At 55.7% G+C, this 115,343-nt stretch carries 95 protein-coding genes, 2 tRNA genes and 18 pseudogenes (2 of these 115 cut by a window edge); 54 read left to right on the forward strand and 61 right to left on the reverse strand.

Going from position 1 to position 115,343, the window contains the following annotated elements; translation table 11 throughout:
- The 3 genes in view from ACZ1GM_RS08445 to ACZ1GM_RS08455 are tightly spaced (each overlapping or abutting the next) and all read right to left on the reverse strand, a layout consistent with a single transcriptional unit that may run on beyond the window.
- On the reverse strand, positions 1-541 hold the 5' portion of the coding sequence (locus tag ACZ1GM_RS08445; RefSeq protein WP_472676070.1) for a peptidylprolyl isomerase. Its footprint begins 320 nt before the window's first position; the window shows 541 of its 861 coding nt (coding positions 1-541); it begins with the start codon at positions 539-541; the stop codon falls past the left edge of the window.
- Positions 501-701: a hypothetical protein gene (locus ACZ1GM_RS08450; RefSeq protein ID WP_472676071.1), complete on the reverse strand. Its 201-nt coding sequence runs from the start codon at positions 699-701 to the stop codon at positions 501-503. Before ACZ1GM_RS08450 ends, ACZ1GM_RS08445 begins: the two co-directional genes overlap by 41 nt.
- The gene (locus tag ACZ1GM_RS08455; protein ID WP_472676072.1) at positions 673-1,407 is read right to left on the reverse strand and encodes a SurA N-terminal domain-containing protein; all 735 of its coding nucleotides are present in this window, start codon (positions 1,405-1,407) and stop codon (positions 673-675) included. Before ACZ1GM_RS08455 ends, ACZ1GM_RS08450 begins: the two co-directional genes overlap by 29 nt.
- A gap of 194 nt (positions 1,408-1,601) precedes the next feature.
- Here ACZ1GM_RS08455 and tpiA point away from each other — a divergent pair, with 194 nt between their 5' ends.
- The 3 genes and pseudogenes from tpiA (at position 1,602) to ACZ1GM_RS08470 (ending at position 4,589) form a co-directional block, all read left to right on the forward strand.
- Positions 1,602-2,363, forward strand: coding sequence for a triose-phosphate isomerase (tpiA, locus tag ACZ1GM_RS08460; protein WP_472676073.1), 762 nt, complete (start codon positions 1,602-1,604; stop codon positions 2,361-2,363).
- Positions 2,364-2,460: 97 nt separating this feature from the next.
- Positions 2,461-2,845, forward strand: a pseudogene (gene secG / locus ACZ1GM_RS08465) (preprotein translocase subunit SecG).
- A 109-nt stretch (positions 2,846-2,954) separates the two neighbouring features.
- Positions 2,955-4,589, forward strand: coding sequence for a CTP synthase (locus ACZ1GM_RS08470; RefSeq protein WP_472676075.1), 1,635 nt, complete (start codon positions 2,955-2,957; stop codon positions 4,587-4,589).
- A 329-nt stretch (positions 4,590-4,918) separates the two neighbouring features.
- Here the strand turns inward: ACZ1GM_RS08470 and ACZ1GM_RS08475 are convergent, their stop codons facing one another.
- The gene (locus ACZ1GM_RS08475) at positions 4,919-5,389 is read right to left on the reverse strand and encodes an Hsp20 family protein (RefSeq protein WP_472676076.1); all 471 of its coding nucleotides are present in this window, start codon (positions 5,387-5,389) and stop codon (positions 4,919-4,921) included.
- Positions 5,390-5,558: 169 nt separating this feature from the next.
- On the opposite strand from ACZ1GM_RS08475, the gene grxC reads away from it, so the two are divergent.
- From grxC to ACZ1GM_RS08495, 4 genes are all read left to right on the forward strand, one after another.
- A complete protein-coding gene (grxC, locus tag ACZ1GM_RS08480) occupies positions 5,559-5,822 on the forward strand; it encodes a glutaredoxin 3 (RefSeq protein ID WP_472676077.1) in 264 nt (87 codons plus the stop codon).
- Between the two features lie 9 nt (positions 5,823-5,831).
- Positions 5,832-6,647: a carbon-nitrogen hydrolase family protein gene (locus ACZ1GM_RS08485; protein WP_472676078.1), complete on the forward strand. Its 816-nt coding sequence runs from the start codon at positions 5,832-5,834 to the stop codon at positions 6,645-6,647.
- Between the two features lie 9 nt (positions 6,648-6,656).
- Entirely contained in the window at positions 6,657-7,136 is a 480-nt protein-coding gene (locus tag ACZ1GM_RS08490) for a DUF1178 family protein (protein WP_472676079.1), read from the forward strand.
- Positions 7,137-7,172: 36 nt separating this feature from the next.
- Positions 7,173-7,249, forward strand: a tRNA-Arg gene (locus ACZ1GM_RS08495).
- Position 7,250: 1 nt separating this feature from the next.
- On the opposite strand, the gene ACZ1GM_RS08500 is transcribed toward ACZ1GM_RS08495, so the two are convergent.
- The 4 genes and pseudogenes from ACZ1GM_RS08500 to hppD all read right to left on the reverse strand — a co-directional run bounded on the left by ACZ1GM_RS08500 (position 7,251) and on the right by hppD (position 10,898).
- The gene (locus ACZ1GM_RS08500; RefSeq protein ID WP_472676080.1) at positions 7,251-8,165 is read right to left on the reverse strand and encodes a haloalkane dehalogenase; all 915 of its coding nucleotides are present in this window, start codon (positions 8,163-8,165) and stop codon (positions 7,251-7,253) included.
- Between the two features lie 42 nt (positions 8,166-8,207).
- Complete coding sequence (locus ACZ1GM_RS08505) at positions 8,208-9,125, reverse strand: mechanosensitive ion channel family protein (protein ID WP_472676081.1); 918 nt, start codon at positions 9,123-9,125, stop codon at positions 8,208-8,210.
- Positions 9,126-9,233: 108 nt separating this feature from the next.
- The gene (locus tag ACZ1GM_RS08510) at positions 9,234-9,794 is read right to left on the reverse strand and encodes a VOC family protein (protein WP_472676082.1); all 561 of its coding nucleotides are present in this window, start codon (positions 9,792-9,794) and stop codon (positions 9,234-9,236) included.
- Positions 9,791-10,898: pseudogene (gene hppD, locus ACZ1GM_RS08515) on the reverse strand (4-hydroxyphenylpyruvate dioxygenase). Before hppD ends, ACZ1GM_RS08510 begins: the two are co-directional and overlap by 4 nt.
- A 283-nt stretch (positions 10,899-11,181) precedes the next feature.
- Between hppD and ACZ1GM_RS08520 the strand changes: the two are divergent.
- The 8 genes and pseudogenes from ACZ1GM_RS08520 (at position 11,182) to ACZ1GM_RS08555 (ending at position 18,744) form a co-directional block, all read left to right on the forward strand.
- Positions 11,182-11,496, forward strand: a complete 315-nt coding sequence (locus tag ACZ1GM_RS08520) for an FtsB family cell division protein (protein WP_472676083.1) — start codon at positions 11,182-11,184, stop codon at positions 11,494-11,496.
- A gap of 146 nt (positions 11,497-11,642) precedes the next feature.
- Positions 11,643-12,719, forward strand: coding sequence for a pyruvate dehydrogenase (acetyl-transferring) E1 component subunit alpha (pdhA, locus tag ACZ1GM_RS08525; RefSeq protein ID WP_472676084.1), 1,077 nt, complete (start codon positions 11,643-11,645; stop codon positions 12,717-12,719).
- Positions 12,719-14,090: pseudogene (locus tag ACZ1GM_RS08530) on the forward strand (pyruvate dehydrogenase complex E1 component subunit beta). Before pdhA ends, ACZ1GM_RS08530 begins: the two are co-directional and overlap by 1 nt.
- A gap of 95 nt (positions 14,091-14,185) precedes the next feature.
- The gene (locus tag ACZ1GM_RS08535; RefSeq protein WP_472676085.1) at positions 14,186-16,192 is read left to right on the forward strand and encodes a Tad domain-containing protein; all 2,007 of its coding nucleotides are present in this window, start codon (positions 14,186-14,188) and stop codon (positions 16,190-16,192) included.
- Positions 16,189-16,800 carry a TadE/TadG family type IV pilus assembly protein gene (locus ACZ1GM_RS08540; RefSeq protein WP_472676086.1) on the forward strand — a complete coding sequence of 204 codons (612 nt, stop codon included), beginning with the start codon at positions 16,189-16,191 and terminating at the stop codon, positions 16,798-16,800. The genes ACZ1GM_RS08535 and ACZ1GM_RS08540 overlap by 4 nt, the downstream gene beginning before the upstream one ends.
- Positions 16,797-17,477: a TadE/TadG family type IV pilus assembly protein gene (locus tag ACZ1GM_RS08545; RefSeq protein ID WP_472676087.1), complete on the forward strand. Its 681-nt coding sequence runs from the start codon at positions 16,797-16,799 to the stop codon at positions 17,475-17,477. Before ACZ1GM_RS08540 ends, ACZ1GM_RS08545 begins: the two co-directional genes overlap by 4 nt.
- A gap of 100 nt (positions 17,478-17,577) precedes the next feature.
- Positions 17,578-18,237, forward strand: a complete 660-nt coding sequence (locus ACZ1GM_RS08550) for a hypothetical protein (protein ID WP_472676089.1) — start codon at positions 17,578-17,580, stop codon at positions 18,235-18,237.
- Positions 18,238-18,273: 36 nt separating this feature from the next.
- Positions 18,274-18,744: an EF-hand domain-containing protein gene (locus tag ACZ1GM_RS08555; RefSeq protein ID WP_472676090.1), complete on the forward strand. Its 471-nt coding sequence runs from the start codon at positions 18,274-18,276 to the stop codon at positions 18,742-18,744.
- Positions 18,745-18,747: 3 nt separating this feature from the next.
- On the opposite strand, the gene trmFO is transcribed toward ACZ1GM_RS08555, so the two are convergent.
- Positions 18,748-20,115: a methylenetetrahydrofolate--tRNA-(uracil(54)-C(5))-methyltransferase (FADH(2)-oxidizing) TrmFO gene (trmFO, locus tag ACZ1GM_RS08560; protein WP_472676091.1), complete on the reverse strand. Its 1,368-nt coding sequence runs from the start codon at positions 20,113-20,115 to the stop codon at positions 18,748-18,750.
- Positions 20,116-20,156: 41 nt separating this feature from the next.
- Positions 20,157-20,900 carry a fatty acid desaturase gene (locus ACZ1GM_RS08565; protein ID WP_472676092.1) on the reverse strand — a complete coding sequence of 248 codons (744 nt, stop codon included), beginning with the start codon at positions 20,898-20,900 and terminating at the stop codon, positions 20,157-20,159.
- Between the two features lie 312 nt (positions 20,901-21,212).
- Between ACZ1GM_RS08565 and ACZ1GM_RS08570 the strand changes: the two genes are divergently transcribed.
- Positions 21,213-21,761 carry a lysoplasmalogenase gene (locus ACZ1GM_RS08570; protein WP_472676093.1) on the forward strand — a complete coding sequence of 183 codons (549 nt, stop codon included), beginning with the start codon at positions 21,213-21,215 and terminating at the stop codon, positions 21,759-21,761.
- 9 nt (positions 21,762-21,770) lie between these two features.
- Here ACZ1GM_RS08570 and gyrA read toward each other — a convergent pair whose 3' ends face one another.
- Positions 21,771-24,560, reverse strand: a complete 2,790-nt coding sequence (gene gyrA, locus ACZ1GM_RS08575; protein WP_472676094.1) for a DNA gyrase subunit A — start codon at positions 24,558-24,560, stop codon at positions 21,771-21,773.
- Between the two features lie 304 nt (positions 24,561-24,864).
- Between gyrA and ACZ1GM_RS08580 the strand changes: the two genes are divergently transcribed.
- Positions 24,865-26,202 (forward strand): hypothetical protein, encoded by a 1,338-nt coding sequence (locus ACZ1GM_RS08580; RefSeq protein WP_472676095.1) that lies wholly within the window; start codon positions 24,865-24,867, stop codon positions 26,200-26,202.
- A 90-nt stretch (positions 26,203-26,292) separates the two neighbouring features.
- Here ACZ1GM_RS08580 and ACZ1GM_RS08585 read toward each other — a convergent pair whose 3' ends face one another.
- From ACZ1GM_RS08585 to ACZ1GM_RS08600, 4 genes and pseudogenes are all read right to left on the reverse strand, one after another.
- On the reverse strand, positions 26,293-27,021 hold the full coding sequence (locus tag ACZ1GM_RS08585; protein ID WP_472676096.1) for an NYN domain-containing protein: 729 nt from the start codon (positions 27,019-27,021) through the stop codon (positions 26,293-26,295).
- A gap of 39 nt (positions 27,022-27,060) precedes the next feature.
- Positions 27,061-27,703 (reverse strand): annotated as a pseudogene (locus ACZ1GM_RS08590) (carbonic anhydrase).
- A complete protein-coding gene (locus ACZ1GM_RS08595; protein ID WP_472676097.1) occupies positions 27,703-28,011 on the reverse strand; it encodes a P-II family nitrogen regulator in 309 nt (102 codons plus the stop codon). Before ACZ1GM_RS08595 ends, ACZ1GM_RS08590 begins: the two are co-directional and overlap by 1 nt.
- Positions 28,008-29,030 (reverse strand): sodium-dependent bicarbonate transport family permease, encoded by a 1,023-nt coding sequence (locus ACZ1GM_RS08600; RefSeq protein ID WP_472676098.1) that lies wholly within the window; start codon positions 29,028-29,030, stop codon positions 28,008-28,010. Before ACZ1GM_RS08600 ends, ACZ1GM_RS08595 begins: the two co-directional genes overlap by 4 nt.
- A gap of 68 nt (positions 29,031-29,098) precedes the next feature.
- Between ACZ1GM_RS08600 and lipA the strand changes: the two genes are divergently transcribed.
- Together lipA and ACZ1GM_RS08610 are read left to right on the forward strand one after the other, a co-directional pair.
- Positions 29,099-30,040, forward strand: a complete 942-nt coding sequence (gene lipA, locus ACZ1GM_RS08605; protein WP_472676099.1) for a lipoyl synthase — start codon at positions 29,099-29,101, stop codon at positions 30,038-30,040.
- Complete coding sequence (locus tag ACZ1GM_RS08610) at positions 30,040-30,495, forward strand: type II toxin-antitoxin system RatA family toxin (RefSeq protein ID WP_472676100.1); 456 nt, start codon at positions 30,040-30,042, stop codon at positions 30,493-30,495. The genes lipA and ACZ1GM_RS08610 overlap by 1 nt, the downstream gene beginning before the upstream one ends.
- Here the strand turns inward: ACZ1GM_RS08610 and ACZ1GM_RS08615 are convergent.
- The 3 genes from ACZ1GM_RS08615 to ACZ1GM_RS08625 are packed head-to-tail and all read right to left on the reverse strand — an operon-like array spanning position 30,492 to position 32,736.
- A complete protein-coding gene (locus tag ACZ1GM_RS08615; protein ID WP_472676101.1) occupies positions 30,492-31,022 on the reverse strand; it encodes a CinA family protein in 531 nt (176 codons plus the stop codon). The genes ACZ1GM_RS08610 and ACZ1GM_RS08615 overlap by 4 nt on opposite strands.
- Positions 31,019-31,549: a hypothetical protein gene (locus ACZ1GM_RS08620; protein ID WP_472676102.1), complete on the reverse strand. Its 531-nt coding sequence runs from the start codon at positions 31,547-31,549 to the stop codon at positions 31,019-31,021. Before ACZ1GM_RS08620 ends, ACZ1GM_RS08615 begins: the two co-directional genes overlap by 4 nt.
- Positions 31,550-31,572: 23 nt before the next feature.
- Positions 31,573-32,736, reverse strand: coding sequence for a bifunctional 2-C-methyl-D-erythritol 4-phosphate cytidylyltransferase/2-C-methyl-D-erythritol 2,4-cyclodiphosphate synthase (locus ACZ1GM_RS08625; protein WP_472676103.1), 1,164 nt, complete (start codon positions 32,734-32,736; stop codon positions 31,573-31,575).
- A gap of 85 nt (positions 32,737-32,821) precedes the next feature.
- On the opposite strand from ACZ1GM_RS08625, the gene dusB reads away from it, so the two are divergent.
- The 7 genes and pseudogenes from dusB to hflX all read left to right on the forward strand — a co-directional run bounded on the left by dusB (position 32,822) and on the right by hflX (position 42,086).
- Positions 32,822-33,835 carry a tRNA dihydrouridine synthase DusB gene (dusB, locus tag ACZ1GM_RS08630; RefSeq protein ID WP_472676104.1) on the forward strand — a complete coding sequence of 338 codons (1,014 nt, stop codon included), beginning with the start codon at positions 32,822-32,824 and terminating at the stop codon, positions 33,833-33,835.
- Entirely contained in the window at positions 33,835-34,887 is a 1,053-nt protein-coding gene (locus tag ACZ1GM_RS08635) for a two-component system sensor histidine kinase NtrB (RefSeq protein WP_472676105.1), read from the forward strand. Before dusB ends, ACZ1GM_RS08635 begins: the two co-directional genes overlap by 1 nt.
- A gap of 3 nt (positions 34,888-34,890) precedes the next feature.
- Positions 34,891-36,303, forward strand: a complete 1,413-nt coding sequence (gene ntrC, locus ACZ1GM_RS08640) for a nitrogen regulation protein NR(I) (protein ID WP_472676106.1) — start codon at positions 34,891-34,893, stop codon at positions 36,301-36,303.
- A gap of 59 nt (positions 36,304-36,362) precedes the next feature.
- The gene (locus ACZ1GM_RS08645; RefSeq protein WP_472676107.1) at positions 36,363-38,618 is read left to right on the forward strand and encodes a sensor histidine kinase; all 2,256 of its coding nucleotides are present in this window, start codon (positions 36,363-36,365) and stop codon (positions 38,616-38,618) included.
- Between the two features lie 19 nt (positions 38,619-38,637).
- Positions 38,638-40,025: pseudogene (gene ntrX / locus ACZ1GM_RS08650) on the forward strand (nitrogen assimilation response regulator NtrX).
- Between the two features lie 155 nt (positions 40,026-40,180).
- Positions 40,181-40,726, forward strand: coding sequence for an RNA chaperone Hfq (gene hfq / locus ACZ1GM_RS08655; protein WP_472676108.1), 546 nt, complete (start codon positions 40,181-40,183; stop codon positions 40,724-40,726).
- A 26-nt stretch (positions 40,727-40,752) separates the two neighbouring features.
- A pseudogene (hflX, locus tag ACZ1GM_RS08660) lies at positions 40,753-42,086 on the forward strand (GTPase HflX).
- Between the two features lie 7 nt (positions 42,087-42,093).
- Here the strand turns inward: hflX and mazG are convergent.
- From mazG to ACZ1GM_RS08710, 10 genes and pseudogenes are all read right to left on the reverse strand, one after another.
- Positions 42,094-42,864: a nucleoside triphosphate pyrophosphohydrolase gene (gene mazG / locus ACZ1GM_RS08665; protein ID WP_472676109.1), complete on the reverse strand. Its 771-nt coding sequence runs from the start codon at positions 42,862-42,864 to the stop codon at positions 42,094-42,096.
- 201 nt (positions 42,865-43,065) lie between these two features.
- A complete protein-coding gene (locus ACZ1GM_RS08670) occupies positions 43,066-43,233 on the reverse strand; it encodes a hypothetical protein (RefSeq protein ID WP_472676110.1) in 168 nt (55 codons plus the stop codon).
- Positions 43,230-43,997, reverse strand: a complete 768-nt coding sequence (locus tag ACZ1GM_RS08675; RefSeq protein ID WP_472678527.1) for an MBL fold metallo-hydrolase — start codon at positions 43,995-43,997, stop codon at positions 43,230-43,232. The genes ACZ1GM_RS08670 and ACZ1GM_RS08675 overlap by 4 nt, the downstream gene beginning before the upstream one ends.
- A 3-nt stretch (positions 43,998-44,000) precedes the next feature.
- Positions 44,001-44,771, reverse strand: a pseudogene (locus ACZ1GM_RS08680) (TatD family hydrolase); the annotation flags it as partial.
- Positions 44,771-46,329: pseudogene (metG, locus tag ACZ1GM_RS08685) on the reverse strand (methionine--tRNA ligase). The pseudogenes ACZ1GM_RS08680 and metG, both read right to left, overlap by 1 nt.
- Positions 46,322-47,275 carry a DNA polymerase III subunit delta' gene (locus ACZ1GM_RS08690; RefSeq protein WP_472676111.1) on the reverse strand — a complete coding sequence of 318 codons (954 nt, stop codon included), beginning with the start codon at positions 47,273-47,275 and terminating at the stop codon, positions 46,322-46,324. The pseudogene metG and the gene ACZ1GM_RS08690 overlap by 8 nt, the downstream one beginning before the upstream one ends.
- A complete protein-coding gene (tmk, locus tag ACZ1GM_RS08695) occupies positions 47,272-47,940 on the reverse strand; it encodes a dTMP kinase (protein WP_472676112.1) in 669 nt (222 codons plus the stop codon). The genes ACZ1GM_RS08690 and tmk overlap by 4 nt, the downstream gene beginning before the upstream one ends.
- A complete protein-coding gene (locus ACZ1GM_RS08700; RefSeq protein WP_472676113.1) occupies positions 47,898-49,082 on the reverse strand; it encodes a D-alanyl-D-alanine carboxypeptidase family protein in 1,185 nt (394 codons plus the stop codon). Before ACZ1GM_RS08700 ends, tmk begins: the two co-directional genes overlap by 43 nt.
- Before the next feature lie 48 nt (positions 49,083-49,130).
- Entirely contained in the window at positions 49,131-50,162 is a 1,032-nt protein-coding gene (locus ACZ1GM_RS08705) for an SPOR domain-containing protein (RefSeq protein ID WP_472676114.1), read from the reverse strand.
- Positions 50,146-51,180 carry a lytic murein transglycosylase gene (locus ACZ1GM_RS08710; protein ID WP_472676115.1) on the reverse strand — a complete coding sequence of 345 codons (1,035 nt, stop codon included), beginning with the start codon at positions 51,178-51,180 and terminating at the stop codon, positions 50,146-50,148. Before ACZ1GM_RS08710 ends, ACZ1GM_RS08705 begins: the two co-directional genes overlap by 17 nt.
- A 128-nt stretch (positions 51,181-51,308) precedes the next feature.
- On the opposite strand from ACZ1GM_RS08710, the gene ACZ1GM_RS08715 reads away from it, so the two are divergent.
- A tRNA-Ser gene (locus ACZ1GM_RS08715) sits at positions 51,309-51,398 on the forward strand.
- Between the two features lie 43 nt (positions 51,399-51,441).
- Here the strand turns inward: ACZ1GM_RS08715 and ACZ1GM_RS08720 are convergent.
- The 3 genes from ACZ1GM_RS08720 to ACZ1GM_RS08730 form a co-directional block, all read right to left on the reverse strand.
- The gene (locus ACZ1GM_RS08720) at positions 51,442-53,298 is read right to left on the reverse strand and encodes a cation:proton antiporter domain-containing protein (RefSeq protein WP_472676116.1); all 1,857 of its coding nucleotides are present in this window, start codon (positions 53,296-53,298) and stop codon (positions 51,442-51,444) included.
- 35 nt (positions 53,299-53,333) lie between these two features.
- Positions 53,334-54,746, reverse strand: coding sequence for a dihydrolipoyl dehydrogenase (gene lpdA, locus ACZ1GM_RS08725; protein ID WP_472676117.1), 1,413 nt, complete (start codon positions 54,744-54,746; stop codon positions 53,334-53,336).
- Positions 54,747-54,912: 166 nt separating this feature from the next.
- The gene (locus tag ACZ1GM_RS08730; RefSeq protein ID WP_472676118.1) at positions 54,913-56,229 is read right to left on the reverse strand and encodes a pyruvate dehydrogenase complex dihydrolipoamide acetyltransferase; all 1,317 of its coding nucleotides are present in this window, start codon (positions 56,227-56,229) and stop codon (positions 54,913-54,915) included.
- 129 nt (positions 56,230-56,358) lie between these two features.
- Here ACZ1GM_RS08730 and ACZ1GM_RS08735 point away from each other — a divergent pair, with 129 nt between their 5' ends.
- Complete coding sequence (locus ACZ1GM_RS08735) at positions 56,359-56,826, forward strand: universal stress protein (protein WP_472676119.1); 468 nt, start codon at positions 56,359-56,361, stop codon at positions 56,824-56,826.
- 7 nt (positions 56,827-56,833) lie between these two features.
- Here ACZ1GM_RS08735 and rnr read toward each other — a convergent pair whose 3' ends face one another.
- The 8 genes and pseudogenes from rnr to radA all read right to left on the reverse strand — a co-directional run bounded on the left by rnr (position 56,834) and on the right by radA (position 66,436).
- Positions 56,834-59,074 carry a ribonuclease R gene (gene rnr / locus ACZ1GM_RS08740; RefSeq protein WP_472678528.1) on the reverse strand — a complete coding sequence of 747 codons (2,241 nt, stop codon included), beginning with the start codon at positions 59,072-59,074 and terminating at the stop codon, positions 56,834-56,836.
- Positions 59,075-59,138: 64 nt separating this feature from the next.
- Complete coding sequence (proS, locus tag ACZ1GM_RS08745) at positions 59,139-60,683, reverse strand: proline--tRNA ligase (protein WP_472676120.1); 1,545 nt, start codon at positions 60,681-60,683, stop codon at positions 59,139-59,141.
- Positions 60,684-60,732: 49 nt separating this feature from the next.
- Complete coding sequence (phaR, locus tag ACZ1GM_RS08750) at positions 60,733-61,275, reverse strand: polyhydroxyalkanoate synthesis repressor PhaR (RefSeq protein ID WP_472678529.1); 543 nt, start codon at positions 61,273-61,275, stop codon at positions 60,733-60,735.
- 91 nt (positions 61,276-61,366) lie between these two features.
- Positions 61,367-62,416, reverse strand: coding sequence for an alanine racemase (gene alr, locus ACZ1GM_RS08755; protein ID WP_472676121.1), 1,050 nt, complete (start codon positions 62,414-62,416; stop codon positions 61,367-61,369).
- A pseudogene (locus ACZ1GM_RS08760) lies at positions 62,406-64,053 on the reverse strand (MFS transporter). The gene alr and the pseudogene ACZ1GM_RS08760 overlap by 11 nt, the downstream one beginning before the upstream one ends.
- Positions 64,054-64,089: 36 nt before the next feature.
- Complete coding sequence (locus tag ACZ1GM_RS08765; protein ID WP_472676122.1) at positions 64,090-64,515, reverse strand: iron-sulfur cluster assembly scaffold protein; 426 nt, start codon at positions 64,513-64,515, stop codon at positions 64,090-64,092.
- Positions 64,516-64,529: 14 nt separating this feature from the next.
- Positions 64,530-65,054, reverse strand: coding sequence for a CvpA family protein (locus ACZ1GM_RS08770; RefSeq protein ID WP_472676123.1), 525 nt, complete (start codon positions 65,052-65,054; stop codon positions 64,530-64,532).
- Positions 65,055-65,067: 13 nt separating this feature from the next.
- Positions 65,068-66,436 (reverse strand): annotated as a pseudogene (gene radA, locus ACZ1GM_RS08775) (DNA repair protein RadA).
- 69 nt (positions 66,437-66,505) lie between these two features.
- On the opposite strand from radA, the gene ACZ1GM_RS08780 reads away from it, so the two are divergent.
- Complete coding sequence (locus tag ACZ1GM_RS08780; protein WP_472676124.1) at positions 66,506-68,836, forward strand: patatin-like protein; 2,331 nt, start codon at positions 66,506-66,508, stop codon at positions 68,834-68,836.
- Here the strand turns inward: ACZ1GM_RS08780 and ACZ1GM_RS08785 are convergent.
- From ACZ1GM_RS08785 to dnaK, 3 genes are all read right to left on the reverse strand, one after another.
- On the reverse strand, positions 68,833-69,732 hold the full coding sequence (locus tag ACZ1GM_RS08785) for an MBL fold metallo-hydrolase (RefSeq protein ID WP_472676125.1): 900 nt from the start codon (positions 69,730-69,732) through the stop codon (positions 68,833-68,835). The genes ACZ1GM_RS08780 and ACZ1GM_RS08785 overlap by 4 nt on opposite strands.
- Positions 69,733-69,797: 65 nt before the next feature.
- Positions 69,798-70,925, reverse strand: a complete 1,128-nt coding sequence (dnaJ, locus tag ACZ1GM_RS08790; protein WP_472676126.1) for a molecular chaperone DnaJ — start codon at positions 70,923-70,925, stop codon at positions 69,798-69,800.
- 82 nt (positions 70,926-71,007) lie between these two features.
- On the reverse strand, positions 71,008-72,942 hold the full coding sequence (gene dnaK / locus ACZ1GM_RS08795; RefSeq protein WP_472676127.1) for a molecular chaperone DnaK: 1,935 nt from the start codon (positions 72,940-72,942) through the stop codon (positions 71,008-71,010).
- A gap of 189 nt (positions 72,943-73,131) precedes the next feature.
- Between dnaK and ACZ1GM_RS08800 the strand changes: the two genes are divergently transcribed.
- Together ACZ1GM_RS08800 and ACZ1GM_RS08805 are read left to right on the forward strand one after the other, a co-directional pair.
- Complete coding sequence (locus tag ACZ1GM_RS08800) at positions 73,132-73,617, forward strand: copper chaperone PCu(A)C (protein WP_472676128.1); 486 nt, start codon at positions 73,132-73,134, stop codon at positions 73,615-73,617.
- Between the two features lie 188 nt (positions 73,618-73,805).
- On the forward strand, positions 73,806-74,144 hold the full coding sequence (locus ACZ1GM_RS08805; RefSeq protein ID WP_472676129.1) for a hypothetical protein: 339 nt from the start codon (positions 73,806-73,808) through the stop codon (positions 74,142-74,144).
- Here the strand turns inward: ACZ1GM_RS08805 and grpE are convergent.
- Together grpE and hrcA are read right to left on the reverse strand one after the other, a co-directional pair.
- Complete coding sequence (gene grpE, locus ACZ1GM_RS08810) at positions 74,141-74,725, reverse strand: nucleotide exchange factor GrpE (RefSeq protein WP_472676130.1); 585 nt, start codon at positions 74,723-74,725, stop codon at positions 74,141-74,143. The genes ACZ1GM_RS08805 and grpE overlap by 4 nt on opposite strands.
- 13 nt (positions 74,726-74,738) lie before the next feature.
- A complete protein-coding gene (gene hrcA, locus ACZ1GM_RS08815; RefSeq protein WP_472676131.1) occupies positions 74,739-75,782 on the reverse strand; it encodes a heat-inducible transcriptional repressor HrcA in 1,044 nt (347 codons plus the stop codon).
- A gap of 99 nt (positions 75,783-75,881) precedes the next feature.
- On the opposite strand from hrcA, the gene rph reads away from it, so the two are divergent.
- Together rph and rdgB are read left to right on the forward strand one after the other, a co-directional pair.
- A complete protein-coding gene (rph, locus tag ACZ1GM_RS08820) occupies positions 75,882-76,595 on the forward strand; it encodes a ribonuclease PH (protein WP_472676132.1) in 714 nt (237 codons plus the stop codon).
- A gap of 3 nt (positions 76,596-76,598) precedes the next feature.
- The gene (gene rdgB / locus ACZ1GM_RS08825) at positions 76,599-77,231 is read left to right on the forward strand and encodes an RdgB/HAM1 family non-canonical purine NTP pyrophosphatase (protein ID WP_472676133.1); all 633 of its coding nucleotides are present in this window, start codon (positions 76,599-76,601) and stop codon (positions 77,229-77,231) included.
- A gap of 3 nt (positions 77,232-77,234) precedes the next feature.
- Here rdgB and ACZ1GM_RS08830 read toward each other — a convergent pair whose 3' ends face one another.
- Together ACZ1GM_RS08830 and ACZ1GM_RS08835 are read right to left on the reverse strand one after the other, a co-directional pair.
- Complete coding sequence (locus ACZ1GM_RS08830) at positions 77,235-77,885, reverse strand: CAP domain-containing protein (protein WP_472676134.1); 651 nt, start codon at positions 77,883-77,885, stop codon at positions 77,235-77,237.
- On the reverse strand, positions 77,885-78,481 hold the full coding sequence (locus ACZ1GM_RS08835; protein WP_472676135.1) for a CAP domain-containing protein: 597 nt from the start codon (positions 78,479-78,481) through the stop codon (positions 77,885-77,887). Before ACZ1GM_RS08835 ends, ACZ1GM_RS08830 begins: the two co-directional genes overlap by 1 nt.
- 49 nt (positions 78,482-78,530) lie before the next feature.
- Between ACZ1GM_RS08835 and hemW the strand changes: the two genes are divergently transcribed.
- Both hemW and ACZ1GM_RS08845 read left to right on the forward strand, forming a co-directional pair.
- Complete coding sequence (gene hemW / locus ACZ1GM_RS08840) at positions 78,531-79,682, forward strand: radical SAM family heme chaperone HemW (protein WP_472678530.1); 1,152 nt, start codon at positions 78,531-78,533, stop codon at positions 79,680-79,682.
- Positions 79,679-80,574, forward strand: a pseudogene (locus ACZ1GM_RS08845) (tyrosine recombinase XerC). Before hemW ends, ACZ1GM_RS08845 begins: the two are co-directional and overlap by 4 nt.
- A 12-nt stretch (positions 80,575-80,586) precedes the next feature.
- On the opposite strand, the pseudogene gshB reads toward ACZ1GM_RS08845, so the two are convergent.
- The 3 genes and pseudogenes from gshB to rsmI all read right to left on the reverse strand — a co-directional run bounded on the left by gshB (position 80,587) and on the right by rsmI (position 82,897).
- Positions 80,587-81,556 (reverse strand): annotated as a pseudogene (gene gshB / locus ACZ1GM_RS08850) (glutathione synthase).
- 112 nt (positions 81,557-81,668) lie between these two features.
- Positions 81,669-82,020 (reverse strand): annotated as a pseudogene (locus ACZ1GM_RS08855) (YraN family protein).
- A gap of 10 nt (positions 82,021-82,030) precedes the next feature.
- Positions 82,031-82,897: a 16S rRNA (cytidine(1402)-2'-O)-methyltransferase gene (gene rsmI / locus ACZ1GM_RS08860; RefSeq protein ID WP_472676136.1), complete on the reverse strand. Its 867-nt coding sequence runs from the start codon at positions 82,895-82,897 to the stop codon at positions 82,031-82,033.
- Positions 82,898-82,951: 54 nt separating this feature from the next.
- Between rsmI and ACZ1GM_RS08865 the strand changes: the two genes are divergently transcribed.
- The 3 genes from ACZ1GM_RS08865 (at position 82,952) to ACZ1GM_RS08875 (ending at position 86,575) form a co-directional block, all read left to right on the forward strand.
- Positions 82,952-84,130: a penicillin-binding protein activator gene (locus tag ACZ1GM_RS08865; protein ID WP_472676137.1), complete on the forward strand. Its 1,179-nt coding sequence runs from the start codon at positions 82,952-82,954 to the stop codon at positions 84,128-84,130.
- Positions 84,131-84,219: 89 nt separating this feature from the next.
- The gene (parE, locus tag ACZ1GM_RS08870; protein ID WP_472676138.1) at positions 84,220-86,214 is read left to right on the forward strand and encodes a DNA topoisomerase IV subunit B; all 1,995 of its coding nucleotides are present in this window, start codon (positions 84,220-84,222) and stop codon (positions 86,212-86,214) included.
- Positions 86,207-86,575, forward strand: coding sequence for a hypothetical protein (locus ACZ1GM_RS08875; RefSeq protein ID WP_472676139.1), 369 nt, complete (start codon positions 86,207-86,209; stop codon positions 86,573-86,575). Before parE ends, ACZ1GM_RS08875 begins: the two co-directional genes overlap by 8 nt.
- Positions 86,576-86,583: 8 nt before the next feature.
- Here ACZ1GM_RS08875 and ACZ1GM_RS08880 read toward each other — a convergent pair whose 3' ends face one another.
- Positions 86,584-87,798, reverse strand: coding sequence for a bifunctional alpha/beta hydrolase/OsmC family protein (locus tag ACZ1GM_RS08880; RefSeq protein WP_472676140.1), 1,215 nt, complete (start codon positions 87,796-87,798; stop codon positions 86,584-86,586).
- Between the two features lie 97 nt (positions 87,799-87,895).
- Between ACZ1GM_RS08880 and ACZ1GM_RS08885 the strand changes: the two genes are divergently transcribed.
- Positions 87,896-89,071, forward strand: coding sequence for a serine hydrolase (locus tag ACZ1GM_RS08885; RefSeq protein WP_472676141.1), 1,176 nt, complete (start codon positions 87,896-87,898; stop codon positions 89,069-89,071).
- Positions 89,072-89,285: 214 nt separating this feature from the next.
- A complete protein-coding gene (locus tag ACZ1GM_RS08890; protein ID WP_472676142.1) occupies positions 89,286-90,140 on the forward strand; it encodes an AAA family ATPase in 855 nt (284 codons plus the stop codon).
- 8 nt (positions 90,141-90,148) lie between these two features.
- Here the strand turns inward: ACZ1GM_RS08890 and ACZ1GM_RS08895 are convergent, their stop codons facing one another.
- Positions 90,149-91,603, reverse strand: a complete 1,455-nt coding sequence (locus ACZ1GM_RS08895; RefSeq protein ID WP_472676143.1) for a methyl-accepting chemotaxis protein — start codon at positions 91,601-91,603, stop codon at positions 90,149-90,151.
- 145 nt (positions 91,604-91,748) lie between these two features.
- On the opposite strand from ACZ1GM_RS08895, the gene ACZ1GM_RS08900 reads away from it, so the two are divergent.
- A complete protein-coding gene (locus tag ACZ1GM_RS08900; protein WP_472676144.1) occupies positions 91,749-92,933 on the forward strand; it encodes a vWA domain-containing protein in 1,185 nt (394 codons plus the stop codon).
- Positions 92,934-93,032: 99 nt separating this feature from the next.
- Here ACZ1GM_RS08900 and ACZ1GM_RS08905 read toward each other — a convergent pair whose 3' ends face one another.
- Together ACZ1GM_RS08905 and ACZ1GM_RS08910 are read right to left on the reverse strand one after the other, a co-directional pair.
- Entirely contained in the window at positions 93,033-94,235 is a 1,203-nt protein-coding gene (locus ACZ1GM_RS08905) for an exo-beta-N-acetylmuramidase NamZ family protein (protein ID WP_472678531.1), read from the reverse strand.
- Between the two features lie 16 nt (positions 94,236-94,251).
- Positions 94,252-94,770 carry a DOMON domain-containing protein gene (locus ACZ1GM_RS08910; RefSeq protein ID WP_472676145.1) on the reverse strand — a complete coding sequence of 173 codons (519 nt, stop codon included), beginning with the start codon at positions 94,768-94,770 and terminating at the stop codon, positions 94,252-94,254.
- Positions 94,771-94,850: 80 nt separating this feature from the next.
- Between ACZ1GM_RS08910 and tyrS the strand changes: the two are divergent.
- The 5 genes and pseudogenes from tyrS to ACZ1GM_RS08935 all read left to right on the forward strand — a co-directional run bounded on the left by tyrS (position 94,851) and on the right by ACZ1GM_RS08935 (position 99,092).
- Positions 94,851-96,081, forward strand: a pseudogene (tyrS, locus tag ACZ1GM_RS08915) (tyrosine--tRNA ligase).
- Between the two features lie 110 nt (positions 96,082-96,191).
- Positions 96,192-96,531, forward strand: a pseudogene (locus ACZ1GM_RS08920) (PilZ domain-containing protein).
- A 66-nt stretch (positions 96,532-96,597) separates the two neighbouring features.
- A complete protein-coding gene (locus tag ACZ1GM_RS08925; protein ID WP_472676146.1) occupies positions 96,598-97,902 on the forward strand; it encodes an MFS transporter in 1,305 nt (434 codons plus the stop codon).
- Positions 97,899-98,819 (forward strand): cysteine synthase A, encoded by a 921-nt coding sequence (gene cysK, locus ACZ1GM_RS08930; protein WP_472676147.1) that lies wholly within the window; start codon positions 97,899-97,901, stop codon positions 98,817-98,819. The genes ACZ1GM_RS08925 and cysK overlap by 4 nt, the downstream gene beginning before the upstream one ends.
- A 117-nt stretch (positions 98,820-98,936) precedes the next feature.
- Positions 98,937-99,092, forward strand: a complete 156-nt coding sequence (locus tag ACZ1GM_RS08935) for a hypothetical protein (RefSeq protein WP_472676148.1) — start codon at positions 98,937-98,939, stop codon at positions 99,090-99,092.
- 65 nt (positions 99,093-99,157) lie between these two features.
- On the opposite strand, the gene ACZ1GM_RS08940 is transcribed toward ACZ1GM_RS08935, so the two are convergent.
- The 5 genes and pseudogenes from ACZ1GM_RS08940 to ACZ1GM_RS08960 all read right to left on the reverse strand — a co-directional run.
- Positions 99,158-100,963: an acyl-CoA dehydrogenase C-terminal domain-containing protein gene (locus ACZ1GM_RS08940; RefSeq protein WP_472676149.1), complete on the reverse strand. Its 1,806-nt coding sequence runs from the start codon at positions 100,961-100,963 to the stop codon at positions 99,158-99,160.
- 39 nt (positions 100,964-101,002) lie between these two features.
- Entirely contained in the window at positions 101,003-101,461 is a 459-nt protein-coding gene (locus tag ACZ1GM_RS08945; protein WP_472676150.1) for a MerR family transcriptional regulator, read from the reverse strand.
- A gap of 32 nt (positions 101,462-101,493) precedes the next feature.
- Positions 101,494-101,868 carry a phosphoribosyl-AMP cyclohydrolase gene (gene hisI, locus ACZ1GM_RS08950; RefSeq protein WP_472676152.1) on the reverse strand — a complete coding sequence of 125 codons (375 nt, stop codon included), beginning with the start codon at positions 101,866-101,868 and terminating at the stop codon, positions 101,494-101,496.
- 356 nt (positions 101,869-102,224) lie between these two features.
- Entirely contained in the window at positions 102,225-102,791 is a 567-nt protein-coding gene (locus tag ACZ1GM_RS08955) for a ComF family protein (protein WP_472678532.1), read from the reverse strand.
- Between the two features lie 9 nt (positions 102,792-102,800).
- A pseudogene (locus ACZ1GM_RS08960) lies at positions 102,801-103,013 on the reverse strand (double zinc ribbon domain-containing protein); the annotation flags it as partial.
- 9 nt (positions 103,014-103,022) lie between these two features.
- Between ACZ1GM_RS08960 and ACZ1GM_RS08965 the strand changes: the two are divergent.
- Positions 103,023-103,823, forward strand: coding sequence for a class I SAM-dependent methyltransferase (locus tag ACZ1GM_RS08965; protein WP_472676153.1), 801 nt, complete (start codon positions 103,023-103,025; stop codon positions 103,821-103,823).
- Between the two features lie 8 nt (positions 103,824-103,831).
- Here the strand turns inward: ACZ1GM_RS08965 and ppdK are convergent.
- From ppdK to ACZ1GM_RS08980, 3 genes and pseudogenes are all read right to left on the reverse strand, one after another.
- Positions 103,832-106,502 (reverse strand): annotated as a pseudogene (gene ppdK, locus ACZ1GM_RS08970) (pyruvate, phosphate dikinase).
- A gap of 64 nt (positions 106,503-106,566) precedes the next feature.
- The gene (glyS, locus tag ACZ1GM_RS08975; RefSeq protein WP_472676154.1) at positions 106,567-109,005 is read right to left on the reverse strand and encodes a glycine--tRNA ligase subunit beta; all 2,439 of its coding nucleotides are present in this window, start codon (positions 109,003-109,005) and stop codon (positions 106,567-106,569) included.
- A gap of 102 nt (positions 109,006-109,107) precedes the next feature.
- On the reverse strand, positions 109,108-110,034 hold the full coding sequence (locus ACZ1GM_RS08980; RefSeq protein WP_472676155.1) for a glycine--tRNA ligase subunit alpha: 927 nt from the start codon (positions 110,032-110,034) through the stop codon (positions 109,108-109,110).
- Between the two features lie 160 nt (positions 110,035-110,194).
- Here ACZ1GM_RS08980 and ACZ1GM_RS08985 point away from each other — a divergent pair.
- The 7 genes and pseudogenes from ACZ1GM_RS08985 to ACZ1GM_RS09015 all read left to right on the forward strand — a co-directional run.
- Positions 110,195-110,394 (forward strand): annotated as a pseudogene (locus tag ACZ1GM_RS08985) (helix-turn-helix transcriptional regulator).
- A gap of 65 nt (positions 110,395-110,459) precedes the next feature.
- Positions 110,460-111,395, forward strand: coding sequence for a TraB/GumN family protein (locus ACZ1GM_RS08990; RefSeq protein ID WP_472676156.1), 936 nt, complete (start codon positions 110,460-110,462; stop codon positions 111,393-111,395).
- Between the two features lie 24 nt (positions 111,396-111,419).
- Positions 111,420-112,304 carry a TraB/GumN family protein gene (locus tag ACZ1GM_RS08995; RefSeq protein ID WP_472676157.1) on the forward strand — a complete coding sequence of 295 codons (885 nt, stop codon included), beginning with the start codon at positions 111,420-111,422 and terminating at the stop codon, positions 112,302-112,304.
- 235 nt (positions 112,305-112,539) lie between these two features.
- On the forward strand, positions 112,540-113,223 hold the full coding sequence (locus ACZ1GM_RS09000; RefSeq protein WP_472676158.1) for a 50S ribosomal protein L25/general stress protein Ctc: 684 nt from the start codon (positions 112,540-112,542) through the stop codon (positions 113,221-113,223).
- Positions 113,224-113,314: 91 nt separating this feature from the next.
- Positions 113,315-113,884 carry an aminoacyl-tRNA hydrolase gene (gene pth / locus ACZ1GM_RS09005; RefSeq protein WP_472676159.1) on the forward strand — a complete coding sequence of 190 codons (570 nt, stop codon included), beginning with the start codon at positions 113,315-113,317 and terminating at the stop codon, positions 113,882-113,884.
- A 7-nt stretch (positions 113,885-113,891) separates the two neighbouring features.
- Entirely contained in the window at positions 113,892-114,545 is a 654-nt protein-coding gene (locus ACZ1GM_RS09010) for a lysostaphin resistance A-like protein (RefSeq protein WP_472676160.1), read from the forward strand.
- Positions 114,546-114,548: 3 nt separating this feature from the next.
- Positions 114,549-115,343 carry the 5' portion of an SDR family oxidoreductase gene (locus tag ACZ1GM_RS09015; RefSeq protein ID WP_472676161.1) on the forward strand. The gene runs 198 nt beyond the window's last position, so only the first 795 of its 993 coding nucleotides appear in the window; its start codon is at positions 114,549-114,551; its stop codon lies beyond the right edge, outside the window.

The following is a 115,343-nucleotide window of genomic DNA, read 5'->3' on the forward strand; positions in this document are numbered from 1 at the left end:
TCAGATACATCTGGCCACGCGCAACATCGGCAATCTGGGGCTCGCTTTCTTCCATCTGAAAGATGGTTGAAAGGGCGGGAGCAAGAACCTGTGGCGCCGACTGACCCTGCGCCTGATAAATCGAACCGTCGGCCAACACCGGCTGGGTGGTATCGATAGTCAGATCTAGACTTTGAGCAACGGCACTCAATGATTCCCCACTATCCAATTGCTCCTCGATTTGTGCAGCAAGATCAGCCAACGCGCGGCCACGCTTTTCATCACGCAGAGTTGTCGCAATTTCGTCGCGCACCGATTCTAGGCTGCGTGCCGCACGCGTATCTACTGTGTCGACGCGGGCGATATGCCAGCCAAGTGAGCTACGGGCGGGCACAGTCAATGCACCACGCTCGGCAGAGAAATACGCTTCAGCTACGCCCTCTGACAAATCATCGGCGATACCGGATTGATCGGTTGGCCCTACGTTGGAAGACCGTAAGCCAGCATTGCTCGCCACCTGCTCAAAGCTGGCGCCAGCGCTGACCTGAGTCACGCAGCGCATTTGCCGCTTCCTGCGTAGGAACAATCAATTGCGTGAAGGAGCGATCCTCGCGTTCCGCATATTGCTCGGCGTCGTCCTCATACCGCTTGGCGATCTCTGCTTCGGTCGGCTCAATAGCGTCGTTGACCGCTTCACTGTCGAATGTGGCGTAGCGAACCACGCGGCGCTCCGGTACGGACAAAGTCGCTCCGGTTGTCCGCATAAAACGCACTCAGCTGCTCGTCTGTCGGATCAGCCTCCGGCGCAAACACGCCTGAAGGCAGAAACGCGATCGCCCCGTTCCTGCGCTCTTTAAAAAGCTGCGCGTAGCGCGTCGCCAACTTTGTGGGCATGGTTGCGCCAAACGATGCAGGAATGATCATCTGCTGCGCCAGCATGCCCGATTGGATATCCTCGCGCACTGACCTTTCGCTAAGACCCTGCTGAGCTAGCGCCTGACGAAATGCATCTGCGCTGAAATTTCCGTCTGCCCCCCTGAATGCACCGATCTGGCGAATTTCACTGTTGACCAGGTTTTCACCTGCCCGCAGGTCATGTTTCTGTGCATAAGTTGCTATAGCATATCGATCAAGCAGCTGCTCCAAGACCGTATCAATACCGCCTTGGGCAACGAAAGCTTGCATCGAGAGCGTTGGGTTCTCGGCGCGGACGCGATCTAAAGCGGAAGAGACATTCTGACTGAATTCAGCAGTGCCAATCTTCTCATCACCGACAATTGCGACCCGATCACCTCCGGCAACACCGCCAAATGTCCCCGTATTCGCCACATCACTGCTGGCGAAGGCGAAGGCGATCAGGGCCAAAAAGGCCAATGTAAGGCCAAGGCCAATCTTCGAACTGAAAAATTTACGAAAATATTTGATCATAAGTATCGATTATCCGGCAAATGGACCGATCCCGTCGGGAAAATGTGGAGACGCCTTTATCGTCCCTGCGACTGTGCCGCAACAGGTTGCAATTGGTTTTGACCTTAGTTGCTTGCTCGGCTAGCGGCCCTGTCGCGGAAGCCCTATATGGCTCTCTCTTGGTGTGATCAGCGCAAACAAGGACAAGTAATTCTATGGCCGAACGGCCCTATATTATCGGCAATTGGAAAATGAACGGCGTGCGCGCAATGCTGTCAGAAGCGCGCGCGATTGATCGGGCTGCCCAGCGCATCATGAAGGTAGAGGTAGCTCTCGCTCCCCCGCATACCCTCATCCATGCCACTCACCGCGAGGCGGAACAGATCGCCATCGGTGCCCAGGACTGCCATGCGGAACCTGATGGCGCGCATACCGGAGACATCTCCGCAACAATGGTCGCGGATTCCGGGGCGAAATTTGTCATCCTCGGTCATAGCGAGCGGCGTGAGAACCACGGTGAGAGCGATACTCTCATTGCTTCGAAGATATCGGCTGCGCTTGAGGCGGGGTTGCGTGTGGTTCTGTGCTGCGGCGAAAGCCTCGCCACAAGAGATTCTGGCGAAGCCGAGAGCTTTGTTATCGGGCAACTTAAGGCAGCCATGCCAGATATTGATGACGCGGCAGAGCGATTGACGATCGCTTATGAGCCGATTTGGGCCATTGGCACCGGCAGGACTGCGGGCAACGATGATATTACGGCGATGCATGCGAGTATCCGGCAACTGCTGACCGAAACTTATGGGGCCGAGGCATCCGAAGACATCCGCATCCTCTACGGTGGATCGGTTAAGCCTGAGAATGCCCGCGAAATTCTTGCACTGCCCAACGTTGACGGCGCTTTGGTAGGCGGCGCGAGCCTGACAGCGGATAGCTTCCTCAGCATTGCAATGGCCGCTGTCGATACTGAAGCTGACTGAGCCTGTTACAAGGCAAGGGTTGTAGACACTCAATCACGAGCCTAAATGGCCACAGTGATAAACGCGCGCGAACTTCCGCGTAATTCTGGACGATACCATGTTTCTTTTCCTCACCGTTCTTCAAGCACTCGTGGCGGCTCGCCTTGGTGGGCGTCATTCTTATGCAGAAATCAGAGGGCGGGGGCCTCGGCATTGGCGGCAGTCCAACAGGGATGCTGAGCGCGCGCGGTGCCGCCGACTTTTTAACACGAACGACGAAATGGCTTGCCGTGGCATTTGTTGCATTGTCCATCGTGCTGGCCGCGGTTGCCGTTGACACCACGAGCGGAGACGACCTGGAATCGACTTTGGATCGTAGCGTTACGCCAACTTCTCAGCCCGATCCGCTTGGCGGATCGACAGGCGCTACACCCGATGAAGGCGCGCCGTCGGCGGACGGCGAAGCAGCTCCTGCGGCGAACGACGATCCACTCGCAAACTGAGCGGTCCAACTACGAAGGCACACAGCTGTGGATGGAGCAGAAGGCTCCGCAAATTTTCCTGACATAGTGCTTGCACCGAATCCAATGTGAGCCTTAAGGCTCGCCTCCCATGGCGCGGTATATTTTCATCACCGGCGGCGTGGTTTCCTCGCTCGGTAAGGGCCTCATGGCCGCTTCTCTCGCAGCTCTCTTGCAGGCTCGCGGATACAAGGTTCGTATTCGGAAATTCGATCCGTATCTCAACGTCGATCCGGGCACGATGAGCCCGTATCAGCACGGCGAGGTCTACGTGACCGATGATGGTGCGGAAACCGATCTGGACCTGGGTCACTATGAGCGGTTCACGGGCGTATCTGCGCATCAGGGTGATAATATTACCTCGGGACGTGTCTACCAGCAGATCATAGCAAAAGAGCGCAGAGGTGATTATCTGGGTGCGACCGTTCAGGTCATTCCGCACGTCACAGATGCGATCAAGGAGTTCGCGCTCGCGGATCAAGACGATCACGATTTTATTCTGTGCGAAATCGGCGGCACTGTAGGTGATATTGAAGGCCTTCCATTCATGGAGGCTATTCGGCAGCTCAGAAATGATCTGGAGCCTCTTCAGACTCTGAGCGTGCACGTGACACTAATCCCGTTTATTGCCGCAGCGGGCGAGCTAAAGACCAAGCCGACGCAGCACTCCGTACGCGAGTTGGCATCGCTTGGGATCAAACCTGACGTACTTTTGTGCCGCGCTGAACATGAGATTCCAGATGGCGAGCGCCGTAAGATCGCGCAATTCTGCAACGTTCGGCCAGAGGCGGTTATTCCCGCACTTGACGCTCCATCGATCTATTCGGTCCCGCTGCAATATCATGCGGAAGGGCTGGATCGGGAAGTCCTGCGCGGCTTTGGTATTACTGATGCCCCCGAGCCTGACCTGACCCGCTGGTATGATGTTGTCGATCGCCACGCCAATCCCGAAGGCGAAGTCACCATAGGTGTCGTCGGCAAATATGTAGGCCTTCAAGACGCCTATAAGTCTTTGAACGAGGCGCTCATCCATGGCGGAATGGCGCATCGCGTCAAAGTCAACATTAAGTGGATTGATGCGGAGGTATTTGAGCAGTCGGACAGCGATATTGCCGCTCAGCTTGAACCTATGCATGGGATTTTGGTGCCGGGCGGCTTCGGTGAACGCGGTTCAGAAGGTAAAATTTCCAGTGTGCGTTTCGCCCGGGAACATAACGTGCCTTTCCTCGGTATTTGCCTCGGTATGCAAATGGCATGTGTGGAAAGCGTGAGGTCGGCTGGAATGCCGGATGCATCGTCTAGCGAGTTTGGCGACACTAAAGAGCCGGTCGTCGGCATCATCACCGAATGGATGTCAGAAGAGGGCTTACAAACCCGCGAGACTGGTGGGGACCTTGGCGGCACAATGCGCCTTGGCGCCTATGACGCGCAACTATCCGGCAACAGTCATGTTTCGGGCATTTACGACGGGGCAGAGATGATCTCTGAAAGGCACCGCCACCGCTATGAGGTGAACAGCAAATATATTCCGTCGATGGAAAATGACGGGCTGGTATTTTCTGGCATGTCACCGGACGGATTGCTGCCTGAAATCGTGGAGCGTCCAGACCATCCTTGGTTTGTCGGCGTGCAATTCCATCCCGAACTCAAGTCCCGCCCATTTGACCCACATCCTTTATTCGCGGGGTTCATTGGTGCAGCATTGACCCAGGCAAGGTTAGTCTAAGCACTCGCAAGCAATATTGCCCCAGATAACACTGTCCCAAAGCAGGATTTGTACAGAAACGACACGCCGGTGTCCGTTTTTACCTATCCGCCGCGAAGTCTTTTGACAATTTTGCACGAGTAGCGAGGATTCGCGATGTTTGGTGTACGCAGGGCAATGCCCAGGGGGATGCCATTTGTCGCATTTCAACGCTGATCCCGGTGTTGATTGTCATCTGCGACCCGGACGGTCAAAATCGGGATCGGGCGGCGTTTTTACGTCGCGGGGGCTAACACTCTTGTGGTGCTAGCCCCCTTTTCGTTTGTGAGGCAGTTAGTAAATCGAACGACTTAAGCTGCGTTCGAGCTTTCATCCTCGTCAGACTTAACAACTTCCAAGGTGTTGCCGCCGATGGCGATCTTTTTTGGCTTCATCGCCTCGGGCACTTCGCGCACCAGATCGATATGCAGCAAGCCGTCGGCGAGATCGGCGTGTTCTACACGAACATAATCGGCGAGCTCGAAACGACGTTCAAATCCGCGATTGGCGATACCGACATGCAACAATTCACCCGAGGGCTCTTCAACAGCCTTCTTACCGGACACAGTCAGCAGATTTTGCTGAGCCGTGATGTCTAGATCGCCTGGGCGAAATCCAGCCACCGCGAGGGTAATGCGATAGGTGTCTTCGTCGCGACGCTCGATGTTGAATGGAGGGTAGTTGTCGCCGGAATTGTGGCGAGCCTGATTTTCGAGAAGGTCGAAAAGGCGATCAAAGCCAACGGTTGAACGGCGATAGGGGGTAAGGTCAATACGATTCATAACAGCAAATCCTCTTGCTTGAGCAATTTGAACATATGCGAAGCCCAGACATTGGCACCTCGCTTGATATTTGTATCAGATACGCCATCTTGGCCACATCTGACACATATGAGATGGGTCAATTTACCCCAATTTCAAGACCCACGATCACCGGAAACAGGATCACGAAATGAGCACGCCCGAAGTAACTCTCTATACCAAATTCACTTGCGGTTTCTGTATGCGAGCGAAACATCTGCTGGATCAAAAAGGCGTCGCATATATCGAGCATGACATATCGATGGGCGGCCCAAAAAAGGAAGAGATGCTGCAACGCGCACCAAACGCACGGACTGTGCCGCAGATATTCATCGGTGATACGCATGTTGGCGGATCAGACGATCTTGCAGCCTTAGAGCGCAATGGGAAACTCGACGCGCTTCTCGACGGATAGTCCAGCCTGATGGTCAAGATTGCTGTCTTGCAAATGACCTCGGGCATTGATCCTGAGCAGAATTTCGGCGCTATCGAAAGAGCAATAGGTGAGGCCGCTCCAGGTGGCGCGGATATGCTCTTCACGCCTGAAATGAGTCTGCTGGTTGACCGGGATCGCAAGAGGTCGGAACCGCACATTCTATCGCAAGACGCGTCCCCCTATCCGACCCGACTTCAAGAGGCTGCACAATCGCACGACCTCTGGCTGACGGTTGGAGCTCCGGTAAAACTCGCTGATGGCATGATGGCGAATAGGCAATGGCTTTTCGCTGGCCATGGGCAGGAACCAACTCATTACGACAAGATCCATATGTTCGATGTGGAACTCGCGAGCGGTGAAACATGGCGCGAGAGCGCAGCCTATGCGCCGGGCAATGAGGTCGTTAGTGTTGAGGACACTCCAATCTACCGCCTGGGGCTGACCACATGCTATGATGTACGCTTTCCGGCCCTTTTCGCTGCATTGGGCGACAAACAATGCGATGCTATCACGGTACCTGCCGCCTTCACTGTGCCAACCGGAAAGGCGCACTGGCACGTGATGCTTCGGGCAAGAGCCATTGAGGCCAGCGCGTTCGTTATTGCCCCAGCACAGGTGGGCAAGCACGAGGATGGTCGCGAGACGTATGGTCACTCTTTAGTCGTCGATCCATGGGGCGAAGTACTGCTCGATATGGGCGGCGACGAGGCCGGACTGGGCTTTTGTGAGATTGACCTTAACCGTATCGAAGAGGTTCGCAGGCAAGTCCCAAGCCTTGCCAACCGGCGAGAAATCGCCACATAGGCCCGCGAAATGATTGTTTTTGATCTCTCTTGCGAGCACGGCCATGTCTTCGAAGGCTGGTTCAGCTCATCCTCTGACTTTACCGGGCAGTGCGATCGTGGCCTTGTGACATGCCCGATGTGTGGTAGCGAAACCGTCAGCAAAGCGCCCATGGCACCTGCCGTTCCTGCAAAAGGCAATTCGCGCGGCGACCAAGTTGCGCCTGTAGGACTCGCTGACGAGACACACCCGGTCGCGAACACGCCAATGCCGAAAGAGGTTGCCGAGGCCTTCGCCGCCTTGGCCAAAGCGCAGTCAAAGGCCCTCGCAAAAAGTGAGTGGGTCGGCGACAAATTCGCCGATGAGGCTCGCTCGATGCATTATGGTGAGAAAGATTCCGCCCCAATCCATGGTCAGGCCACTCGCGAAGAGGCCGAAGATCTGATGGAGGAGGGTGTCTCAATCGCCCCTCTGATCGTCCCGGTCTCTCCACCAGACGAATTGAACTGATTGCCTCTTGCGCATCGGCTGCTAGAGCGACGTCGGGCGCCCGTAGCTCAGTCGGATAGAGCACCAGATTCCTAATCTGGGGGCCACAGGTTCGAATCCTGTCGGGCGCACCAACTACCCTAAATGTCCGGCAGCTTTCGCAGTATCAATGACGCCCTGAGCGAGCTCTTGAGGGCGATCTTCCTGACAGAAATGCCCGCACTTGGTGAGCATAGCGTGAGGCTGACCTTTCGCGCCCGGAATTCTGTCGATCAACGGTTGTGCCAGTCCGCCAGTTACTGGATCATCTTCTCCAAATAGTGTGAGAAATGGCTTGCCAAATGACGCCAGACCTTTCCACGCGGCAAGGTTCTCCTCAATCCCGGCCATACCGTCTTCAATCGGAACCAATTGTGGAAACGCACGCGCGCCAGCCTTGTAGTCTTCGCTGGGGTAGGGGGCGTTGTACGCGGCAATCTCTGCCTCACTCCGGTCAGTTTGTGTTGCACGATCAAGGATGCTGCCAATATCGAAATCTGGCGAACTCTTCGCGAATTCGCGCCATGCCAGAAATGCAGGAGATGGCGTGCCACCCGTGGGCAGGAAAGTGTTGCTCGCAACCACGCAGCTAAACAGCTCGGGATCATCACCAACCATCCTGAGGCCGAGCAGTCCTCCCCAGTCCTGACAGAACAGGGCGGCAGGGCGGGGCTCGACGGCGCTTCGCCATTGTTTGAGCCAGCTCGTATGACGCGCATAGGTATAGAAGTCTTGGTCATCGGGCTTATCGCTTTTGCCAAAGCCAATAAGATCAGGTGCAAGCACGCGAAAACCGGCATCGACAAGAATGGGGATCATCTTGCGATACAGGAATGACCAGCTCGGCTCACCATGAAAAAGAAACACCGGAGGGGCGTTTATCTCGCCCTCATCAATGTAATGCATCCGTCCCTTATGCCCTTCGCCCAGATCAATATCGACCCAATTTTCTGCAAAGGGGTAATCGGGGATATTGGTGAAGCGCTCTGCAGGTGTGCTTAGGATTTGCATGGCTGATCTCTCCTCTTAAGTGACCAGCCTAAGACAAGACCGCTACTTTGTCTCGCCCGGTTTCGATCCCATCGGCACTTTCTCTTTGAAAGTGTGCGTGATGTAGGGGAATGGAATTTCAATCCCTGCATCATCCAGACCAGCTTTGATCGCACGCATCACTTTGTCTCGGCTTTCATGGCCTGCACGCGGTGTTGATCCGGCCCACCAGCGGACGGTAAAGTCGACAGAACTGGAATTGAACTCTGACGCGAAGATGTCGACTTTTTTGTCGTCCTCAACAACATCGACACTCTCAACTGACCGACGGATTACGTCGGCGGCGTGGTCAAGGTTCGTATCGTAGCTGACTCCGATCACGACTTCATGACGTCTTTTCGATTCATCTGTAAAAATCCCGACAGCATTTTTGAAGATCATCGAGTTGGGCACGATGGTCAGTTCACCGGAAAGTTTACGCACATGGGTTTCGCGCAAGGTGATATGCTCAACCTTGCCGGTAATTCCCTCACACTCAATGATATCGCCAATGCGCATCTTCTCACGCAGCATGATGAGCACACCCGCCATGAAATTCTCGAAGATGTCCTGAAAGGCAAAACCGATGGCGACCGCGCCGATCCCAAGGCCAGCAAACAAGCTGGCAGGTGTGAGGCCCGGCATGACCGCTATCGCAGCACTCATCAGGCCGATGAGCCAAATCGCTAGCTTGACCAATGTATCAATCAGCGCCTTGAGGCTTGGCCGAATATCAGTCCTGCCCACCAACTTGTCGGCAATGCGCATCGCAAAGCGCGCCACGATCCACGTAATACCGAGAATAATCAACGCAATCGCAATGCTTGGAATGGCGCGCACTAGCGCCTCTGACATGCTCAAAAGTTGATCACTAAGTGTGCTGATCGCGTCGCTTGTTGAAGTGACCGCGTTGTCGGTCGCTGACGTCTGTGATGCTGTCATAAGTCCCTCGGTTTAGCCACACAACGAGCTAAACCGTCAATAAGTTCCGAGACATAGCGATCGCGGCTTAATCCGCCCGCGCGTGCTGTTTGCGCGATTATTTGTGCGCTATCGCTTCGCTGCTTCAGCGCGAGCGACTTCGTGCAGCCAGTCGGCGTGGCGAGGAGCCTTTTTGGTCTCGCTCCACTCTTCAAGCATCATGGGGGCAACCCGTTTCAGCTCATCATACTGCTCTTGCGTGCCAATGTCTGCGGCGAGTTCAACACGATGACCATTGGGGTCGAAGAAATAGATCGACTTGAAGATGCCGTGGTGTGTTGGGCCGAGCACGTCGATGCCTTGAGCCTCGATATGATCTTTGGCTGCAAGCAGATCTTCCTCGCTCGCCACACGAAAGGCGAGGTGTTGCACCCATTGCGGAGTGTTTTCATCACGTCCCATATCGGGCTGATTGGGCAGCTCAAAGAAGGCAAGAATGTTGCCGTTACCCGCATCCAAAAAGACGTGCATATACGGGTCATAGGCGCCGGTGGAGGGAACGTGATCTTCAGCAAAGGCTGTGGTGTAATCCATGCCAAGAACGCGGCCATACCACTCAACCGTCTCTTTGGCGTCTTTGCAGCGATACGCGGCGTGGTGAACGCCACCGAGTTTGATCGGATGGCTCATTCTGCTGGCTCCGCTTCCTTTGTGTCGAGCACACCGCGGGCGATCTGATCACGCTCAATACTTTCAAACAAGGCCTTGAAGTTGCCCTCACCAAATCCGTCATCGCCTTTGCGCTGAATGAATTCGAAGAAGACAGGACCGACCTGAGCTTCGGCAAAAATTTGGAGGAGCAAGCGCGGCTGACCGCCCTCGGTCGTTCCGTCCAGCAATATGCCGCGCATCTGCAGTGCTTCGGCATCCTCACCATGGCCTGGCAGACGCTCATCAAGCATCTCGTAGTATGTCTGGGGCGGCGCAGTCATGAACGGCACACCAAGGTCTTTCAGGCGGTCCCAACATGCCAGCAGATCGTCACAGATCAGCGCGATATGTTGAATTCCTTCGCCATTGAACTCGCGTAGGAACTCTTCGATCTGGCCTTTACCGCCTTCACCTTCCTCATTGAGTGGAATCTTGATCTTACCATCGGGTGCGGTCAGCGCCTTTGACGTTAGGCCCGTATACTCACCCTTGATGTCGAAGAAGCGGATTTCCTGAAAATTGAAGAGCGTTTCGTAATAATCCGCCCAATACTTCATCCGTCCGGTGTAAACGTTGTGCGTCAGGTGATCGATGAGCTTAAAGCCAGCGCCTTCCGGGTGTCGCTCGACTCCGGGGAGGTACTCAAAGTCAATGTCATAGATTGAAAGGCCTTCGCCGTCTTCACTCGCGTATCGATCCACCAGATAGAGGATCGCGCCACCAATTCCGCGGATTGCCGGGATGCGCAGCTCCATCGGACCTGGGTCATTTGCAACCGGCTCTGCCCCTTGAGCGATCAGATGATCGTAAGCTTTCACTGCATCGCGAACCCTAAATGCCATACCGCATGCGCTTGGCCCATGCTCGCGCGCAAAATACCACGCGGTACGAACGCGGCTCGTAATTGGCAATCAGATTGATGCCGCCCTGCCGCCAAAGATGCACGTCCTTGGAGCGGTGCGTGGCTACATGCGAGAAGCCCATCGCCTCAAAAACTGGCTCAAGCTGACCTTTTTCGGGAGCGCAAAATTCAACAAACTCAAATCCGTCCAGGCCAGCGGGGTTCTCAAACAGATCGGGCATCAAGCACTCCAGTCATTTGGTTACAATAGAAACTATCTAGTTTGGAGCGCCCAATCCGTCAAGCGTCCCACCGCTCTTTGCAAACGCATAAATAGCGACCAAGATGTCTTCAGGACAAACCGATGATCAAACATTTTGGACCAATCACGTCGCGTTGATGTGCCACGGTATGCAGGAAACAGTCGAGCTACTTGGTGGTTTTTCTGCGACTGATTTTGTCGATACAAGTCGCGAAAGACATAAAGTGCTTGCTATAGTAGCTTAACCATGATTCTGTGAGTGTATGAAGTTGTCCAACCGCAACCGCCTACGTGGCAAATTTCCCGTTGCAAATGGGCTGGCTCTGTCCTTCCTGCTCGTGATGGGCGGCTTGGCAGTGGCGGGGCCGTCTGGCCTTCTTTCGTGGAGCGAGAATTTGCGGTTGCTGGACCAACGGCAGGAGCAATTGGCGCTACTCACAGAAGAGCGCGATGCGCTCAAGAACAAGGTCGAGCTGCTTGACCCCAATCACGCTGATCCTGATCTCGTGGGCGAGCTTTTGAGAAGCCAGCTTAACGTACTTCACCCCGATGAGATCGTCGTCACCTTGGAAGAATAAGCTGCTGAGATTACTCAGCAGCAGCTTCGGCCCTTGTGCAACGCTGCCCTTTTTCCCGGCCAAGCTAAGCTAGCATTGCCGCTACGACACCTTGCATCTATATCGCCCACAGATTCCCTCTCCGGCAGCAACAAAGGACCATCACTTTGGCCAAGAAGTCTCGGACTAAAGAGAACTCGGCGAGCAAGACCTCATCTGACACTGAGTTTGCTCTTCACAACTTACAAGATCAGCATGAAGCATCGCCGCGCTTCGAAGCGAGCGGTGAGCAAATGCTCGAGTTTTATCGTCAGATGCTTCTCATCAGGCGTTTTGAAGAAAAGGCAGGCCAGCTTTATGGGCTCGGCCTGATCGGCGGCTTTTGTCACCTGTATATTGGCCAGGAAGCGGTTGCGATTGGCCTCCAATCCGCTCTCGACAACGACACAGACAGTGTCATCACCGGGTATCGAGACCACGGACACATGCTTGCCTATGGCATCGATCCAAAAGTGATAATGGCCGAACTGACGGGACGCCAAGCGGGTATCTCAAAAGGCAAGGGCGGCTCGATGCATATGTTCAGCACCGAGCATAAGTTTTATGGCGGCCACGGCATTGTTGGCGCTCAAGTCTCCCTTGGTGGCGGGCTCGCGCTTTCTCATAAATACAACGAAGATGGCGGTCTGTGCCTTGCATATTTCGGTGATGGTGCGGCCAATCAGGGACAGGTTTACGAAACCTTCAACATGGCGGCTCTTTGGGATCTGCCAATCGTGTTCGTGGTCGAGAACAATCAGTATGCGATGGGTACAGCTGTCACGCGCTCCAGCGCGGAGACTGAGTTTTATCGGCGCGGCACTGCCTTCCGCATCCCGGGAATGGATGTCGACGGAATGGATGTGCTCGCCGTGCGTCAAGCAGCCGAGATCGCTTTCAAACACGTACGCGATGGTAACGGCCCGGTTTTGATGGAGTGCAATACCTATCGCTACCGCGGGCATTCAATGTCCGACCCTGCCAAATATCGGACACGTGAAGAAGTGAAAGACATGCGCGATCACAAGGATCCTATTGAGGGTCTGAAAAAGGCGTTGCTTGATGCGGGCCATTCAGAGGATGATCTGAAAGCCATCGACAAGGACATTCGCAAGGTTGTGAATGAAGCGGCTGACTTTGCCGAAAACTCTCCGGAGCCGGAGCCTTCCGAACTCTACACCGATGTTCTGGTGGAGAATTACTGATGGCGATTGAACTGAAAATGCCAGCACTTTCCCCAACCATGGAGGAGGGAACACTCGCCAAATGGCTCAAACAAGAAGGCGACACGATTGAGCCCGGCGATATCATAGCCGAGATCGAAACGGACAAAGCCACGATGGAGTTCGAGGCCATCGACGAGGGTACCTTGTCAAAGATCCTTGTGAGCGAGGGCACTGACAACGTCGCAGTGGGCACTGTAATTGCCACGCTGGCAGGCGAGGGCGAAGAAACCGCTGAGGCTGAGGTTGGCGAAGCCGAAACAGAAGCGACGCCGTCCCCTGAAAGGGATGTTGCGGCTCCATCAATCACGCCTGAGAAGCCGACCACATCGCCAAAATCAGACCCGGCAATCCCCGACGGGACGAACATGGCGACTGTAACTGTTCGCGAAGCGTTGCGCGACGCGATGGCAGAGGAGATGCGACGTGATGAGCGTGTCTTCGTCATGGGTGAAGAAGTTGCCGAATATCAAGGCGCCTATAAGGTAACGCAGGGGTTGCTCGATGAGTTTGGGCCTAAACGCGTCATCGATACACCGATTACCGAGTATGGGTTTGCCGGGATTGGTACAGGTGCGGCGATGGGCGGTTTGCGTCCAATCGTTGAGTTCATGACATTCAATTTCGCCATGCAAGCGATTGATCACATCATCAATTCTGCGGCAAAGACCAATTACATGTCCGGCGGGCAGATGCGCTGTCCGGTGGTTTTCCGCGGGCCTAATGGCGCGGCGAGCCGCGTTGGCGCGCAGCACAGTCAGAACTATGGGCCGTGGTATGCAAGCGTGCCCGGCCTGATTGTGATCGCTCCATATGACAGTTCAGATGCGAAGGGCCTGATGAAAGCAGCCATTCGCTGCGAAGACCCGGTCGTCTTTCTTGAGAATGAACTTGTTTACGGTCGCAGCTTCGAATTGCCTGAGCTTGACGATCACGTGCTACCGATTGGCAAGGCGCGGATCATGCGCGAAGGGTCAGATGTAACCATCGTTTCCTATTCGATCGGCGTCGGATCTCGCACTTGAAGCTGCAGAGACTTTGGCTGGAGAAGGCATTAAGGCAGAGGTCATTGACCTTCGCACGTTGCGCCCCCTCGACACCGAAACAGTGTTAACGTCTCTTAAGAAGACAAACCGGCTGATTATCGCGGAGGAAGGTTGGCCAACCTGCTCAATCGCATCAGAAGTAATTGCGGTGTGCATGGAACAAGGTTTTGATTCTCTTGACGCTCCTGTCCTGCGCGTCTGCAACGAGGATGTGCCTTTGCCGTATGCAGCGAACCTCGAGAAGCTGGCTTTGATCGATGCTGAGCGAATTGTTGAGGCCGCAAAAATGGTTACCTACCATAAGTAAGTAACCTTCTCTTAACCTTCTCACTTAGCGAGACCTTAAATCCTGGGGGCATATAGCCCTGCATAATTCGACAAGTTTATGCAGGATATGACCCAATGGCCAACTCAAGCTGCTTCTTAACGAAGCTACGCGACTCTCGAGAGGCAAACGTATTCCCGCTGACCGCGGCGGCTGTGTTTGTGCTTGCTGGGCTTGTCGGCGGCGGCGTGGATATCTCACGCGCTTACATGGTGCAGAACCGCCTTCAGAATGCTTGCGATTCCGGCGTTTTGGCTGGACGGCGTGAAGTAACGGATAGTGGCTTCACGTCTGGCGCAGAAGCAGCCGCAAACAACTATTTCAACGTCAACTTTCAGGCTGAATCAGGAACTAGGGACACAACATTTACACCAACCACGCCGAATAATGGCGACACCATCAATGGGGAAGCGTCAACCACCCTCAACACCACTATCATGAATTTGTTCGGGTTTGAGGAAATTCCACTTTCGGTAACATGCACGGCCACCATGTCAGTTGGCAATAGTGACGTTATCATGGTCTTGGACACCACCGGATCAATGGCCTTCGATTTGCCTGGGGATCCAGAAGATCGCACCCGGATGGAAGCATTGCAGGACGCGATGAAGAATTTCCGGACCACTCTAGCAGCAGCAACAATTGGTTCAAACGCGCGCATACGGTACGGCTTTGTGCCCTATGCTAACACGGTAAACCTTGGTTCAACCAGCACTGGCGGCTTGTTGCAACCTGCTTGGCTGGCCGACACAATGGATCTGCAGTCTCGCGTTCCCAGATACAAGGTGATTACGAATAGTGCGACCACTTACGAGGACCCAGTCCTTGATACCAATACTGAAACCACTGGCGTAAGCAGTGGTGGTTGGTGGTATCACAGTTTTACCGGCTATTCGAACTCCACCTCTTGCCTCTCAACGTTGCCAGCAGACGAGAGTTGGAGCAATTATGGCTCGCCGACCACTTCGACGAATACAACCATCGACCTCGACCAAAACCGCATTACAACAGCACAGACTTCTCAGGAGCAGCGGCGAAGGGATTATGCCTGTGGCCGTGTCTCCGGCACGTGGTATCAGGTCCGCAGAACGCAATTTAGGTATGTGATCACCACCGACACGTCCACCGAAGAAGCCACTGTGATCACGACTACAACATCCGTTTGGGATGGCTGGAGATACATGCAGCGTGAGGATATCGACGTTTCTGGCTTCAAGACCGGCGCCGGAATCACCTTCCCGAATGGTGACGTTGCAGAAGGAACTGGCCCCAACGGTTCAAATATAACCTACACCTGGAATGGATGCATAGAAGAACGTGACACTGTTGCGTCTGATAGCATTACCTTCACACCTGGATTTGGGGTATCGCCAACGGGCGTGAACGATCTCGACATCGATTCCGCACCCATAAGTGACGCCACGAGATGGAAGCCAATGATCCCGGAAATGGCATATTTTCGGTATGGCGGGGTGGTCTATGACGATTTCAAAAAAAGATATGTTTACCAGTTGGCGTCAGAACGAGAAACCAACGACGGTCGAAAGTCACAGATCGCTTGCCCGGTTAGAAGCCGACTGCTTGCTGAAATGGATCAGTCCACATTCGATGCTTATGCAGATTCGCTTACCACTGATGGCGGCACATATCACTCGATCGGCATGATCTGGGGTGCACGTCTCGCATCACCTGATGGACTGTTCGCGGATAACGTGAATGACGAGCCCGCCAATGAGAGCTCGGTCGCACGCCACATCATATTCATGACCGATGGCGAACTAGATGTCGGCAACTCGATCTATTCTTCGTGGGGTATTGAAGACCATGACCGACGAGTGACTGGTATGGCTGGTGGCTCAGCCGCGAACCATGCCCGGCATCTACAGCGGTTCACGGCTGCATGCGCAATCGCGCGATCAAAAGGCATTCGCGTGTGGGTTGTAGCTTTCAACACGCTTTTGACCCCCGAACTGGAAGCATGTGCATCGACCGACAGCGCGTTCGACGCCACCACGGCGGACGGGCTGAATACGGCATTTCAGGAAATCGCCCGCGATGTCGGAGAATTGAGGGTAACCCAATGATCAAGACGCCTGCATTGAACCGAAAGCGAGCAACTGACCTTCTGCGCGATGAAAATGGCGCGACCATTATGGAGTTCGGTCTGGTTTCAGTGGTCTTTATCACCATGCTGATTGGCATGTTTGATATTGGCCAGACCGCTTATGCGCAGGCAGTACTGAATGGCGCTGTGCAAGAGGCGGCGCGTACGTCAACGCTTGAAACGGGGGATGCTGACGAGGCTGACGAGCGAATTGAGAAGCTTGTCAAACGCGTTGCGCCTAACGGAACCGTGACGACCACTCGTGTTAGCTATTTCGATTTTGCCGACGTCGAACGCCCGGAACGAATTGTCAATGATGACGACGATGATGGGCTTTGCAGCGACGGCGAAACATATGTCGATGAAAATGGCAATGGTCAGTGGGACGAAGATATCGGCGCAGACGGGAACGGACAGGCAAGCGACGTTGTGATCTATACCGTCGAGCTTGCATATGATCCGCTATTTCCAGTTCCATTTTATGACGCACCAAATGCACGACGCACGCTGCGCTCGGTAGCTGTCAAAAAGAATCAGCCTTTTGCCGATCAGATTGGCTATGGAGCGGATGTGGAGAGTTGTTCATGATTGTATCTGTCACTGCTTTGCTAAACCGCTTACTTCGCGACGAAGAGGGGGTTTCTCTCACGGAATTCGCCGTTGTCGCACCCGTGTTTTTGACTCTAGGAATGTTCGGTTTCGAAGTATCGAACATCGCAACAACGAAAATGCAGGTCAGCCAGGTTGCGCTGTCAGTGGGTGATAACGCCTCCCGCCTGGGGCAGACTGATAACTCGGCTGTTATTCCTACCATCACGGAAGCAAACGTCGAGGCCGTTCTTAGAGGTGGGCTGCTGCAGGGACGCTCGATCGATATCGAGACAAACGGTCGCATTATCCTATCGAGCCTTGAGGTGGACACGGTTACCGGTGAGCAATTCATCCATTGGCAACGATGTGTAGGCTCCAAAGAGTTCGAGAGCCGCTATGGAGACGAGGACGAGAATAACGGGCTGAATGGAACAACCATCAGCGGCATGGGGCGCGGCGCGACGCAAATTACTGCGCCAGTAGGCTCTGCGGTCATGTTCGTCGAAATCTACTACGAATACGAAAACATCTTTCCCAGTCCCTTTGGCACCGATTCCAAATTTATCGAAGAGGCCGCTTTCTTGGTCCGTGATGACCGAACGCTGCAGACGACTGAGGAAAAAGGTTTGGACGGCCCTCGAGCGAACGGTTGCGAGGACCCCGACCCCACTTAACTTCTCTGGCTCCGGGCTTCACCGGTTGGCAAGGCCTGTGCTAGTGTGTCTTCCGAAAGGTTGAGACGGCCATTCGACGACCGTCGCACGTCGCGCCAAAATGACTCAATTATCTGATGAATTGCCTGAGCCGCAGACAATTGCGCTCGCCCACGCGGCTAAAGCAATGCAACCTCAGTGGGCCTGCTTGTTTGGTCTGGACGTAAGACTAGGCCGCATAGTTGCAGCCACTAACGAGACAATGCTTGGGCAAATGCGGCTCGCATGGTGGCGCGATCAATTACAGCTGGCTGCAGAAGAACGTCCAACCGGGGACGTTGTTCTGACTGCCATTGGCGCTCATTGGCGGGGCCACGAAACTGCTCTCATTTCTATGATCGACGGTTGGGAAGCGTTATTGGTTGCTGAACAGATCGGCAAAGCTACGCTTCACGCCTTTGCCCAATGCCGGGCGGCACCTTTCATCGAAATCTCAAAGATTGCTGGACATGGAGAAACCGAGGTCCGCGCAACCACGGCGGCCTGCCGCTGGGCACTTGTAGACTTTGCTTTCAACTCAAGTACTGATGTGCTGAGCGAGCACGCTCTCGAACTTGCCGGACAGCTCCCTTCGAACAATCATACCCTTTCAAGAAATATGCGCCCACTTGCTATACTTGATGGACTTGCCGAGCGTGCAATAAAACAAGGGCGTAGAAGCCTAGTAGGTGATCGCTTTAGTCCGTTATTCGCGCTCAGACTTGGAATATTTGGGCGATAGCCTATCCTACACTCTGATATTGGGCAGGGGTTCTAAATGAGTCGGATAGCCGCAGGCGCCATCGGAGCATTGGCTCTCACCGGTTTGGGATTGTTTTGGTGGCAAGGCCGCGCAGAAGTAGAGCGCGGTGCTCCTCCTCCTGAACCGCTGCCGGTGGAAGTGGCAGACTTTGACGGGGAACCACAGCTGCCCAGCTCAGACGCGGTGGATCTTGTCGGGCCCGCACCACCTGAAGCAAGCGAGCTTTCTCGTGAGCAGCGCAGATTCTTTCGTTACGATCGCAACCGCAACTGGAAAATCAGCCGAGCTGAAATGCTCTCCAGCCGCACCGACGCATTTAAGAAACTGGATGCAGATGGCAACAATTTGCTGACCTTCGAGGAATGGGCGGTGGCAACTGTCAATAGGTTCGAAGGTGCAGATGCGGACGGCAACCAAGAACTAACGCCGAGTGAATTTGCAACCACAAGGCCCAAGCGGCGAAAGAAGCCAGCATGTCAGTGCTAAGCTTCACGCCGGTTCCAGGCTCTGATTTTCCAGCCAGTTTCCGAAATCCTCTTTGGCGCGGTTGGTATAGGCTTCCTTACGTTGCTTCTTGCCGACTTCGTGTAGCGGAGGAAACAAGCCGAAATTTACATTCATCGGTTGATAGGTGTCTGCTTCCGCGTCGCCGGTGATGTGAGACAATAGCGCGCCAAAGGCACTTGTGGTGGGCGGCGCGCTCCATTCTCTGCCAGTGAGGTCTGCGGACGCCATCATGCCAGCCATCAGTCCGATGGCGGCGCTTTCCACATACCCTTCGCATCCGGTGATTTGACCCGCAAAGCGGATATGCTCGGCTCCCTTAAGCCGCAGCTGCCGATCAAGCACGAGCGGCGCGTTGATAAACGTGTTGCGATGCAAACCACCAAGCCGCGCAAACTCGGCGTTCTCCAACCCCGGGATAGTCCGGAACAGCTCTACCTGTGCACCGTATTTCAGCTTGGTCTGAAAACCGACCATGTTCCAAAGCGTACCCAGCTTGTTATCCTGGCGTAGTTGCACCACCGCATAAGGCCAGCGACCTTGAGGAAATTCTGGAGTGGTGTCCCTAGGATTATCGAGCCCTACCGGCTTCATCGGGCCATAACGTAAGGTGTCGACACCTCGGCTCGCCATCACTTCGATCGGCATGCACCCATCGAAGTAGGGCGTATCCTGCTCCCATTCCTTAAACTCAGTTTTCTCACCATCCATTAGCCCCTGATGAAACGCGAGGTACTGCTCCTTTGTCATCGGGCAGTTGATGTAGTCGCCGTCTTCGTTGGAGGCTTCCGTGCGCTTGTTCCATCGTGACTGGATCCAACAAATATCCATGTCGATGCTGTCGCGATGAATGATCGGCGCAATCGCATCGAAAAAGGCAAGACGATCCTGAGCAGTCGCCTTCACAATGCTCTCTGCAAGCGATTGTGCGGTGAGGGGCCCGGTCGCCACAATAGTCAGTCCGGCCTGCGGTAGCGCATCGATACGCTCTCGCGAGACGGTGACGTTGGGGTGAGATTCCACTCGCTTAGCAACCTCTGCAGAGAAAACATCGCGATCAACCGCCATGGCAGATCCTGCCGGCACACGGGCCACTTCACCGGCGCTCATCACGATAGAATCCAAGCGTCGCATCTCGTGATGAAGCAAACCGACAGCATTTTTCGTGTCATCGTCGGAACGGAAAGAGTTAGAGCAAACGAGCTCAGCTAACCCATCGGTCTGATGCGCTGGAGTCATTTCACCGGAGCCACGCATTTCCGACAGGCGCACACGCGCGCCGCGCTGTGCCAATTGCCAAGCTGCTTCTGAACCAGCGAGCCCGCCACCAATGATATGTACATCATATGCCATGTGCGGCCACTTAAGCCCTGCGGCACATCACCGCAATTCAATTAGCGCCCGATTACGGGCTTAACTGCCAAGGCAAGCGCGGGTTCCGCTTCTTCGAGACGCTCAGCCAGAACTGGCAGATGTCTGACGGGAACGGCTGGGAACAAATGATGCTCCAAGTGGAAGAACATGTTGTAGCTTACAGCGTTCACCATGCGTCCGCGCTGACTTCTTGCCACGAGTGCACTTCCATCGCACCCACGATGAGTAATCCACACTGCAAACAACGCAGTGAAAGATTGAGCGATGAGCATTGCCAACAAATGCCAAGCAAGAAAATCCAGGCCAGCGCTGATCGCCATTAGCGGCAACATAATATTCAGCGCCAGATCGATCATGACTTTGCGACGCCAAGCGGGGCCTCCCTTGGTTAGCGCCGCCCAGTGAAACTCTATTGGGAAAAACGGACCATATGCGATCACTTGCCACAATTTCATGCGGCCAGCTTTACCCTCGATATCCTCTTCGCCATTAATGTGCTTGTGATGGCGAAGGTGGTTGAAGGCAACGCTATGATTGCTTCCCAACATTACGAGACTCAAACCGTGCAGTACCATGCGATGGCCGCGTGGCTTGAAACCCAGATTGTGATGAATGGCCTCGTGATTGAGACGCAGGGCAGTAAGGAAGAACATGAATTCGGCAAGAAAGGCCACGGGCCAATAGCCGAGGTGGAACAGCAGCATCCCAAGGAACAACCACGGTAATGGATGCAAGCATTCGACCAAACCATCGCGACTTCGCATCTTGGCGAGGTCTCTCCACTTTACCCGTCTGACCGCTCTCTTGAGTAGCTCAGGGTCCAAACCATGCTCACGCACACCTTTGGGCATTTCCGCCTCCGTGTTTTGTCAGAAAAGCAATAACACTCTAAGGAGATGGGAGGAATGAAATGCTTATCATAACTGATGCGTTTCATGCATCAATAGGTACAAGCATGAGGGGCAATCTTGTCAAAAAGCGCATTAATCGATCATAGACCTTGGCTTCTGGGCAGCTTGATTGCCGCTTCCGCATTCTATCTACTGCGAGACAGCGCGGTCGGTGGCCTCTGGCTCATGCTGATTAAGGGTAGCGCGGTCGCGATGCTCGCGGCTTACGCGATGCGGCGTGGTCCCGGACAAAACGCGAAGATCATTGCCTTGGCTTTGGGCCTATGCGCGATTGGCGATGTGGCCGTTGAACTCTCGCTTGAGGCGGGAGGATTCGCCTTTTTCCTCGCTCATATCGTAGCCATGTCCCTGTATCTTAAGTTCCCGCGCCACCACAGCACTGTTAGCCAGAAGCTCTGCGCAGTCTGCCTGTTGCTCGGCACACCATTGATCGCGTTTCTCATTTCCGGGAATTGGCAGGTCACTCTTTACGCACTCAGCCTCGGCGGAATGGCAGCATGCGCCTGGATGAGCCGCTTTCCTCGCTACCGCGTTGGAACAGGTGCGGTGCTCTTCGTCGCGTCGGACCTCCTGATTTTCAGCAACGAAAGCGGTTTAGAGCTTGGCGGCCTGGCAGACTTAGCCATATGGCCACTTTACTATGTCGGCCAATTTTTGATCGCAACCGGTGTCGTCCAAACGCTCCGCCATGAATTGGAAGAGGAGGGCGAATAGCTCGTCGAGTTATCCACCTGACTCCCCCTCAATATTCTTGTCGCTATGCGCAGTAGTGTTTGGTTCTGTCGGTTCCGCGTCGCGGTCGACCATTTCCTCCACGACAGCTTCTTCTGCCTCGTTCTCAGGCTCCTCAGTTTCGTCGATGCGTACTGCGCTGACGATCTTCTCATTCTTAGCGACATCAAACAGCCGGACACCTGAACTCGCACGTCCGATGACACGCAGACTCTCAAGGCCAATACGGATCAGTTTCGCCTGGTCTGTCACCAGCATCAGTTGATCACTCTTGGTTGCAGTAAAGCTCGCGACAACCTCGCCATTGCGTTTGATATTGTCGATGTTGGTGATGCCCATGCCGCCGCGACCCGCGCGGCGATATTCATAGGCTGATGACAGCTTGCCATAGCCATTCGCACAAACGGTTAGGATAAACTGCTCAGCCTCGGCCATCTCCGCATGTGTCGAAGAGAGCTCAGGCGCTCCTTCCTCAGCTTTCCACGGAGCGACTTTCAGATACGCATCGCGTTCTTCAGGCGTCGCACTGCCGCCATGCAGGATGGAAAGCGAGACAACTTTGTCGCCGTCTTCCTTGAATTTCATGCCTCTTACACCGGTAGATGTACGTGAAACGAATTCACGAACATCCTCACCAGAGAAGCGGATTGCTTTACCCATACGGGTCGCAAGCAACACATCGTCACCTGCCTCCAACAAGGCAACGCCGATCAGCTTATCATCGCTGTCATCCGCAAACTTCATCGCGAATTTGCCATTGCTGGGGATGTTCGTGAACGCGTCCATGCTGTTCCGGCGCACATTGCCTTGGGCTGTCGCGAAGACCACGGTTAGTGCGCCCCAGCTATCCTCATCTTCTGGCAGGGGAAGGACCGTCCGGATTGTCTCACCATCCTCCAAGGAGGGTAGCAGATTGATGATCGGTCGCCCACGGGTTTGCGGGCCGCCCTCTGGCAGCTTCCAGACTTTCAGACGATAGACTTTACCATGTGTCGAGAAGAACAAGACCGGGTTATGCGTCGATGTCACAAACATCTCGCGCACCGCATCCTCATCCTTGGTAGCCATACCCGCGCGGCCTTTGCCGCCGCGATTCTGCGCACGGAACGTCGATAGCGGTGTGCGCTTGATGTAGCCGTCATGGGTGACCGTAACGACCATCTCATCGCGTGCGATCAAATCTTCGTCATCAAGACCATCCCAAGCAGGCGCGATTTCTGTCACCCGAGGTGTCGCATAGGTCGCGCGAATTTCAGTCAACTCATCGCGCATTACACCGTACAATTTCACTCGATCAGAAAGGATCGCGAGATATTCTTCGATCGCGATTGCAAGCTCTTTGAGCTCATCACCAATCTCATCGCGACCAAGGGCGGTAAGACGGTGGAGTCTGAGATCCAGGATCGCTTTAACCTGACGTTCTGAGAGACGGTACGTGCCACCTTCCTGCTCCGCATCAGGCTCAATCGCTTCCACCAGCTTAATATACTGCGCGATGTCCCCAATCGGCCATTCTTTTGCGAGCAATTTACCCCGAGCTTCCGCCGGGTTTGGTGCTGAACGGATCATCGCCACAACCTCATCGAGGTTTGAAACCGCGACAACAAGACCAAGCAAAATATGCGCTCGTTCACGAACCTTGTTCAATTCAAACTTGGTCCGCCGCGTAATGACTTCTTCGCGAAACTTGATGAAACTTTGAACGATATCACGCAGCGTCAACGTTTCTGGGCGCCCACCACGAATTGCGAGCATATTCGCCGGGAAGCTTGATTGGGCAGGGGTATGGCGCCAAATTTGGTTTAGCACGACTTCCGCCGTCGCATCCCGCTTCAGATCAACCACAACTCGCACGCCCTCGCGCGAGCTTTCATCGCGGATATCCGAAATACCCTCGATCCGCTTCTCTTTGGCAGCGTCAGCGATCTTTTCGACTAGCCCCGACTTGCCTACCTGGAATGGGATCGAGGTGAGCACGATACTCTCGCGGTCGCCTTTCCTTGTTTCAATCTCGTGCCGGGCTCGCATCATGATCGAACCGCGGCCCGTGGTGTAGGCCGACTTTGCGCCTGATTGACCAAGGATCAGCGGAGCTGTCGGAAAATCCGGCCCGGGAATGATCTCAAATAATTCTTCGCTGGTGATCGCGGGGTTTTCAATGAATGCGAGGCACCCATCGATTACCTCGCCAAGGTTATGTGGCGGAATATTCGTGGCCATGCCAACAGCAATGCCGCCCGCTCCGTTTACGAGGAGATTGGGGAAGCGTGCCGGTAGAACCGATGGCTCCTGAACACGACCGTCATAGTTGTCGACGAAATCGACTGTATTTTTGTCGAGATCGTCCAGCAATGTATTTGCGACACGCCCAAGACGTGCCTCTGTATAACGCATGGACGCCGGTGGGTCGGGATCCATGGAGCCAAAGTTACCCTGACCATCGATTAGCGGCACACGCATCGACCAATCCTGGGTCATACGTGCAAGCGCATCATAGATCGCAGAGTCACCGTGAGGGTGAAAATCGCCCATCACATCGCCCACAATCTTGGCGCTCTTCACATAAGGGCGACCCGCAACAAAGTTGCCTTGCTTGCTGGCGTAGAGGATTCGGCGGTGCACTGGTTTCAAGCCATCGCGAACATCGGGCAGGGCACGCGACACGATCACACTCATCGCGTAATCGAGATAGCTCGTCTTCATCTCGTCGACTATGTCGATGCGGGCCATATCTCCGCCGCTTGGGGGAGGGGTATCAATCAGGTCAATATCGTCGCTCAAAACTCAAATACTTTTCATAACGGGCGTTGGCCCCAATGCTTGTTGAAACATAGGCTCTCACGCCGCAAAACACCACGCGAGTAGGCTGGGATAAGTGCATTTGACCGCCGTTTTCCACATATCAGCTCGAATGGGCGTAATTAGCCCTCTGATGCTCTCATTTGGTCGATATTCAATCACCGTTCAGCCCACGTCCTGTAGGACAATTTGCAATATTCGCCTGCGCACGCCATTTGAGCGCGCATGGAAGAAATTAGAGGGCGTGAGAGACGCCCGTCCGATTCACACTCTTAGGAGCTATTTGATGATTTTCAGCCGTATTGCTTCGCCCAAATCCCGATCTAGTGCCTTGGCGCTTGCGCTTGCCTTGGCTACCGGGACTACTTTGGCAGCAACCGCTATCGAAGCACCAGCATTCGCACAGAAAAAGAAGAAGGAAAAAGCACCCAAGCCTGAGTACTCTAAAGGCTTCGTCGGCGCTTACTCGCCTCTCAACGAGCAGGTTCAGGCAGGCGCAGACCCTGCGACGCTGCAAGCTGCTGTGCCTGGCATGATCGCAGCGATGGAAACCAATGACGATCGTATGGCAGGTGGAAACCTGATTTTTACGATCGGCCAAAAGGCAAGCGATCCTGTGATGCAGTTGCAGGGCGTCGAGATGATGCTTGCAAGCACGAAAGTGCCTGCAGAAAATCAGGCTCAGTACAATTTCCTGGCCGGGCAACTTGCCTATAACCAAAACGACTATGCGAAAGCGCGGGGCTACATCCAAACAGCTTTCGACAAGGGTTATACCCAGAACGACCCTCAGGCTATCATCGCCGAAACATATTTCGCTGAGGACAAGCATGCTGAGGGCGTCCAGTTCCTCAAAACTGCTATTGATGCAAAAATGGCCGCTGGTGAGCCCGTTGCACAAGAATGGGTACAGCGTGGCCTTGCGATTGCGTATAACAACGACCTTACTCAGCAGGCGCGCGATCTTTCGGTGATTTACGTGCGCGAACACCCGAGCAATTCTTCTTGGGGTGACGCGATCGCGATTGCATTGAACACCAGCCAGTTTGAGTATCCAGAGATCCTCGACCTTTTGCGTTTATCTCGACGAGCGGGAACGATGCGCGACTCGAACATGTACATGGAATACATTGAGGCGGCGGACGCACGCCGCAACCCATCCGAGGTGATTGCGGTCATCGATGAGGGCTATGCCGACGGTAACCTTGATCGCGGGGATAGCTTCGTCGCCGATAGCCGCGCCTTGGCTGCAGGACGGATTGACGCCGACAAGCGAGACCTGCCTGCGCTTGGTCGTGACGCTCGCGCCGCGGGTGCTGGCCTTCGCACGGTAATGGCGGCTGCAGATGCGTTTCTCAGTTACGATCGTGGTGCCGAGGCTGAGGAGCTTTATACCAAGGCGCTTAGTATGCCTGGCGCGAACACACCGCTTACGCTGACGCGGCTGGGTATCGCTCAGCTCGATCAAGGCAAATATGCCGATGCTGCGGCAACGTTCGCAAAGGTGGAAGGCGAGCGCAAAACTATTGCGAAGCTCTATGCCGCATGGGCTGACCAGCAGGGTGGATCTGCTCAACCAGCAACGGCAACTGCCGAAGCAGCGCCTGAGCAAGTCGGCGGCTAATTCGCTCCTTGAGCTATAAGAAATGCGGGCGTGGGGACTGGTCCTCGCGCCCGTTTTCTTTGCTCAACACAATTGAGGTCGTGAGAATTGCTATCGTAGGCGTTTGACGTAAATCTGATTGTTATCGCGTCGTTCAAGATCGAAGTTATTAAGATTCTCGAACAGTTCGCTCAAACTCTTGAAGCCATAATTGCGGACATCAAAACTGGATCGGTTACCGGCAATTTGTCCCACCTGTTGCAGTAATGCGTATCCTCGCTCATCGCGTTTCGCTTCGCTATAAGCTGCGGCGACCAGATCGCGCAGGTCATCATCAACGACGTTTCCGCTGACCTTGGCCGCATCTCCAGGCGACTTGCTATTATCAGATCTGTTGCTCTCAATCAGCTGACGAATATTGATAAACCGCGTGCAAACCGACTTGAAGGCTTGCGGTGTCTTGGACTCCCCAAAACCATAGACCAGAATGCCATCCTGCCGCAGCCGCGTGACGAGCGGGGTGAAGTCGCTATCCGATGTCATAAGGCCAAAGCCATCCACCTTGCCTTGATTCAGCAAATCAATAGCGTCGATGGTCATCGCCATATCGGTTGCATTTTTGCCCTTAGACACATCAAACTGCTGCTGAGGACGAATGCCGTATTTGTTGGTGATCTTGTCCCAATTGGCCAGATTGTTTTTGGCAAAATTTCCGTAAGCGCGGCGAACATTCACCTGCCCCAACTCCGCCATGACGGTAAGGACCGGATCAATTGCGTCAGCGCTGGTATTATCAGCGTCAATCAGCAAGGCGATGTTTTTGAGAGTAGTGTCGGACATGGCAATCTAGATGGCGGTGAGGTTGACTAGCCGCAAGTCTTAATCCTCGGGCAGGAACTCGCCCGTATCCTCATCCAACGAATACAGAACACCTTCCCTAATCGAAAAATGAGCGCCTCTCAATTTCAGCAACCCCTCCAGCTCCTTGTCTGCAACCCACGGGAATGAACGCAGATTCGCAAGGCTCTGCCGTATCGCTGCGAACTCCATCGCCAATTCAGCTTTGCGGTACGGTCGTTCCATGCTTACTGGCTACACCATTACGCGCCTCGCTCAACAGATCAACCCAATGCGCAATAAAGCCACCTTCACCCGGTGTTTTCGATTGCAAGCTCTGGGTGAGCGCGGCTTGGCAACCACCGCAACGGCCATGTCCCATCACGACGATCTGCTTAACCTTTAGCATCTGTACCGCAAATTCGATTGCTGCAGAAACGCCATGGTAACCCGGAGATGTTTCAAAAGGCGGCACCAACGCCGCAACGTTGCGCACAACAAATATCTCGCCGGGATCCACATCGAAAATCTGCGCCGGATCGACGCGGCTGTCGGAGCAGCCAATGATCATAAGCTTAGGATGCTGGCCATTGGCGACCAGTTCGTCATACCGTGCTTTCTGGCGAGGATAACTGCCAGTTCGAAAACGCTTGTACCCTTCGAGAAGCTCCGCAAATTCAGGCATTAAAAGCGTTCTCCTCGGATAACTTGAATATCCCACATAGTTAGCAAGAGTCCATGCGTTGTCAGGATCGGAGCCAGGTCCTCCGCTAGCGCCATGGCTTTGTCTTCCGGCGCTATAGTTAGCACAAATACCTTATCCGTACCCATCACGCGTTCTTCACGCCAGCGACCCTCGCGCCCCTCGCCAGAGGTGACGGGCGTAACTGTCCAGCCCGTGATTTCAGCGCGATCAATCGCATCGGTAACGCGTTTGACCAGAGCCGAGTCGGTCAAGATTTCGATCCGTTTCCGAATGACTGTTTCGATCATGGCAACCCTCCGACTGGCCCAGCAAGCATCGCTGAAAATGCGCTGATAAGCCCGATATTGATGAGAATATTGAAAGGGAACGTGATGCTCAACGACATGGTGAGATAAATGCCCGGATCAGCCTCTGGCAGCGCCAGGCGCATGGCCGCTGGAACAGCGATGTAACTGGCGCTAGCTGCCAATACGCCCAGAGCAGCAGCCGAACCCACATCCAAACCAATCGCCCAGCCTGCCAAAGTGCCTATCGCACCGTTCACGACCGGTAGAGCGAGTGCAATGACGACCAATCGCCAGGTGAGCGCGCGCGAGTCCATCATACGACGCGCGGCGATCAACCCCATATCGAGGAGGAATAGGCACAAAACCCCTTTAAACCCCGCCTCGAAGAACGGACTGATTTCTGAGAAACCATCACTGCCGCCAATCATGCCGATTACAAACGCGCCGAGCAGCAGGACAACCGACGCGTTGAAAAACACTTCATGCAGCATCTCACCGGTCGATTGCTGGTTGTCTTTCGACGCCATCCCGCGCGCAAGCAGAAGGCCCGAGAGGATAGCGGGCGTCTCCATGGCTGCCATCACTGCCACCATAAAACCACCCGCTGGACGCGCCTGAAACTCGAGTATTTCAACTGCGGTGACGAAGGTCACTACGCTGACCGAGCCATAATGCGCAGCAACGGCACCAGCGTTTATTCGGTCAAGCTTGCCGAAACCCTTGAGAATGGGAAACGCTAAGAACGGAAATGCGAAGCCGAGCGTTATCCCTACACCCAGCGCCGCGAGGACAGTGCCGTCAATGCCAGAATTGGAGACCGCGACGCCGCCCTTCAGCCCAATCGCAGCCATCAAATACAGCGACATTCCCTTTGCGATCGCCTCAGGAATTGCCAAGTCGCTCCGCGCGAATGCAGCAAATACACCAAGCACAAAGAACAGCACCACCGGGGAAGTGAACGTCTGGAGAGTGCCTGTATCCATGCCGATGGCGGTACCCAACTGTGCCGCTATCAGCAAGCGAACGCGCAACGATCTGCACAAAGCGAGCATTGCGCCGCTTACAAGCTGCGCCTAAATGCACCGCTATGAACGATTTGTCATCCGCACCAGCCCCAGAGGAAGGCCGCCCTGCGCGTCAGCGCAAACCTGACTGGATCCGCGTCAAAGCGCCGGTGAGCAAGGGGTATCAGGAAACGCGCAAGCTGATGCGCGACCTTAACCTTAACACGGTCTGCGAAGAGGCAGCGTGCCCCAACATTGGCGAATGCTGGGACAAGAAGCACGCGACGGTGATGATCCTGGGTGATGTTTGCACGCGGGCCTGCGCGTTCTGCAATGTCAAAACAGGAATGCCGCGCATTGTCGATCCGATGGAGCCAGAGAACGTTGCGGTGGCGGCAGGCAAGATGGGCCTTGAGCACATCGTCATTACGAGCGTCGACCGCGATGACTTGCCGGATGGCGGGGCGGGGCAGTTTGTGAAGGTCATCAAGGCGCTGCGCCGCGAGACACCCAACACGACAATTGAGATCCTGACGCCCGATTTTCGCGGAAAAATGCGCCCTGCTGTAGAGGCGATCTGCGAGGCGGGCCCAGACGTTTATAATCACAATCTTGAAACCGTTCCGCGCCTCTATCCGACGATCCGCCCGGGTGCACGGTATTATGCCTCTCTGCGCCTTTTGGAAGAGGTGAAGAGCCATGATCCAATGATCTTCACAAAGTCAGGCATTATGCTGGGGCTTAGCGAGCAGCGGCTCGAAGTTCACCAGGTGATGGACGACATGCGCAGCGCCGATGTCGATTTCATTACGATGGGCCAATACCTTCAACCCACACCGAAGCATGCCAAGGTTGAAGACTTCGTGACGCCAAAAGCATTTGCTGCGTTCGGTTCAATTGCGCGTGCGAAGGGCTTCCTTCAGGTCGCCGCTACTCCGCTTACCCGATCAAGCTATCACGCTGGTGATGATTTCGCGGAAATGCGCGCAGCGCGGGAGGCAAAGCTGGCGAAAGCGACCAGATAATGCCCGGTATCCGTGAAACTCGGCATCTACCCTATAGTGCAGAGCAAATGTTTGATCTGGTCGCGGACGTAAGCCGCTATGCTGAGTTTCTGCCCTGGGTGGTTGCCACACGTGTGCGCTCGGACACCGAGACTGAAATGGTTGCCGACATGCTGGTTGGCTTCAAATCGATTCGCGAGAAATTCGCATCTAAAGTGAACAAGGAACGACCGCGAGAAATCGATGTCCACTACATCGATGGCCCACTGCGCGATCTGGAGAACCGATGGGTTTTCGAACCAACTGAAGATGGCGGGTGCACCATCCACTTTTGTGTCGATTTCACTTTTAAGAACAAGGTGTTTGAAGCCCTGGCTGGGCAATATTTCGACCGAGCTTTTCGCAAGATGATGGGCGCCTTCGAAGCCAGGGCTGACGAACTTTATGGGCAGGGCGCAAAGACGCAGGCTGTCTAACCGCTCTGGCCGATACCTTCGGGCAGCAACATGGCTAACGCACACTTGGTCGCTTCCAGACGGATGGATGCGCGGCCATTATCAGCAAAGCGCATCAGCTCGCCGCTTGGTTCACCGCTCTCACCGCGTTCAACCTTGGCGAACACGACCGTGCCGACAGGCTTGAGATCGGTCCCGCCACCAGGGCCCGCAACACCGCTCACTGCGACGGCGACATCAGCATTGCTGTTGTCCAGCGCGCCCTTGGCCATCGCCCATACGCAGGCGATAGAGACCGCGCCGAAGGTTTCGATAATATCGCTCGCAACGCCAAGGCTCTGCATTTTCGCTTCGTTGGAATAAGTGACGAAGCCACGATCAAGAACAGAGGACGATCCTGCGACCTCTGTGATTGCAGCGGCTACCAAGCCGCCAGTGCAGCTTTCTGCGAGTGCTATCTTGCGACCCGCCTCCGCATTCTCTCGCACCACGCGTTCAGCCAGTTCAGCAACCTCGATCGGCAACAGATGCTCCACGCTAACGCTCACTCAGGCTCATACGGGCAAATATTTGGATTTTTCACGCCGCTAACATCGAATAGAAACGCCATGAGTTCTCCCACATTTTCTGTGGGTAGCGGCGCCATCAATGAAAGTCCGCGTTCAATGGTTGCACATTCTTTTAGCGGGATAGTTTGCGTGACTTGCTGCAGAACAAACGCATCGAGAAATGGGCGCAGAGCATCCTCCGGCAGGGATTGAAAAGTGTCCGCAAAGCTGGAATTCTCGTCACCGCCAGGAGCCCTACCGCGTTCAGCAAATGCGCCGAGCATACGCAATGCACCGGGCCATGCATCTTCCTGTTGTTCAACGAAGCGGGCTTTGAAGGCGTCTCCTTCAGTTGCCAGAAAACCATCGCCCGCCAGTAGCTCGCCGCATTTCGCGGCAAAAGAGTCGATCAGCAGCGGCATCGCATAGATTACACCATCGCTCACATCGCCTTGATCTACGCAGTCCTGTGCAGCAACGGCAGCGGGCATCGTCGCGCATGCCAAAGCAGCCGCTATCCCAGTCATGCGAAATGTCTTGCGTCTCATCTCTAGTTTCCTTGCCTGTGCACGGTGGCGATGGCTTGTGCGGCAATGCCTTCGCCACGCCCGGTCAAACCCAATCGTTCGGTGGTTGTGGCTTTGACGCTGACCTGCTCGATGTCAACGCTCAGAATTTCGGCAATCCTTTCGCGCATTGCCGGTCGATGTGGGCCGATCTTTGGCGCTTCACAGATGATTGTAAGATCGACGTTACTGATGACATAGCCTTGCTCGCAAACGAGGTTAGCAGCATGCGCGAGAAACTGATCGGATGCAGCACCTTTCCATTGCGGATCGCTGGGTGGGAAATGCGAGCCAATGTCACCGTCTCCAATTGCTCCCAGCAGCGCATCGACAAGCGCATGCAGCGCGACATCGGCATCGCTATGCCCGGCGAGACCTTTATGATGCGGGATGTTGACGCCTCCGAGCCAAAGCTCTTCGCCTTCGGCGAGACGATGCACATCAAAGCCCAGACCCGTGCGGATTGCCGGAGCAACACTCGTTTGCGCCATCTCAAAATCCTCCGATACTGTCAGCTTGCGCAAGGCTTCGTCGCCTTCGACCAGAGCCACCTGCTGCCCGTTTGCGCGAAGCACCTGAGCGTCATCGCCTGCTTTCGGCTCGCCAGTCCAATTCCGATGCGCTGAAAGGATGGCAGCGTAATGAAATGCCTGGGGTGTTTGGACGCGGCGCAACTCCTCTCGCGCCGCTGCGTCTTTCATCATGTCATTTTCCGCAAGCACCAGACTATCATAGACCTGAAGAACCGGGATTGCGCCTGTGTTCCCTTCCAAGGCACTTAGCAACCGCTCAATCACCGCCTTGGGTAGAACTGGCCTCGCTGCATCATGGATTAGCACGCTAGAGGAGGGGCCATTCGACAGCTCTTCCAGAGCCGCAGCGACCGATTCCTGACGCGTTTCTCCACCCGTAACAAACTCGACCGCAATTCCTTGGCAAATAACGCTGGCTATTTCCTCTGACCCTTGCGGAATTGCGATAACGATCCGCTGCGCGCCAGCCTCCGAAAGAGTGTCTAGTGAGTGTCGCAATACCGGTTTACCACGCCAATCGACAAACTGTTTGGGTAGAGGCTGGCCAGCTCGTAAACCCTTTCCGGCTGCAACAATAATCGCGTCAAAAGAGAGATGTAGAGGCGATGTACTCATTGCTAACCGCGCTAGCGCCTTGCCCCCTATGCTGCAATGCACTAAGTGGCTGCCCAATATTTAGGCAATACCGCTTCAAGGACATATGACCGCTAATCCGCCATTTGCACCCAAGCCCATCAGTGTAGGGCCAGTCACCATCGACACGCCGGTCGTTCTGGCGCCGATGACAGGCGTGACGGACATGCCATTCCGCTCGCTCGTGCGTCGCTATGGCTCGGGACTTAATGTCACGGAGATGATCGCTAGCCAGGCGGCCATTCGGGAAACGCGACAATCCATCCAAAAGGCAGCGTGGGCACCGATCGAAGACCCTGTTTCGATGCAACTGGTTGGCTGTGACCCGGAAAGCATGGGCGAAGCGGCAAAGCTCAATGAAGATCGCGGCGCCGCGATCATCGACATCAACTTTGGCTGCCCAGTCCGCAAGGTAGTAAATGGCCTCGCGGGCAGTGCGCTGATGCGTGAAGTGCCGCTTGCCAGCAAACTGATGGAGGCGACCGTCAAGGCCGTCGATGTACCTGTAACGGTGAAAATGCGCATGGGCTGGGACCATGCATCACTTAATGCCCCCGAACTGGCGCGCATTGCTGAGGATTTGGGCGTCAAAATGATAACCGTTCATGGCCGCACGCGGTGCCAGATGTATAAGGGCAGCGCTGATTGGTCATTCATCCGCAAAGTCAAAGAGGCGGTGTCGATTCCGGTCATTGTGAATGGCGATATCTGCTCTGTCGACGACGCCGCAAAGGCTTTGGAGCAGTCGGGCGCAGACGGTCTGATGATCGGGCGGGGGGCATACGGGAAACCATGGCTGCTTGGGCAGGTCATGCATTGGTGGAAGACCGGCGAAACGCTGGCAAGTCCAAGTTTTGATGAGCAATACGAAGTGCTGGTCGAGCACTATAACGCGATGCTGGAACATTACGGTAAAGAGGTCGGCACCAAAATCGCCCGCAAACATTTGGGATGGTACACAAAAGGCATGCATGGTTCCGCTGAATTTCGGAACCATGTGAACTTTATCGACGATGCTAAAGAAGTTTTGGGCGAAATTGAGCGTTTCTACGATCCATTTTTACGCCGGCGCGCGGCATAATGGATCGGTCAGATGCGCCTGATGCACGGGCGCAAATCTCTGCGCTCATCTTCGCCACTGTCCTGATCGATGAAAACGGCAACATCGCGCATGTGAACCCAGCAGCCGAGGGTTTACTTGAGCGTAGTGCGCAAAAGCTGAGTGGCCGCAACATTCGCGACGTTATGCAGATCGCTGATAAGCGCGTACAGGAAAGCCTGGGCGTTGATGACATGCCCATGATCGCACGCGGTATTGATGTGCATCTCCGGTCGAGCGAACTGACTGCAAACATGACCAGTTCCCCGATTCCAACACATCCTGGCTGGCGGATACTGACAATCTCGGACGCCGGACAGGATACAGACCCGAATGAGGAGCAGACGGAGCTGCATGCTCCCGCAGTCTTGGCTCATGAGATAAAGAACCCACTGTCAGCAATTCGCGGGGCCAGCCAATTGCTTGCACGGCGGGTAGGCGAAAAGGACAAATCGCTAACCGATATGATCCGGGGCGAGACTGATCGCATTGCCGAGCTGATTGACCGAATGCAGCAATTGGGCAGCAAACACAGCGCCGACACCGAACCCTGCAACCTACATGAAGCGATCCGCAATGCGATGGCCACCGTTAGGGCCGCAAGGCCCGAGGGTACGGAGCTGCTTGAAGAGTTTGATCCCTCACTGCCTTTGGTAGTGGCTAACAAGGCGGGCTTGGAGCAGGTTTTGATAAACCTGCTCACGAATGCAAGCGATGCATGTTCTGAGGTTGATGGCGCGGCAATCTCGGTGCGAACGCGTTACATCAGCGGCATGCGTTTCAGCGCCTGGTCGCTTGGCAAGGCAACACAGTTGCCGATCGAAATCACCGTTTCAGATCCTGGACCAGGTATAGCGCCGGAATTGCGGGACCACATTTTTGAGCCCTTTGTCAGCGGTAAATCGCATGGCCAAGGGCTTGGTCTGGCGCTCGTCCGCAAGCTGGTGAGAGATATGGGCGGGCGTATCGCCCATGATCGCGACGCCAAAGAGGGTCTGACGAATTTCCGCATCAATTTAGCAGTCGCGAGATAGGCAGTGGCAAATAACATCCTCTTGGTTGAAGATGACAAAGGCATCGCAACCGTGATCACCTCAGCGTTAGAAGAGGATGGGTTTGCAGTCACTCATTGTGCACGGATCGCTGAGCGGGACGAATTGCTGAGAGCTCAGAAGTTCGACGCGATGCTAACGGACATAATGCTTGAGGATGGCGATGGTCTCGAGAGCATTGGCGATGCCAAAGCTCAGGCACCAGATATGCCGATCATCGTCCTTTCTGCGCAAAACACTTTGGACACCGCAGTGCGGGCCACTGACACGGGGGCTTTCGAGTACTTCCCCAAACCGTTTGACCTGGATGAACTGGTGGGCGCGGTAAAACAGGCCGTGGCACACCGGTCGTCACCTGTTAGCGAGGCACCGCTTGAGGAGGACGGGTTGCCTTTTGTTGGCCGAAGCCAGGCCATGCAGGGTGTGTATCGGATGATCACGCGCGTGATGCGCAATGACCTGACCGTGCTGATCACAGGAGAATCCGGGACAGGCAAGGAACTCGTTGCCGAAGCAATCCATCAGCTTGGAGCACGCAAGACCGGCCCATTTGTTGCTGTAAATACAGCAGCAATCCCGCATGATCTCATCGAGAGCGAGCTCTTTGGTCATGAGAAAGGGGCATTCACTGGTGCGGTCAGCCAGCAGCTGGGGAAATTTGAACAAGCGAATGGTGGCACGCTGTTTCTAGATGAAATTGGTGACATGCCTGCCGACGCGCAAACAAGGTTGCTACGCGCGCTCCAATCGGGGCGCATTCGCAGAGTTGGCGGACGTCAGGAGATTGGCGTTGATGTCCGGATTGTCGCGGCGACAAATCGGGCACTTGAGCCGATGATTGCGAACGGCACGTTTCGTGAAGATCTGTTTTATCGCCTCAACGTAGTGCCGATCCATCTGCCGCCTCTGCATGAGCGTCGCGACGATATCGAAGCACTCACGCTCCACTTCCTCGCTCAAGCGGAGAGGGAGGGACTACCTGCCCGCACCATCGATGCGCAGGCCATCGCATCTCTTGCCGCTCGTGAGTGGCAAGGCAACGTTCGCGAATTGCGCAATGTTGCCTTCCGCCTGGCACTTCTTGCCCGTGATGACGTGATCGACAAGGCAACGATCGATGCAACGTTACAGGCTGAGGTCGCCGTCGGTGAAAACCCAACAGCTGACGGGTACAGCGAAGCTCTGTCAGAGTGGCTTCAAACAACCGGCGCCGCTCACGGAACCCTGTACCACTCGGCACTGGCCGCATTCGAAAAACCACTTTTTGAACACGCTTTGCGGGAAACCGATGGCAATCAGGTGCGCGCTGCGCAGTTGCTTGGCATAAACAGAAATACATTGCGCAAGCGCCTAAACGAGCTTGAGATACGACCAGACGCATTCATTCAACGCCACTAGACCACCGCTCGACAGATTTTTCTTGCAAAAATGCCACAGCGCGTTGTTAACCTGCAACGATGGCTTCGCACGCAGGGACAAAATCTGGACGAGTAGAGCAGGGGCCTTCTTCGCGCTGGCTCAGGCGGTTTATCGTTACCGCGCGACGCTCTAACATATTCCTGTGGCTGGAGATTGGGTGCGCCCTGGCATTTCTGGCCATGGTTGGAAGCACATATCTCGCCTTCACAAACGCGCCGCCAGATGGGCAGCTGCTCCCATCACGCCAGGTCTCAAGCCTGCTGATTGGCACGCTCCTCCCCGCTATGACCTTGCTTGTGCTTTTGGGTCGCAGGCTCGCATTGCGCAGAGCCGCGGGGAGCACTGCGAGATTGCATGTGCGATTGGTGTTTTTCTTTTCACTTGTGGCGGTCGTTCCGACGTTGCTCGTGGCTGGCTTCGCCGCGTTCCTATTTCAGTCCGGTGTAGACTTCTGGTTCTCAGACAATTCGCGCGGATTGATGGAAAACGCCAATAAGCTGGCGGAAAGCTATTACGAGGACAATCAACTCGAGGTCGCCGAACACACCATCGCGATGGCAGGTGACTTTCGGTTCTATCTGGAGCGTGAGGTTCTGACGAGCGAGGCATGGCCAACCCTCTATCGTTATCAAGCGGAGCCCCGCGACGTCACCGAAAGTGCGATCTTACAGGCGCAACCCGATGGGACGTTGCGCACCGCATTCGCATACGGTTTGAGCGAGGGGAATGAACCAACCACATTTGCGCAGTCTTCATTGGATGCTTTGGAGAAGGGTGAAAGTGTCGCCGTTCGGGGAGGACCTGCGAGGATTGAAGCGGTTGCGCCAATTGATCGTCAAAGCGGGATTTACCTATACAATGCCCGAAGTGCCGAAGCAGCGTCATTCCAGAGCTGGGAGAGTGCGAAGCAGATCTCGTCAGCCTATGCTGTCTTGACGCAGCGAGCGCGAGCGCTGCAGCTGAGATTCAACCTCGCATTGTTCTTTGTCAGTCTCGCGTTGGTCGGATTGGCGGTTTGGTTTGCTCTTCGTCTTGCCGACCGCCAGATTGAGCCGCTGACGGATTTGGTGAGTGCGGCACGGCGAGTGGGACAAGGCAATTTTGCGGTACGTGTCTCAGGGCGGACCGGCGGCGATGAAATCGGACTGCTCAACCGCGCATTCAATCGCATGACCGCGCAGATCGAAAAACAGACAGACGATTTGGTGACGGCGAACCATCAGATTGAGGAACGGCGTGGTTTCATTGAAGCGGTTCTCGAATCTGTCAGCGCCGGAGTAATCTCAACCGGGGCAAATGACGAGATTCTCCTCATGAACGGGCCGGCGCAAATCATGCTGCTTGGTGACGATAAGGGTGGAGCGACAAAGCAAACGCTGGATGAACTTGCCCCGCAAATTCAAGCAATGATCGCCGATGACGTACCGCAGGGGATTATTAACGTGTCGCGCGATGGCGACCTGCTCACTCTGGCCGTAAAGATAGCCCGTGAACGTGACGGTCACGTGATCACCTTTGAAGATATAACGCGGCAATTGCTCGACCAGCGCCAAGCGGCATGGTCCGATGTTGCGCGGCGGGTTGCGCATGAGATCAAGAACCCGCTGACACCAATTCAGTTGGCCACAGAGAGGCTGAGCCGCCGTTATCGCAAGCAGATTGAACGGGATGGCGAATTGTTCGACGAATTGACCAATACAATAGTGCGCCAGGTCAGCGAACTACGGACAATGGTTGACGAGTTCTCATCCTTTGCGCGCCTACCAAAACCGGTGTTTCGCCGCGAGGACGGGCTAGACCTTATCCGTCAGGCGCTATTCCTTCAAGAAGTAGCCCACCCGCATATCAGCTACCGATTAGAGAATGAGGCGGATGGACCGATAGCCCTCCAATGCGACCGGCACCAACTAGGTCAGGCCGTAACCAACGTCTTAAAGAACAGCTTTGAAGCGATTGAGACCAAATCGAAGGCGGCAGAAGAGGACTATCGAGGCCAGATCGACATTCACTTGGGAACCGACGAGGATTTCCTCTCAGTCACGATAACTGACAACGGGATCGGTCTTCCGAAGGATCGCGAACGCATCGTTGAGCCGTATGTGACCACTCGTGAGAAAGGGACTGGTCTCGGGCTCGCGATTGTTACCAAGATTGTCGAAGAGCACGGCGGAGACATAACTTTCACGCCGCGCGAGGAACGCGTTGGAGAAAATGGAGCGCGGGTAATTCTGCGCTTCGCACTCGATCCGAACACAGCATCCACCTCTGGTGTCCAGACCGAAAAGCGAATTTGAAAAGGGAAACTGAAACTCAATGGCAGCTTTAGACATCTTGATCGTAGATGATGAACGCGACATCCGGGAGCTGGTGTCCGGTGTGCTCAGTGATGAGGGTTACGAGTGTCGCACAGCTGCCGACAGCACCAGCGCGCTCACAGCGATTGATGAAAAGCGGCCCAGCGTTGTGTTGCTGGATGTCTGGCTTCACGGCAGCCCGATGGATGGGCTCGAAGTACTCGACGAGATCAAAGAGCGCGAACCGCAATTGCCGGTCATTATCTTTTCAGGTCACGGAAATATCGACACCGCAGTTTCAGCGGTGAGCCGGGGCGCGCTCGACTTTATTGAGAAGCCTTTTGAGGCTGAACGGCTACTGCATTTGGTGGCGCGGGCTACCGAAACTGAGCGGCTACGGCGGGAAAACACTGGCCTCAAAATTGAAGCCACAAATAGTGGGGAGTTTACAGGCAATTCAGCCGCAATTGCGCAAGTCCGCGCAACTTTGAAAAGAGTTGCCGGTACAGGAAGCCGAGTGCTCATCAGCGGCCCTGCAGGTGCAGGCAAAGAGGTTGCTGCGCGATTGCTTCACGGGTGGAGCCCCCGAGCGGAGAATGCGTTTGTTATTGTCAATTCCGCGCGGATCACCCCTGAACGATTTGAGCAGGAGCTTTTTGGTGAGGAAAGCGAAGGCAAAATGGTTCGGCCCGGCCTTCTCGAACTGGCTGACGGAGGCACGCTTTATCTGGATGAAGTCGCTGACATGCCGCTGTCCACTCAGGCCCGCATTCTTCGCGTTCTCACAGAGCAGAGTTTTGTTCGGGTAGGGGGCTCCCGGCAAATCGGGGTTGATGTACGCGTGGTCTCCTCAACTTCCCGAGACTTACAAGTCGAAATGGAAGAAAAGCGTTTTCGTGAGGACCTCTTCTACCGACTAAATGTTGTGCCACTTTCTGTACCGTCATTGGCGGAGCGTCGCGACGATATACCTGAATTGGCAGAGCATTTCTTTGCAGTTTATGCGACAGAGCAGGGCATCCCATCGCCGGCAATCAGTGAAGAAGCGATGGCTGCGATGCAGGCATACGATTGGCCCGGCAATGTCAGGCAGCTACGAAATGTGGTTGAGCGCACAATCATCCTGACCCCGCGTGATCAGCTGACGACCATTGAGACCGGTATGCTTTCCGATGAAATTGCCGGGGGAGTCTTGGTTCCGGCAATGGCATAGCGGCACTGATGGGCGCCCCTCTTAGAGAGGCACGCGAGAGTTTTGAACGCGAATATTTAGCCGTCCAAATCCGTCGTTTCTCTGGCAATATCTCAAAAACGGCGAGCTTCATCGGGATGGAACGTTCCGCACTTCACCGGAAACTAAAGCTGTTAGGGATGGCCGATCGAAAAGCGGTGGTCCGAAAACCTTAATTTTGACAGTTTTTCTTTACGGAACAACTGTGTCGTCATAACATAACGCCAGTGGGGTTAGCCTGCTGAGTAATACGGGACGTGCGCCAATGAGGCCGCACGTCGCCAGATTGCGCATCTTGACCCGAATGCGCCAAAAAGAATGGAGAAAAGCTATGTCTGAAGACAGAACTCTGTCCGCGCGTCCAACGCAACCGTCGGAAGCCATCACCGACGCGCCGAAAAGCAAGAATGGCAAACAGCCAACCCTGCAAGACTCATTTCTTAATCTGCTACGCAAGAACAAGACCCCCGTCACCATGTTCCTTGTAAAAGGCGTTAAGTTACAAGGGATTGTAACGTGGTTTGACAACTTCTCGATCTTGCTACGTCGCGATGGGCAGTCTCAGCTTGTGTACAAACATGCGGTATCCACGATCATGCCGGGTGCGCCAGTAGAGGCAAGCCAGTTTAGCAGCCAAGGGACCGGATCGAAACATCGCCTGCTTCAGGATGTTTTCCTCAGCCGCGTTAGCGAGGAGGGTGCTGAGGTTACCATGTTCCTGGTAAATGGAGTAATGCTGCAGGGGCAGATTGCAGCCTACGATCTGTTCTGCATGTTGCTGGAGCGCGATGGTTATGTTCAGCTTGCCTACAAGCATGCAGTGTCCACTGTGCAGCCAGCAACCAATGTTGATCTGAGCGAAGACTTCGAAGGCTAATCACTCTGAGTTTCGATGATGACCTGATGGGCGAGGTATCGCGCGGAGCCAAGGCCCTCGTGATCTGCCCGGACATTCGCACGCAGTCTTATGACCTTGATGCGGAAGCTCGGCTTGCGGAAGCGACCGGGCTTGCGCTGGCTATCGGGGTTGTGATTGGCGATACCATGATCATTCCTGTTCGAACTGTTCGTCCGAACACTCTGTTTGGCTCTGGACAGGTCGAAAATATCAAAATCTCTTGTGAGCAAGACAACATCGAACTTGTCATTGTCGATGGTGCATTAAGCCCGATTCAACAACGCAATCTGGAGGATAAACTCAAGCGCAAAGTTATTGATCGCACTGGGTTAATTCTGGAGATATTCGGCGAGCGCGCTGCGACAGCTGAGGGCCGCCTGCAGGTCGAATTGGCGCATCTGGACTATCAGCAGAGCCGCCTCGTGCGCAGTTGGACACACCTTGAGCGACAACGAGGAGGGTTCGGCTTTCTTGGCGGTCCGGGCGAGACACAGATCGAAGCCGACCGTCGGATGATCCGGCAGCGTATGGGAAGGCTGCGCCGCGAGCTTGAACAGGTTCGCAAAACCCGCAGCCTTCACCGCGAACGTCGGGGAAGGGCGCCGTGGCCGGTTGTCGCCCTTGTCGGCTATACCAACGCCGGAAAGTCCACACTCTTCAACCGCTTGACCGGTGCAGACGTGATGGCAGAAGATTTGCTCTTCGCCACCCTTGATCCGACTATGCGATCAATCACGTTGCCCGCAGTTGAAAAGGCCATCCTGTCTGACACAGTTGGGTTTATCTCTGACCTTCCGACAGAACTCGTCGCGGCATTTCGGGCAACTTTGGAAGAAGTGACCAGCGCAGACCTCATTTGCCACGTCCGCGACATCTCAAGTGCGTCGGCAAGTGCACAAAAGCAGCAAGTTGTTCAAATTTTGCGGGATTTGGGCGTTATCGACACCGCTGCAGATAGCGGTGCCGACGAAAGGGAATTGGAGGAGGGGGTATACGCATTCCCATCATTGAGGTGTGGAACAAGTGGGACATGCTGACTGACGAACAACGCAGCGAATTTCTGCCTTTGGCCACAGAGAATTCATCAGTCGTGGCAATATCAGCTTTAACTGGAGAAGGTATCGATCGCCTGAAAGACATATTGGCGGAAACACTGACAGGTCAGGCTTCAACAGTGGAAATGGTCATTCCGGCGAGTGATGGTCGTAAAATTGCCTGGCTTCACGCGCATGGCGAGGTTTTGGAAGACGAAGATGCAGGCGATGGCGACGGCAGCCCAATGAGGCGACTGAAAGTCCGCCTAAATCCTAAAGAGCTCGGACAATTCGAGACGCTCTAAGTCAGCTTTAGTCCTCAGATCCGTTCACCTCTTCAGACGCCTTAACCTGCTGCCAAAGCTCCTCCTGCGCATCAAGTGAAAGATGCGCGAATTCGCCGTTGGCCAGATTTTCCATGCCGCGATAGCGCCGCTCAAACTTCGCATTGGCGACGCGCAGCGCTTGTTCTGCGTCAACCCCATGGGCTCTCACATAATTAACTGCAGCGAAAAGAAAGTCACCCGCCTCTTCCTCAAGAGTCTCAGCAGAGGCAGAGCTAACTTCCTCCATTTCCTCAAGGATCTTGGCGGCTGAGCCGTCCGCGCTCGGCCAATCGAACCCGTCACGTGCAGCCCGCTTTTGCAATTTTTGTGCACGCAAAAGCGCGGGAAGGGCGCGTGCAACCCCATCCATGGCGCTGTTTTCTCCCTTGGCCTCGCGTTCAGCGGCCTTGAGGCTTTCCCAGCGCCCCTCTTCCATTGTTCCTCCTTCATTACCGAAGATATGCGGGTGGCGTGCGACCATTTTGTCAGAGATCGCCCTTGCAACATCATCAAAGGCGAAGTGGCCCGCTTCCTCGGCCATTCGCGCGTGAAAGATCACCTGAAAGAGTAAGTCGCCAAGTTCGTCGCGAAATTCAGCCATGTCCTGGCGCTCAATGGCGTCGGCAACCTCATAAGCTTCTTCAATCGTATATGGAGCAATCGTTTCGAAGCTCTGCGCGAGATCCCAATCGCAACCCGACTTTGGATCGCGAAGCTGCGCCATTATAGATATCAGTCGCTCCAGATTTGCCTGCACGCGTGGTGCTCCTCAATGACCTTCACACCAAAAGTCGAAGCAAACCGCACCTGTGGGGTCAATTACCATCTGGCACAGAATGGTCGGAAATCTGGGCTAGGGGAGCAATTAGCCGTACTGACAACCCAGTTGAGTTTGATATGATAATATATATTATGTTAAATTCTGTAGCGATTGATATAGAGCGATCAGCTGACGAACTCACTCAACCAGACTGATGAACAGCACGACAATGGCAAAGATCGCAGCCCAGGCCAGCGCCATCGTCACGCCTTTCTTCAAAGACAACTGGTGCGAACCCAATGCGCTGACCGCCAATATCAAGAAACCGACAAGCGATATGATCGATACGATGTTGAATTCGTTCATGCTGCAACCTCAAGCCCATCATAGCCGACAATAACGCCTTTTGGCACCTCGTCACACAATGTTCGGTAATCCATGCTTTTGTCCAGATGTGTGAGCACCAGCGATTTTGCACCTGTCTTACGTTTGAGCGTAATCGCCATCTCTAGATTGGCATGTGTCGGATGTGGATCACGGCGCAGACAATCGCAAACAAGCACATCGACGCCGCGATAACACTCAATCATATCTGACGTTATCGCAGAAAAATCAGTCGCATAAACAACGCTTTTACCATCCGCTTCTAATCTGAAGCCAGTGCTGGTTGTCGGACCATGTGGCATCTCGACCCAATCAAGCGAAAAGCCTGCCGCCAAACGAACATCGTCAATGAGACGCAGATCAATCAGTGTCGGGTAGCCATGCTGACCCTCAAACACATAGTCGAACCGCCGCTTTAGATTGGCCACTGTGGTCTTGCTTGCGAACCCTGGCAGAGCATTGCTGCGCCCATAACGCATCACGCGCAGATCATCTATGCCGTGGCAGTGATCTGCATGGTCATGCGTCCATAGCACGGCATCAACCTTATCTATTTCGTTATCGAGCAATTGCCGACGCAAATCCGTGGAGGTGTCGATGAGTATACGCTGGCCGGCGTCATTTTCGACGCAAATTGAGACCCGCGAGCGGCGATTGCGCGGCTCATTGGGATCGCAATCGCCCCAATCATTGCCGACACGCGGCACCCCGGTTGAGGTACCCGAGCCCAACACGATAACCTTCACGCGGCTCGCCTTGCTGAATAAAGAATAGAAGTTACGCGTCGTCGCCTTGGCCAACGCATCGATGCTTTCACCGCGAAGTTCCGCAATAAATTGAGCGGTGTTGCGAACATATCCGGGCTCGCAGACTTTTCCGCGATGCGGAACCGGCGCAAGGAATGGGCTGTCCGTCTCGACAAGCAGTCGATCGGCTGGAACCGTCTTTGCAACCTCTTGAAGCGCTTTGGCATTCTTGAATGTGACAATACCTGAAAGCGAAATACTCAGCCCAAGCTTGAGCACCTCCGCCCCAAACTCCTCAGACGCGGTGAAGCAATGAATAAGAGCGGGAAACCCGCCCTTCTCCATCTCCTCTGTAAGGATCGCCAATGTATCCTCTTCAGCGTCACGTGTATGGATAATCACCGGTAATTGCACCTGTCGCGCAACCGAAATATGCCTGCGAAACAGATGCTTCTGCGCCTCTCTGTCCGAATGTTCGTAAAAGTAATCGAGGCCCGTCTCACCAATGCCGATCACGCGAGGTGATTGCGTTGCCGCGAGCAAGTCGTCTTCGGTCAAGTCCTGATGATCATCCGCGTGATGCGGATGAATGCCGACGCTTGCGTACACATCTGGCTCGCGCTCCGCAGTACCAACAACCTGATCCCACTCGGCGCGCTTCGTTGAAATGTTGAGGAATGCCTGCACACCAGCATCGCGCGCACGGCCAAGCACGCCCGACTGATCATCGACAAGCCCGTCATACTCCAAGTGGCAGTGGCTATCGACCAGCATTATGCCACCTCGCCTTCGGGCAGTTCAAGCCGGGGAAAGATCGGAGAAGGCTTGTCGACGACATGGCCAATAGCAACCAGCTCATCAAACCAGCCCTCTTCCGGTAAGTCCAGATAGGTTCGCTTGTCCGCCGAGACACCAAGCTGGTCTAGCACGGCAGCTGACTTCTCTGGAACGACGGGTTGAATTGCAATCGCAAGATCCCGCAGCGCGACGAAGAGTGTCTGCAAGACCGCTTTCATCCGCTCCGGATCAGTTTTCTTAAGCGCCCACGGAGCCTGCTCATCAACATATTGGTTGCACGCCCAAACGGCTTGCATCCAAGCCTCGATACCTTGTGAAAACGCCAGCGCTTCAAACTCACGCGGCAAATGCTCGCGGCAAGCAGCCTTCACCTTGCTTAGCAGCGCCTCATCATCACTATTCGGCGTAAAGGTTTCCAGCACACCATCCATATTCTTGGCCAGCATCGACAAGGTACGTTGAGCGAGATTGCCGAAACTGTTCGCCAATTCCGCATTGCAACGCGTGATAATCGCCTCTGCTGAATAGCTACCGTCCTGACCGAATGCTACTTCACGCATCAGGAAATAGCGCAGATTATCGACCCCGAACGTCTCGGCCAAATCCATCGGATCGGTAACGTTGCCGAGTGACTTGGATTCTTTCTGTCCGCGATTGAGGATAAAACCGTGTCCGAAGACTTTCTTCGGCAAAGGCAGATCCGCACTCATCAAGAAGGCGGGCCAGTAAATCGTGTGGAAGCGGACGATGTCCTTGCCAATCAAGTGCAGGCTGGCAGGCCAGTATTTCTCCATCTCCGGCGTCGCATCCGGATAACCCAATCCAGTCAGATAGTTAGTGAGCGCATCAACCCACACATACATAACGTGATCTTCGCTAGCGGGAACTTTCACACCCCAGTCAAAGCTAGTGCGACTTACCGAGAGATCCCGCAAACCGCCCTCCACGAAAGCGATCATCTCGTTCCGGCGACTTTCCGGTTCTAGGAATCCGGGTTCCCGCAAAAGCTCAAGCAATGCATCTTGATACTTAGACAGTCGGAAGAACCAGCTTTCCTCAACCGTCCACTCGACCGGGGTGCCTTGCGGCGAGAGTTTCGCACCCCCTCCCCAGCAGTCAGTTCACTTTCATCATAGTACGCTTCATCGCGCACGGAGTACCAACCCTCATACCTGTCGAGATACATGTCGCCTTTTGCTTCCATCGCCTGCCATATCGCTTGGCTCGCTCTGTGATGCTCCTCTTCAACGGTACGAATAAAGCGATCAAAACTAATGTTAAGTGTTTCATCCATCTCCCTGAAGTACGATGACATTTCATCCGCCAGATCGCGCGCCGTCCGTCCCTGCTCTTCCGCCTTGCGTGCCATTTTGAGGCCATGCTCATCAGTACCGGTTTGAAATCGGACATCGCGACCCGAAAGGCGATGAAACCGTGCTATCACATCTGCGGCAATCGCCTCGTATGCGTGGCCGATATGGGGCCGCCCATTGGGATAGTTGATGGCGGTGGTAATATAGAAAGGATCAGGCATCGGCGCGCTCGCTAGCTTGCCCTACCCGTGCAAGCAAGGTCCCGATTTCCATGATGAGCAATCCCGGGTCGTAATTGAACGTGGCAATCTCACCGCTTAGTCGCACCAACTCCTCATGGGCCGCGATCCGCGCGTTGGCACCATGTCCGCTCTGGTTGGCTATATCATCAGCCACCACCGCCAGCGCCAAATCGAGCACGGCCTGTAGTTTTTGACGCGAAGGACGATTGCCGATCGCGCTTATCAATGTGCCCCGAACGACGTGGCCCTGATCATCTTTTTCGACCAATTCACGCATACAACGCGCAACATCCATGAGACCAAGTTCAAGAAATTGCAGCGCCGTTCCCGGAGATCCGCCTGCAAACGCAATCGCCAAGGCTCGCGCGTCTGGATCGGCATCAGGCGCGACCTGGTCACAAACCTCGTTCATTCCCTGCTCGCTTAGCGCCGCAAATCGCAAGGTGCGGCACCGCGAGCGTATTGTTGGCAGAAGACGGGCCGGATTGTGGCTAATCAGGACGAAAAACGTTCCTGCTGGCGGTTCCTCAAGACTTTTCAATAAAGCGTTAGAGGCGCTGCGTTCCATCGCATCCGCGGGCGAGATAATGACAACGCGTCTGTCGCCAAGCGTGGGCCGGGTCGTGAGCTGGCGCTGCATCGCACGCACCTGATCGACCTTGATGTTGCGCGCAGTTTCATAAGGCTTGCCCTGAGCCTGCTTCTCCGCCTCTTTTTTGTCTTTCGGCGGGCGATCAAGGACAATGATATCTGGGTGATTGTGCAATTGGGCACCCTGTCCGACAAGCTCTCCCGCGGCAGCAAGCGCAAACTCGGCTTTACCTATTCCGCTGATCCCGCTCAGCAGCCATGCGTGATGCATACGTTGGCCGGACATGGCACTCCGCCAGGCCCGCCATGCCTCATCATGGCCGATCAAACTCATAATAGTGCCTCAACAGCCGCTTGTATGTGCGACTGCACCTGCTCCGCAGGGCCATCCCCATCGATGACAAGAAACCGCTCTGGCTCATCCTCGGCAAAACGCTGGAACGCCGAGTTAACCGCAGAATGATAGTCGGCGTTGCGGCCACCGATAGCATCCGAAGCGCCTCCATCACGTTCCGACAAACGCGCTGAACGGACATCGTCTGAAACAGAAATGACAATCGTGACATCCGGCAAAAGCCCGTCGCTACCCGCAGCATGCAGTTGCCTCACAATGGCATCGCCGACGCCTCCAGCTCCTCCTTGATAAGCTCTGCTAGAATCGAGAAACCGGTCACAGATCACCCATGCTCCGCTCTCCAGAGCCGGTCTGATCAGCCGTTCCACATGATCAGATCGAGCCGCCGCAAAAAGCAACGCCTCTGAACGAGCAGCCCATCCCTCACCCGGGGGATCAAGCAATAGCGAACGGATCGCTTCGGCACCCGGCGTCCCGCCAGGCTCGCGCGTCAATACAACCTCGTGGCCGAGTGAAGACAGATAGTCAGCCAACATTCGCGCCTGAGTGGACTTTCCCGCGCCTTCGCCGCCCTCCAGCGCGATAAATTTCCCGAGGAAGCTCATGAAAACCACCGAACGACGCCATTCGCCAGACGCTGCCATGCATTCGCCTGCCGAACATCATGAAGAGCAACCAGCGGGAAGGAACTCGCCTCTCGCCCATCCACCGATACAACCAACTCAGCCACCTGCTCCCCGGCGGCGACTGGCGCCTTGATCGGTCCGTTATAGTGTATTGCCATTGCAATATTCACAGAACCCACCTGTTCTTGCGGTAGAGACAATTGCACTGTGTGATTGCTTACCAGGCCCAGCGACCTGTGATTACCGCCCTGCACCCGAGCGACGCCAACGCGTTCCGCCGCATCAAACAATGGGACAGCAGCAAATTCGCCAAAACCCCACTCCATGAAGGATCGGCTTATACGGGTGCGCTCAGAGTTGGAGTCGGTACCCGCCACGACCATCACGAGTCGACGCCCATCACGCTCAGCGCTGCCCAAAAAACCATGTCCCGCCTGATTGGTGAAGCCGGTTTTGATACCGTCGGCACCTTCCACCACGCCAGTGATCGGGTCGTAATTGCGTTGAGTGATGCCATTGTAGGTCAAGCTTCGTGATCCGAAGAACTGCCCATATTTGTCAGCATGACGAGTGACCATTGACTGGGCGAGAAGTGCCAAGTCCCTCGCAGTCGTAAAGGTCTTGCCATCATCCATCCAGCCATTGGGCGTTCCAAAGTGGCTATCACGCATACCCAGATCGTAAGCCGCTGCATTCATCGCCTGTGCCCAGTTAGACACCGAGCCAGAGGCATATTCAGCGAGATAGATCGATGCGTCATTGGCAGAGATCGTGGTAATTCCGCGTAGCAACTCTTCAACTGTAGGCTGGGCGTTATGCGGGATGAACATAGTCGAACCCACGCGTGACCATTGCGCGAAGGCCTCAGGATTGATCGGAACCTGGTCCCTCAATGCAATGCCGCCTTCGTCGACCATCTCGAAGGCCACATACGCTGTCATGGTTTTTACAATTGAGGCTGGAATGAAGCGTCGATCAGCTTCACGTTGAAACAGCACCTGCCCACTGTTCACATCAATCATCAGCGCAATGGGCGCTTCGTCCGCAGTTGGAGGGCGCGGACTATCTGCCGCTTGCACCGGGGTGTCAGCGAATATCAAAGCGGCAATCGCTATTGCAGCTATTCTTGTCACCGTTCTGGCAAAGAACCCAAATGTCACGCCCAGCACACTCCCGCCAATGCTTGGGGCCGCGACACATCGGCCAACTCAACGCACTCGATAGACTTGCGCGCCTCTATAGCCTGCACCGCGAACCTTGGCGAGCGCCGCATTGGCCTGTCCACGACTGGTGAATGGCCCCACTCTCACGCGCCAGAGACGTCCAGTCGGCTCAACAAATCCATCAATCTCACGGGCAATACGCTGCGCAGTCACTTTCGCTGAGAACGCGCCGGCTTGGACAATATAGTCGCCTGCAACCGGCATAGGCCGTTCAGTGACTTCGGGGCTTGGAACCGTAGCTTGGGGTTCGACGGATGCGGGTGGAACGATCTCCGGTTCGGTTGGGACAACCTGTAGCTCTTCGATCGGCGTCTCAGTCTGCCCTGGATTTCGTGTAACGGCTTCCAATTCCGCATCAGGATCAATCGCCACACTTTGTGGTGCGGGATCAGGCGGTGTTGGAGCATCTACGTCGCGACGTACCGATGCAGAGCCAATCGCAGGCAATTTTCGCTTCAACACGTCCAGCAAACCTGGTGGCGTGTCCATCCGCAAAGGCGCTTCTCGATCAGCCCGCAACTCAGCACGTTGCTCCTCGGGTGGATTGACGCGCCGGACACGCACAGGCGACCCTTCGCTTCCTCCGAGTTGTGCCATCGCCGCAGCAGACATTGAGATTAGCCTAGAATTTACCATAGGGCCGCGCCGTTCGACGCGAGCGAGAATGGTTTGTCCGCTCTCTAGCGAGGTGATCTCCACGTAACTCGGCAGGGGAAGAGTACGGTGCGCGATGGTCACACCAGATGCAGCTTCGCCATCAAGTCCGGCATAGCCGACCTCGTCATAATTCAGTGTGTTACTCGGCGTATATGTGATCCCATCAATGGTGAACGGCTCACCAATAATGACTGGAAAATCTCCGGAAGGGCCAAGCTCTTCAGACAGCGTCGGCGGAACCGCAGATGATTCGGTACTCTCAAGACCATCAGCGGGCGCACACGCAGCAACAGCAAAGCCCAGCGCCAGCGCAATTGCGGGCGCTAACGCACCTGTTCCAGTGTCACCGTACAATCTCATCTGCGAGCAATCCCACACTCATCGCGTAATAGTTCGAACAGTTATATTCGAGGATAACCCGATAATTTGTGGTTAACATCCAACTTCTCGTGCCTGGACCGTCGGGCTGGAAAAGTGAAACGAGAGTGTCATCCGAGATCACCCGCTGGGGCCTGACGCCCAGTTCGCGCCACTCTGCCACGGTCTTGTAAACGCTATGCCGCTCGTGGACGCGTGAGCACACAGGTGCGCGCAATTTCGTTTTATATTGGTCGACATTGAAGCCTGGCGGAAGAGATGCCCGAACACCCCATGGCTGTCCGGTGCGCCAGCCCGCATCGCGGAAATAATTGGCGATGGAAGCAAATGTGTCCGCGCGATTGCTAAAAATGTTTGCGCGGCCATCACCATCACCATCCTCTGCCAGACGGAGATAGACCGACGGCAAAAACTGAGGATTGCCAAAAGCGCCTGCATAGCTGCCGACAAGCTGGCTGCGAGAATAGCCTTTGTCAGCAACTTTCATCAGCGCGACCCACTCACCAGAGAACAGCTCCCGGCGGCGCCCTTCCCATGCGAGCGTTGCAAGGCTGCGCGACAGATCAAAATTGCCGCGTATCTGGCCATAACTCGTCTCATGCCCAAAGATCGCCACCATAATCTCTGGCGGTACGCCGTACTCGGCTGAAATGCGCTGCAATGTCGAGCGGTTCTCAGCATAGACCGTCCTTCCGCCCGCTATTCGCGTCGGATTCACATGCTTGGAGATATAGGGCGATAAGGCAGGATAGCCGCGCCTGGTCGGTCGGCCAGGCTGACCACGGTCAAGCCGAATCACACGGTCATTCGGGGTCAGACCTGCCGTCATCCTTGTAATCGTCGACTCACTGACGCCTTCGGCGCGTGCCCGCGCTTTAAGCTGCTCCATATAGGCGTCGAAGGACTGATCTTGCGCATTAGCGGGTGTCGCTGGCACAGAGAGCGCGGTCGCTGCCAGCCCAAGCGGCAGCAAAGCGGATGCAAAAAGCCGTGAAGTCATAAGGCACATTTCGCAGGGTCGTCCTGAACTGCAAGTGACAATCGACCGAAGTTAAGAGAAATATTTACGCCTCCGCGCATAAGTGGGCGTGACAAGCGCTGCCGGATTGGCTAGCGGGCGTTGCGTGCGGACAGGTGGCAGAGCGGTTGAATGCACCGGTCTTGAAAACCGGCAAGGGTGCAAGCCCTTCGTGGGTTCGAATCCCACCCTGTCCGCCACATTCTTCTCTATTTACCGCTTCGCTAAATCAGGCGGGATGACCTACCGCCCCCGCTCAAGGATCTCTTTCATCTGCTCGCGCAGAATAGGGTCCCATTCCTTTCGCAGTTCCTTGACCTTCGCCACCAGCGCCTCGTTCTCATGAAACGGAATGTCCATATCGTAGAGGTCAGCAACTTCGCGCATGGAACTGCGGTCCATTTCCTCAAACGCATCAGTCATCGCCTGCGCCTGCTGCCTGTCGACGCCGAGCGCCTGGAATGCAGAGCGCCCCATGCGCAACGAGCTGTCATAGGTCTCTCGAATGATATCCCGGCAACCATATGCCCACAGCTCGTAAACATGATTGCGGTCAATCGCACGCGCAGTGACATGCAGTTTGGGGAAGTTCTTAACCGCGTATTTCACGAGCTTATCGATTTGCTCACGCTCATCCAGCGCGACGACCAACAGCTTTGCGTTGTCGATACCAGCGGAATGGAGAAGATCGGGGCGTGTGGCATCGCCAAAATAGCTGCGCCATCCAAACATGCGCACCAATTCCAATTGCTTGGAATCATAATCGATCACTGTTGTTGAATAGCCCGCTGCCTGCAGCATTCTATCGATGATACCACCCACGCGCCCGCGACCTGCGATGATGACCGGGTTTTCTTCATCGATCGGATCCGCCTCCCGAGCATTGTCGCCCCCCTTCCCTGCGAACACCTTGTCATAGAGGATGAACAAGAGCGGCGTGACCAGCATGGTCAGCGCAATGACCAGCAGCAAGAGATCGGCGAGCGGTCCGTCGAACACAGCATTGGCAACGGCGAACGCGATCAGGACAAAACCGAATTCCCCGGCCTGCGCCAGTGAAAGCGAGAAAAGCCATTTCGCGGGCGCGCCGATCTTTGCCATTCGCGCAATGAACAGCAGCACCGCTATTTTCGTGACGATCACGACACTGGCCCAAAAGATCACTTCGCCCGCCTGCTCGTATGCAAGAACGAAATCGATCCCCGCACCGACCGTTATGAAGAACAGGCCGAGGAGTAACCCCTTGAAAGGTTCGATGTCCGACTCAAGCTCATGGCGATATTCGCTATTGGCCAACACCACACCGGCCAAGAACGTGCCAAGCGCCGGAGACAGCCCGACCATCGACATAAGCAGCGCGATGCCAATAACAAACAGCAGCGCAGCGGCGGTGAAAAGCTCGCGCAAATTTGTCGCAGCGATAAAGCGGAAAATAGGGCGCGTCAGGTAGTTGCCGATCACAAATACAGCTGCGACTGCCGCGACCGTAACGATCCCTGCAAGCCATGCGGGCATACCGTCGGTAATGACAAAGCCACCATGTCCGTGTCCACCGTCATGGTCTCCTCCCGCTACACCGGCCAGTTCGGGAAGTGCCAACAGCGGGAGCAGTGCGAGGATCGGAATGACTGCGACATCCTGAGCCAGGAGCACAGAGAAGCTCGATTGGCCGCCCTCGCTTTTCAACAGCCCCTTTTCAGTCAGACTTTGGACGATGATCGCGGTTGAAGAGAGCGCCAGCACCAACCCAATTGCAATGGACGTTTGCCAGACATTGCCCGCGATCATCGCAATACCGGCAAGAACCAGGGTGGTGAGCAGCACCTGTCCCCCACCAAGCCCAAGCAATTGCCCACGCATTTCCCACAATTTGCGTGGTTCGATTTCCAAACCGATCAGGAACAGCATCATAACGACGCCGAACTCAGCGAAGACCTGTAAGGCCTCGATATCAACACCGAGCGCATTAAGCGCCGGGCTGATCGCCATGCCCGCCAGCAGGTAACCAAGCACGGAGCCGAGACCGAAACGCGTCGCCAAAGGCACCGCTATCACACCAGCAACAAGGCATGTGAAAGCGACAGTGAGGAAGTCAGTCATGCTCTTCCCCTAACTGTCACAGCCATTGTGCCATATCAAATATGGAGCGCCCGTCCGTAAGCACCAAGCACGCTTTCATGCATCATTTCAGATAGAGTCGGATGCGGGAAGACCGTCTGCATCAACTCTGCCTCGGTCGTCTCAAGCTGTTTGCCGACTGTATAACCCTGGATCAACTCGGTCACTTCTGCGCCAATCATATGCGCGCCGAGCAGCTCACCAGTTTTGGCATCGAACACCGTCTTGATGAAGCCTTCCGCTTCGCCCAGCGCAATCGCCTTGCCATTGCCGATGAATGGGAAATTGCCGACCTTGACCTCGTACCCAGCTTCTTTCGCGGCCTTTTCGGTCATCCCGACAGAGGCCACCTGCGGATGGCAATAGGTACAACCGGGAATGTTGTTGCGATCAAGTGCATGCGGGTGAACGTCCTTGTTCCCCAATTCCTGCGCGATTGCTTCCGCGCAGGTAACACCCTCGTGCGAAGCTTTATGCGCAAGCCATGGGCCAGGCGTGCAATCACCAATCGCCCACAGCCCCTTTGACTTTGTGCGGCCATATGGATCAATCTGAATGAAACCGCGATCCATCTCTGCCAGCTTATCCAGACCGATATTCTCGGTGTTTGGCTGAATGCCAATGGCGACTATCGCGTGGGTGAAATCGTGCTCCGCAACCTTGCCCGACTTGTCCTTGATCTTCGCCTTCACCCCCGAACGGGCAACTTTCAGATCGTCAACGCCGGCGCCGGTCATGATCGTCATACCCTGCTTGGTCAGCGACTTTTCGAGGAAGGCGGAAACCTCATGATCTTCTACAGGTACGATCCGGTCGAGCATTTCCACGACCGTCACATCCGCGCCCATGTCATTGTAGAAGCTGGCAAATTCGATACCGATTGCACCCGAGCCAATCACCAGCAGCTTTTCCGGCATTTCAGGCGGCGTCATGGCGGTGCGATAGGTCCAGATCCGCGCCCCATCCGCAGGCGCAAATGGCAGATCACGGGCGCGCGCGCCGGTCGCAACGATCACATGTTTGGCAGTTAGCTTTTCCTCGCCCTCCTCACCTTTGACTGTGAGCGAGGTAGGGCTAGTCAGCATACCTTCACCCATATGCACGGTGATCTTGTTCTTCTTCATCAGGTGCGTGACGCCCTGATTGAGCTGTTTGGCGACGCCGCGACTGCGCTTTACCACAGCCTCAAGATCAGCCTCAATCTCGCCCGCAACCTTCAGGCCATAATCCTTGGCATTCTGCATATAGTGCAGGATCTCTCCGGAGCGCAGTAGCGCCTTTGTCGGGATACAGCCCCAATTAAGGCAGATGCCGCCCAGATTCTCACGTTCTACGATGGCGGTTTTCAAGCCAAGCTGCGCGCAGCGGATCGCCGCGACGTAGCCGCCAGGTCCGGAGCCGAGAACGATGACGTCGTATTGGTCAGCCATTTAGGATTTGCCTTTGGTAAGTCCGTCTGGATGGAACACATGGAACACAGTCCTAGAGATGAAATCTCTGCTGGTCTGCAAAGTGCTCAGAGTTGAAGATTCAATGGTAAGCGCGAGATGCCTCATCCCGACCTTTTACCTCGTCCGGCTGTATGTAGGACAGCGTTCAAACCACCAGCCCCATCGGATTTTCGATCAGACTGCGGAACTGGTCGAGCAGTTTTGCCCCGTCCACACCATCAATCGCGCGATGATCAAAGCTGCCTGTTACGCTCATAACGGTTGCGACTTGTAGTGCATCATCAACCACCGCCGGACGCTGCTCACCCGCACCAACCGCCAGAATCATCGCTTGCGGTGGGTTAATAACCGCGTCGAATTGCTTGGTGCCGAACATGCCGAGATTGGACAGCGAGACCGTGCCGCCCTGATACTCATGCGGTTGCAGCTTACCATCGCGAGCCTTACCGGCCAGCTCCTTCATCTCGGTCGAGATCTGCGCAAGACCCTTGCGTCCCGCATCCTTGATAATCGGCGTTATCAAGCCAGATGGTGCGGCCACCGCTACGGACACATCTTCGCGCGTATATTGGTGCATCACATCACCTTGGAAGGAGACATTGCATTGCGACTCTCGCTGCAATGCCCGCGCCAGCGCCTTGATGATAAGGTCATTCACCGACAGCTTCACGCCATCAGCCTCAAGCGAAGCATTCAATTGCTTGCGCAGCTTGAGCAACTCATCAAGCCGGACATCGACCGTCAAATAGATGTGCGGAATGGTCTGCTTCGCCTCGGTCAGGCGGCGCGCAATGACCTTGCGCACATTGTTGAGCTTGACCTCTTCATAAGGCGCACCTCCGTCATCCGGAGAGACTGAAGGGGTTGGCGCTGGCGATGACGCAGGTGCCGAAGCAACCGCCTGCGCAGGTGCCGCACCGGGCTTCACAGCTTCGACATCTGCCTTGACGATCCGTCCATTCGGTCCGCTGCCAGAAACACCTTTGAGATCGATGCCTTTTTGCTCGGCAATCCGCTTCGCAAGCGGTGAGGCGATGATCCGGTCTTTCGGAGACTCTTCCGGTCGTGTTGAGCTGGTCGACGTACCGGAAGAAGCCGCCCGCCCTTCGACAGGCTCAGGACGAGCGGTTTTCTCTTCAGATACCTGTTTGTCTTTTTCCTTCGGTTGATCCGGTTCCCCTCCGCTCGAAGCAGCTGCCTTGGCCTCGTCTGCATCCTCGCCCTCTTCGGCGAGCGTCGCAATCACCGTGCCGACGGGGACATTTTCAGTGCCTTCAGCTACGGCAATATCGACGATGGTTCCCTCATCGACAGCTTCAAATTCCATCGTGGCTTTGTCTGTTTCGATCTCGGCCATGATGTCGCCAGCGCTGACTTCATCGCCAACGCTAACAAGCCATTTGGCAAGCGTCCCTTCCTCCATAGTCGGTGAGAGTGCGGGCATCTTAATTGAAATTGGCATAGGTTTGCTCAACGTCTCCGGGGAGTGAGATTTCCGTTACGGTCTCTGGCGAATTTGCGCGACATGGGCAAGCTTCTTGCGTGAAAGAGAAATTTGCCGGATACATAGCCGCAAGAGGACGGGGAAAACATGCGCATCTATCTGGTTGTTATGGATGAAACGGAAGAAGCCAAAAAGGCGCTCCGCTTCGCATCTCGGCGCGCCATGCGCACGGGCGGCCATATTCACATTCTTGCGTTGGTTCCGCGTCAGAACTTCAATGCTTTTGGCGGCGTGCAGGCCACTATCGAGCAAGAAGCGCGAGAGCGCGCCGAAGTGCTCGCCAATAGCGAGGCCGGCAACATCTTCGCAGAAAGCGGCAAGATGCCGGTTATCACGGTGCGCGATGGCAAGCCCCAAGACGTGATTACTGACTATATTGCCGAACACGGGAACGTCGCCGCGCTGGTATTGGGCGCATCAAAAGGCGGCGCGCCAGGGCCTTTGGTCACGCACTTCGCCTGCGTCGCAGGCAATCTCCCCTGCCCACTCTATGTGGTCCCTGGCGGTTTGGAGAAAGCAGACATCGACATTCTTGCCGATGGAGGTAGCGGATAGATCCCAGCTACTTCTTCCGGCCTCGACCTTGATGACGGATATTGCCGGGGCGTCCACGACGGCCTTGAACAGGCTTCTTCCGTCGATCTGACTTGGGTTGACCCCGGCGTCCACGCTGTTCAACCCCCGAAGCATCTGAATCCGGCACTTCGAATTTGAGCGATCCGGTCAGCGCATTGGCCTCAGCCAGTTTCAATTCCAATTTATCGCCGGTGGCATAGCGGGTTCCACTCTCTTCCCCGACCAACGCGCGCGAAGCCTCGTCAAATTTGAAGAACTCGCGGGCTAGTGTCGACACAGGGACCAGGCCGTCACCGCCCAACCCCTCGATAGTCGCGAAAAAGCCGAAGCCCTGAACACCAGTGATACGTGTTTTGAAGGTCTCCCCAATCCGATCTGAAAGCCACGCCGCAACATATCGGTCAACAGTGTCGCGCTCAGCCTCCATCGCGCGCCGCTCTGTCTGACTGATCGCATCAGTTATCTGATGCAGTTTTTCGCGATCGCGATCTGCAAGACCGCTCTGCTCTGGCAGCTTGCCGCCCTTAGGCTTCGGCTGTTCCAACTTGTAAGCATCCACCAGAGCGCGATGAACCAGTAAGTCAGCATAGCGCCTTATCGGCGATGTAAAATGCGCATAAGACCCGAGCGCCAGCCCGAAATGACCGGTATTCGCTGGCCCATAATAGGCCTGCATCTGGCTGCGTAGCACGGCCTCCATCACCAGCGCCTTTTCCGCCTCGTCCGCAATATCCTTGAGGACGCGATTAAACAGGCCCGGCGTGATCACTTGGCCGAGTGCCAGCTTCTGTCCTTGCGTTTCGAGATATTCGCGCAGTGCGATCAGTTTTTCCCGGCTCGGTTGTTCGTGGTTGCGATAAACGGTCGGTGCGGTTTTTGCCTCCAGTGCCTCAGCCGCAGCGACATTGGCTGCAATCATAAAGTCTTCCACAACGCGGTGCGCATCCAGGCGCTCACGAACCGCTATTTCCTCAATCTGACCGGCATCATTCAGCTTTACCTGTCGCTCCGGCAGCTCAAGATTAAGCGGATCACGCGCCTCGCGCGCTGCGTTGAGGAGTTTCCACGCTCCCCAGAGATGTTGAAGATACTCGGGTGCCGAACCTTCATCGATTTTTGCCTGCGCATCCTCATAGGCAATATTCTGAGCGAGCCGCACGATGGCCCGCGTAAAGCGCCATTTGGTGACTTTCCCTTTTGGGGAAATGCGCAAATGACAGGCCATCGCCGCGCGGTCCTGCCCTTGCTTCAGCGAGCAAACATCAGCGCTGAGTATTTCAGGCAGCATCGGCACAACGCGGTCAGGGAAGTAAACGGAGTTGCCACGTTTCCGCGCCTCTTTGTCGAGCGCTCCACCCGGTCGAACATAGAAACTGACATCTGCAATCGCGACGATCGCGCGATATCCGCCCTCGCCATCCGGCTCCGCCCAAATCGCATCATCGTGATCGCGTGCATCCGCTGGATCAATCGCGACAATCGGCACTTCACGTAAATCTTCGCGGCTCTCGTTGGACAGGGGAAGCTGCGCTGCCAGCTCCGCCTCTTCCAACGTCTCTCCAGGGAAAATATGCGGGATGCCATGTTTCGCGATGGCGATGAGGCTGAAACTCTTCGGCGCCAGCGGATCGCCGATCACCTCAATGACTTTCACACCTGACCGCGGGCTGCGGCCAGCACGTTCCGCAATGACCAAATCGCCTTCCTCGGCCTCACCCAAATCGGAAATTGGCGATGAGCTACGGACCCGTTTATCAACTGGGGCAAGCCAAGCTTTGCCTGTGCCATCAAGCTCCACAACGCCCATCAAGCCTTCGGTTCGCGCGGGCAATTTCTTCATCGGGAAGGCACGCCAGCCTCGCTCCGTTTCCTCAGTGCGCGCCAACACGCGATCACCACGCTTGAGTGCAGCGCGGTTCTTCTTCTCGACTAGCATCAGGCGTGGCGGCTTCTCGGCGCTGTCTGGACTCCAGCTCTCCGGCTCCGCAATCGCCTCGCCATCTTCGATCTCAACCACGCGCAATACTGTGACTTTCGGCACGCCCCCCATGCGATGGTAAGCGGTGCGCTTACCATCAATCATGCCCTCTTCGGCCATATCCTTCAGGATACGTTTGAGGGTGATCTTCTCTTGGCTCTTGAGACCGAACGCCTTGGCAATCTCGCGCTTGCCCACGACCCGATCAGATCCCTGGATGAATTCAAGGATCTGCTCTTTGCTCGGCATGCCGGGCTTACGCCGTGGTTTGCCTTTGGTCGCCCTACCCTTGGTCGGTTTCTTGGGCTTCAACTTAGTACGCCTTGGCGAGCAGAATACGCTCAACCGCGGGCTCGCCTGTAAAAACGCATGTTCCGTCAACAGGTGCAGCACCAATCGGAACATTGCGAATTGTCAGCTTCAGTGCCTTCAGCCGCTCAACGACCTGATCCAGCGCAGCCCCCGTGGGCTTGGCCCATTGCACCTCGACCCAACCGGGGTATTTGGCGTCAGAGCTATAGAAGGCTTCAACCTCTTCAAAGGTGCCGACACCGCGGGTAATGTTCTCTTCGCGCCGCGCTTGCGCCTCGGCATGAAGGGCCTTCTGCATCTCTTCTAACAGGTGTGGGATAGTGTCCGCTGCTTCGTCCCTGCTCGGCGTCGCAAAGGCAACCTTGCCATTCTCGGCATTCCAGAGGGCATCGCGCCGCAACAAAGAGACAACGCCATTATCCATATCGCGACCGCCGACCTCTATGATCACCGGCGCGCCTTTGCGGACATAATCCCAACGTTTCGCAGCGGCTTTGCCGGGGCGAGTATCGAGCAGCACACGAACCTTTTCGTTCAGGGCCATCTTGTCAGCCAACGCAGCGCGCAAGACCTCGCAATAATCGATAAGCGCCTGATCCTCTGGCTTGTCGCGCAACATCGGCAGGATAACCACCTGATGCGGCGCAATCGCGGGCGGTACGCGCAGGCCATCATCATCACCATGAGTCATAATTACGCCGCCAACCATGCGCGTCGAAACACCCCAACTGGTTGTATGGCACAGCGCCTGCTTACCCTCGCGGTCCTGATACTGGATCCCGGATGCTCGGGCGAAGTTTTCACCGAGATAGTGACTCGTGCCCGCTTGCAGAGCTTTGCCGTCCTGCATCATCGCCTCGATCGACCACGTCTCTACTGCGCCTGGAAAGCGTTCGTTCTCTGGCTTCTCACCGGCGACCACAGGCAGTGCCAAGTCGTCCTCGGCGAATGCGCGATACACCTCGAGCATACGAAGTGTATGCACCTTCGCCTCGTCCTCATCAGCATGGGCGGTATGGCCTTCCTGCCATAGAAACTCGCTGGTGCGCAGGAACATGCGGGTGCGCATTTCCCAGCGAACGACATTGGCCCATTGGTTGAGCTTCAGCGGCAGATCGCGCCAACTCTGCACCCACCGCGCCATCGCATCACCAATAATCGTTTCTGATGTGGGACGAACAACCAACGGTTCTTCCAATTCCGCCTCTGGATCAGGGACCAAACCGCCATCTTTGCCCGCAATCAGGCGGTGATGCGTAACGACCGCCATCTCTTTGGCAAAGCCTTCGACGTGTTTCGCCTCACGCTCAAAATTGGAGAGCGGAATGAAAATGGGGAAGTACGCATTGTCATGGCCAGTCGCCTTGATCCGATCATCGAGCAGGCGCTGCATACGCTCCCAGATGCCATAGCCCCACGGCTTGATAACCATGCAGCCGCGTACGCCGGATTCCTCGGCCATATCTGCCGCAGTGATGACTTCCTGATACCAAGCCGCAAAATCGTCTGCGCGGCGCGAATTGAGTGCATGGCGAATTTCGGCCACGGATAATCCAGTTCTTGCTAGTGAGTTTTAATCGGTTTGGCGGTTGGCGTTATTTATCAAGCGCGTCCAGCTTCTTCTGCATTTCGGCCATTTGTGCCCGCAGCGCAGAGATATCGTCCTCAGCGAGGTCGTCTTTCGCCTCAGGGGATTTCGGCATTAGAACATCGGTGGCCGCGCGCATCATCGCCATGTTCGTTTCAGCAATCGCGGCTAGCGGGTTTTTACTAATCCCTGATTTGAACGCTTCTGCGATCTGTTCACGGTTCTGGCGGAAATTTGCCATGCTCGCTTCCAGATAGCTCGGCATCATTGATTGCATGGAGTTGCCGTACATTGAAATCAAATCGCGCAGGAAACTGACTGGCAGCATCTGTTTTCCAGATGCCTCTTGCTCAACAATAATCTGCGTCAGAATTGTATGCGTGATGTCGTCACCTGACTTGGCATCAACAACCTGAAAGTCTGTGTTGCTGCGCACCATTTCGGCCAGGTTCTCCAGCGTAATATAGCTCGACGTATCTGTGTTATAAAGCCGTCGGTTCGCATATTTCTTTATCACGATTGGTTCGCCATCAGCGCGATTCTTAGCCATCATCAACCCCTCTTTTGCTGCACGCTTTGCTGCGCACAATTTCTCGATGATGCCCCCTAGCACCTGCACAATGTGCAGTGCAACATAATCGCTAGATCGACGTGAAGCGCTGTCCCAAAACGGTGAGAAGCTCATATTGTGAAAGCTTGCTCCTCTCGGCTGCGCTGGGCAGATCATAAGGCAGTGTGATCCAGTCCCCTTCCTGCAGTTGTCGGGCATTGGTGAGATCAATTACGATCATGTCCATCGACACTTTGCCAAGCATTTCGAGGCGGTTCTCGCCGTGCCGAAATGCGTTGCCACGATTGCCCCAACCTCTCAGAATGCCATCGGCATATCCCAGTGACACAAGACCAATCCGCATGTCGCGCTGTGCGGTGAACGCAGCATTGTATCCAACCGTCTCGCCCGCTCCGATCATGCGGGCCTGAAGGATCGCAGCCTCAACGTAAGCCACTTGGGCAATTGCGCCCGCAAGTTCGTTTCGCGGAACCCCACCGTAAAGCGACAGTCCTGGACGTGTGAGGTCAAACGCATATTCATCACCAAGTGCAATGCCAGCGCTATTGGCCAGACTGGTCTCGTTGTGGGCAACTTGCTGCATGGCCGATCTGAAGTCAGATAGCTGACGAACGTTCATTGCGACGTCTTCATCCGCGCAAGCCAGATGCGACATAAGCGTCGAAACTCGTAACGATTGGATCGCTGGATCACTCAGCTCAGCAGGAGAGATACCAAGGCGATTGATGCCAGTGTCCACCATGAGATCGCACTCGGCGTCTCCTGCATCATTCCAACGTTTTGCCTGATCAATCGAGTTTATAACGGGGCGCACACCGGTTGCCCGCGCAAACTCGGCTTCTTCGCGGTTCATGACACCATGAAGCACCGAGATATGCTGAGCCGGGGCATGGTTCAGCAGCGCTGGAACTTCTTGCCAATGCGCAACAAAGAAGTCCTTCGCCCCAGCCTGACGTAAGGTGGGAATACAGCGATCAACGCCTAGCCCATAACAATCGGCCTTTACTGCGGCGCCGGCGCGCGCACCGCCCGACATGCTGTCGAGCGCGCGCCAGTTTGCCGCCAACGCGTCAAGATCTAGCCTCAGTCGTAATGTTGCAGGCGGGACGTCACGTTTCATTGTCGGTGAAATCTCGAGGTGGGCCACCTGCCAGGCCCCACCAGGCGACCAGCACGCCGAATGCGACCACAACCCACGTGTACCAGAGCCCGGCATAAATATCGCCGGTGCTCGCGACTATGACGCCAGCGATAAGAGGCAGGAATCCGCCAAGATATCCCGCCCCAAAGTGATAGGGGATCGACATGGAGCTATAGCGGATCCTCGCCGGGAACATCTCAGTCAACAATGCAGCCACCGATCCATAGGTAAGCGCCGACAACGCTCCCAACACCAGCAAAATGCCCACGATACCGATTACATTGAGCAGCGCCGGTTGCTGTTTGCTGAAATCGTATCCCTGCGCGGTCAGCTCACTCTGCAGGCCACCGCGCAAATCCCCGCCTTGCGCGAACCATGCCTGATCCATCGCAAGCGCCTCGGCACCTGCCATTACCGACAAGGTGTCAGAGGCAGAAACATCATACTCAACACCTGACGAGGTTAGCACCTCGAGGACACGACCACATTCGGTTTGCTCCCGTTTGAAAAGCTCCGCGAATGGGTCGGTCACGCACTCAGGCCCAGCGACCGTCACCGGTGCCTCTTCCGCCGCTTGCTGCAGCCCTGGATTGGCGAGACTGCTGAGCGCCCAGAAAGATGGGAACAAGAGCGCAAGCGACAAGACCGCGCCGATAATGATCGGTTTTTTGCGCCCGACCCGATCCGACCATTTCCCCACGAACAGGTAAAACGACATGGCTATAAGACCAGCGACAAACAGGATCCATTCCACCGTTTCAGACGCGATATGCATCGGCCCGCGCAGGAAACTCATGCCAGAGAAAAATGCGGTGTACCAGACCGTCGTCAGAATGCCTGTAACTCCGAACAAGGCAACGAAAATCCGCTTCTTATTGCCGGGATATGTGAAGCTCTCGACAAACGGATTTTCCGCAGTTTCGCCAGCTTCCTTCATCGCCTGAAAAACCGGACTTTCCGACAACATCAGCCGCATCCAGAGAGAAATGCCGAGCAGGATAATCGAGAGCAGGAATGGCACGCGCCAGCCCCATTCGACAAAATCGTCCTCGGGGATGAAGAACCGGCATGCGAGCACCACCGCAATGGACAGTACAAACCCTCCTGCGACGCTGGCCTGAATAAAGCTGGTGTAAAACCCGCGTTTTTCCGGCGGGGCATGCTCTGCAACATAAATCGCAGCACCACCATATTCGCCGCCAAGAGCAAGGCCCTGAATGACGCGGAGCAAAATAACGATGATTGGCGCTGCAATACCAATTGTTGCGACCGTCGGGATCAAACCAACCCCTGCGGTGGCAATCCCCATCAGCGTGACGGTGACGAGAAACGTGTATTTGCGACCCAACCGATCACCCAGATAGCCGAACAGGATGGCGCCAATGGGCCGGAAGGCGAAACCTACCGCAAAGGTCGACCACACAAGCAGCAGGCCCAGCGTCTCGTTATCGACGTCATAAAACGCATCCTTCAGGATGTAAGCCAGCGTCCCGTAAATGAAGAAATCATACCATTCAAAGATGGTGCCGGTACGAACTCGCCCCGATAACGAGCCTTATCTCTTTTTCGCTCGGCTCACGTGTTGCAATTTGCGCTGTATCGGCGGTGGCAGTCATGCCCTTGCTCTCCCTACCCTCTTAATATTCATGGTCCTAGCGCTCTGCTCTGTGGTTGGAAAGCGCTGCAATCGCGGCCCTCCACGGCAGCCGAATGGCTTCATGACGCCCTGTGTGAGGCAAAGCAGGGATAAGTTGATCGAACTTCGGCCAGTTTGGCACATCGCCCATTCCCGATAGCCATCCTCCAACTTCTCTCAAGACACCAGAAATCTCTTCTTCGGTCTTGCCAGTTGCTCCCTGAGCGAAAATCGCCGCAGAGGCCTGCCCAATCGCGCAGGCGGATGCCTGCAATCCGAGGTTGCAAATCGCGCCACGGCTGTCCGCGTCCAAGCCCATTTTTACGGAGCTGCCGCAAACGCGCGAATGCGCCTCACCACGAAGAGCGAAGTGATCATGCAGCGGATAATCCGCCAGGCTGACCGCCAGCGATAGAACTGCAGGGGAATAAAGTGCAGACATGCGTTGGTCTGCCCCTACTCAGATGAGGCTTCGGCCTCATCCCGCAAAGCCTCACGCCGCTCAGCAACCATCTCGACCAGACTGCGCGAACTTGCGTCAACGAGGTCGTAACTGCGAGCATTGGAAATCCAGGTCGGGCGCCCTTTGTAACCCCAGACTGTGTCGAAGCCGAGTACCAGCAGCGAGAACGCGATTACCACAACCGCCACACCCTTGAGCATGCCAAATCCGAAGCCCAGCACGCGATCAATCGGACCGAGCACCGAATTTCGCGTCGCCTTACCCAATCCACCAGCGATTACTTTCATAGCGGCATAGGGAATGAGCAAGAGCAGTGCGAAAGCTAATACAGCGGTAGTGACCCCATCACCAAGATACTCGACCAGCGCCTGGGTCAGAGGCCTATGCAGATAGCGGATCGCAAAAATCGCGAGCACCCAAGCGGCAAGCGAGAGGATCTCCTGCACGAAACCGCGCATGAAACCGCCAATGGCCGCGATTCCCACAACCCCGAGAACGATGAAGTCAAAACCAGTCATGCTGGTATGCTAGTTATGAGGTACCCATAACGCGGTCAACGAGGTTTGCGAGTTGTCCCAAACGCGTGTAGCTGAAGTCGCGCAACGCCTTGCCTTTGTCCGCAGGCCCATACCCAGACTCAAATCCGAGCTTTGCAGCCTCAGAAATGCGCTGAGGGGTATGCGCAACCGGCCTAATCTCGCCAGCAAGCGATATCTCACCAAACCACACACTTTTGGCGGGCAGCGGCTTATCAGCAATGGCGCTGATCAACGCCGCCGCGATGGCCACATCGGCGGCTGGATCTTGCAGCCGATACCCACCAGCCACATTGAGATAAACCTCAGCCGAACTGAAGTTGAGGCCACAACGCGATTCCAGCACAGCGAGCAACATCGCCAATCTGCCGCTGTCCCACCCCACGACCGCGCGACGCGGCGTGGCCCCCGATTGCAGGCGAACAATAAGCGCCTGAACCTCAACCAAAACGGGTCGCGTGCCCTCAAGCGCAGGAAATACTGCGCTACCCGGTAATGGTTGATCTCGTCCGGAAAGGAACAGCATTGACGGGTTGGCCACCTCTTCCAACCCATCCCCGGCCATCGAGAAAACGCCAATCTCATCCACCGCGCCGAATCTGTTCTTGAGAGCCCGCAGTATCCGGTATTGATGGCTGCGCTCCCCTTCGAAGCTCATTACCACATCCACCATGTGCTCCAGCACACGTGGGCCAGCGATATTGCCGTCTTTCGTAACATGCCCAACCAGCACCAGAGCGACATCATTCTGCTTAGCATATCGGATCAGCTCGAACGCGCAGCCACGCACCTGGCTCACTGTGCGCTGGAGCGCCCTCGATAGTGTCCGAGTGCATCGTCTGGATTGAATCAATCACCAAGAGTTTTGGTCGATCCATCGTGCCCAACGTTGTGAGGATATCGCGAACAGACGTTGCCGCCGCCAGCTTGACCGGCGCATCACCCAGCCCCAGACGCGCCGCCCGCATACGCACCTGCCCAGAGGCTTCTTCGCCGCTGACATAGACCACTTCGTGTCCATCGCGCGCGACCTTGGCGGCTGTTTGAAGCAGCAAGGTAGACTTACCGATGCCGGGATCGCCGCCCATCAAGATCGCCGAACCGGGCACCAGTCCACCGCCAAGCGCGCGGTCAAACTCGGCCAGCCCGGTGGCTTGCCGGACAGGAAGTTCTCCGGGTTGATCGAGCGCGGTAAACTCAACGGCGCGTCCACCACTCGACAAATCATGCTTCTGAGAAAAGACCGTCGCAGGTGCCTCTTCTGCCAACGTATTCCACTCTGCGCAGTCAGGGCACTGCCCCTGCCATCGGTGGGACACACTGCCGCATGCTTGGCAAACATATCGTTTTTTTGGCTTGGCCATCGCTGCGATTTAACAGAACATTGCAAGAACGCAATTGCCAAAGCCCGCAGACCACGCCACTGTCCCCACATGCGGCAAAAAGAGCTTAGAATTGCGTTGGTTTGCTATGGCGGAGTGAGCCTCGCGGTATATATGCATGGGGTCACCAAAGAGCTATGGCACCTGGCTCGAGCTAGTCGCGATTTCCTGTCAAACGAACCCGAGGAACCGGAAAATCCAGAAGCCTGCGTTGCCGGAGTTTATCGCAGCTTGATGGAGCATATCCAGCGAGAGCGCCAACTGAAGGTTCGCGTGTTACCGGATATTCTGAGCGGAGCGAGCGCGGGCGGCATCAATGCCGTTTTTCTCGCGCAAGCCATCCATTCAGGGCAGTCGCTCGATCCCCTGACGGACCTATGGCTCGATGTCGCCGATGTTGATGAATTGACCGATCCCGATGCGCGCCCAATATGGAAATTCGCAAAATTTTGGGCGCAACCCATCGCCAATTGGATCCTGAAACGTCCCGGCAACGCGGTGACGGAAAGTGTAGCACCAGAAACGCAGCAAGAGGTGAGACGCAAGGTTTCACATCTCGTCCGGGGTCGCTGGTTTGAGCCGCCGTTCAGCGGTTATGGTTTTTCGGCGCTTCTTGAGACAGCCTTTGCCGCGATGGAACAGGCGCCGAGTGGTGACCCCCTGCTTCCTCCCGGCCATCCGATTGATCTGTTTGTCACGGCTACCGACTTCCGGGGTTACCTGTCACATCTCAAACTCCACAGCCCGCCGGTGGTTGAGGAAAGTGAGCACCGGCTGCCAATCGCGTTCAGTGCCCGCACGCCAAGCAATGCAGGCAAGGGGCTTGGAAACACTCTGGAGCTTGTTCTTGCCGCTCGCGCCACCGCCAGCTTTCCTGGCGCCTTCCCGCCGCTGCGCATTGACGAAATCGACCGATTAGCAAGCAACACTGATAGGACGTGGGACACTCGCGAAGGCTTCCTCAAGCGTGTGATGCCTGCCCAAACGCGCCAAGGCTTAATCGATGGACTTGCGCTGATTGACGGTTCTGTTCTCGTAAACAAACCCTTCGAAGGCGCGATTGACGCACTGCAAGGTCGCCCTGCACAGCGAGAGATTGACCGGCGATTTATCTATGTCGACCCGCGCCCAGATCGCTTTGCAGCGATGAAGGAGAGGGTTTCCAAACCCGTTGGCTTCTTCGCAGCTATTTTCGGATCACTTTCGACCTTGCCGCGTGAACAACCCATACGCGACAATCTGGAAACGCTGGAACAGCAAAGCGCCGCGGCGATCCGACTGCGGCGAATGCTCCTGAGACTGCGTCCGGAAGTCGAGGCAACGGTGGAAAGACTGTTTGGACGAACGTTGTTTCTTGATCGCCCCTCCCCAAAGAGGCTGAGCAATTGGCGGCGCAAGGCGCAGCAAGCGGCCGCCGAGCAAGCAGGTTATGCCTTTCAGGCCTATGCGCAACTCAAACTCACGGGAATTGTGCGTCGACTTGCGGAACTTACTCACCGTGCCTCCCCTGCGTTGGCGACAACAAGTGTGGAAGCCATCGAGGTGGCCCTGCGCGGCGAACTTTCCCGCCGGGGACTTGATAGCCTTTCCGCGAAGGGTGGCGGCGCAAATCCTGAGGCGATTGCGTTCTTTCGCTCGCATGATGTGGCATTTCGTGTTCGGCGGTTGCGCCTGCTGGCACGTCGCATATCGCGTGATTGGGAGGCTGATCCGGATATCCCCGATCCCGCCCTGGAGCATGCCCGAGAGGCGATTTACGATTGCCTGTCGCTGTATCTTGAGCGTGAGGGTATTTCGGCCAAAGACGGTGAGTTGATGAAAGCCGCCAGTACCGTTTTGTCCGATCCTGGCACCGTTTTGGACATACTTGAGCGTAAGCGGTTGTTGCCCGAAATCGACGATTGCGTTGAGGAACTGCTCGCCCGAGCGCTGCAGGAAATGCCAAGCAACCTCAAACGCAAGATGTTGCTCACCTATCTTGGCTTCCCCTTCTTTGATGTTGCAACGCTCTCGTTGCTCCCCAATGAGGGGCGGACTGAATTTGACCCGATCAAAGTCGACAGAATTTCTCCAGAGGACGCCAAGTCAATCCGCGATGGCGGAACCAAGGCGACGCTTCGCGGGACAGAATTCTTTAATTTCGGTGCATTCTTTTCGCGTGCTTACCGGGAAAACGACTATCTCTGGGGACGCCTGCACGGAGCCGAACGGATGATCGATCTTTTATGCTCGACACTGGAGGAACCGCTGCCCGATAGCGCCTGCCTAAGATATAAGCGTGATGCGTTTCTCGCAATTCTCAAGGAAGAGGAGCTGGCTCAAAGATGCGCAAGCGCATTGCTGGCCAAGCTCCGCGACGAAGTCGAGGCCCGGCTACCCTAACCTTCTGACGCGACCAGACTGTCGTAAACAGCACCAACAAACGCATCCGGACCGATGAAGCCCTCACCACGATTGAAATCTGCGAGTGGCTTGGCCGCGATAGCCTCCTCACGAGTGAGACCATCAGCCCTTTGGGCGCGCACAATATCGACCACTTGTCCAATCATCGCGCGATACGCCACCAATTCTGCCTTGTTAGACATTGGTCCGTGCCCTGGAATGACCTTTGTCTCATCGTCAATCAAACGGATGACCGCATCTAGAGTGTTCAGTGCATTGATCGCGTTGCCACCCGAATTGGTATCGATGAAGGGATAGCCGGGGATCTTGAAGTAAAGGTCACCCATGTGGATCACATTGGCGTTGACCCAATGGATCACGCTGTCGCCGTCTGTGTGGCCGCCGCCTGTCGAAATGACATTTACCGTGTCGCCATTGAGATGAAAACTGACGCCCTGCTCATAAGTAACAACGGGCAGCGCCACCTTCGGCGCAGGTGGGGTCGGATTGCCCGCCGCAGTGCCGCCTGCGGCCATGCGTGTCCGCACATTATGATGCGCGAAGATCGTCGCACCGGCCTTGCCAAAATTCTCGTTCCCACCGGTATGATCAAAATGCCAGTGCGTGTTGATCAGATATTTGACCGGCGTCGCGCCAAGCTCAGCGATCGCAGCCTGAATCTTGCCGGTTAAGGGGGCAAACTGGTCATCAATCAGGACTGTACCGTCTTCTCCGTGACTTACGCCAATATTGCCACCTGCCCCGAATAGAACGGCGATGCCAGGCGCAATTTCCTGCGTCTTGATCTCAACGTTGTCAAAGTTGCGTTGCGCATAGGCCGGTGCGGCCAGTGACGATGCAGCAGCGAGTGCTGCGATAAGACGCGTAGTCTTCATGAAACAGTCCCCTTTTCTTCAATCTTAGCTAGACTTAGGCGGGTTCTGTGTCGAGGGCCACACAGTTACGCGCCGAAAGCGCCTTTCAGCTTATCGAAAAAGCCGCGACTTTCCGGGCACTCTTCGCCGGTTTCGGTATCCCGAAACTGCTCAAGAATTTCCTTCTGTTCTTTGGAAAGCTTGGTCGGCGTTTCGACCGCGATCTCGACGACCAAATCTCCGCGGCCGCGCCCTTGCAACACTGGCATACCAGCGCCGCGCTGACGCAATTGCTTGCCCGATTGGATGCCTGCCGGGATCGACAACGTCACAGTCTCACCATCTAGATCCGGGATGCATATCTCGCCGCCTAATGCCGCTGTCGTGAAACTGATCGGCGCACGCGTCAGAAGGGTTGTTCCCTCCCGCTCAAATATCTCATTCCGTTTCACATGTACGAATATATAAAGATCGCCAGAGGGTGATCCATGCGGCCCGGCCTCACCTTTGCCGGAAAGGCGAATGCGCGTGCCCGTATCGACCCCCGGTGGAATTTCCACCTCCAGCGCTTGTGGGCGGTCCGTTCGCCCTTCTCCGCCACAATCCCTACATGGAGAGGTCATCACTTCACCGCGACCATGGCAGTTCGGGCATGGGCGCTCGACCACGAAGAAGCCCTGTTTCGCGCGGACCTGACCATAGCCATTACAAAGATTACAGGTGCGCTTGCTGGTACCTGGTGTGGCTCCCGAGCCGCCACATGTGTCACAGGATTGGCTGACTTCGATCTCTATTTCGGTGGATTTGCCGTGGAATGCATCTTCCAGCGAGATTTCCATGTCGTAACGAAGATCGGCACCGCGGCGCGCCTGCTGACGTCCGCGCCCGCCGCCACCGAAAGCTTGACCGAAGATAGTCTCAAAAATATCGCCGATATCGCCGAAGTCCTGAGGCCCACCAGCACCGCCACCAGGTCCACCATTCTGAAACGCCGCATGGCCATAACGGTCATAAGCTGCACGTTTCTGTGGATCCTTCAGCACCTCGTAGGCTGCGCCAACGGCCTTGAATTGTGCCTCTGCTTCGGCATCACCGGGATTGCGATCCGGATGATACTTCATAGCGAGCTTGCGATATGCAGATTTTAACACCGCACCATCGGCATCGCGCGAAACGCCCAGAAGCTCATAAAAATCGATCTCAGTCGCTGACATCGAGTCCCCGCCCAAATTCTAATAAAGCTTGTCCGCCGCTAGCGAGAATTCACTAGCGGCGGAGGAAGCTGCCATCAGGCGATCAGCCTTTGTTGTCTTCGTCGACTTCTGAGAACTCAGCGTCGACAACGTCTTCATCAGCGGAGCTGTCATCAGCCGCAGCGTCATCGCCGGAGCCACCATCCGCAGGAGCGTTCGCTTGCTCTTGCTCATAGATCTGCTGACCCATCTTCATGGCAACTTCAGTAAGTTCCTGAGCCTTGGCCGAAATCGCCTCCGCATCATCACCTTCCAATGCGGTCTTCACGTCAGCGATTTTCGCTTCGACATCAGATTTGAGACCGGCGTCAATCTTGTCACCATGCTCTTCGATCTGTTTCTCAGTTGCATGAACAAGACTATCGGCCTGATTTCGGGCCTCCGCAGACTCTTTGCGCTTCTTGTCTTCCTCCGCGAATTTCTCCGCGTCCTGAACCATCTGATCGATGTCGCTATCGGAAAGACCACCGGAAGCCTGGATACGGATCTGCTGCTCTTTGCCCGTACCTTTATCCTTGGCAGACACATTCACGATACCGTTCGCGTCAATGTCGAACGTCACCTCGACCTGAGGCACACCGCGTGGTGCTGGCGGAATACCAACCAGATCGAACTGACCAAGCATCTTGTTGTCGCCAGCCATCTCACGCTCACCCTGGAACACGCGGATCGTCACGGCCTGCTGATTGTCCTCAGCGGTCGAATAGGTCTGTGTCTTCTTAGTCGGGATAGTCGTGTTGCGATCAATCATTTTCGTCATGATACCGCCCAGTGTCTCAATACCGAGAGACAGCGGCGTCACGTCAAGCAACAGAACATCTTTAACGTCGCCCTGCAGAACGCCTGCTTGAATGGCCGCGCCCATCGCGACAACTTCGTCAGGGTTCACACCAGTGTGTGGCTTCGCTTCGAAAAACTTCTCAACAACTTCGTGAACCTTTGGCATGCGGGTCATACCACCAACCAGGATCACTTCATCAATGTCGTCCTTCGACACACCAGCATCGGCCAGAGCCTTCTTGCATGGTTCGAGGGTGCGCTGGATCAGATCACCGACGAGCTTCTCAAGATCAGAGCGGGTGATGGTTTCAACCAGGTGCAGCGGCGTTGAACTGCCATCTTCCATGCGTGCGGTAATGAACGGCAAGTTCACTTCGGTGGACGCCGAGCTAGAAAGCTCAATCTTCGCCTTTTCAGCCGCTTCTTTCAGACGCTGGAGCGCAAGTTTATCCTTGCGTAGGTCCATGTTCTCTTTCTTCTTGAACGCATCAGCGAGGTGCTCAACAATCGCGCTGTCGAAGTCTTCGCCGCCAAGGAACGTGTCGCCATTGGTCGACTTCACTTCGAACACGCCGTCGCCAATCTCGAGGATCGAGATGTCGAAGGTACCGCCGCCAAGGTCATAAACGGCGATGGTTTTGCCATCGTTCTTCTCAAGGCCATAAGCCAGTGCCGCGGCAGTAGGCTCGTTAATGATACGCAGAACCTCAAGGCCTGCGATTTGACCCGCATCCTTGGTCGCCTGACGCTGTGCGTCATTAAAGTAGGCGGGAACCGTAATTACGGCCTGCGTCACCGTTTCGCCGAGATAGCTCTCTACCGTCTCTTTCATCTTTTGCAGGATGAATGCAGATACCTGTGAGGGAGAATAGTTCTCGCCGCCAGCTTCTACCCATGCATCGCCATTTTTGCCTTTGACGATGTCATAGGGAACCAGTTCCATATCCTTTTTGGTCATCGGATCATCGAACCGGCGACCAATGAGACGCTTAATCGCGAACAAGGTGTTGTCGGGATTTGTCACCGCCTGGCGCTTAGCTGGCTGACCAATCAACCGCTCGCTGTCCTTGGTAAAGGCCACAATAGAGGGCGTCGTACGCGCGCCTTCTGAATTCTCAATTACTTTCGGCTTTCCGCCGTCCATTACCGCGACACAGCTGTTTGTGGTGCCGAGGTCGATACCGATAACTTTACTCATTCTTACCCCATCCATTGGATCGTTTGTTGGACGCCGCGCTGTCAGCTTCCCCATGTGACCGCCCATAATCAGGGCGCTCGGGCAAAACCAGTCGACGGCTCGGTTGTCAGGGATATAGGTGCGCTTTTGCTTGGCACAAGGGACACACGTCGCTAGTTTTTTGCACATGTACCAAGAGGGAAATTTGAAATGAAAATGCATCGCTTCGCGGCAATTGCGCTGGTGGCTAATGGGTTTACTCTGGCGTCGTGCTCGTCTGATACGTCTGAACCGACTGCGGCTCAGGAGTCTGACGACATGGCTGTCTTGGAAGTCACGAATGCCCGGCTCATGCTGCCGCCGGTCAAGGGAAATCCCGGCGTAGTTTACCTCGATCTGACCCATTCAGGTGAAGCAAATGCCGAACTTGTTGTCGCCGACATTGTCGGTGCAGATCGTGCCGAACTGCATGATATGGTGATGGAAGATGGCAAGATGAGTATGGAGCAGCAAGCATCTGTGCCAATCCCGACCGGAAGCACGATGGTGTTTGAGCCAGGCGGCAAGCACATTATGGTGTTTGGCTTGTCAGACGATCTCACCGCTGGCTCGACGACCGAAGTGACTTTGGTGCTCGCGAATGGTGACAAGCACAGCTTTAACGTTCCGGTTAAAGCGGCGGGGGATGAGCGCTGAACGCGTCTACAACCTCCTCAGCCACAGCCGATGATGAGGTATTACCCCCCTGCCCGATTGGTGGTGAGCGAGACCTAACTCCCGGTGAAGTAACCCTCGCAAAGTCCATTTTCGGTGAAGCGATTGACTATACGAAGGTCACACTAAGGCGGCGGAAGTGGTTTCCGTTGCAGCCTCGAAAAGTCACCATGGCTCCTTGGGGGCATGTGCATTTTCATCCGCGCGGCGATGCCTATTGCGATGATTTTTCGCGCGAGAATGTGCTGCGTCAGGGCTTACTCATCCACGAGCTGGTTCATGTCTGGCAAACTCAGGCTCGCGGATGGTGGTATCTGCCGCTCGTTCGCCCATTCTCACGCCGGTACGACTACAGCCTCAAGCCAGGCTGGCCACTCTCGCGATATGGCATCGAGCAGCAAGCCATGATCGTCCAACACGCCTTCTGGCTGAGGAACGGTGTAAAGGTTGCCGGCGTTTCTGACAAAACGGCCTATGACCTGCTGGTGCGGTTTCCTGGCGCAGATTAATCCGGTTTCTTGGCGACCCCGACCATTGCGGGCCGCAGCAAGCGATCCTTGATCATATAGCCCGCCTGCATTTCCTGAACGATGGTACCGGCCTCATGCTCATCGGTGGGTACTTCCATCATCGCCTGATGCTGGTTCGGGTCAAGTGGAAGCCCAACCGCAGCGATCCTCGATATGCCGTGCTGACCAAATACTTTCTCAAGCTCGCGCTGTGTTGCCTCAATCCCTTCGATGAAGCGCTTCGATTTCTCGTTGTCGCGCAGTTCAGCGGGCACGTGATCGATAGCTCGCGCCAAGTTGTCTGCCACGCTCAGAATATCGCGTGCGAAGCCGGTTGCCGCATAATTGCGAGCGTCCTGCGCGTCTTTCTCCATCCGGCGACGGACATTTTGTGTTTCTGCCCGCGCATAGAGAACATCCTGCTTGGCGGTTTCCAAGTCGGCCTTCAGCGCCTCCAGCGCCTCTTCTATGCCGCCTTCACCGGCGTCTTCGTCACCATCATCGAGAAGCGCTTCCGGCACCCCTTCCAGCTCTTTTTCTACCGCTTCGTCTTGCGGCTCTTTCGTATTTTTATCGCTCACAGGAAAATCCAGATTATCTAATTGTTTTGCCCAAGGAACGGGCCGTGAAATCCACCATGGGGACGACCCGCGCGTAATTCAACCGCGTCGGACCAATCACCCCCAACACGCCTACGATGCGTCCCTCACCATCTTTATAGGGTGATGCAATGACAGAAGAGCCAGAAAGCGAGAAAAGACGGTTTTCGCTACCGATAAAGATGCGTGTCGCCTTCGCTTGTCTGGCGCGCTCCAGAAGACTGGCCAGCGACTCTTTATTTTCAATATCATCAAGCAGAGAGCGCACCCGCTCAATGTCGCCAAGTGCGACATCATCAAGCAGTTTTGACTGTCCCCTGACAATCAGAACCGGGCGGTTTGCTGCATCTGCGCTCCACACTGCAAGTCCACGACGAACCAAATCTGCGCTAGCTTTGTCCAAAGCATTGCGCTCGCTGGTGATCTCTCTTTCGATTGCACCCAACGCCTCCGCCACCGTCTTACCGTGCGCTTGCTGGGTCAGGAAATTGCTCACTTCCTCAAAGTGAGCCCTGCTCTCACCTTCGGACAAATCGATAATCCGGTTCTCTACACTGCCATCGTCACCGACGAGCACGACCATCGCTTTACCCGGCGCAAGTGGCACAATACTGAGCTGATCGAGGCGCAATTCGCGCTGTGGGACCATAACCATGCCAGCGGCACCTGAAAGATCCGATAGCAATGCGCTGGTCTGCTCCAAAGCCTGCTCGATCGGGCCGGGATCCTTTAAGCGTTGCTCAATCGCCGTCCGCTCAGCAAGCGTTGGTTCCCCAACCTGCATCATCGCGTCGATAAATAGACGCAGTCCGACCTCGGTCGGCATACGGCCTGCGCTGGTATGCGGTGCAGCCAATAGGCCGAGCTGTTCCAGATCGGACAGAACCGACCGAATAGATGCCGGCGACAGATTGACTGATTGATCCTGAGCCAGCGCTTTCGACCCAACCGGCGTGCCATCTTCGAGATAGCCCTCAACGACCAGGCGAAAGATATCCCGCGCGCGATCCGTCAATTCCGTGAGTGGTGATGTGCCCATGCCCATAATCTAGCCGCTCCCCTTGCTCTAACAACCCCTAAGCGCCTAACGCGCCCATCAAGAACAACCACACCAAGAATCGGACCAACGGAGACTTCAATGCGCCCTTCAGGACGTGCGCCCGACGAAATGCGCGCCATCACCATCGAGACCGGCTATACCAAACATGCTGAGGGTTCGTGCCTTATCAGCTTTGGTGAAACAAAGGTGCTTTGCACCGCCAGCGTCGAAGAGCGCATTCCCCCATGGCTGCGCGGCAAAGGTGAAGGCTGGGTGACGGGCGAGTATTCGATGCTGCCCCGCGCGACGCACACGCGCGGGTCTCGTGAGGCTGCTCGTGGGAAACAGAGCGGTCGAACACAGGAAATTCAGCGTCTTATCGGGCGCTCTTTGCGTGCAGTGGTGGACCTGAAGAAGCTTGGCGAACGTCAGATTACGCTCGACTGCGATGTTATTCAGGCGGACGGCGGAACGCGTACCGCCTCTATTTCGGGCGCATGGGTCGCATTGCGCCTTGCGGTGAATGGCTTGATCGCAAACGGCGAGATCAAGGATGATCCAATCAACGCCAAAGTCGCTGCGATTTCTTGCGGTATTTTTGAAGGCACGCCGGTGCTTGATCTCGACTATCCCGAGGATTCCAATGCCGAGGCTGATGCAAACTTCGTTCTTCTCGAGGGCGGGAAGATTGCAGAGGCGCAGGCAACAGCGGAAGGCGCGCCATATGACGAAGAGGAATTGCTCCGCTTGCTGCGCCTCGCCCGGATCGGTTGTGACAGGATCTTTACGGCTCAAGACAAAGCGGTGAAGTAGATCGTGAATTCTGACCGTCGTCTTGGCTCTGGATCGCTAGTCATTGCTACGCATAACTCGGGCAAGCTGAAAGAGATCAGCGGGCTGCTCGATCCTTACGGGATGAAGTGCATTTCAGCTGGTTCACTGGGGCTGCCCGAACCGGCAGAAACCGGCACGACATTCGTTGAAAACGCGCTGATCAAAGCGCGCGCAGCGGCAGAGGCATCGGGAATTGTCGCGCTGGCTGACGATAGCGGGCTTTCCGTCGACGCGCTTGGCGGTCGCCCCGGAGTCTACACAGCCGATTGGGCAGAGCGGCAGTGGTTCGAGGGCGAGCCGGGCCGTGACTGGTATATGGCAATGGGCAAGGTTGAGGGGCTCTTGCAAACGTTGGGACCCGACACGGACCGCTCAGCCGCGTTCCATTGCGTGCTGGCGATCGCCTGGCCCGATGGTGAAAGTGCGGTGTACGAGGGCGAGTGTCCGGGTTCCCTCACTTGGCCCCCGCGCGGAAAGCTTGGGTTTGGCTATGATCCAATATTCGTACCAGCGGGATATGAAACCACATTCGCAGAGATCAATCTCAAGGAAACTATGGGAATCAGCCACCGAGCCGATGCCTTCGCCAAGTTAGTTGCCCAACAATTTGGCTAATCTTTAGTCGTAAGCGAATTGCCCGCTCACATTACCGGGTGGCCCATAACGACAGACCAGCCAGTCACGCCCGTTGCCGGTCGCAAGACCGCACCCCAGACGGGTCGAACTTTCCCAGATGATTTGGGTGTAGTGGCCAACGTCCTGCCAGCGACCGGTATTGCTCACATAGGGAAAACGGTCGTGGATGTAGTATTGCTTCTCATCAATCCAGGCGCCCGACATCCGCTCGTAAGCGAACGCACCAGCAGTTCCCGCCCAGAGATTCTCACCCTGATTAGGCCGCGCAGAGCCCGGGCTATGCTGAAAGTTGCCAGTGCGTGCCATTTCTTCTGCATACTCAAGCGCCTGACGGTTCAAATCGTCGTCGAGCGTCGCGGGAGCAACGCCAACCTCTGCGCGCGCTTCATTATGCGTGCGCAGCATTACCTCAAGCATGGCCGCCTGTGTGCCCTGCGCAGTTCCACCAGTGGGAGTGGGAGTCGGTGTTGGCGTAGGGGTCGGAGTGGGCGTGGGCGTCGGTGTGCCGCCAGCCACAGGACTGCCTCCACCGTTCGTGGCAGGTGCCGAGCTGCCACCGCCGCCGCACGCGCTTAAGGCAAGCGCCAAAACGCTCACAAAGCCTGTATTAGTGACTGCCCTTGTTCTGTTCATTAATATGCCTTTGCGCCAGAGATGTTTCCTGCCGGATAATATCGACACACCAACACATCGTTACCTTTGCCGCTGACGACGGCGCAGCCGACCTCGCGCGTGTCACGCCAAACGATCTGAGTGTAATGACCAACATCGGCCCAGTTGCCGGTCCTCGAAACGTGCGGGAATGCTCCGTGGCGATAGTCGTCGCGTTCCTTCAGGAACATGTCGACCATGCTTTCGGCACCCCAGTAGCCGCTAGTGCCCATCCATAGATTTTCACCAGCACCCCCACGAGTACGGCGGTCAGAGTGCCGTAAGTATCCCTTTCGAGCCAGGGTCTTACCCCAGCGTGCAGCATCATCCGCAAGTCGCGGGTTCCAGCGCAGATCACGAAGACCCAGACGACGTCGTTCCTGATTATGACGATCCAGCAAGCGGGCCGAGACATTCTCATTGGTCCCACGCGGAAACTGCTCGGCTGTCTTCACAAAATTGGCAGACCGGGATCGCTCGCGCTCATGGGCTTGCGCGACTGGCGCCAGCAGGAAAGCAGGCATAGCCGTGACTACGCTTGCCGCACCTGCTATCCAAAAGTCCTTCGAAAACCCCATAACACTTGGGGGTTTCGCGCAATCCGAGTTAATTTTCCCTAAAGAAGACATCATGCGAGCCCTTTATATTCACTGGCCTTTTTGTGTGTCGAAGTGCCCATATTGCGACTTCAACAGCCACGTGCGTGATGCGGTAGACATTAACGGCTGGATGAACGCATTAGTCAGAGACATGCGATTTGAGGCGAGCCGTGGCGGTGGCGAGGCGCTCCGCAGCATCTTCTTCGGCGGCGGCACCCCGAGCCTGATGCCACCTGTGTTAGTTGATGCTTTACTAAGAGAAGCTGAGCGTTTGTGGGGGCTTGCACCAAATATTGAGATAACGCTCGAGGCTAACCCTTCGTCTGTTGAGGCCGCGAATTTTGCCGACCTTGCCGCCGCTGGCATCAATCGCGTATCGCTCGGCGTGCAGTCGCTCGATGAAGGCGCATTGCAGTTTCTTGGGCGACAACACAGCGTGAACGAGGCACTCGCTGCGCTTGCAACAGCGCAATCCGCCTTTGGGCGCGTATCGATTGATCTGATTTATGCCCGGCCCGGGCAAACTCTTGCGGATTGGCATGCGGAGCTTGGACGAGCACTTGACCTTGGAACTGAGCATATCTCGTTGTACCAGCTTACGATTGAGCCTCAGACGCGCTTCGCGACCGATGTCCGGCGCAACGTTTTTGCACCGCTTGATGGCGATAGCGCGGCAGATCTGTTCACGCTGACGCGCGACATGACTGCGGAGGCTGGCATTCCCGCGTATGAGATCAGCAATCACGCGCGCGATGGCGCACAAAGCGTGCATAATCTCACCTATTGGCGCTATCACGATTATGCCGGAATTGGTCCTGGCGCGCATGGCCGCCGCGGTGGTTTTGCGACACAGCGTCACAAAAAGCCAGAGAACTACCTGCAGGCCGTTGATGCGCATGATCACGGAATGTGTGAGGAACGTGCCCTCCCCAATGCAGAGCAAGCGAGTGAGGCTCTGTTGATGGGCCTACGGCTGACAGAAGGCGTGGATTTGAGTGCCTTCGAAAATCGATTCGGGTTTGCACCGAGGCAATTGATTGATCAGAAAAAACTCAGCCTGCATCAAGATTTGGGGCTGGTCAGGCGATCGGGCCAGAAACTGTTCGTGACGGACGCGGGAATGCCGCTGTTGGACGCATTGCTTGCCGACCTCGTTCACAGCGAACTGGTGTCGGCGTGACCAAGCAGGATTTCCTTGAGGCGTGGCATGCCCATCTGACTGAAAACCGGCGAAGGTCGCCACACACAGTGCGCGCTTATGGGAGTGCAGCGGCGCACTTTCTGGATCGTTTAGACCTAAACTCTTGGAATGACATCGCTCGGATCACATCGCGCGGATTACGCGGGCAGTTAGCCGCACGCCGCACGGAGGGGTTGTCCAACGCATCGGCGGCACGCGAATTGTCAGCATTAAAGGGCTTCATCGCTTTCGCCAAAGAACAAGCAGGTCTCGACAATACTGAGCCGCCAAGAATGCGCGGCCCGCGCATCAAGATGGGCTTGCCCCGCCCCGTCACGCCCGATGATGCCGTGGGATTGGCGGATGAAGTCGCCAGCCTTGCCCGCGAGGATTGGGTCGGGGCACGTGATCGGGCCGTTCTGATGCTGCTTTACGGCGCTGGGTTGCGGATAGCAGAGGCATTGTCGCTGAACGGCGTTGATGTGCCACTCGACGAACAATTGGTTGTCACCGGGAAAGGCGGCAAACAGCGCGTAGTTGCGATCCTGCCGATCGTTGCCGAAGCGGTCGCAGATTACTGCGCGAAATCGCCTTGGGCCATGGGGGCCGAGGACCCTCTTTTCGAGGTACCAAAGGCGGCAGGCTCAACCAAGGAATGATCCAGAAAGTGACAGCGCAGGCCCGCAAGGCTCTTGGGCTGCCCGATACCGCTACACCACATGCTCTTCGCCATAGCTTTGCCACGCATTTGCTGAGCGCTGGAACGGATCTAAGGAGCCTGCAAGAGCTGCTTGGCCATGCCAGCCTGGGTTCAACGCAAATCTATACGAAAGTGGATGCGGCAACACTGCTGGACACTTACAGAAACGCCCACCCTCGTGAGAGGGACTAGCAACTCACAGTCTCACATTGCGGCGTGGCGACGCTCCAAGGCGTCCCAAATGGCTCCTGCTGTGTCCGTGCCGTTAAACCTATCGATTGCCACAATACCCGTCGGCGATGTCACGTTGATCTCCGTCAGCCATTCGCCACCGATCACGTCGATGCCGACAAACACCAATCCCCGACGCTTTAGCTCTGGGCCCATAGACGCACAAATCTCTTCCTCGCGCGCGGTCAGGGTCGCAGCCTCAGCATAACCGCCCTGTGCAAGATCTCGAGCGAAACTCCCCTTCACCCGGGACACGATTGATTGCACCTGCAAACTCACCATCGACCAAGACGATCCGCTTATCCCCTGTCGAGACTTCTGGAAGAAACGGCTGAATCATATGTGGTTCTGGCCAGGTCTGATTGAAAATTTCAAACAATGCCGAGAGGTTTGTGCCATCCGCATCGATCTTGAAGATCGCTTTTCCGCCATTGCCGTGCAGCGGCTTTACGACAATTGCACCGTGCTTTGCCTGAAAAGCACGAACGTCATCCAATGACCGCGCGATCTGCGTCGGGGGCATAAATTGTGCATAATCGAGCACAAACATCTTCTCGGGCGCGTTCACAACTTCGCGCGGGTCGTTCGCCACCAGAGTTTGGCCTTTCAGCCGGTCGAGCAGCAGGGCCGCACTGATGTATCCAAGATCAAATGGCGGATCCTGCCGCATCAGAATGACATCGACATCATGCGCCAGGTCAATCTGACGCAGTTCACCAGCCGAAAAGTGATCACCCTCTACCCTTTGCACGGTAACTGGTTTCGCATGGGCTGTGATCTTCCCGGTCGGGCTCCCATCGCTTTCCCACGCAACCGTGCCCACATCATAGTGATACAGTGTATGCCCGCGAGCCTGCGCGGCCTCCATCAAGGCAAAAGAGGAATCGCCAGCAATGTTGACGGTTTCAATCGGGTCCATCTGGACAGCGACTTTAAGCGACATTCTGTTTCTCCGTTCGCCCCAAGCCTGTCGAAGGGCCGTATTTCACTTACAGTTCTGCGCTAGAAGAAAATGCGATACTTCGACAAGCTCAGCATGAACGGCTTTGCGCTTCTTAAGGTTGCCAGGCATTTTTGATGTGGTGTGGCAGGCTGCCAGGTGCAAGCAGGATTACATCAATCCGAATATCTTCGCCGTTTTTGGCATAGGTATGCGCGACTGCTTCCGCCGCTGCGGCCACACGTGACAGCCGATATTCGTCGATTGCATAGTCGAGATCAGGCTTCTTTCGCCGCCATTTAACTTCGACAAACGCAACCACACCGGCACGCTTCACAATCAGATCAATCTCGCCAACCGGCGTTTTGATCTCGTCGATCCAGCAATGACCACCCTTGGGCGCGCAGCCATAGCTCAGCCCGCTTTTCCCCCTGCCGACCGCTTCTCTCCGCAAGCTGGCGCTTCATCAGATAGACTTCATTTTGAACGCAATTCCATCGCTCGGTCATAGAGCATTTTGCGCTCGCGGTCGGTCACCCTTGCGACCTTAGCTGCGGCTTGGGACGGTTTATGCGTTTCAAGCGCCTCAATCAGCATCCCATCGACATCGTCATCGCTAGTTTCGGCATCGCCTGGAGGCGCGATGAGAAGGACGATCTCCCCTTTGGCTGGATGTGCATCAAACCAGGCCAATAACCCCGAAGGCAATCCCCGGCGCACTTCCTCATGCATTTTTGTAAGCTCGCGAGCTACCGCCACTTCACGGTCGGGCAGCGTTTGTTCAATAACGGCCAGTGTTTTTTGCAATCTTGGCGCAGTCTCGAAGAAAATCAGCGTCGCATCAAGACCAGCCAGCTCGGTCAGTGCATCCTGCCGTGCCTTGTCCTTCGATGGCATAAAACCTGCAAACAGGAACCGATCATTTGGCATACCCGATAGACTCAGGCCTGCGATGACCGCGCTCGGCCCTGGAATGACGGTCGTCGCGACACCCTCTTTCCGCGCCGCTTCTACCAGCCGATACCCTGGATCGTTCACGAGCGGGGAACCCGCATCACTTACCAACGCAACCGCCTCTTGTTGCGCAGTCTCGATGAGACGGTCACGTGCCCTCGCCTCGCTATGATCATCATAACGCACGAGCTGGCCCGAAATCCCCAAATGTTTGAGCAATTTACCCGTGACCCGCGTATCTTCGCATGCAATAAGCGCGCATGCACGGAGGGTCTCGATAGCTCTCAGGGTAATGTCGCCCAGATTGCCAATAGGTGTGGCCACAAGGTAAAGCCCTGGGCTAAGAGAATCTGAGCCATGGCCTAGAGGCGTATCCAGCGTATCAGTCACGTGCGGGTACATGGACGAGAGAACAGGGAAGCGGCAAGAATGAAGCGGATCGCAATGAACGGAAATCTTTCAAAATCAGAATTTTTGAACCGCAGGACGTTTGCGGCGACCGCTCTGGCGACGTTGCTTGCTGGCTGCGCAGTTGTTCCCAAAGGTGCAGATGTTCCGCCACCTGCACCCACGCCTACGCCAGAACCAAGCGCAACCGCATTGCCCACTGACGAAACGCGCCATCGCATCGCTCTGCTGGTTCCAATGACAGGCAATAATGGCGCGGTGGGTCGATCTATCGCCAACGCGACGACAATGGCATTGCTCGACACAAATGCCTCAAACCTGCGCATTACAACCTATGATACGGGCACAAATGCACGTGATGCGGCGCGCCGCGCCATTGCGGATGGTAATAAGCTGATTCTCGGCCCACTGATGGGAGACAACGTCGCGACAGTCGCTTCGTTAGCGCGCCCGGCCAACGTTCCCGTGATCTCATTCTCGAATGATACACGTGTCGCCGCGACCGATGTATTTGTGATGGGGCATATGCCAGAGCAATCAATTGCTCGATCAGTGGAATATGCGCGCAGCCAAGGTGCACGTGATTTCGCCATTCTTGCACCTCAAGGGGAGTATGGGCGCCGGGCCGAAGCTGCGCTGCAAACATCCGTTGCGCGATCAGGCGGCCGGATGAATGGTGTTGAGCGCTATTCACGCGGCAACACATCAATCGTTAGCGCCGCACAACGACTGCGTGATCGAGGTGGTTTTGACAGCGTACTGATCGCCGATGGTGCGCAGTTGGCCAATAGAGCTGCGGGTCAGTTCCGCCCCGGCGGCGAAGGCACAACGCGCCTGATGGGTACGGAATTGTGGAGCGGAGAGACGGCAGTTACACGAGCCTCCGCCATGCGCGGAGCTATCTTCTCTGCTGTTCCCGACGCGAATTATCAGCGTTTTGTCACCAGCTATGAGGGTCGTTTCGGCGGCCAGCCATACCGCATTGCGACCTTGGGATATGACGCAGTTCTGCTAACCTTGCGCGTGTCGAACGACTGGCGGGTCGGGCGCAATTTCCCTGTAGGTCGGCTGCGCGATGATGGCGGCTTTCTTGGTCTTGACGGGGCGTTCCGATTCCAGCGCAATGGCGTGGTTGAGCGCGCGATGGAGGTCCGTCAGATCAATCAGTCCGGCGTGACTGTAGTGGACGCCGCTGCGCAGCGCTTCAGCAACTAGATCAACAACGATGCTTCGGCATTGTTGCTGGCGATAAGATACGCACGTAGCTTGTGTGAATGCCACCTTGCGCGGCATACAGTCTCACTATGTCTGATGATCTGTTCAAAGATGCGCCGAGCACCAGCAGCGGCGACTACGATTCCTCCTCAATCGAGGTCCTTGAGGGCCTTGAGCCAGTTCGCCGCCGTCCGGGGATGTATATTGGTGGCACAGATGACCGCGCCCTCCACCACCTTGTCGCGGAAGTTCTCGACAACGCGATGGATGAAGCCGTGGCAGGCCACGCCAATCGTATCGAACTGCGGTTGGACGAAAACAATCATGTAACTGTCTCGGATAATGGTCGCGGCATTCCGATTGACGAGCATCCAAAGTATCCGGGCAAGTCAACGCTCGAAGTGATCCTGACTACGCTCCATTCCGGCGGCAAATTCTCTGGCAAGGCCTACGCGACCAGTGGCGGATTGCACGGTGTCGGGGTGAGCGTTGTGAATGCCCTATCCGAACTTACCCGCGTAGAGGTTGCCCGCGACAAAAAACTGTTCATGCAGGAATTTGCCAAGGGGCACGCCCAGGGATCAATTCAGGAAATCGGCGCCGCGCCCAACCGCCGCGGCACTTCCGTAAGCTTTACGCCCGACACGGAAATATTCGGCGACCGCAAATTCAAGCCGCATCGACTTTTCAAACTCGCACGTTCCAAGGCGTATTTGTTCGCTGGCGTGGAAATCCGCTGGAAATGCGCAGAAAGCTTGGCATCCGAGGACGTCCCGACTGAGGCAACCTTCAAGTTTCCGGGCGGACTTGCTGACCATCTGGCAGAACAGCTCGGCTCGCGAGAATGCGTTACCGCAGAACCGTTCACCGGCAATCAGGACTTTCCAGAAAGCGACGACGGGGTACCTCAAGGGCGCGTTGAATGGGCGCTCGCATGGCCACTTTATTCAGAAGGGTCCACAAGTTGGTATTGTAACACCGTCCCCACACCCGATGGGGGGACGCATGAGCAAGGCTTGCGAGCGGCGCTAACCAAGGGCTTGCGGGCTTTCGGTGAGCTGACGAGCACCAAGAAAGCCAAGGACATTACCGCCGATGACGTGATGAACGGCGCAGAGATTATGCTGTCCGTATTCATTCGCGATCCGCAATTCCAAAGCCAGACCAAAGATCGCCTGACATCGCCGGAAGCAGCGCGGTTGGTCGAGAACGCCGTTCGCGACCACTTCGATTTGTTCCTGTCGGGAAATATGGATCGCGGCAAGGCCCTGCTCGGCCAGGTCATGGAGCGCATGGAAGAGCGCCTGCGTCGCAAGCAGGAACGTGAGATCAAGCGCAAGAGCGCCACCAACGCCAAGAAACTTCGCCTGCCAGGTAAGCTGACCGATTGTTCCGGTGAAGGTGACGGCGAGACTGAGCTGTTCATTGTGGAGGGCGATTCAGCTGGCGGCAGTGCCAAACAGGCGCGCAACCGCAAGACGCAGGCGATCCTGCCGATTCGCGGCAAAATTCTGAATGTAGCAAGTGCTACGGCGGATAAGATTCGCGCAAATAGCGAGATTGCAGACCTGTCTTTGGCGCTAGGGTGCGGGACGCGCAAAGACTGCGACCCGGAAAACCTGCGCTATGATCGTATCATCATCATGACCGATGCCGATGTTGACGGCGCACATATCGCGACGCTGCTCATGACGTTCTTCTTCCAAGAAATGGCCGAGGTCGTACGCAAGGGGCACCTGTTCCTCGCACAACCGCCTCTATACCGCCTGACCGCGGGCAAAGAGAGCCGCTATGCCGCCGATGACGCGCACCGGGCCGAGCTGGAAGCAACGGTATTTAAGGGCAAGAAAGTCGAAGTTGGCCGATTCAAAGGCTTGGGTGAAATGAACCCGCAACAGCTGCGCGAAACGACCATGAATCCCGAAACGCGAAGCCTGATCCGCATCACTCTTCCTCAGGAATTTGAGCAGCGGGCTGTGGTGAAAGAGCTGGTCGATCACCTTATGGGCCGTAACCCGGAACACCGGTTCAACTTCATTCAAAACCGTGCAGGCGAAGTCGATCGGGACCTTATTGATGCCTGATAAGAAGCCTCCCAATCCTCGCGAGGAGGACATTATGGCGGGCGACAGGCGTTTATCTCGCCCGGACAGCTCACTGCCCGATTGGGAGGTGCCTGACACAGCCTATCGCCCAATCCCAATTGTTTGGTTTACCGGAGCGTTGCTCGTCCAGATGGGCGCGCTCTTCGCGATCTTTATCCTGCTTAATGCTCAGCATGGCTATCTGACGATTGCAGCGAGCGCAGTGGTCACGACGGTGATCGGTGCATGGACATGGGACCGGGGCATGAAAAACGCTGCGACCGGATGGAAGGTCGCCACCATCACACTGCTTATGACACTGTTTCTGCTTGTTTGTCTGAGCGCGCTGCCGCGAACCTGAGCTAAGACTTAACCGGCACCTTCAGTGTGAATATGCAAATGCCCCTCTAGAGTTTTGTGGACCGGGCATTTGTCGGCAATCTCTAGAATTTTCGCCCGTTGGTCGTCGGTCAAGTCAGCGCCTATCACTTCGATCCGGCGATGTAGTGCCTGAGTTTGCATGCCTTCCTCGACAACGTGGCCCAGATCCTCAGCATGATTGCGCTCATGCGTTACCTGAATGCGCGCGCCCTCATACGGCCACTCTTTGCGATCTGCGTACATTTTCATGGTCATGGCGGTGCATGTGCCTAGCGATGCCAAAAGCAGATCATACGGCGTCGGGCCAGTGTCATCGCCGCCATAACTCAGCGGTTCATCAGCCACAAAACGATGCGTTGCCGTATGAACTTCAGTGCCGAACTTGCCATGCCCGGTTTGTACAATCACACCGTCATCGGGCATGGGCCAGTCATCTTTCATCGGCAGGTAACGGGTCGCCCAGCTTGAAATGACGCCAGCGATGAATTGTGCGTCCGCTTCGTTGGTGAGCAGGTGATCCGCGCCAGCAAGACTGACAAAGCTCTTCGGATGTTTGGCCGCTTCAAACAGCGCGCTGGCATTCTCGACCCCGACAATCTGATCGGTCGGCGAATGCGCGATCATTACTGGCACGCGGAGACGAGCAACCTCTTCCATCAGGTCAATCTGACGCGTTTTGTCGAGAAACTCCTTCGACAAATGAAAGCTGCGACCGCCAATGCTAACCTCGCCCTCGCCATCTCGTTCGATGGCGGCAAGATCGCCCCTGATATTGCCCAGCACGTGCGGTACGTCGGATGGTGCACCAATCGTCGCAATGGCCGCGACATGGTCAAAGCCCAGATCATCCGCAGCAGCCAGAACTGCTGCGCCGCCAAGGCTATGGCCTACTAGCAAGATTCCATCACCGAACCGGTCGCACAGATACCGCGCCGCGCAGATCAAATCTTCGATATCGCTTGCAAATCCAGCGCGGCCAAAATCGCCGTCGCTGCCACCTAGCCCGGTAAAATCAAAACGAAGCGTCGCAATGCCATTGCGTGCCAACTCTCTCGCAATGGTCACCGCGGCTTTGGATTGTTTGGTGCATGTAAAGCAATGCGCGAACAGCGCAGCCCCCCGCACAAGCCCGGTTGGCATTTCCAACGCCCCTGAAAGGCTGTGACCGAATGGCGATTCTATCGTAAGACGCTCGGTAGGCATGGCAATTGTCCTTTGATTGCGGTCTGCAAGAGAGTTCGCGTCAGGTGGCTTTAGGTTACCATTGCGCTGGCTGTATTGTCACGATAACACAGGCGATATGATCAAACACACTCACTTAGCTTTCATTGCTGCCACGGCAAGCATCCTTGCGCCAGTCGCCGCCAATGCTCAAGACCCGCAAACGTCATCACAAACAGCCGAAGCGTCGCCTCTGCAAGAGCGTGCGCAAGATACGATTAGGCTGATCAAGAGAGAGCTCAGCCCGCAAGATGTCTTCAGCGCGACATTTCTCGCAGCCGTGCCACCTGCGCAGTTCGAGGTCATCAGCCAGCAATTGCAATCCCAATTTGGCCCAGTTGTGGCGCTGGAGAGCCTAGAGCCGACGGGAGAGTTGAGCGGCAACATAGCGATACGATTCGAAAAGGCCATCGGACGCGGGACGATCGTGATCGAGCCGAACGAGCCGCATCTGATCGAGGGCTTGCTGTTGAGCAGCTTTGATCAACTGGATGATAGCGCAGTCAAAATCGGCTTGGAACTCGGCGCGTTGCCGGGAGATGTCAGCGCCTATTTCGGGCCGCTCGACGATGATACGCCAGTCTTGGCACTTGGTGCTGAGAAACACTTGGCAATTGGCTCGACCTTCAAGCTTTACGTGTTGTCTGCCCTGGCGCGTTCTATTGAGGCCGGGGAGCGAAACTGGTCAGATACGCTCACCATTGATCGCCGCTCTTTCCCAAGCGGCCAGATGCAGCGCTGGCCCAGCGGCGCGCCCGTGACCTTGCAAACGCTCGCAACGATGATGATTTCGATCAGCGACAACACCGCAACCGATATTCTCATGCATGAGCTTGGGCGAGATGCCATCGAAGCAGAATTAGAACTGACTGGTCATTCTGATGCGGAGCGCACAACACCATTTCTTACCACGCTGGAGATGTTTGCACTTAAAGGCAGCCCCAATAACGCGCAGAAATACATCGCCGGGGATGAAGAAACCAAACGTGCGATCCTCGCTGATTTTGAAGATGATATAGGCGGCGACCCTAGCAAGCTGGATTTCCCAGGCTTCACAACACCAACCGAAATCGACACGCTGGAATGGTTCGCGAATACTGGCGATCTGCGCAACCTCATGCGTGCCCTCTCCGAATTCGATGACCCGACTGCCCGCAAGATCATGGCCGTCAGCTCCGCTCTATCCGAGAACGAAGCAAAGGACTGGGCCTACATTGGATATAAGGGGGGTCCGAACCGGGCGTACTTAATCTGACATGGCTACTGCAGGACAAGTCTGAGAAATGGCATATTCTGACCTTGAGCTGGAACAACCCAGACGCGCCGTTAGCAAATGCTCAGCTGGAGATGCTTGCGCGCCGGATCCTCGCGCTCGCACCCTGAATTGAACCTTTGTTGATTGATGACCCTTGCACAGCGCAGCGTCGCCGCTTAACGCGTACGTAAAGGTAAGTTGCAAGGGAAAACCCATGGCCGATACGCGTTTTGAAGGCACATCAGACTACATCGCTACGGAAGATTTGAAAGTTGCGGTGAACGCAGCCGCAATGTTGCGGCGCCCGCTTTTGGTCAAAGGTGAGCCCGGAACCGGCAAGACAGTTCTCGCGCATGAGGTAGCCAAAGCAATGGGTGCCCCGCTCATCGAGTGGAACATCAAATCGACGACCAAGGCGCAGCAGGGCCTTTACGAATACGATGCGGTGGCGCGCCTGCGCGATGGTCAGCTCGGCGATGAGCGCGTTCACGATATCTCGAACTACATCAAAAAGGGAAAACTGTGGGAGGCTTTCACGTCGCCCGAGCTGCCCGTCCTTCTGATCGATGAGATCGACAAAGCCGATATCGAGTTCCCGAATGATCTCTTGCAAGAACTCGATCGAATGAGTTTCGACGTTTACGAAACGCATGAGACAATCACCGCGCAGGAACGCCCCATTGTTGTCATAACCTCAAACAACGAGAAGGAGCTGCCAGACGCGTTTTTGCGCCGCTGTTTCTTCCACTACATCAAGTTTCCCGACCGCGACACAATGCGCGAAATCGTCAGCGTGCATTTCCCTGACATTCAAAAAACTTTGGTCACAAAGGCAATGGATATCTTTTACGAGCTGCGCGATGTGCCTGGCCTGAAGAAGAAGCCATCGACGAGCGAACTACTGGACTGGCTAAAATTACTGCTGAATGAGGATATGCCGCTTGAGGTGCTGCAGGACAGCAACCCCAATAGCGCAATACCTCCGCTTCATGGCGCACTGCTTAAGAACGAGCAGGATGTCATGATGTTTGAGCGGCTCGCCTTTATGGCGCGGCGAAATCCTACCTAAAAGATCGACTACCTCGCGGCGCCGCTGTATTTCTGTTCGGCCTCGGTCAAAAGCTTCTCCGCACCGCCCAGGATGTATGCGAATCGCAGGTCGCCCCAGCGTTCACCCCTCACCTTTATAGGTACATAAACGCTGCGAACGACGTAATACTCATCGCCGTTCCCTTCCTGGCGGAACACGGCCATGCGATATGGCGCATCGCTCGCTGCCGCTTCCGCATCTGAGGCATCCTGCAGGATGCGGCCATTACGACAAAATTGCGTATCGTGTGCGACATCGCCCGTCGGTTTCTGAGAGAAACGATCTACATGCGTCGGCATGAAGCCATTCCTGTCGGCGCAGACTGCCGCGATGCAATCATCCACACGGTTCGTCATTGAATTGAGAATCGGCTTCCAGCGCTTTTCTGCAAACTCGGTAAGAGCTGTGGTGAACCGTTGAGGGTTGGAGCCCGCGATCAATTTGTAGTTTGTATCGAAGATGGCTTCGCGCGATATCTCACCGTTCAGCAAACCCTGTTCGATAACTTCACGGATTTGCTCTCCAGTGTCGAGGGCATGTTCCACGAACATCTGATCATTCGGCGACAGACCTGCTTGGACGAGGCCATCAAACATCTCATTGGCAACGCGTTCGACGTCGATCATCACCTCATTGGCTTCAGCCAGCTTTTGAGCGTTTTCTGTCGCAACGTTCATCGAGCTCTTGATGACTTTCTGAACATTCGTGACATGGTCAGTCATCATGCCAGTCGCACGAGCAATTTGATCATTTTGCTCGTCAACTTCGCGGACCAGCTGCGTAACACCTGCCATCGTCTCATCAATGCTAGCGACCGAATTTTTGGCTGCGTTGCTAGCGTTTGCGCCCACCTCAATACGTTCAATGACTGAGTTGGCTTCGTCTCCCAATGTTTCGATGACCGTTGCAATCTCGTCAGTCGCTTTGCGCGTTTCGCCAGCGAGGCCTTTGACCTCATTGGCTACCACCGCAAAAGTACGGCCAGCCTCTCCTGCGCGCATCGCCTCAATCGTGGCGTTGAGTGCAAGGATGTTGGTCGTCTCAGCAATCTCTTCGATATCCTTGGAGCACCGTTTCACCTGATCCATTGCCGCAGCAAATCCGGTGACGTGAGTCGCCAACTCACCAACCATGTCGAGCAATTCGGAAATCTGACCAAGGGATGATTGGATCTGATCCGCGCCCTTGCCGAGGCGCTCAATCGCTTTGACCGACAACAGACGCGCCTCATCACTCGCTTCGGCGACTCTGAGCTGATCATCTTCAAGCGCCTTTACAGTGCCTTGCAGATCGTCGTGCTCCTCGCGTAAAGCCTCGGAAGTTTCGATCACTGCTTGGACAAGTCCGGCAACATTGGAACAACCAACAGTTACCTCTCCGCAAGCCTGCGGAATGCGATCAAGCGCTGCCGCTTCACTCATATCAGTCTTTTCAAATTTCATCGAAGTGCGATCCTCAAGAAGATGAGCCGCCGGGATAGCCGCAAACCGTTAGCACGACGTTAAGCATGTCTATCGATTATCGGCAGCACGCCGCTCGCAAATTCAGGCTTGGCGTAAGTGGCGAAATCCCCTTAGTGTCGCAGTCATGTTTTTCAATTTTGTAGATGAATTGCGCGCCGCTGGCATTTCGGCGAGTTTCAAAGAGCACCTCACATTGCTGGAGGCTCTCGACAAAGACGTGATCGAACAGTCGCCTGAGGCGTTCTATTACCTGTCTCGCGCAACCTTCGTGAAGGACGAGGGGCTGATTGATCGGTTCGACCAAGTCTTTCAGAAAGTCTTCAAGGGCATCCTGTCAGACTATGGGCAGAACCCGGTCGACATCCCCGAAGACTGGCTGAAAGCGGTCGCCGAAAAATTCCTGACGCCCGAAGAAATGGAGAAGATCGAATCCCTGGGCGATTGGGATGAGATCATGGACACTCTGAAGAAGCGGATCGAGGAACAGGAAAAGCGCCACGAGGGTGGCAATAAATGGATTGGTACGGGCGGCACCTCCCCGTTCGGCCATTCAGGCTATAACCCCGAAGGCGTCCGGATCGGCGGAGAGAGCAAGCACAAGCGCGCGATCAAAGTATGGGAAAAGCGCGAATTCAAGAACCTCGACAACACCAAGGAACTGGGCACACGCAATATCAAGATGGCGCTGCGACGGTTGCGGCGGTTCGCGCGCGAAGGGAACCCCGATCAGCTCGATCTTGATGCGACGATTGAGGGCACCGCCAAGCAAGGCTGGCTCGACATCCATATGCGCCCGGAACGCCGAAATGCCGTTAAACTGCTGCTTTTCCTTGATATTGGGGGATCAATGGATCCCTTTATCAAACTGTGCGAGGAATTGTTCAGCGCCGCGACGACCGAGTTCAAAAATCTCGAATTCTTCTACTTCCACAATTGCCTCTATGAAGGTGTGTGGAAAGACAACAAACGCCGTTGGCAGGAACGCGAGAAGACCTGGGATGTGCTCCACAAATATGATCATGATTACAAGGTGATATTTGTCGGTGATGCGGCCATGAGCCCTTATGAGATCACGCATCCCGGCGGCAGCGTGGAGCACATGAATGAAGAGGCGGGTGCGATGTGGATGCAGCGTGTGACCAACACCTACCCCGCGACCGTTTGGCTTAATCCCGTTCCTGAAAAGCAATGGGGTTACTCACAAAGCACCAAGATCATGAAGCAACTGGTCGATGACCGGATGTACCCGCTGACGCTGGATGGCCTGGACGACGCGATGAGAGAACTGAGCCGGAAGGTGGGGCATTAAACCCTCAACCGTCATCCCGGCCACCGAGCCGGGATCCAGCTTACTTATGCTCGATCACAATGTAGCGGGACCCCGGGTCAAGTCCGGGGTGACGTTAGGCTAATAAAGCAAATGCTTCTTCACATCCTCACGCCACGCCGCCTCGTCATTTGAGGTCAGCGCGTCCAGATCGCCCGGCGCAGCGTTCGCATCATCAACCCACTCGCGTAGCGACGGCCCGCCATTGATCACATCAATCGCCAGCACGTCTTCGGTGTACTCATACTTAAAGTCAGTGCCGCGCCAGATCGGATAGTCGGGATATAGCCGCCGGATCGCTTTGAACGCCAGCGCCTGCAACCGCCACGGTTTGAACGCGGCGTGATCATAATGCGGACCTTCTGCATGGATCATCAGTGCGTTACACAGCGTTCCTGCATGTTTGTGGAAGGTTGGTTCGAACCAACAAGGCCGCAAGATGCAGCCATGCATCCATTCCGGCGCAAGCCTCTGCATCTCCACGAGCACCGCTTCGGCATCCACATCGGGTGCGCCGAAAAGCACCTCCAGTGGCCGGGTCGTCCCCCTACCCTCGCTCAGTGTCGCGCCCTCGATCATCACGGTCCCGGCGTAAGCGCGAGCCATATTAACGCTCGCCGCGTTCGGTGACGGGTTGATCCAAACCCGCTCAACCGGCCAACCACGGCCTTCGCCGTCGGGCTCCCAGCCCTGCATAGCGATCACGCGATAAGAAACATCGAGGCCGAAATGCTCGATAAACCAATGCCCCATCTCGCCCATGGTCAGGCCGTGGCGCATCGGCATGGGCGCAGCACCTACGAAGCTTTCATTCCCCGGCACCAGCAAAGTTCCCTCGACCGGACGCCCGGCAGGATTAGGGCGATCCAGCACCCACACCTCTTTGCCCACCTTCTCTGCCTCTTCCAGCAGGTAAAGAAGCGTTGTGACGAAGGTGTAAATACGGCAACCAAGATCTTGCAAATCAAACAGAAATACGTCTGCGCTTGACATCATCTGCCCAGTCGGACGACGCACCTCCCCATACAGACTGAAGATCGGAATGCCGTATTTTGGATCGGTCTCGTCCGCGGTCTCGACCATGTTGTCTTGCTTATCGCCCTTTAACCCATGCTGCGGGCCAAAAGCGCTGGTGACATTGACGCCCGCCGCAATCAGAGCATCAAGAGAATGGGTAAGATCCTCTGTGACACTCGCTGGGTGCGCGACCAGAGCTACACGCTTCCCCTCCAATGGCACGCGGAGCGCAGGACCAGCAAGCAGGCGATCAATTCCAAACTTCACGTTCATACGCTGCCCCTCAATCTCTGGCCACGATCGTTTGCCGGCACGCCTCGCTATGGAATTCGGGCTTGCCGGGCGGAAACGCCAAAGCCCAGAACTGAATATTGCCCGCATGATCCTCGACAATCGCATTGAGCGCCACCTGAGCCGGGTCGGGCAAGTCCGCCGCAATACTTGCCGTCAAAATCAGTTCGCTGTCACTGTGCGAACAGGAGACCGCGATCGCATCAACCGGGGCATCGCGAGCACCCTCTCGAAAACTGTCAAAATCGTAGGCTGCCCAGCGGCTTGAGGGCGATAGATTGAATTCGCGGTAATAAGTCCCACCAATCGGCTGCCAGAAAATCTCAAAGCACGTCGTCTTCCACAGATTATCCATCCGCACCGGCGGGGTATGCTCTGGAACTTTGATCCCGGCGATCCGTCCATCAAGACGAAATTCGGCATCGCAACCAGTCTCGGTTGCATGAATTTCGGCGGTAACCGCGCGGATTGGGCCAAGGTCGCATTCGCAATGAAGCATCAGTGGTGTCATGGGCGCTTGTCCTATGGCTGTGCGCGACCGCTCGCAAGAGGCTTACACACAGCAAAAACGCTGCTAGTGCGGTGCGCGTTATGACTACGTATCAATCCGATCTGCTGCGCCTTTTGAGCGAACGCGGCTACATTCATCAGGTGACTAATCCTGAGGGACTCGATTCCCTCGCCGCGAAGCAGATTGTGCCGGGCTACATAGGCTTTGATGCGACCGCGCCTAGCCTGCATGTCGGCAGTCTGGTTCAGATCATGATGCTGCGCCGTTTGCAGCAGGCCGGGCATAAGCCGATCGTGGTCATGGGCGGCGGAACAACCAAAGTTGGCGATCCTAGCGGCAAGGATGAAAGCCGCAGGATGCTGACCGGTAATGACATCAGCGCGAACATCGCCTCTATCCGCACGGTGTTTGAGCGTTTACTCACTTTCGGTGATGGGCCAACTGATGCGATTTTGGTCGACAATGACGAATGGCTGAGTCAACTCGGCTATATCGAGCTGCTGCGCGATGTCGGTCCGCATTTTACTATCAATCGGATGATGACGTTCGACTCGGTGAAGCTGCGCCTTGATCGTGAACAGCCCCTCACCTTCCTCGAATTCAATTACATGATCCTGCAGGCTTACGACTTTCTCGAGCTGGCCCGCAGATATGATTGCGCGCTGCAAATGGGTGGCAGCGATCAGTGGGGAAATATTGTCAACGGCATGGAACTGGGCCGACGTATGGAGGCGCGCGACCTCTATGGTTTGACCACGCCGCTGCTGACCACCGCCGACGGCGCGAAGATGGGCAAAACGGCAGCGGGCGCTGTTTGGCTCAACCCAGAGCAGCTGCCCGATTATGATTTCTGGCAGTACTGGCGCAACACCGATGACCGTGATGTTGGACGCTTCCTGAAACTCTTTACGGATTTACCCCTAGAAGAGATCACGCGACTTGAGGCACTGGAAGGCGCGGAGATCAATGCCGCAAAGACTGTGCTCGCCAACGAGGTGACCGCCCTGGTACGCGAGCCGCGACGCGGCCGCTAAAGCGGAAGCAACCGCAGCAGAAACGTTCGCAGGCTCTGGCCTGGGCGACGACTTGCCAACACTCTCGCTTGGTGCGGAGGGAATGCGCGTGGGCGCGGCTTTGACTGCGCTTGGGTTCACCGCGTCAAATGGCGAGGCAAAGCGCAAACTGGCCGAAGGGGCAGTGAAGCTCGACGATCAGGCTCTAACCGATCCAGGGCAGATCTTGACATTACGAGATGGCGAAGAGGCCCGCCTAAGTCTTGGCAAGAAAAAGCACGCTATTCTGCGGCCCTAAAGCCTTAACAAGACATCAATCCTGTCTCGGATCGGGACATTTTATTTTACCAATTGTCAGCCTTTCACTGTCATTAATCACACTCTCAAGAACACGAGGGGTAGCGTAAAATGACAGCTGGAGCACAGCTTAGTGTAACGGATCAGCGGCGTATGGCACGCCACCCAGTCGATCACCCGGTGATCGTCGAACACTTCCGTGATGGTGACGTGCGGATGCACATCGCCAATATGTCAGCCAACGGATTTATGATTGATGATGCCGGGAAATTGGCACGTGGCGACCGCGTGATCCTGCGCCTGCCCGACGTCGTACCGCATAGAGGCCTATTGCATCTGGACACGTGACAACCGTGCCGGGTTCCAGTTCGAACGTCTCATCCGCATGGACGAATTCAACGCGCTGATCGACACATTGCAACCGAACCCGCGCCTGCGCCGCTCACGCTAATCGACCTTTAATCCACGCAAAGCCCTTACCCTTCACAAGTCGGGCGGACACTGTCATGGCGGCCAGGTGACCGCCGAGATAGAACAGCCCGCCCACCCATTTCAGGTCCATAACTTCCGCGCCTATTGGTTTGCGCGTCTATCAATGACGCTCGGTCAATATGCGATGATGCTGGTCATTGGCTGGCAGACTTACGATCTCGCCCGCAGCGGCGGCATGAGTATTGAAGGTGCATCAGGTCAGCTTGCCTTAATCGGGCTGTTGCAATTTATCCCGCTGTTTCTGCTGACGCCATTTTCTGGGCTCGCCGCAGATCGGTTTGATCGGCGCAAGGTCGCGCAATGCACGGTAGTTTTGCAATTCCTATGTGCTGGAGCGCTGGGCTATCTCACATGGATCGGCGCTATATCGATCCCGTGGCTGTTCGGGATCGCCATCATTCTCGGCATAGTCCGCGCATTTAACGGCCCCGCACTGTCGGCCCTTTCGCCGAACCTTGTGCCTAAGGCGATCCTGCCCACCGCAATCGCGCTTAGCTCTATATCATGGCAAGTCGGGATGATCGTTGGCCCAGCCATTGGCGGTTATCTCCACGCCATTGAGCCTGCGCTACCCTATAGCGTCGCCTGTGGTTTGTTCGCACTGGCGATCATTGCGTTGGGAACGATAGCCAAAGTCCCACAACCCAACATCGCCGGAGCAGCGAGACCAATCCAGCAAATGGTCGAGGGCCTGCGATATGTCGGTCGCAATAAAATGGTGCTGGGCTCCATCACGCTGGATCTGCTCGCGGTTTTCCTCGCTGGCGCGACAGCGCTCTTCCCAGTTTATGCGCGTGATATCCTGCAAGTTGGCGAAGAAGGGCTCGCGCAACTAGCGATGGCTCCCGCGATAGGCGCGGTGCTGACGGGTCTGTTTTTCTCCTACAGGCCGTTGTCGAACAATGTCGGCCCGCTCATGCTGATCGCAGTGGCCGTGTTTGGAGTTGCGACCATCGCCTTCGGACTATCGACCTATCTGCCACTTAGCCTCGCAGCGCTCTTTGTGGTGGGCTCTGCAGATATGTTCAGCGTCTACATCCGCCAGTCTCTTATCCAGCTGCATACACCTGACGACAAACGCGGTCGCGTATCCTCTGTCAGTCACCTCACCATTAGCGCGTCCAACGAAGGCGGAGACTTTTTCTCAGGCAGCCTTGCTTATCTGATCGGCCCGGTCCCAGCCGTTGTTGCCGGAGGGATCGGCGCAATTGTAACCGTTGCCGCATGGTCACGAATATTTCCTGTACTTAGAACCACGAAGACCTTTGACCCACCCGCTGAATTATCCGACAAGACAGCGCATAAAAACTCGCAGGAGCAGACAGTATGAAAGCTGACAATATTCTGGCCACTATCGGTGGCACGCCGCACATCCGCCTTTCGCGTCTATTCCCCGATCACGAAGTGTGGGTGAAGAATGAGCGCGCCAATCCCGGCGGGTCGATCAAGGATCGCATTGGTCTCGCCATGATTGAAGACGCAGAGGCGTCAGGCGCGCTACAACCGGGCGGGACCATCATCGAGCCAACCAGCGGCAATACAGGCATTGGCCTGGCCATGGTTGCCGCCGTCAAAGGCTACAAACTTGTCCTCGTTATGCCTGAAAGCATGAGTCTGGAGCGGCGCCGATTGATGCTGGCATATGGCGCGACGTTCGACCTGACTCCGAAAGAAAAGGGCATGAAGGGCGCAATTGAACGCGCGACCGAGCTGGTTGAACAGACCGATGGCGCATGGATGCCAAGCCAGTTCGACAACGAATCCAACTGGAAAGTTCACACCCGCACCACTGCACAGGAAATCCTCACCGACTTCGCGGACACCCCAATAGATGTCATGATTACAGGCGTTGGCACGGGCGGGCACCTGACCGGGTGTGCCGAGGTGCTCAAGGAAAATTGGCCAAGCATGAAGGCCTATGCGGTTGAGCCCGAGCTTTCACCGGTAATTGGTGGCGGCCAGCCTGGCCCTCACCCGATTCAAGGCATTGGCGCTGGGTTCATTCCCGGCAACCTTCATACACAGGCGATTGATGGCGCAATTGCAGTCGATGCCGAGGCTGCCAAGGATATGGCACGGCGTTGTGCGAGTGAAGAGGGTCTGCTGGTAGGTATTTCAAGCGGTGCAACACTGGCTGCGATATCGGCGAAGCTTCCCGATCTCGACGCTGGAGCACGCATCCTCGGGTTCAATTACGATACTGGCGAACGCTATCTCTCTGTGCCGGATTTCCTCCCGGCAGAGTAGTTTCGCGACGATCAATCGTATCGTTAATCTGATGTTGACCATCCGGGCGCAGAACACCTGCATCAGGAGACAGTCAGATGAAATTCGTTCTGCTCGAGATCGCGCGGTGGCAACTATATGGTCGTCGCACAAAATGTTGCATGGCTTAGAACCGCAGAGAATGGCCAAACCAATGTCGGAATGGTCGGCGGCAGCCCGCTGCTGGTGACCGGAAGCATTGAAGAAGTCGCAGCCAAAATTGGCGCTGAGCCGCAAGTGAGCAACAGCGTATAGCCGTTCAATACAAAAGGCCCGAGCATCGCTGCCCGGGCCTTTTTTATTTCAGCGTACCGTAAGGCTTAAGCAGCGGTCGCAAACGCCTCTTTGCCAAGGGCCATTAGGCTGTCGCTACCGGCTTCCAGTTTGCGACGCAGCGCGCCAGCGTCTGGCAGGAAACGGTCCATATAATATGCCGCAGTCGCCAGTTTATTTTCATAGAAACTCGCATCGTCTGGTGATCCTGCTAGCTTCTCCTGAGCGACTTTCGCCATGCGTAGCCACATGAAACCGAGCGTCACAATGCCCATAATGTGCATGTAGTGATGCGCGCCTGCCCCGAGGTGGTTCGGGTTCTGCATTGCATTTTGCATAAACCACATGGTCGCTGCCTGCTGCTGCTCAAGAGCCTTCTCAAGCTTTTCAGCCATCGCTTTTAGGCCTTCATCTTCCTTGGCCGCCGCGATTTCATCGCCAACCATTTTGAAGAATGCCTGGATCGCGGCACCGCCGTTTGATGCGAGCTTACGACCGCAAAGGTCCATCGCCTGAACACCGTTCGTGCCCTCATAAATCATGGCAATGCGGCTATCGCGCACAAACTGCTCCATGCCCCATTCCTTGACGTAGCCGTGCCCGCCAAAAACCTGCTGCATGTTGTTGGCGATGTCATAGCCTTTATCAGTGCCATATCCTTTGATGACCGGCGTAAGCAGACCAATCATCTGATCAGCTTCTTTGCGTTTCTCTTCGGTCTGCGCTTTGTGGCTGAGATCAACCTGCAATGCGCCCCAGAGGCACAGTGCCCGCATACCTTCGTTAAACGCCTTGCCATCCATCAACATGCGACGAACATCTGGGTGTACGAAAATCGGGTCTGCCTGCTTTTCAGGTTCCGCCGGGCCAGTCAGCGCGCGACCCTGACGACGATCGAGCGCATAGGCGACCGCGTTTTGATATGCGACCTCAGCCTGGGCAAGACCCTGGATACCGACGCCCAAACGCGCTGCATTCATCATCACGAACATAGCCGCGAGACCACGGTTCTCTTCGCCAATGAGCCAGCCGGTTGCGCCGTCATAATTCAGCACACAGGTCGCATTGCCGTGAATACCCATCTTCTTCTCGATCGAACCACAGGTCACGCCGTTACGCTCACCCAGTTCGCCATCATCGCCAACCATGAATTTAGGGACCACAAACAGAGAGATTCCCTTGGAGCTGTCCGGAGCGCCCGGCGTTTTGGCCAGCACAAGGTGAATGATGTTTTTGCTCAGATCGTGCTCACCAGCTGAGATGAATATCTTTGTGCCAGTGATCGCATAGCTACCATCGGCTTGCGGCTCTGCCTTCGTGCGAATCAGGCCCAGATCGGTGCCACAATGTGGCTCGGTCAGGTTCATGGTCCCAGACCATTCGCCGGAGATCATTTTGGGCGCGTATTTCGCCTTCTGCTCTTCGCTACCTGCTGCCAACAGTGCGGCAACAGCACCACTTGTAAGGCCCGGATACATCGCAAACGCCTGGTTTGCGGTGCCCATATACTCTTCAAACGCAAAGCCCAGAACGTGTGGTAATGCCTGTCCGCCAAACTCCTCTGGCTGTGTCAGCGTGCCCCAACCCGCTTCGCAATATTGGTCGTAGGCTTCCTTGAAACCCTCGGGCGCAGTAACGGAGCCATCTTCATGCCGGGTGCACCCCTGCTCATCACCAATCTGGTTGAGTGGTGCCAAAACTTCGGAACAGAATTTTCCCGCCTCATTTACAACCGCCTCGATCATGTCAGGCGTTGCATTTTCAAAACCGGGCAGATTGCCGTAGCTCGCCAGATTCAGCATCTCGTTAATTACAAAGCGCGTGTCACGCGTCGGCGCGTTATAAATGGGCATGATGTGTCCTCGTTCGAGTAAGTAAGTTGGTTGGGTATATTAGTTTTTAGGGTTGAGCGTTTCGATATGCTCGATGAAGTCCGTTAGTTCCATGATCGAGCTATCGATATCAGCGCGCTGACGTTTTAACTTCGCAACATGCGCCCTACATTTCTCGACGGTCACACGGCGTTGCTCAACGCGTCCATCGTCAAGATCATAAAGGTCGATCATCTCGCGAATTTCACCGAGCGAAAAGCCGACATTCTTGGCCCGCATGATCCAGGCAAGACGCGCGCGATCACGCTTGGAATAGATCCGCGTCATTCCCACACGTGTTGGGGCGATCAGGCCTTCGTCTTCATAAAAGCGCAAGGCGCGAGCCGTGCAGTCGAACTCTGAAGTCAGGTCAGATATCGAATACCGCTCGCGGGCAAGCTTGTCGGGTCTCTCCAGCAATGCACCGGAGTTGCCGGTATTGTGATCCTGATTCGCTCGACTTTGTGTTGATCCCGTCATGCGAGAGCATTTAGCCAATCCTTACGTAAACGTCAAGTCTTGACGGGGACGAGAGCATCACCCTCAAGCTTGCGATAGAAGCAAGACCGGACGCCGCGGTGACAAGTGGGTCCAGCAGGATGCGCATAAATAACGAAGGCATCCTGATCACAATCGACGAGAATCGATTCTACCTTCAGCACGTTGCCGGACGTCTCGCCCTTTTTCCAAAGGCTCTGCCGCGAGCGCGAATAGAAATGGGCAATGCCCGTTTCCTGAGTCTTTGCCAGCGCCTCTGCGTTCATGAACGCGACCATCAAGACCGTGTGATCCGAAGGATCGATGACCACTGCGGCGACTAACCCATTGGCATCAAACTTGGGATTCAGACTTGTCCCCTCTTCGCGTTCAGATTGTGAAACCGCCATCTGCCCAATTCCTGTTCGAAATGACTGCTGAAGCTATGTTGCATGATAACCACAAACGCTCCGCAAAATCGCTCTTTAGCGAATATGAAGGTTTGATGAAGCCGCTTCTTTTGGAATCATCGCTCCTGCAGGCCGCTTTGGCTTGTCCACTGGATCACCAGTGCACCGAAAACGGGGCCAGGTTCAGAGGGGGATTCGGATCCGCAGCCATCCTTTCGGATCGGCGCATCCGGTAAAACGATGAGGGATAGGACCCTCGGCAACTACTGGGGGGTTGTTGTCGTGGCTTGAAAAAGCGGGTCCGTTAGAATTCGTCACGTGGCGCCCGGGGTCTTTATGGCCTCGGGCGTTTCGTTTTATCCACGCTCTGTTTGGCTGCCATTAGCGCCGATCTCGCCATCAGCAAGGACCCTGGCGAAGCACGCGATGATCACCCGGTTTGCACCGGCTTTTTTCAGAATGCCAACGCATGTGTCGCTGGTCGCGCCGCTCGTAAGCACATCATCCACCACAATGACGTTGCGACCCACTACATCATCTAACCGCCTGGGGTTGATTGCGATCGCGCCCGCCAACACCCTGCGCCGCTCTTTGCTACCCAAACCGCCCAAAGGCGGAGTTGACTTATGCCGTATCAGGCCATCGACCATGAGGTCGCCGCAGCCCTCTCTGGCCAGTTCTTTCGCCAACAAAGCCGCTTGATTGTAGCCCCGACGCCACATCCGCCAGCGATGTAGCGGAACCGGAATGAGTAATGAAGGCTGGTCGCCCGCAACTTCAGGCAAACGCGTAGCGATCACCCGCGCCAGCATCTGCGACAGAGCGATCCGCCCACCATGCTTGAAGGCAAGAACCAGTTTGCGCGAAACATCATTGTAAATTGTACCTGCGGCGATTCCGTCATGACGCGGCGGATTTGCCATGCAGGGTGCGCATACCACGTCGTCTCCGCTCGGACCTGCACCTCCAAACGGTCGTTGGCATTGCGAACATGCCGGATCAGATGGAATGACCAACTCTGACCAACACTGGACACACAAGCCGTTTTGCTCAGCCACACTGGTCCCGCAAGCCGGGCAGCGCGGCGGGTAGACAAGGTCTACAACCGGCGCGAGCGTGTCCCTGATGAGCTTTGTCGTTCTCATGATGCGAATTTGAACGGCTTGCAGAATGCTGGCAAGCACGGCAGTGCCAAATTTATGGAAGCAAAACCTCCTCCAACCATATTTTGCCGGGTTCGCCGCGCGGCCAAATGGGCGCGTATGCTCACTCGATCACGGCGGCCCGATGCGGCTGATTACCTGCTGAAAGACGCGGTTGATGATGTCGTAGAGCGGATGGATTTCATGCGCCTGCAACCCAAGCGAGTTCTGGTCGTAGGGGATTGGACGGGGCTGCTGCCCTCCGTATTCAAAGATCGTGGCGTTAGTACGGACTGCCACCCAATCGGCGCTTTTGACGAGGAACAGCCAATCAGCGGCGGACCATACGATCTAATTGTTCACCTCCTTGGTCTTGCGACCGTAAACGATTTGCCCGGGGCGCTGATCCATAGCCGCAACGCGCTAAGCGATGGTGGGCTTATGATCGCCTCATTCCCCGGTGCGGGTAGTCTACCAAAACTGCGCGAAATCATGCTCGCCGCTGATGGTGAGCGCCCTTCCCCGCGGATTCACCCGATGATCAGCACTGAGTCAGCCACGACGTTGGTTAAGCGCGCGGGCTTTAGCCGTCAGGTTGTCGACAGCCATACAATATCAGTTCGGTTCTCTTCACTCGATCGCTTGATTAGTGATTTGCGCGATCAGGGAATGAACAACGCCCTGATGAACTCTGCACCGCATATCTGCCGCGAGGGGTTGGCTCGCGCAAAGGAAGCGTTTGGCGCGATGGCGGAGCCGGATGGCAAGACCAGCGAAACCTTCGAGATGATCACCATAACCGGCTGGAAGTGAAGTTTTAGCTACTCGCTCGCGCGCAATGAGGCCTGCGCCGCTGCGAGCCGCGCTATTGGCACGCGATAGGGTGACGCGCTGACATAATCGAGGCCCGTTTCTTCACAAAAAGCGATACTGGCCGGGTCACCGCCATGCTCGCCGCAAATACCCAGTTTGATCGCATTGCGAGTTTTGCGACCGCGTTCAGCGGCCAGTTCCACCAACTGCCCGACACCATCAATATCGAGGCTTACAAACGGATCACGTGGGAAAATGCCTTTATCAACATAAGGCGCGAGGAACTTAGCGGAGTCGTCACGACTTACGCCCAGTGTCGTTTGCGTCAGATCGTTAGTGCCAAAGCTGAAAAACTCAGCTTCTTCGGCAATATCACCTGCCATCAGCGCCGCGCGCGGTAGCTCGATCATGGTTCCGACGAGATACTCAACCCGCGTTCCCTGTTCTGCAAAAACCGCCTCTGCGGTCTTATCGATCAGCGCCTTGAGCAATTCCAGCTCGCGCTTTGCAGCGACCAGGGGCACCATAACTTCTGGGACTGGTGCTTCACCAGCCTCCTTCGCGACCGCACACGCTGCTTCAAATATCGCGCGCGCCTGCATCTCGTAGATTTCCGGGAAGGTGATCCCTAGTCGGCACCCTCTGTGGCCCAGCATCGGGTTGAACTCATGCAATTCTTCCGCGCGGCGACGCAGATGATCGACTCCCAACCCAGTCGCGTCTGAAAGGTCAGCAAATTCAGCGTCGCCCGTCGGCAGAAACTCATGCAGCGGTGGGTCAAGCAAACGAATTGTGCAGGGCAGCCCGGTCATTACCCGGAAGATCGTTTCGAAATCTGCGCGCTGTTCGGGCAGCAAAGTTGCCAGCGCACCGCGCCGCCCTTTCTCGTCTTCTGCCAGAATCATCTGACGCACCGCGCTGATCCGGGCAGCGTCGAAGAACATATGCTCGGTACGGCACAGGCCGATGCCTTCGGCCCCAAATTGCCGAGCCATTTTGCAGTCATGTTCGGTTTCCGCGTTGGTACGCACTCGCATGCGGCGGTAAGTGTCGGCCCACTCCATAAGAACACCGAAATCACCGGCGAGCTCTGGCTCTATCGTAGCGACTTCTCCCGCCATAACTTCGCCCGTAGCACCATCGATAGTGATAATATCACCTTCAGATAAATCGCGAGAACCGATGCGTAAGCTCTTGCCTTCGCGGGCTATTGAAACGGCCCCCGCACCCGAAACACAAGGGCGCCCCATGCCGCGCGCGACCACGGCTGCGTGACTGGTCATCCCACCCCGCGCCGTCAGAATACCTGCGGCGGCGTGCATACCGTGAATGTCTTCAGGACTGGTCTCAACCCTGACCAGAATGACCTTCTCACCACGCTCGGCCAGTGTCTCAGCGGTGTCGGCATCCAAAACGATTTTGCCCGACGCCGCGCCGGGTGATGCGGGCAGACCGTTGGTCAAAACGTCGCGATGGGCATCGGGGTCGAGTGTCGGGTGAAGCAGTTGATCCAGCGCCATCGGGTCGACCCGCAAAATTGCCTCTTTCTGGTCGATCAACCCCTCATCAACCATGTCGACCGCGAGCTTTAGAGCAGCCTTGGCAGTGCGTTTGCCGCTGCGCGTCTGAAGCATCCATAGCTTGCCGCGTTCAACAGTAAATTCAATGTCTTGCATGTCGCGATAGTGCCGCTCAAGCAGATCAAAAACGCGGGCCAGCTCGCCATAAGCATCGGGCATCGCCTCTTCCATGCTGGGCTTTTCCGCACCGGCAGTTTCCCGGGCAATCTTGGTCAGATATTGCGGCGTACGAATGCCAGCGACAACATCCTCGCCCTGCGCATTGACCAGCCACTCACCGTAATAGGCTTTCTCGCCAGTCGAGGGGTCACGGGTGAACGCAACACCGGTCGCCGATGTGTCGCCCATGTTTCCGAACACCATCGCCTGAACATTGACGGCGGTGCCCAAATCATGCGCAATATCATTCAGGCGACGATACACCTTCGCCCGCTCGCTATCCCAGCTGTCGAACACGGCGCGGATCGCACCCCATAATTGTTCATGCGGATCCTGCGGAAAGGCGTGACCGAGTTCGCGTTCGGCAATCTGCTTGAACTCACTGACCAGCGCCTGCCAATCTTCAGCAGACATCTCAGTATCGCTATAGAAGCCATTGTCTTCCTTGGCGATTTCCAGTGCTTCTTCGAACAGGCCATGATCCAGACCAAGAACCACATCGGCATACATCTGGATAAACCGGCGGTAACTGTCCCAAGCGAAACGCTCGTCTCCGCTCGTAGTCGCAAGGCCCTTAACGGTCTCATCATTGAGGCCAAGGTTAAGGACCGTGTCCATCATGCCGGGCATCGAGATCTTTGCGCCAGATCGTACCGACACCAGCAGCGGATCGAGCCGCATCGCCGAATTTCTTGCCCACCGCACCTTCGATGTGAAGTAACGCCGCGTTGACGGGATCGACCAGCTGATTGATGATGTTGTCGCCATCATTGATGTAATTGAGGCATTCTTCGGTGCTGATTGTGAAGCCGGGAGGGACCGGCAGGCCAATCTGGGCCATCTCAGCCAAATTGGCGCCCTTGCCACCCGTGACTGACTTGTCTTTCTGGCGCGGGTCGGAGTGATCAGCACCACCGCCAAATGGAAAAACCGTTTTCATTGCTCAAACACCTTGTTCGCAGCGTAAATGCCGCATCTTGGAGACAGAACCCTGGGGAGGAGCATCAGCCTTCAATCTTGGAAAAATCAGCAACCTTGTGAACCGCATCGCGGAACCGGGCGAGCAAGTCGAGCCGCGCGGCGCGTTTGTCCTTGTCCGGATCATTCACAGTCACTTCGTTAAAGAATGTATCGATCGGCGCGCGCAGGGTCGCGAGAGCGGACATTGCATCCTCGAACTGCTCAGCTTCAATGGCGGAGGCGGCTTTGGGCTCGGCTGCATTGAGGGCATCAATCAATGCGGCCTCTGCTGGGTCTGGGGCGTAGGGTAGGTCGCCAGCCGTTCGTGCTGAGCTTGTCGAAGTACGAACCACGTCCAAATCCGACCCTTCGACAGGCTCAGGGCGAACGGATTTGGGGTCCCACTCCTCCTTCTTCAGAATATTCGCCGCGCGTTTGTATCCTGCGAGGAGATTGGTGCCGTCTTCGGTTTCGACGAAACCTTGCAGCGCCTTAACGCGAGCAAGGAGGCGGACGAGGTCGTCCTCTCCACCAAGCGCAAACACCGCATCGATCAGATCGTGACGAACACCGGCCTCGCGTTGCTGGACTTTGAGACGGTCGGCAAAGAATTCGAGCAACTTCTGGCGCTGAATCTGCGGTGCCGAAATCACAAATCGAGGGTCAGGCATTTTGTGGTAATCATTGAAGTCACTGACCTTTTCGTCTTCGGGAAAAATCATCGGCAGGTCAGAGATGGCAAACACGAACGAAGCTGGAACCTCATTCTCAAACCACTCAAAAGGTGGATGGATCGAGTGCTCGACTTCGCTCATATCCAATGCAAAGCGCATTGTTTCAGTTCGTCGTACGTAGAATTGATACTGAGCAAATGCGATCATGGAATCCAGGTTTGCCCGAATATCATTCTCTTGAATGAGTTGCACTACTGCCAGCGCTGCGCGCCTCAGTGCAAAGGGGTCCTTAGAGCCAGTAGGCAATAGATCGAAAAGATAGAACGCTGCTAGCGTATCCAGCTTATCCGCCAAGCTCACCGCCACCGTTACCGGCGCGGTGGGCACCTCATCGCCCTGTCCAACTGGCTTATAGTGATCGCGGATAGCGTCGGAGACTTCCTGCGGCAGCCCCTCTTTCTCGGCGTAATATCCGCCCATCAGCCCTTGCAATTCAGGGAACTCGCCCACCATTTCAGTGACAAGATCGGCTTTGCACAAACGCGCGGCTTGTTCGGCGAGGTTAGCGAGTTCAGCCCTAGCCTCGTCACTCCCGCGCAGGCGGGGGTCCAGATGACTTGAGTCGCCCGCGCCACCAGCCTTAGCTGGATTCCCGCCTTCGCGGGAATGACGGGGTGCAGTGACAATCCCCTCTTCACACAACCACCGCGCCAGTTTCGCGACGCGCTCAACCTTGTCGGCCACCGTGCCCAGCTTCTCGTGAAACGTGATCCGCTCCAGCCCCTTGGCATGTTCGGCGAGCGTCTTCTTCTGGTCCAGCTCCCAAAAGAAACGCGCATCGGCCAGCCGCGCGGCGAGCACTTTGCGGTTGCCATCGACCACCACCGCGGGGTCATCCGCCGCAATATTGGCTGTGCAGATAAAGGCGTTGGCGAGTTTGCCGTCTGCCCCTTCGCACACAAAGTATTTCTGGTTTACCCGCGCGGTCAGCTGGATTGTCTCTGGCGGCACGTCGAGGAAATCATCCTCAAAACGGCCCAATAGCGGGATCGGCCATTCGGTGAGGCCAGCATTTTCGACTACCAGCCCTTCGTCCTCTATAACCATCAGGCCAGCAGCTTTCGCCGCCTTGCGCGCGCCTTCGCGGATAACTCCGGCCCGTTCCTCATGATCCACGATCACATGCGCATCGCGCAAAACATCCATGTACTCGTCTGCGCTATTGAGCGTCAGCGGACCATGCGAATGGAACCTGTGCCCCATCGTCTCGCGGCCACTGGCAAGACCATCCATCACACATGGTACGACCTCCCCATCGAGCAGGGCGACAATGCCGGACAAGGGCCGTACCCAGCGCAGACTCTCAGTGGAGATCGACGCCGCGCCCCACCGTTGAGACTTGGGCCAGCTGAAATCGCGGATGATCGTCGGAATGGCGCTTGCGAGCAGATCAGCTGTCGCCTGACCCGGCTTCTCAATCACCGCGAAGTAGGTGTTGCGGCCCTTTACGTCGCGGACTTCCAGCTGATCGCGCGTCACGCCATTCTTACGGCAGAACCCGTCCACCGCCTGATCTGGAGCGCCTTCGGGCGGCCCTTTGGCCTCCTCACGCACAGCCTCGGTCGCTTGCGGCAAGTCGCGTGCGATCAATGCCAGACGGCGCGGCGTTGACCACACAGTGATGTCACCCACAGCTACGCCAGCGGCATCCATTTCGCGGCGGAACAGCTTTTCCAGCTCAGCGCGGCCACCGGCCTGCATACGCGCAGGGATTTCTTCGCTGCGCAATTCGAGGAGAAAATCGCTCATTGTCTTGCCCCCCGTCATTGCGAACGAAGTGAAGCAATCCAGTCCCGTTGTAACTGGGTTGCCGCGTCGCCGGTGGCTCCTCGCAATGACGATCCTCAAGCATCATTTCGACCACTCCGGATATCTCTCAGCCCAACCGGAGGCCTCTTTTTCCATATATGCTTCACAGCTACCCCGCGCCAGATCGCGCACGCGGCCTATATAGCTCGCCCGTTCCTGAACACTGATCACACCGCGCGCCTGCAGCAGGTTGAACAGATGGCTCGCCTCGACCGCCTGTTCATAGGCGGCGATCGGCACGCCGTTGTCGAGCGCATTATTGCACTCCGCCTCTGCCTTGTTGAACAGATCGAACAGAGCGTCAGTATCGGCGACTTCGAAATTCCACTTCGACATCTGCTTTTCGTTTTCGAGGAATACCTCGCCGTAGGAAGTACCCCGACCATTGAAATCGAGGTCGTACACATTGTCGACGCCTTGGATATACATAGCCAGTCGCTCCAGCCCGTATGTCAGCTCGCCCGCAACTGGTTTGCAGTCAAACCCGCCCATCTGCTGAAAATAGGTGAACTGGGTGACTTCCATGCCGTCACACCAGACCTCCCAACCCAGGCCCCATGCGCCAAGTGTGGGCGATTCCCAATCATCCTCCACAAAGCGGATGTCGTGTTTGAGTGGGTTGATGCCGATCACTTCGAGGCTTTGCAGATAAAGCTCCTGAATGTCTGGTGGGCTCGGCTTCAGGATCACCTGATATTGGTAATAATGCTGAAGCCGGTTTGGGTTTTCGCCATAACGACCGTCGGTCGGGCGGCGGCATGGCTGAACAAAGGCGGCATTCCATGGCTCAGGCCCTAGCGCACGCAATGTTGTCGCGGTGTGGAACGTCCCCGCCCCCATGCGCATGTCATAGGGTTGCAGAATGACACATCCCTGCGCGCTCCAAAAGTCATGGAGTGCTAGGATCATGTCCTGAAAGGAGGCGCGTGGATCGCGTTTTGCTGGTTCGAAACTAGGCATGAAACTCATGGGCGCAGCCCATGGCGTAACGCCTGTGCAGCGTCAATGCCGCAGTGCAACATAGTCACCACTTGGCGACGACCTCCTTAACTGGCAAAGAACCGGATGGATCAGATAGAATGCGCCAAAGAGACCTAGTGAATAATCGACTTATCAAGCGGAACTTTCGGTGAAAAACCGCCTCAAGGCCCTACGTGCGGAACGCAATTGGAGCCAGGCGGAGCTTGGTGCACATCTGCGTGTCTCGCGTCAGGCAGTCAACGCAATCGAGACAGGTAAGCATGACCCATCGCTGCCGCTTGCCTTTCGGATCGGTACCGGCTGTTTGACCTTCCCATCGAAGAGATTTTCCTTGATGAAGAATTCTGACTAGAACGAATTCATTCACTTGCCGGCGTAGTGAGCGCCTGCGCCACATCCAGAAAGCCACAATAATGACCAAACCCCTGTCGCATCTCACCCGTACATCCATCGCCGCAATCGCGCTCATCACGCTGCAAGGGTGCGCAACAAGCTACGCTGATGAAGCGCCACAAACCGCCCAGACACAGCCCATCTACACCAAGCCATCCGGCCCGGCTTTGTGGAAAGTTTCTGATGAGGACACCACCATTTATCTGTTCGGCACAGTCCATGCCCTGCCCGACGATGTTGATTGGATGTCTGGCACAATCTCGCAGGCTTTGGCATCGTCCGATACGTTGGTGACCGAAATCGACAGCGAGGCTGCCAAAGGCCCGCAGATGCAGCAGCTCGTCATGGGCAAGGCGATGAATGCCTCTGGTGGCAATCTGCGTGAAAGCCTGACCGATGAACAGCGCGGTATCTACGAAACAGCTATGGCCAATGTTGGCATGCCGGTTGAGGCATTTGACGCGTTCAAGCCATGGTTCGCCGGGATCACGCTGGGCGTCATGCCATTGCTGAAGGCGGGCTATACTGCCGAAAGCGGTGTCGAAATGGTTATCGAGCAGCAGGCAGGTGCAGAGATGGTCCGAGGCGCTCTCGAGACACCTGAATACCAGATCGGCGTTTTTGATTCGCTGCCACGCGAGTCGCAGGTTGCGTTTCTCATCGCCACCGCAGAGTCAGTCGACAGTATCACCAACATGATGGATGCGATGGTTGCCGAGTGGCTTGAGGGTGATGCTGACGGTCTTGCGGTGCTGATGAATGAAGGTCTGACTGATCCCAAGCTTGCGGAGGCCTTGCTCTATACGCGCAATAACAATTGGGCGGAATGGATCGATACGCGGCTCGACACGCCCGGCACCATCTTTGTAGCAGTCGGCGCTGGTCATTTGGCGGGCGACAAGAGCGTTCAGGACTACCTGGCTGAGCGCGACATTGCGACCGCCAGGGTTCAATAGTTAGCGATTGCCGCAAAGTAGCCGATGAACTTTCGGGCAAGCCTTTTCGCCAGCCTCTTGCTGCTTGCAGCATGCGAGGAAGCGCCCGCACCGCGTATTGACGAAACCGACATTGCGGGACCTCCCATCTGGCAAATCGCGAGCGAAGATGGCGCGATTGAGGGTTGGCTGTTTGGCACGGTCCATGCGCTGCCGTCCGGGTTTGCATGGCGCTCTGACGCGTTAGATGCCACGTTGGAAGATGCCGACATCCTGGTAGTGGAAGTGTCATCGCTTGCCGAAGAAGACGCGCTGGCCGACTTGTTTGCCACGATGGCGTCAGACGAGCCTGCCCCGCCGCTCGAAACACGCATCACGGCAGAACTCGATCCGGCCTATCGCCATCTCCTGTCGCGGGCTGGTATTCGATCTGGTCAGCTCGATGATTTGGAAAGCTGGGCAGCGGCACTCACGCTCGCCCAATATGCGCAAACGGCGAATGTGGGCGAAGGCGTCGATAAGGCTCTGCTAGAGCAGTTCATCGGTCGCGAGATTGTCGAGCTGGAGGGAGCGGAGGCGCAGCTTTCAATCTTCGACAATTTACCTGAGACCGAACAACGCGATCTGCTCGCCGCGGTCATTCGCGAAAGCACCGACTATGATCGCGATTTTCAGCAGTTGGCCGAAACCTGGCGCGCGGGCGATATTGACGATCTGTCCGACCTGGCGATGCGCGGCATTCTCGCTGACCCCGAGCTCTACGACGCGTTGCTCAAAAACCGCAACCGCGCATGGACCACGCAAATCGAGAACCTCCTGACATCAGAGAAGCGGCCATTTGTGGCTGTAGGTGCGGGACATATGATTGGCGAGGATGGGTTGCCGGCCATGCTTTCGGCGCGCGGATATACGATCACCCGGGTGCAGTGATTTTTGATAGGAATTGCGCCTAGGCCACCCGCTCCCTCCCCCTTCCATCCGGAGCCTGCCGGGTTACCATCCGGGTGGAAGGGTGGAGGGGGCGGGTGACTTGGAACCAAGCGCAGCGCCTTTTCCCTTGCCTTTTGCTTGATGCCTGCTATCCGCCCGCGCTTCGGTGTCATGGTCATCCCTGGAGGCGTGGCATTCCGAAAACTGATCCAAACGCACTTGAAAGGTATGTATTATGAGCGACGCTCTAACATTGCCGGCTGAGGCGCGCGAACGGGCTGGCAAGGGAGCCTCCCGTGCACTGCGTCGAGAAGGTCGCATTCCCGCTGTAATTTATGGCGGCAAAGAAGAACCCACTCCGATCCACATTGAAGAAAAAGAACTCGTCAGACAGCTGATGATGGGTCACTTCATGAACTCAATCGTAGAGGTTGAGATTGGCGGAGAAAAGGTTCGCACGCTGCCAAAGGATGTCGCTCTACATCCCGTCACTGATCGCCCGACTCACGTCGATTTCCTGCGCCTCGCAAAAGGCGGCAAGATCGAAGTGTCGGTCCCGGTTGTCTTCATCAACGAAGAAGAATCGCCCGGTCTTAAGAAAGGCGGCGTTCTCAACGTGGTCCGTCACGAACTTGAACTGGTTTGTGAAAACGACAAGATCCCGTCTGAGATTGCTATTGATGTGACCGGCAAGGAAGTTGGCGACTCTCTCCACATTAGTGAGATCGTACTGCCCGAAGGCAGTGAAAGCGCCATCACAGATCGCGACTTCACCATCGCAACGCTGGTTGCTCCATCCGCGCTCAAGAAGAGCGAAGACGAAGCTGCTGACGCCGAAGGCGAAGAAGGCGAAGAAACTGAAGTCACGGAACAGAACGCTGAAACCGTTGAGGGCGAAGCCGAACAGACCGACGACTGATTTCTTTCTAGAACTTAGTTCTAACATGGCGCCGGGCTTCGATATGAAGTCCGGCGTTTTGTTTTTCGCCGGACGACGCTAGGTGACCCACATGCAGATTTGGACTGGCCTCGGAAATCCCGGCGAAAAATATGCGATGCATCGCCATAATGTCGGCTTCATGGTGCTGGATGTGATGGCCGATATGTATCGATTTGGCCCGCCGCAAAAGAAATTCTCGGGCTGGGTTCAGGAGGGTCGCATCGGGACCGAGAAAATCCTGCTGCTAAAGCCTGCGACATATATGAATGAAAGCGGGCGTAGCGTTGGCGAAGCGATGCGTTTCTACAAGCTGGAAATGGACGCGCTGACCGTATTCCATGACGAACTCGATCTCGCCCCGTTCAAGGTCAAAGTGAAACAGGGCGGCGGCACTGCGGGGCATAACGGTCTGCGATCAATCGACAAGCATCTCGGCAAAGAGTTTCGTCGTGTCCGCCTCGGCATTGGCCATCCGGGACATAAAGATCGGGTGTCAGGCTATGTCCTCGGCAATTATGCAAAGTCTGAGCAAGATGATCTGGTCGCAATGCTAGGCGCTGTCTCGGCGGAAGCGGAGTGGTTGGCCGAGGGTAATAATGCGCGCTTTATGAGCGAAGTCGCGCTGAGAATGCAGGATTGAGCATGCCATGAGCGAAACAGAAGACACGCCTGAAGACACCGGCGAGGACGAGAAGCTACCATCAGATATACCGCACCGTCAGGTCTTTCTGCTCACTGGCGGACAGACACTTGTCTTCATACTGTTTGGGTTGACACTCTGGATATGGTCTGGCCGCGAACTCGGCCAATTTGTCACTTTTGACCCATCGCAGCTTGCAATTGGTGTGGGCCTGAGCGCAATCCTCGTCGCGCTGGGAGCCGCGTTTTTCTACGGCCTTCCTGAATTGTCGGACAAGCTCGCGCGGATGCAAGGCAACACATACGCGTTCTTGAAAAAGAAGCTCTCACCAAATGGCGTGATTTTCGTGTCGCTATGCGCTGGCATTGGCGAGGAAGCGCTGTTCCGCGGAGGCCTGCAAACACTATTGTCCGATCATCTCGGTGTATTTCTGGGCATCACGGTCAGCTCTGCCGTGTTCGCGGCTATCCATATGGCCAAGCCGGTCATTAGCCTGATTATATTTCTAATCGGCGTTACGTTTGGCATCGTGTACTGGTACACAGAAAGCCTGTTTGCCGTGATGCTCGCTCACGCAGCATATGACATCTTTGCCATCGCGCATTTGCAGAACCGCCTGCATGCAATTGGATTCTTTGATCAACCCCCTGCGAAGGAATAGCCTATGCCCAACATCAATCGACGCTCACTTCTCGCAGGAGCTGCCGCCACTACTGCCCTCGCCTCAACGGCTTCGTTCGCGCAGGCTGACATGGTGAAATCAGAGCCTGATCTCTCGGGCAAATCAATCCTGATTACCGGCTGCTCAACCGGCTTCGGTCGATTGATGGCGGAGGATTTTGCGCGCAAAGGCGCAAAGGTTTTTGCGACAATGCGCAATCTTCCGCGCCCTGAGGCCGCTGAGCTGGAAGAGCTCGCCAAGACTGAAGAGCTAGACCTTACTGTTCTCGAACTCGACGTGCTCGACGATGAGCAGGTTGCCAAAGCGGTCGCTACTGCTGAGGTCGCATCGGGCGGCGCACTCGACGTGCTGATCAACAATGCCGGAATTTCATTCGGAGGCCCCATCGAAATTCAGGACATGGCGGCAACGCAGCTAATTTTCGACACCAACGTCTTTGGCCCACAGCGTACCGCACGTGCCGCCCTACCGGCAATGCGTGCAGCAAAGTCGGGGCAGATTTTCAACGTATCATCACAGCTCGGACGCGTTATCGTGCCTGCTTTTGGTCAGTACTCGCCGACCAAATTCGCGCTGGAGGCAATGAGCGAATCTATGGCGTACGAGCTTGTCCCGCACGGCATTGACGTGACTATCATTCAACCCGGTGGATACCCCACTAACATCTGGCGCAATGCCAACGAGAACAGTCTGCGCTTGCTTGAGCGCGCGGAGGAAAAGCACACCGACGGGTATAAAGACCTGATCGCCTCGCTTGGCCAGCGCACCGGCGGCGGG

It is taken from the genome of Qipengyuania sp. JB2-7, from assembly GCF_055693485.1.

Bases quoted from the DNA above. Each gene is read 5' to 3' on its own strand.
- ACZ1GM_RS08735 (WP_472676119.1), top strand. From the start codon at position 56,359: ATGCGCATCTATCTGGTTGTTATGGATGAAACGGAAGAAGCCAAAAAG.
- lpdA (WP_472676117.1), bottom strand. From the start codon at position 54,746: ATGGCTGACCAATACGACGTCATCGTTCTCGGCTCCGGACCTGGCGGC.
- ACZ1GM_RS08945 (WP_472676150.1), bottom strand. From the start codon at position 101,461: ATGACGGGATCAACACAAAGTCGAGCGAATCAGGATCACAATACCGGC.
- ACZ1GM_RS08485 (WP_472676078.1), top strand. From the start codon at position 5,832: ATGGTCAAGATTGCTGTCTTGCAAATGACCTCGGGCATTGATCCTGAG.
- ACZ1GM_RS09010 (WP_472676160.1), top strand. From the start codon at position 113,892: ATGAGCGAAACAGAAGACACGCCTGAAGACACCGGCGAGGACGAGAAG.
- ACZ1GM_RS08990 (WP_472676156.1), top strand. From the start codon at position 110,460: ATGACCAAACCCCTGTCGCATCTCACCCGTACATCCATCGCCGCAATC.
- ACZ1GM_RS08545 (WP_472676087.1), top strand. From the start codon at position 16,797: ATGATTGTATCTGTCACTGCTTTGCTAAACCGCTTACTTCGCGACGAA.
- ACZ1GM_RS08510 (WP_472676082.1), bottom strand. From the start codon at position 9,794: ATGAGCCATCCGATCAAACTCGGTGGCGTTCACCACGCCGCGTATCGC.
- ACZ1GM_RS08955 (WP_472678532.1), bottom strand. From the start codon at position 102,791: ATGGCAAATCCGCCGCGTCATGACGGAATCGCCGCAGGTACAATTTAC.
- ACZ1GM_RS08835 (WP_472676135.1), bottom strand. From the start codon at position 78,481: ATGGGGTTTTCGAAGGACTTTTGGATAGCAGGTGCGGCAAGCGTAGTC.
- ACZ1GM_RS08470 (WP_472676075.1), top strand. From the start codon at position 2,955: ATGGCGCGGTATATTTTCATCACCGGCGGCGTGGTTTCCTCGCTCGGT.
- ACZ1GM_RS08995 (WP_472676157.1), top strand. From the start codon at position 111,420: ATGAACTTTCGGGCAAGCCTTTTCGCCAGCCTCTTGCTGCTTGCAGCA.
- ACZ1GM_RS08490 (WP_472676079.1), top strand. From the start codon at position 6,657: ATGATTGTTTTTGATCTCTCTTGCGAGCACGGCCATGTCTTCGAAGGC.
- ACZ1GM_RS08780 (WP_472676124.1), top strand. From the start codon at position 66,506: ATGCGGCAAAAAGAGCTTAGAATTGCGTTGGTTTGCTATGGCGGAGTG.
- ACZ1GM_RS08585 (WP_472676096.1), bottom strand. From the start codon at position 27,021: ATGTCCGACACTACTCTCAAAAACATCGCCTTGCTGATTGACGCTGAT.
- hisI (WP_472676152.1), bottom strand. From the start codon at position 101,868: ATGGCGGTTTCACAATCTGAACGCGAAGAGGGGACAAGTCTGAATCCC.
- ACZ1GM_RS08670 (WP_472676110.1), bottom strand. From the start codon at position 43,233: ATGAACGAATTCAACATCGTATCGATCATATCGCTTGTCGGTTTCTTG.
- ACZ1GM_RS08500 (WP_472676080.1), bottom strand. From the start codon at position 8,165: ATGCAAATCCTAAGCACACCTGCAGAGCGCTTCACCAATATCCCCGAT.
- ACZ1GM_RS08940 (WP_472676149.1), bottom strand. From the start codon at position 100,963: ATGCCCATTTATAACGCGCCGACGCGTGACACGCGCTTTGTAATTAAC.
- ACZ1GM_RS09000 (WP_472676158.1), top strand. From the start codon at position 112,540: ATGAGCGACGCTCTAACATTGCCGGCTGAGGCGCGCGAACGGGCTGGC.
- lipA (WP_472676099.1), top strand. From the start codon at position 29,099: ATGAACGATTTGTCATCCGCACCAGCCCCAGAGGAAGGCCGCCCTGCG.
- ACZ1GM_RS08895 (WP_472676143.1), bottom strand. From the start codon at position 91,603: ATGAAATTTGAAAAGACTGATATGAGTGAAGCGGCAGCGCTTGATCGC.
- ACZ1GM_RS08580 (WP_472676095.1), top strand. From the start codon at position 24,865: ATGATTTTCAGCCGTATTGCTTCGCCCAAATCCCGATCTAGTGCCTTG.
- ACZ1GM_RS08770 (WP_472676123.1), bottom strand. From the start codon at position 65,054: ATGACTGGTTTTGACTTCATCGTTCTCGGGGTTGTGGGAATCGCGGCC.
- glyS (WP_472676154.1), bottom strand. From the start codon at position 109,005: ATGAGCGATTTTCTCCTCGAATTGCGCAGCGAAGAAATCCCTGCGCGT.
- ACZ1GM_RS08880 (WP_472676140.1), bottom strand. From the start codon at position 87,798: ATGCCTACCGAGCGTCTTACGATAGAATCGCCATTCGGTCACAGCCTT.
- ACZ1GM_RS08690 (WP_472676111.1), bottom strand. From the start codon at position 47,275: ATGAGTTTGATCGGCCATGATGAGGCATGGCGGGCCTGGCGGAGTGCC.
- ACZ1GM_RS08910 (WP_472676145.1), bottom strand. From the start codon at position 94,770: ATGACACCACTGATGCTTCATTGCGAATGCGACCTTGGCCCAATCCGC.
- cysK (WP_472676147.1), top strand. From the start codon at position 97,899: ATGAAAGCTGACAATATTCTGGCCACTATCGGTGGCACGCCGCACATC.
- ACZ1GM_RS08720 (WP_472676116.1), bottom strand. From the start codon at position 53,298: ATGACTGACTTCCTCACTGTCGCTTTCACATGCCTTGTTGCTGGTGTG.
- ACZ1GM_RS08520 (WP_472676083.1), top strand. From the start codon at position 11,182: ATGAAGTTGTCCAACCGCAACCGCCTACGTGGCAAATTTCCCGTTGCA.
- ACZ1GM_RS08805 (WP_472676129.1), top strand. From the start codon at position 73,806: ATGGCTCCTTGGGGGCATGTGCATTTTCATCCGCGCGGCGATGCCTAT.
- parE (WP_472676138.1), top strand. From the start codon at position 84,220: ATGTCTGATGATCTGTTCAAAGATGCGCCGAGCACCAGCAGCGGCGAC.
- rph (WP_472676132.1), top strand. From the start codon at position 75,882: ATGCGCCCTTCAGGACGTGCGCCCGACGAAATGCGCGCCATCACCATC.
- phaR (WP_472678529.1), bottom strand. From the start codon at position 61,275: ATGGCTAAGAATCGCGCTGATGGCGAACCAATCGTGATAAAGAAATAT.
- ACZ1GM_RS08890 (WP_472676142.1), top strand. From the start codon at position 89,286: ATGGCCGATACGCGTTTTGAAGGCACATCAGACTACATCGCTACGGAA.
- tpiA (WP_472676073.1), top strand. From the start codon at position 1,602: ATGGCCGAACGGCCCTATATTATCGGCAATTGGAAAATGAACGGCGTG.
- ACZ1GM_RS08765 (WP_472676122.1), bottom strand. From the start codon at position 64,515: ATGTCTGCACTTTATTCCCCTGCAGTTCTATCGCTGGCGGTCAGCCTG.
- ACZ1GM_RS08505 (WP_472676081.1), bottom strand. From the start codon at position 9,125: ATGACAGCATCACAGACGTCAGCGACCGACAACGCGGTCACTTCAACA.
- dnaK (WP_472676127.1), bottom strand. From the start codon at position 72,942: ATGAGTAAAGTTATCGGTATCGACCTCGGCACCACAAACAGCTGTGTC.
- ACZ1GM_RS08900 (WP_472676144.1), top strand. From the start codon at position 91,749: ATGTTTTTCAATTTTGTAGATGAATTGCGCGCCGCTGGCATTTCGGCG.
- ACZ1GM_RS08885 (WP_472676141.1), top strand. From the start codon at position 87,896: ATGATCAAACACACTCACTTAGCTTTCATTGCTGCCACGGCAAGCATC.
- ACZ1GM_RS08710 (WP_472676115.1), bottom strand. From the start codon at position 51,180: ATGACTTCACGGCTTTTTGCATCCGCTTTGCTGCCGCTTGGGCTGGCA.
- ACZ1GM_RS08550 (WP_472676089.1), top strand. From the start codon at position 17,578: ATGACTCAATTATCTGATGAATTGCCTGAGCCGCAGACAATTGCGCTC.
- ACZ1GM_RS08570 (WP_472676093.1), top strand. From the start codon at position 21,213: ATGCTGATTAAGGGTAGCGCGGTCGCGATGCTCGCGGCTTACGCGATG.
- ACZ1GM_RS08610 (WP_472676100.1), top strand. From the start codon at position 30,040: ATGCCCGGTATCCGTGAAACTCGGCATCTACCCTATAGTGCAGAGCAA.
- ACZ1GM_RS08830 (WP_472676134.1), bottom strand. From the start codon at position 77,885: ATGAACAGAACAAGGGCAGTCACTAATACAGGCTTTGTGAGCGTTTTG.
- ACZ1GM_RS08705 (WP_472676114.1), bottom strand. From the start codon at position 50,162: ATGAGATTGTACGGTGACACTGGAACAGGTGCGTTAGCGCCCGCAATT.
- alr (WP_472676121.1), bottom strand. From the start codon at position 62,416: ATGAAACGTGACGTCCCGCCTGCAACATTACGACTGAGGCTAGATCTT.
- dnaJ (WP_472676126.1), bottom strand. From the start codon at position 70,925: ATGTCAGCGACTGAGATCGATTTTTATGAGCTTCTGGGCGTTTCGCGC.
- rnr (WP_472678528.1), bottom strand. From the start codon at position 59,074: ATGCCGAGCAAAGAGCAGATCCTTGAATTCATCCAGGGATCTGATCGG.
- ACZ1GM_RS08935 (WP_472676148.1), top strand. From the start codon at position 98,937: ATGGTCGTCGCACAAAATGTTGCATGGCTTAGAACCGCAGAGAATGGC.
- ACZ1GM_RS08645 (WP_472676107.1), top strand. From the start codon at position 36,363: ATGGCTTCGCACGCAGGGACAAAATCTGGACGAGTAGAGCAGGGGCCT.
- hrcA (WP_472676131.1), bottom strand. From the start codon at position 75,782: ATGGGCACATCACCACTCACGGAATTGACGGATCGCGCGCGGGATATC.
- ACZ1GM_RS08635 (WP_472676105.1), top strand. From the start codon at position 33,835: ATGGATCGGTCAGATGCGCCTGATGCACGGGCGCAAATCTCTGCGCTC.
- ACZ1GM_RS08565 (WP_472676092.1), bottom strand. From the start codon at position 20,900: ATGCGAAGTCGCGATGGTTTGGTCGAATGCTTGCATCCATTACCGTGG.
- ACZ1GM_RS08540 (WP_472676086.1), top strand. From the start codon at position 16,189: ATGATCAAGACGCCTGCATTGAACCGAAAGCGAGCAACTGACCTTCTG.
- ACZ1GM_RS08980 (WP_472676155.1), bottom strand. From the start codon at position 110,034: ATGAGTTTCATGCCTAGTTTCGAACCAGCAAAACGCGATCCACGCGCC.
- pth (WP_472676159.1), top strand. From the start codon at position 113,315: ATGCAGATTTGGACTGGCCTCGGAAATCCCGGCGAAAAATATGCGATG.
- ACZ1GM_RS08785 (WP_472676125.1), bottom strand. From the start codon at position 69,732: ATGAAGACTACGCGTCTTATCGCAGCACTCGCTGCTGCATCGTCACTG.
- ACZ1GM_RS08595 (WP_472676097.1), bottom strand. From the start codon at position 28,011: ATGATCGAAACAGTCATTCGGAAACGGATCGAAATCTTGACCGACTCG.
- ACZ1GM_RS08865 (WP_472676137.1), top strand. From the start codon at position 82,952: ATGAACGGAAATCTTTCAAAATCAGAATTTTTGAACCGCAGGACGTTT.
- hfq (WP_472676108.1), top strand. From the start codon at position 40,181: ATGTCTGAAGACAGAACTCTGTCCGCGCGTCCAACGCAACCGTCGGAA.
- ACZ1GM_RS08625 (WP_472676103.1), bottom strand. From the start codon at position 32,736: ATGAGTACATCGCCTCTACATCTCTCTTTTGACGCGATTATTGTTGCA.
- ACZ1GM_RS08730 (WP_472676118.1), bottom strand. From the start codon at position 56,229: ATGCCAATTTCAATTAAGATGCCCGCACTCTCACCGACTATGGAGGAA.
- ACZ1GM_RS08455 (WP_472676072.1), bottom strand. From the start codon at position 1,407: ATGATCAAATATTTTCGTAAATTTTTCAGTTCGAAGATTGGCCTTGGC.
- trmFO (WP_472676091.1), bottom strand. From the start codon at position 20,115: ATGGCATATGATGTACATATCATTGGTGGCGGGCTCGCTGGTTCAGAA.
- ACZ1GM_RS08555 (WP_472676090.1), top strand. From the start codon at position 18,274: ATGAGTCGGATAGCCGCAGGCGCCATCGGAGCATTGGCTCTCACCGGT.
- ACZ1GM_RS08800 (WP_472676128.1), top strand. From the start codon at position 73,132: ATGAAAATGCATCGCTTCGCGGCAATTGCGCTGGTGGCTAATGGGTTT.
- ACZ1GM_RS08875 (WP_472676139.1), top strand. From the start codon at position 86,207: ATGCCTGATAAGAAGCCTCCCAATCCTCGCGAGGAGGACATTATGGCG.
- tmk (WP_472676112.1), bottom strand. From the start codon at position 47,940: ATGGCAGCGTCTGGCGAATGGCGTCGTTCGGTGGTTTTCATGAGCTTC.
- ACZ1GM_RS08475 (WP_472676076.1), bottom strand. From the start codon at position 5,389: ATGAATCGTATTGACCTTACCCCCTATCGCCGTTCAACCGTTGGCTTT.
- dusB (WP_472676104.1), top strand. From the start codon at position 32,822: ATGACCGCTAATCCGCCATTTGCACCCAAGCCCATCAGTGTAGGGCCA.
- grxC (WP_472676077.1), top strand. From the start codon at position 5,559: ATGAGCACGCCCGAAGTAACTCTCTATACCAAATTCACTTGCGGTTTC.
- ACZ1GM_RS08535 (WP_472676085.1), top strand. From the start codon at position 14,186: ATGGCCAACTCAAGCTGCTTCTTAACGAAGCTACGCGACTCTCGAGAG.
- ACZ1GM_RS08620 (WP_472676102.1), bottom strand. From the start codon at position 31,549: ATGACTGGGATAGCGGCTGCTTTGGCATGCGCGACGATGCCCGCTGCC.